At 62.3% G+C, this 84400-nt stretch carries 81 protein-coding genes, 1 tRNA gene and 3 pseudogenes (1 of these 85 running past the window's edge); 49 read left to right on the top strand and 36 right to left on the bottom strand.

Going from position 1 to position 84400, the window contains the following annotated elements; translation table 11 throughout:
- Nucleotides 1–719 precede the first annotated feature (719 nt).
- Nucleotides 720–1403: a rhomboid family intramembrane serine protease gene (locus tag HDE77_RS13710; protein WP_184418033.1), complete on the top strand. Its 684-nt coding sequence runs from the start codon at nucleotides 720–722 to the stop codon at nucleotides 1401–1403.
- A 5-nt stretch (nucleotides 1404–1408) separates the two neighbouring features.
- On the opposite strand, the gene HDE77_RS13705 is transcribed toward HDE77_RS13710, so the two are convergent.
- Nucleotides 1409–2143 carry a glutamine amidotransferase gene (locus HDE77_RS13705; protein ID WP_184418031.1) on the bottom strand — a complete coding sequence of 245 codons (735 nt, stop codon included), beginning with the start codon at nucleotides 2141–2143 and terminating at the stop codon, nucleotides 1409–1411.
- A gap of 31 nt (nucleotides 2144–2174) precedes the next feature.
- On the bottom strand, nucleotides 2175–3992 hold the full coding sequence (locus HDE77_RS13700; RefSeq protein ID WP_184418029.1) for a GspE/PulE family protein: 1818 nt from the start codon (nucleotides 3990–3992) through the stop codon (nucleotides 2175–2177).
- Between the two features lie 97 nt (nucleotides 3993–4089).
- On the opposite strand from HDE77_RS13700, the gene glyQ reads away from it, so the two are divergent.
- Both glyQ and glyS read left to right on the top strand, forming a co-directional pair.
- Nucleotides 4090–5031: a glycine--tRNA ligase subunit alpha gene (gene glyQ / locus HDE77_RS13695; RefSeq protein ID WP_184418028.1), complete on the top strand. Its 942-nt coding sequence runs from the start codon at nucleotides 4090–4092 to the stop codon at nucleotides 5029–5031.
- Nucleotides 5024–7198: a glycine--tRNA ligase subunit beta gene (gene glyS / locus HDE77_RS13690; protein WP_221444279.1), complete on the top strand. Its 2175-nt coding sequence runs from the start codon at nucleotides 5024–5026 to the stop codon at nucleotides 7196–7198. Before glyQ ends, glyS begins: the two co-directional genes overlap by 8 nt.
- 69 nt (nucleotides 7199–7267) lie before the next feature.
- Here the strand turns inward: glyS and HDE77_RS13685 are convergent, their stop codons facing one another.
- The gene (locus tag HDE77_RS13685) at nucleotides 7268–7738 is read right to left on the bottom strand and encodes a transcriptional regulator (protein WP_255482713.1); all 471 of its coding nucleotides are present in this window, start codon (nucleotides 7736–7738) and stop codon (nucleotides 7268–7270) included.
- Nucleotides 7739–8177: 439 nt separating this feature from the next.
- Between HDE77_RS13685 and HDE77_RS13680 the strand changes: the two genes are divergently transcribed.
- Nucleotides 8178–10052 carry an MFS transporter gene (locus HDE77_RS13680; RefSeq protein ID WP_184418027.1) on the top strand — a complete coding sequence of 625 codons (1875 nt, stop codon included), beginning with the start codon at nucleotides 8178–8180 and terminating at the stop codon, nucleotides 10050–10052.
- Nucleotides 10053–10099: 47 nt separating this feature from the next.
- On the opposite strand, the gene HDE77_RS13675 is transcribed toward HDE77_RS13680, so the two are convergent.
- The 9 genes and pseudogenes from HDE77_RS13675 to HDE77_RS13635 all read right to left on the bottom strand — a co-directional run bounded on the left by HDE77_RS13675 (nucleotide 10100) and on the right by HDE77_RS13635 (nucleotide 16100).
- Nucleotides 10100–10969, bottom strand: a complete 870-nt coding sequence (locus HDE77_RS13675) for a beta-lactamase induction protein (RefSeq protein ID WP_184418026.1) — start codon at nucleotides 10967–10969, stop codon at nucleotides 10100–10102.
- 104 nt (nucleotides 10970–11073) lie between these two features.
- The gene (locus tag HDE77_RS13670) at nucleotides 11074–11751 is read right to left on the bottom strand and encodes a hypothetical protein (protein WP_184418025.1); all 678 of its coding nucleotides are present in this window, start codon (nucleotides 11749–11751) and stop codon (nucleotides 11074–11076) included.
- 170 nt (nucleotides 11752–11921) lie between these two features.
- Nucleotides 11922–12914, bottom strand: a complete 993-nt coding sequence (nudC, locus tag HDE77_RS13665; protein WP_184418024.1) for an NAD(+) diphosphatase — start codon at nucleotides 12912–12914, stop codon at nucleotides 11922–11924.
- Between the two features lie 13 nt (nucleotides 12915–12927).
- Nucleotides 12928–13296 (bottom strand): iron-sulfur cluster insertion protein ErpA, encoded by a 369-nt coding sequence (gene erpA / locus HDE77_RS13660; protein WP_184418023.1) that lies wholly within the window; start codon nucleotides 13294–13296, stop codon nucleotides 12928–12930.
- Nucleotides 13297–13342: 46 nt separating this feature from the next.
- Nucleotides 13343–13776: pseudogene (locus HDE77_RS13655) on the bottom strand (polymer-forming cytoskeletal protein).
- The gene (locus tag HDE77_RS13650) at nucleotides 13763–14518 is read right to left on the bottom strand and encodes a DUF6776 family protein (protein ID WP_184418022.1); all 756 of its coding nucleotides are present in this window, start codon (nucleotides 14516–14518) and stop codon (nucleotides 13763–13765) included. The pseudogene HDE77_RS13655 and the gene HDE77_RS13650 overlap by 14 nt, the downstream one beginning before the upstream one ends.
- Before the next feature lie 116 nt (nucleotides 14519–14634).
- Nucleotides 14635–15105 (bottom strand): bacterioferritin, encoded by a 471-nt coding sequence (gene bfr, locus HDE77_RS13645; protein WP_184418020.1) that lies wholly within the window; start codon nucleotides 15103–15105, stop codon nucleotides 14635–14637.
- 169 nt (nucleotides 15106–15274) lie between these two features.
- Nucleotides 15275–15472, bottom strand: coding sequence for a (2Fe-2S)-binding protein (locus tag HDE77_RS13640; RefSeq protein ID WP_184418018.1), 198 nt, complete (start codon nucleotides 15470–15472; stop codon nucleotides 15275–15277).
- A gap of 67 nt (nucleotides 15473–15539) precedes the next feature.
- Nucleotides 15540–16100, bottom strand: a complete 561-nt coding sequence (locus tag HDE77_RS13635; protein ID WP_184418016.1) for an RNA pyrophosphohydrolase — start codon at nucleotides 16098–16100, stop codon at nucleotides 15540–15542.
- Nucleotides 16101–16278: 178 nt separating this feature from the next.
- On the opposite strand from HDE77_RS13635, the gene HDE77_RS13630 reads away from it, so the two are divergent.
- Nucleotides 16279–16355: transfer RNA gene (locus tag HDE77_RS13630), tRNA-Met, on the top strand.
- Between the two features lie 175 nt (nucleotides 16356–16530).
- Nucleotides 16531–17748: an integrase arm-type DNA-binding domain-containing protein gene (locus HDE77_RS13625; protein ID WP_184418014.1), complete on the top strand. Its 1218-nt coding sequence runs from the start codon at nucleotides 16531–16533 to the stop codon at nucleotides 17746–17748.
- Here the strand turns inward: HDE77_RS13625 and HDE77_RS13620 are convergent.
- On the bottom strand, nucleotides 17696–18433 hold the full coding sequence (locus HDE77_RS13620; protein ID WP_184418012.1) for a restriction endonuclease: 738 nt from the start codon (nucleotides 18431–18433) through the stop codon (nucleotides 17696–17698). The two genes, HDE77_RS13625 and HDE77_RS13620, sit on opposite strands and share 53 nt — an antisense overlap.
- Nucleotides 18434–18611: 178 nt before the next feature.
- On the opposite strand from HDE77_RS13620, the pseudogene HDE77_RS13615 reads away from it, so the two are divergent.
- A pseudogene (locus HDE77_RS13615) lies at nucleotides 18612–19105 on the top strand (IS3 family transposase); the annotation flags it as partial.
- Between the two features lie 8 nt (nucleotides 19106–19113).
- On the opposite strand, the gene HDE77_RS13610 reads toward HDE77_RS13615, so the two are convergent.
- On the bottom strand, nucleotides 19114–19866 hold the full coding sequence (locus HDE77_RS13610) for a LytTR family DNA-binding domain-containing protein (protein WP_184418010.1): 753 nt from the start codon (nucleotides 19864–19866) through the stop codon (nucleotides 19114–19116).
- On the bottom strand, nucleotides 19863–21062 hold the full coding sequence (locus HDE77_RS13605; RefSeq protein WP_184418008.1) for a histidine kinase: 1200 nt from the start codon (nucleotides 21060–21062) through the stop codon (nucleotides 19863–19865). Before HDE77_RS13605 ends, HDE77_RS13610 begins: the two co-directional genes overlap by 4 nt.
- Nucleotides 21063–21113: 51 nt before the next feature.
- Here HDE77_RS13605 and HDE77_RS13600 point away from each other — a divergent pair, with 51 nt between their 5' ends.
- The 5 genes from HDE77_RS13600 to HDE77_RS13580 are packed head-to-tail and all read left to right on the top strand — an operon-like array spanning nucleotide 21114 to nucleotide 25126.
- Nucleotides 21114–22127 carry a rhodanese-like domain-containing protein gene (locus HDE77_RS13600; protein WP_184418006.1) on the top strand — a complete coding sequence of 338 codons (1014 nt, stop codon included), beginning with the start codon at nucleotides 21114–21116 and terminating at the stop codon, nucleotides 22125–22127.
- A 2-nt stretch (nucleotides 22128–22129) separates the two neighbouring features.
- Complete coding sequence (locus tag HDE77_RS13595) at nucleotides 22130–22639, top strand: YeeE/YedE thiosulfate transporter family protein (RefSeq protein ID WP_184418005.1); 510 nt, start codon at nucleotides 22130–22132, stop codon at nucleotides 22637–22639.
- Nucleotides 22636–23175, top strand: coding sequence for a YeeE/YedE thiosulfate transporter family protein (locus HDE77_RS13590; RefSeq protein WP_184418004.1), 540 nt, complete (start codon nucleotides 22636–22638; stop codon nucleotides 23173–23175). The genes HDE77_RS13595 and HDE77_RS13590 overlap by 4 nt, the downstream gene beginning before the upstream one ends.
- Nucleotides 23172–23756, top strand: a complete 585-nt coding sequence (locus HDE77_RS13585; RefSeq protein ID WP_184418003.1) for a rhodanese-like domain-containing protein — start codon at nucleotides 23172–23174, stop codon at nucleotides 23754–23756. The genes HDE77_RS13590 and HDE77_RS13585 overlap by 4 nt, the downstream gene beginning before the upstream one ends.
- On the top strand, nucleotides 23750–25126 hold the full coding sequence (locus HDE77_RS13580; RefSeq protein WP_184418002.1) for an aminotransferase class V-fold PLP-dependent enzyme: 1377 nt from the start codon (nucleotides 23750–23752) through the stop codon (nucleotides 25124–25126). Before HDE77_RS13585 ends, HDE77_RS13580 begins: the two co-directional genes overlap by 7 nt.
- Nucleotides 25127–25214: 88 nt before the next feature.
- Here the strand turns inward: HDE77_RS13580 and HDE77_RS13575 are convergent, their stop codons facing one another.
- A complete protein-coding gene (locus HDE77_RS13575; RefSeq protein WP_221444277.1) occupies nucleotides 25215–25622 on the bottom strand; it encodes a hypothetical protein in 408 nt (135 codons plus the stop codon).
- A gap of 463 nt (nucleotides 25623–26085) precedes the next feature.
- On the opposite strand from HDE77_RS13575, the gene HDE77_RS13570 reads away from it, so the two are divergent.
- Together HDE77_RS13570 and HDE77_RS13565 are read left to right on the top strand one after the other, a co-directional pair.
- On the top strand, nucleotides 26086–26340 hold the full coding sequence (locus HDE77_RS13570) for a helix-turn-helix transcriptional regulator (RefSeq protein ID WP_184418001.1): 255 nt from the start codon (nucleotides 26086–26088) through the stop codon (nucleotides 26338–26340).
- Nucleotides 26337–27668: a type II toxin-antitoxin system HipA family toxin gene (locus HDE77_RS13565; protein WP_184418000.1), complete on the top strand. Its 1332-nt coding sequence runs from the start codon at nucleotides 26337–26339 to the stop codon at nucleotides 27666–27668. The genes HDE77_RS13570 and HDE77_RS13565 overlap by 4 nt, the downstream gene beginning before the upstream one ends.
- Before the next feature lie 153 nt (nucleotides 27669–27821).
- Here HDE77_RS13565 and HDE77_RS13560 read toward each other — a convergent pair.
- Nucleotides 27822–28058 (bottom strand): annotated as a pseudogene (locus tag HDE77_RS13560) (exonuclease domain-containing protein); the annotation flags it as partial.
- 863 nt (nucleotides 28059–28921) lie between these two features.
- On the opposite strand from HDE77_RS13560, the gene HDE77_RS13555 reads away from it, so the two are divergent.
- The 3 genes from HDE77_RS13555 to HDE77_RS13545 all read left to right on the top strand — a co-directional run bounded on the left by HDE77_RS13555 (nucleotide 28922) and on the right by HDE77_RS13545 (nucleotide 35821).
- Entirely contained in the window at nucleotides 28922–30283 is a 1362-nt protein-coding gene (locus HDE77_RS13555) for an integrase arm-type DNA-binding domain-containing protein (RefSeq protein ID WP_184417999.1), read from the top strand.
- Nucleotides 30284–31080: 797 nt separating this feature from the next.
- A complete protein-coding gene (locus tag HDE77_RS13550) occupies nucleotides 31081–33411 on the top strand; it encodes a protease pro-enzyme activation domain-containing protein (RefSeq protein WP_184417998.1) in 2331 nt (776 codons plus the stop codon).
- Between the two features lie 52 nt (nucleotides 33412–33463).
- Nucleotides 33464–35821 (top strand): protease pro-enzyme activation domain-containing protein, encoded by a 2358-nt coding sequence (locus tag HDE77_RS13545; RefSeq protein ID WP_184417997.1) that lies wholly within the window; start codon nucleotides 33464–33466, stop codon nucleotides 35819–35821.
- A gap of 277 nt (nucleotides 35822–36098) precedes the next feature.
- On the opposite strand, the gene HDE77_RS13540 is transcribed toward HDE77_RS13545, so the two are convergent.
- The 7 genes from HDE77_RS13540 to HDE77_RS13510 all read right to left on the bottom strand — a co-directional run bounded on the left by HDE77_RS13540 (nucleotide 36099) and on the right by HDE77_RS13510 (nucleotide 43383).
- Complete coding sequence (locus HDE77_RS13540) at nucleotides 36099–36236, bottom strand: hypothetical protein (RefSeq protein WP_184417996.1); 138 nt, start codon at nucleotides 36234–36236, stop codon at nucleotides 36099–36101.
- 106 nt (nucleotides 36237–36342) lie between these two features.
- Nucleotides 36343–37242: a polyprenyl synthetase family protein gene (locus HDE77_RS13535; protein WP_184417995.1), complete on the bottom strand. Its 900-nt coding sequence runs from the start codon at nucleotides 37240–37242 to the stop codon at nucleotides 36343–36345.
- Between the two features lie 115 nt (nucleotides 37243–37357).
- On the bottom strand, nucleotides 37358–39013 hold the full coding sequence (locus HDE77_RS13530; RefSeq protein WP_184417994.1) for a CopD family protein: 1656 nt from the start codon (nucleotides 39011–39013) through the stop codon (nucleotides 37358–37360).
- A gap of 87 nt (nucleotides 39014–39100) precedes the next feature.
- A complete protein-coding gene (locus tag HDE77_RS13525; protein ID WP_184417993.1) occupies nucleotides 39101–39469 on the bottom strand; it encodes a copper resistance CopC family protein in 369 nt (122 codons plus the stop codon).
- A gap of 52 nt (nucleotides 39470–39521) precedes the next feature.
- Nucleotides 39522–40250, bottom strand: coding sequence for a purine and other phosphorylase-like protein, family 1 (locus HDE77_RS13520; protein ID WP_343206113.1), 729 nt, complete (start codon nucleotides 40248–40250; stop codon nucleotides 39522–39524).
- Nucleotides 40247–42232 carry a squalene--hopene cyclase gene (shc, locus tag HDE77_RS13515; protein ID WP_184417992.1) on the bottom strand — a complete coding sequence of 662 codons (1986 nt, stop codon included), beginning with the start codon at nucleotides 42230–42232 and terminating at the stop codon, nucleotides 40247–40249. The genes HDE77_RS13520 and shc overlap by 4 nt, the downstream gene beginning before the upstream one ends.
- The gene (locus tag HDE77_RS13510; RefSeq protein WP_184417991.1) at nucleotides 42229–43383 is read right to left on the bottom strand and encodes a phytoene/squalene synthase family protein; all 1155 of its coding nucleotides are present in this window, start codon (nucleotides 43381–43383) and stop codon (nucleotides 42229–42231) included. The genes shc and HDE77_RS13510 overlap by 4 nt, the downstream gene beginning before the upstream one ends.
- Before the next feature lie 294 nt (nucleotides 43384–43677).
- Between HDE77_RS13510 and hpnA the strand changes: the two genes are divergently transcribed.
- Entirely contained in the window at nucleotides 43678–44667 is a 990-nt protein-coding gene (hpnA, locus tag HDE77_RS13505) for a hopanoid-associated sugar epimerase (protein ID WP_184417990.1), read from the top strand.
- Here hpnA and HDE77_RS13500 read toward each other — a convergent pair.
- From HDE77_RS13500 to hpnI, 5 genes are read right to left on the bottom strand one after another with little or no spacing between them, the layout of a single operon-like run.
- Entirely contained in the window at nucleotides 44664–45557 is an 894-nt protein-coding gene (locus HDE77_RS13500) for a ferritin-like domain-containing protein (protein ID WP_184417989.1), read from the bottom strand. The two genes, hpnA and HDE77_RS13500, sit on opposite strands and share 4 nt — an antisense overlap.
- 39 nt (nucleotides 45558–45596) lie before the next feature.
- The gene (locus tag HDE77_RS13495) at nucleotides 45597–46628 is read right to left on the bottom strand and encodes a flippase-like domain-containing protein (RefSeq protein WP_255482712.1); all 1032 of its coding nucleotides are present in this window, start codon (nucleotides 46626–46628) and stop codon (nucleotides 45597–45599) included.
- Nucleotides 46625–47461: a hopanoid biosynthesis-associated protein HpnK gene (gene hpnK, locus HDE77_RS13490; protein WP_184417987.1), complete on the bottom strand. Its 837-nt coding sequence runs from the start codon at nucleotides 47459–47461 to the stop codon at nucleotides 46625–46627. The genes HDE77_RS13495 and hpnK overlap by 4 nt, the downstream gene beginning before the upstream one ends.
- A 60-nt stretch (nucleotides 47462–47521) precedes the next feature.
- Nucleotides 47522–48949 (bottom strand): hopanoid biosynthesis associated radical SAM protein HpnJ, encoded by a 1428-nt coding sequence (hpnJ, locus tag HDE77_RS13485; RefSeq protein ID WP_184417985.1) that lies wholly within the window; start codon nucleotides 48947–48949, stop codon nucleotides 47522–47524.
- 48 nt (nucleotides 48950–48997) lie between these two features.
- Nucleotides 48998–50146, bottom strand: a complete 1149-nt coding sequence (gene hpnI, locus HDE77_RS13480) for a bacteriohopanetetrol glucosamine biosynthesis glycosyltransferase HpnI (RefSeq protein ID WP_184417983.1) — start codon at nucleotides 50144–50146, stop codon at nucleotides 48998–49000.
- A 205-nt stretch (nucleotides 50147–50351) separates the two neighbouring features.
- Here hpnI and mvaD point away from each other — a divergent pair, with 205 nt between their 5' ends.
- The 20 genes from mvaD (at nucleotide 50352) to HDE77_RS13380 (ending at nucleotide 69899) form a co-directional block, all read left to right on the top strand.
- A complete protein-coding gene (gene mvaD, locus HDE77_RS13475) occupies nucleotides 50352–51380 on the top strand; it encodes a diphosphomevalonate decarboxylase (RefSeq protein WP_255482711.1) in 1029 nt (342 codons plus the stop codon).
- Nucleotides 51380–52453, top strand: coding sequence for a hypothetical protein (locus tag HDE77_RS13470; RefSeq protein ID WP_255482716.1), 1074 nt, complete (start codon nucleotides 51380–51382; stop codon nucleotides 52451–52453). The genes mvaD and HDE77_RS13470 overlap by 1 nt, the downstream gene beginning before the upstream one ends.
- Nucleotides 52454–52573: 120 nt before the next feature.
- Nucleotides 52574–54862 (top strand): hydroxymethylglutaryl-CoA reductase, degradative, encoded by a 2289-nt coding sequence (locus HDE77_RS13465; protein WP_184417979.1) that lies wholly within the window; start codon nucleotides 52574–52576, stop codon nucleotides 54860–54862.
- Complete coding sequence (gene idi, locus HDE77_RS13460) at nucleotides 54855–55463, top strand: isopentenyl-diphosphate Delta-isomerase (protein WP_255482710.1); 609 nt, start codon at nucleotides 54855–54857, stop codon at nucleotides 55461–55463. Before HDE77_RS13465 ends, idi begins: the two co-directional genes overlap by 8 nt.
- Before the next feature lie 135 nt (nucleotides 55464–55598).
- Nucleotides 55599–56741: an adenosyl-hopene transferase HpnH gene (gene hpnH / locus HDE77_RS13455; RefSeq protein ID WP_184417974.1), complete on the top strand. Its 1143-nt coding sequence runs from the start codon at nucleotides 55599–55601 to the stop codon at nucleotides 56739–56741.
- Nucleotides 56742–56764: 23 nt separating this feature from the next.
- Nucleotides 56765–57871, top strand: coding sequence for a glycosyltransferase (locus tag HDE77_RS13450; protein WP_184418048.1), 1107 nt, complete (start codon nucleotides 56765–56767; stop codon nucleotides 57869–57871).
- 233 nt (nucleotides 57872–58104) lie between these two features.
- Nucleotides 58105–58467 (top strand): 6-carboxytetrahydropterin synthase QueD, encoded by a 363-nt coding sequence (gene queD, locus HDE77_RS13445; RefSeq protein ID WP_184417972.1) that lies wholly within the window; start codon nucleotides 58105–58107, stop codon nucleotides 58465–58467.
- A gap of 152 nt (nucleotides 58468–58619) precedes the next feature.
- The gene (locus HDE77_RS13440; protein WP_184417970.1) at nucleotides 58620–59018 is read left to right on the top strand and encodes a phasin family protein; all 399 of its coding nucleotides are present in this window, start codon (nucleotides 58620–58622) and stop codon (nucleotides 59016–59018) included.
- Nucleotides 59019–59285: 267 nt separating this feature from the next.
- The gene (locus HDE77_RS13435) at nucleotides 59286–59651 is read left to right on the top strand and encodes a hypothetical protein (protein ID WP_343206112.1); all 366 of its coding nucleotides are present in this window, start codon (nucleotides 59286–59288) and stop codon (nucleotides 59649–59651) included.
- 3 nt (nucleotides 59652–59654) lie between these two features.
- The gene (atpB, locus tag HDE77_RS13430) at nucleotides 59655–60458 is read left to right on the top strand and encodes a F0F1 ATP synthase subunit A (RefSeq protein WP_184417968.1); all 804 of its coding nucleotides are present in this window, start codon (nucleotides 59655–59657) and stop codon (nucleotides 60456–60458) included.
- A gap of 69 nt (nucleotides 60459–60527) precedes the next feature.
- Nucleotides 60528–60806, top strand: coding sequence for a F0F1 ATP synthase subunit C (gene atpE / locus HDE77_RS13425; RefSeq protein WP_077554220.1), 279 nt, complete (start codon nucleotides 60528–60530; stop codon nucleotides 60804–60806).
- A gap of 90 nt (nucleotides 60807–60896) precedes the next feature.
- Nucleotides 60897–61367, top strand: a complete 471-nt coding sequence (locus HDE77_RS13420) for a F0F1 ATP synthase subunit B (RefSeq protein WP_184417966.1) — start codon at nucleotides 60897–60899, stop codon at nucleotides 61365–61367.
- Between the two features lie 3 nt (nucleotides 61368–61370).
- Nucleotides 61371–61904, top strand: coding sequence for a F0F1 ATP synthase subunit delta (locus tag HDE77_RS13415; RefSeq protein WP_184417963.1), 534 nt, complete (start codon nucleotides 61371–61373; stop codon nucleotides 61902–61904).
- A 101-nt stretch (nucleotides 61905–62005) separates the two neighbouring features.
- Nucleotides 62006–63556, top strand: a complete 1551-nt coding sequence (gene atpA / locus HDE77_RS13410; RefSeq protein ID WP_184417961.1) for a F0F1 ATP synthase subunit alpha — start codon at nucleotides 62006–62008, stop codon at nucleotides 63554–63556.
- Nucleotides 63557–63659: 103 nt separating this feature from the next.
- On the top strand, nucleotides 63660–64577 hold the full coding sequence (gene atpG / locus HDE77_RS13405; protein ID WP_184417959.1) for a F0F1 ATP synthase subunit gamma: 918 nt from the start codon (nucleotides 63660–63662) through the stop codon (nucleotides 64575–64577).
- An 85-nt stretch (nucleotides 64578–64662) separates the two neighbouring features.
- Nucleotides 64663–66075, top strand: coding sequence for a F0F1 ATP synthase subunit beta (gene atpD, locus HDE77_RS13400; RefSeq protein ID WP_184417957.1), 1413 nt, complete (start codon nucleotides 64663–64665; stop codon nucleotides 66073–66075).
- 70 nt (nucleotides 66076–66145) lie between these two features.
- Nucleotides 66146–66571, top strand: coding sequence for a F0F1 ATP synthase subunit epsilon (locus tag HDE77_RS13395; protein WP_184417955.1), 426 nt, complete (start codon nucleotides 66146–66148; stop codon nucleotides 66569–66571).
- A 140-nt stretch (nucleotides 66572–66711) separates the two neighbouring features.
- A complete protein-coding gene (locus HDE77_RS13390) occupies nucleotides 66712–67794 on the top strand; it encodes a DUF748 domain-containing protein (protein ID WP_184417953.1) in 1083 nt (360 codons plus the stop codon).
- 63 nt (nucleotides 67795–67857) lie between these two features.
- Nucleotides 67858–69228 (top strand): bifunctional UDP-N-acetylglucosamine diphosphorylase/glucosamine-1-phosphate N-acetyltransferase GlmU, encoded by a 1371-nt coding sequence (gene glmU, locus HDE77_RS13385; RefSeq protein WP_184417951.1) that lies wholly within the window; start codon nucleotides 67858–67860, stop codon nucleotides 69226–69228.
- 86 nt (nucleotides 69229–69314) lie between these two features.
- Nucleotides 69315–69899, top strand: coding sequence for a hypothetical protein (locus tag HDE77_RS13380; RefSeq protein ID WP_184417949.1), 585 nt, complete (start codon nucleotides 69315–69317; stop codon nucleotides 69897–69899).
- Nucleotides 69900–69974: 75 nt separating this feature from the next.
- Here HDE77_RS13380 and HDE77_RS13375 read toward each other — a convergent pair whose 3' ends face one another.
- Nucleotides 69975–70967 (bottom strand): pteridine-dependent deoxygenase, encoded by a 993-nt coding sequence (locus HDE77_RS13375; RefSeq protein WP_184417947.1) that lies wholly within the window; start codon nucleotides 70965–70967, stop codon nucleotides 69975–69977.
- Between the two features lie 94 nt (nucleotides 70968–71061).
- On the opposite strand from HDE77_RS13375, the gene HDE77_RS13370 reads away from it, so the two are divergent.
- The 7 genes from HDE77_RS13370 (at nucleotide 71062) to HDE77_RS13340 (ending at nucleotide 76927) form a co-directional block, all read left to right on the top strand.
- Nucleotides 71062–71331, top strand: coding sequence for a phosphopantetheine-binding protein (locus tag HDE77_RS13370; protein ID WP_184417945.1), 270 nt, complete (start codon nucleotides 71062–71064; stop codon nucleotides 71329–71331).
- A gap of 101 nt (nucleotides 71332–71432) precedes the next feature.
- On the top strand, nucleotides 71433–72170 hold the full coding sequence (locus HDE77_RS13365; RefSeq protein WP_184417943.1) for a xanthomonadin biosynthesis protein: 738 nt from the start codon (nucleotides 71433–71435) through the stop codon (nucleotides 72168–72170).
- The gene (locus HDE77_RS13360) at nucleotides 72167–72526 is read left to right on the top strand and encodes a hydroxymyristoyl-ACP dehydratase (RefSeq protein WP_184417941.1); all 360 of its coding nucleotides are present in this window, start codon (nucleotides 72167–72169) and stop codon (nucleotides 72524–72526) included. The genes HDE77_RS13365 and HDE77_RS13360 overlap by 4 nt, the downstream gene beginning before the upstream one ends.
- Entirely contained in the window at nucleotides 72523–73482 is a 960-nt protein-coding gene (locus tag HDE77_RS13355; protein WP_184417939.1) for an acyltransferase, read from the top strand. Before HDE77_RS13360 ends, HDE77_RS13355 begins: the two co-directional genes overlap by 4 nt.
- On the top strand, nucleotides 73445–74068 hold the full coding sequence (locus HDE77_RS13350) for a LolA-related protein (RefSeq protein WP_255482708.1): 624 nt from the start codon (nucleotides 73445–73447) through the stop codon (nucleotides 74066–74068). Before HDE77_RS13355 ends, HDE77_RS13350 begins: the two co-directional genes overlap by 38 nt.
- A gap of 113 nt (nucleotides 74069–74181) precedes the next feature.
- Nucleotides 74182–76509, top strand: a complete 2328-nt coding sequence (locus tag HDE77_RS13345; RefSeq protein ID WP_184418044.1) for an MMPL family transporter — start codon at nucleotides 74182–74184, stop codon at nucleotides 76507–76509.
- Complete coding sequence (locus HDE77_RS13340; RefSeq protein WP_184417934.1) at nucleotides 76493–76927, top strand: phosphotransferase; 435 nt, start codon at nucleotides 76493–76495, stop codon at nucleotides 76925–76927. The genes HDE77_RS13345 and HDE77_RS13340 overlap by 17 nt, the downstream gene beginning before the upstream one ends.
- Before the next feature lie 78 nt (nucleotides 76928–77005).
- Here the strand turns inward: HDE77_RS13340 and HDE77_RS13335 are convergent, their stop codons facing one another.
- From HDE77_RS13335 to HDE77_RS13325, 3 genes are read right to left on the bottom strand one after another with little or no spacing between them, the layout of a single operon-like run.
- Nucleotides 77006–77761: a glycosyltransferase family 2 protein gene (locus HDE77_RS13335; RefSeq protein WP_184417932.1), complete on the bottom strand. Its 756-nt coding sequence runs from the start codon at nucleotides 77759–77761 to the stop codon at nucleotides 77006–77008.
- Nucleotides 77758–78549 (bottom strand): beta-ketoacyl synthase chain length factor, encoded by a 792-nt coding sequence (locus HDE77_RS13330; RefSeq protein WP_184417930.1) that lies wholly within the window; start codon nucleotides 78547–78549, stop codon nucleotides 77758–77760. The genes HDE77_RS13335 and HDE77_RS13330 overlap by 4 nt, the downstream gene beginning before the upstream one ends.
- Nucleotides 78546–79739, bottom strand: coding sequence for a beta-ketoacyl-[acyl-carrier-protein] synthase family protein (locus tag HDE77_RS13325; protein ID WP_221444274.1), 1194 nt, complete (start codon nucleotides 79737–79739; stop codon nucleotides 78546–78548). Before HDE77_RS13325 ends, HDE77_RS13330 begins: the two co-directional genes overlap by 4 nt.
- A 247-nt stretch (nucleotides 79740–79986) precedes the next feature.
- Here HDE77_RS13325 and hemF point away from each other — a divergent pair, with 247 nt between their 5' ends.
- The gene (gene hemF / locus HDE77_RS13320) at nucleotides 79987–80889 is read left to right on the top strand and encodes an oxygen-dependent coproporphyrinogen oxidase (RefSeq protein WP_184417925.1); all 903 of its coding nucleotides are present in this window, start codon (nucleotides 79987–79989) and stop codon (nucleotides 80887–80889) included.
- Between the two features lie 105 nt (nucleotides 80890–80994).
- Here hemF and HDE77_RS13315 read toward each other — a convergent pair whose 3' ends face one another.
- Nucleotides 80995–81657, bottom strand: coding sequence for a hypothetical protein (locus HDE77_RS13315; RefSeq protein WP_184417924.1), 663 nt, complete (start codon nucleotides 81655–81657; stop codon nucleotides 80995–80997).
- 153 nt (nucleotides 81658–81810) lie between these two features.
- Between HDE77_RS13315 and gpmA the strand changes: the two genes are divergently transcribed.
- The 3 genes from gpmA (at nucleotide 81811) to HDE77_RS13300 (ending at nucleotide 83583) form a co-directional block, all read left to right on the top strand.
- Entirely contained in the window at nucleotides 81811–82554 is a 744-nt protein-coding gene (gene gpmA, locus HDE77_RS13310; RefSeq protein ID WP_184417923.1) for a 2,3-diphosphoglycerate-dependent phosphoglycerate mutase, read from the top strand.
- A gap of 9 nt (nucleotides 82555–82563) precedes the next feature.
- Entirely contained in the window at nucleotides 82564–82938 is a 375-nt protein-coding gene (locus tag HDE77_RS13305; RefSeq protein WP_184417922.1) for a cupin domain-containing protein, read from the top strand.
- Nucleotides 82939–83037: 99 nt separating this feature from the next.
- Nucleotides 83038–83583, top strand: a complete 546-nt coding sequence (locus HDE77_RS13300; protein WP_184417921.1) for a DUF1453 domain-containing protein — start codon at nucleotides 83038–83040, stop codon at nucleotides 83581–83583.
- Between the two features lie 32 nt (nucleotides 83584–83615).
- On the opposite strand, the gene HDE77_RS13295 is transcribed toward HDE77_RS13300, so the two are convergent.
- A complete protein-coding gene (locus tag HDE77_RS13295) occupies nucleotides 83616–84023 on the bottom strand; it encodes a peptidase C13 (protein WP_184417920.1) in 408 nt (135 codons plus the stop codon).
- Nucleotides 84024–84076: 53 nt separating this feature from the next.
- Nucleotides 84077–84400, bottom strand: partial view of a cell division protein ZapE gene (zapE, locus tag HDE77_RS13290; protein ID WP_184417918.1) — the final stretch only. Its footprint extends 795 nt past the window's final position; only the last 324 of its 1119 coding nucleotides appear in the window; its start codon lies beyond the right edge, outside the window — the gene reads right to left on this strand; its stop codon occupies nucleotides 84077–84079.

Genomic DNA, 84400 nt, shown 5'->3' with positions numbered 1-84400 from the left:
ATTGAACAACCCTCACCGGAAACGGTGGGGGTTTTTCTTTGGTTGTTGCTGCCGCGATCGCAGATCGCGAGCTGCAACAGGTCACCGCCAGGGGCTTTATCCTGAAACACCCTCACCGGAAACGGTGGGGGTTTTTCTTTGGCTGTTGCTGCCGCGATCGCAGATCGCGAGCTGCAACAGGTCACCGCCAGGGGCTTTATCCAAGAAGGCCTCCCCAATCGGGGAGGCCTTCGTCTTTGTGCGATGTTGTTGCTGCTGCGATCGCAGATCGCGAGCTGGAACCGGTCACCGCCAGGGGCCTGTGTTGAACAACCCTCACCGGAAACGGTGGGGCTTTTTCCTTGGCCGCTTACCCAACAACGGCTGCGGCTGCCGGCTTCGCTCCTCCCCCTGCTTGCGGGGGGAGGCTGGGAGGGGGGGCTCTGCCGGATGCTGCAGTTCAAGAGCTCTACCCCACCCAAGTCCACCACGCGCGAACTCAGATGCTAGCTTCTGGCCAAGAAAAGCTGGTAACTCCACCTTCTGTTTCGGACATACCAAAGACGAACCGAAGGATGGAAACGGATCGCGACGTCGAAGATTTTTTGAATTCATCTCGAAGGAGCGTGCGTTGCCGAGTCTTCCAACGCCAGTGGCACTGACGCAACCCCGGTTGAGTCGCTTTCACCTATGATGGGAGACGCGCCGTCGTTACCGGGGTGTTCCCAGGGAGTGCGTCTTTGTTTGTGCATGTCGAAACCCGTCGCCGGCCCCGTTGGCACTGGGCAACCCTGCTGATCGTCAGTGTCTGTGTGCTGTGCTTCGTCGGTCTGGCGCTGGCACCGGCACCGCAACGGATTTCGTTCTTGCTGGAGTGGGGAACGGTACCGGCGAACATTTTCGACCCGCACGAGGCGTTACTGCCTCAGCTGACCGACCCTGCCTTGTTGCGGCTGTTCACGGCACTGTTCATCCATGTGACGTGGCTGCATCTGTTGAGCAATCTTTTGTTTCTGGCGATCTTCGGCTTGCCGGGCGAGCGAGCCCTGGGTTCGATGCGGTTTCTGTTGTTGTTCGTGCTCGGCGGGATCGTGGCGAACCTGATCGGCGCCTTGTCGCTGCAAGGCGTACGCCTGCCGATCATCGGCTGCAGCGGGGCGGTGTCGGCCGTCGTGGGTACCTACGTGGCGCTGTTCCCGCGTGCCAAGCTCGGCCTCGTTTTGCCGCTTGGGTTGTATCTGGAATTCGTGCGGGTGCCAGCGTTTCTGCTGATCGGCATCTGGGTGTTGCTGCAGTTGCTCTTCAGTTATGCCGGCCCCAGCTACGGCGCGTACGTCTGGTGGGCGCACATCGGTGGCTTTCTGTTCGGCCTGATATTTGCCCTGTTCTCACGCGATGCCGTTGCCCGCCGTCTGCGCGGATGAACGTATCAGCTCCACGCGGCGGCATTCGCCCAACCATGTTGATGGGCGAACTGCCGCAATAGCCGGCGCGCGACCGGCGTGGCGGCCACGTCACTGAAGGTCTGCCGGGGATCCGTGCCTTCGCGCCGCATGTCGGCATGTTTGCGCTTGATGTAGGCGCGCATCACGTCGGCATTGAACTCCGGGTGGAACTGCGTGCTGATCGCCTGCGGCCCATGCCGCAGCAACTGATGCGGATCGCGGGCGGAGCGGGCCAGCACAGCGGAGCCGCGCGGCGGTTCGAGCACGCTCTGTTCGTGGGTGGTGTGAGCGCGGAAGCTGCTGGGGAGCGTGGCCGCCAGAGGATCGGCGGCAGCGTCATGTAGCAGTTCGATCGGCTGGGTGCCAATCTCGCGTCCGCCGGGCAGGTAATCGACGCGTCCACCCAATGCATGCGCCATCAACTGATGGCCGTAGCACACGCCGAACAAGGGTAATTCGATGTCCATCGCCTGCCGGATCCAGCCGGCGGTGCGCTCGCTCCACGCGATGCGCTCGGTGACCATCGCGGCGGAGCCTGTGATCATGGCGCCGGCTACTTCCTGCGGCGGCGGCAATGCTTCACCAGCAGCGACATCGACCACGCGCACCTGCTGCGGCAGCAGTCGGGTGCAGATGCGGAACCAATGGGGAAAGTCGCCGTGCCGGCCACGGATATTGTCCGGCGCGCGGCCGGTGCGGATGATCAGTACTGGTTTCATGCAGGGTAGTTTGAGTACGTAATGGACGTCTTTAAGGCGGTGTGTCGTCGAAGGCTTCGATCGGTGGCAGGACGGTGAGGATTTCTTGCACGGTGGTCAGTCCGGCGGCCACCTGGTCGGCGGCCGAGATACGCAACGGGCGCAGACCCTCGGACAGCGCTGCCTGACCGAAGTTGCCCAGATCCAGCTGCGCCGAAATGAGCCCGCGCAGCCGTGGCGACACTTTCATCATTTCATAGATGCCCGTGCGACCGAGGAAACCGGTGTTGCGACATTCCAGGCAGCCGACCGGCTGGAACACCCTCTCCGGCACAGGGAGCGACCACCCGTGCGTGAGGACATTCCATGCCTGCGGATCCTGCGTGGTCGCCTGCTTGCAGTGCGGACACAGCGTGCGTACCAGTCGTTGCGCGACCACGCCGGTCAGGGTGGACTGGATCAGGTAATGCGGCACCCCAAGATCGAGCAGTCGGGTCACTGCGCTGGGCGAATCGTTGGTATGCAGGGTGGACAACACCAGATGGCCGGTGAGCGACGCCTGCACGGCCATCTGCGCCGTTTCCAGATCGCGGATTTCGCCAACCATGATGATGTCCGGATCCTGGCGCAGCAGCGTGCGCACACCGGCCGCAAAATCCAGATCGATCGCGGCATGCACCTGCATCTGGTTGAATTCGGGCGAGACCATCTCGATCGGATCTTCGACCGTGCACACGTTGAGTTCCGGCGTGGCCAGATGCTTCAGGGTGGAATACAGCGTGGTGGTTTTGCCTGAACCCGTCGGGCCGGTGACCAGTACGATGCCGTGAGGACGCTCCACCATCGTGCGCCAAAGGGCGGCTTCACTGGGGGAAAATCCGAGCTGCGCAAAATCCTTGACGACCAGGTCCGGGTCGAAGATACGCATCACCACCTTTTCGCCAAACGCGGTGGGCATGTTCGAGATACGCAGCTCGACTTCGCGGCCGGTGGCCGATCGTGTCTTGATGCGACCGTCCTGCGGCCGCCGCTTCTCCGCCACGTCCATGCGCGCCAGGATCTTGATGCGTGCCGTGACCGCGGTCATCACCGGCGACGGCAGCTCGAACACCTTGTGCATTCGGCCGTCGATGCGGAAACGGATGAGCCCGGTTTCGCGGCGCGGCTCCAGATGGATATCCGACGCGCGCTGCTCGAACGCGTATTGCAGCAGCCAGTCGACGATATGCACGACGTGGCGGTCATCGGCGCCGACTTCGCCGCTCTTGCCCAGCTCCACCAGCTGCTCGAAGTTGAGGATTGCGGCCGAACTGTCGCTGCCCTTCGCGTCCTGTGCCAGCTGGATGGAGCGCTGGACGCCGTAAAACTCCTGCAAGTAGCGGTTGATGTCGATCGGGCTGGACACCACGCGGTGCACGTCCCGCCGCAACATCTGCGCCAGATCCGCGGCCCATGCCGCATCGAATGGTTCGCAGGTGGCAAACGTCACCTCGCCTGCCGCTGCGGCGACCGGCAGGATCCGGTGGCGCTGGGCGTACGCATGACTCACGACCTGGGTCACCGACGAAGCGTTGATCTTCATCGGATCGATCTTCAGATACGGCAGTCCGGCATGGCCGGCCAGCCACTCGGTCAAGGCTTCCAGTTTCAGCGGTCGACCTGGCTCGCGCTGATTCGCCAGCTTCGCGTTCGCGATCAGCACCAGCGGATGCAATTCCACGGTGCTGCGGCCTGCGCGTACGCCCATGCGTACCTGCTTGGCGTCATCGGCCAGCAGATAGCCATCGACCACCAACGCGGCCAGCAGATCGTCCAGTTCCAGCCGGCCACGGCGGCCAAGCAGGGATGCGATTTGCGGTGATGCGGCCATCCAGAAGTGTCCCCCGTGATGCTGTTGCAGGCCGGAGCCCAGCGGGAAAGCAAGCTGCGGCTATACTAACGCGCTTTACCCAAGGTCACGGAAAACCATGTCCGCGCGCACCTTCCAGGATGTGATCCAGACCCTCAACCGCTACTGGGCGGCGCAGGGTTGTGTCTTGTTGCAGCCCCTCGACACCGAGGTCGGCGCAGGCACCTTCCACCCCGCCACTTTTCTGCGCTCGCTCGGTCCGGAGCCATGGGCCGCCGCCTACGTGCAACCCTCGCGTCGCCCCACCGACGGCCGCTACGGCGAGAACCCGAATCGCCTGCAGCATTACTACCAATACCAGGTGGTGATGAAGCCGAACCCGGAAAATATTCAAGAGCTCTACATCGGTTCACTGAAAGAGCTCGGACTCGATCCGCTGGTGCACGACCTGCGTTTCGTCGAAGACAACTGGGAATCACCGACGCTGGGTGCGTGGGGTCTCGGCTGGGAAGTCTGGTTGAACGGCATGGAAGTGACCCAGTTCACCTATTTCCAACAGGCCGGCGGACTGGAGTGCCGGCCGGTGACCGGCGAGATCACCTACGGTCTGGAACGCCTGGCGATGTATCTGCAAAACGTGGACAACGTGTATGACCTGGTCTGGACGACCGGTCCGCGTGGCACCGTGACCTACGGCGATGTGTTCCATCAGAACGAGGTCGAGCAGAGCACCTACAATTTCGAGCACGCGAATGTGCCTGAGCTGCTGCGCTGGTTCGACGTATGCGAAGCGACCGCGAACCAGTTGATCACCGCGAACCTGCCGCTGCCGGCTTACGAGCAGGTGATGAAGGCAAGCCACACGTTCAACCTGCTCGATGCGCGTCGCGCGATCGGCGTCACCGAACGCCAGCGCTATATCCTTCGCGTGCGCGCGTTGTCGCGCAGTGTCGCTGAAACCTATGTCGCGCAGCGCGAGAAACTCGGTTTCCCCGGGTTGAAGAACACGCCTCCCATGAGCGCGCATTCCGACAGCAGCAAGGAGCAGGTCCATGGTTGAGGATGCGATCAGGACCGGCAAACCACTACTCATCGAGATCGGGACGGAAGAGCTCCCCATCCATGCCGTCGATGAATTGTCGAAGGCGTTTTTCGATGCGATCGTGAAGGGGCTGGAAAGCCGCTCCTTCGGTGTCGGCGTCGTGCAGCATGGCAAAGGGCGGCGCGCTTTCTGCTCCCCTCGTCGTCTGGCTGTATATCTGCCCTGGGTGACCAGTTCGCAGCCCACATTGAATTCGGAGTCGCTGGGCCCGGCGGTATCCGTCGGCCTGGATGCGAACGGCGATCCCACGCCAGCCCTGCTGGGCTTTGCCGCGAAGAACGGTGTGAAGGTCGTCGATCTCGGGCGCATGCAGACGGACAAGGGCGAGCGCTTCATCTGTCGCACGACCAGGCCCGGACAGCCGCTCAGTGTTTTGCTGCCGGAAATCGTCAACGAAGCGTTGAAGTCTCTGCCGATCCCCAAGCCGATGCGCTGGGGTGATCACGAGTACAGTTTTGTGCGCCCGGCCCATTGGCTGGTGATGTTGCACGGCTCGGAGATCGTCGACGGCGAGGCATTGGGTCTCAAAAGTGGACGGAAATCGCGCGGCCATCGCTTCATGCATCCGCAACCAGTGCATCTGGCCGATGCCGACAGCTACCTGGATGCGATGCGTGCCTCGAACGTGCTGGCCGATCCGGCCGAGCGTCGTCAGCGCATCCGTGACGAGGTGGCCCGCGTCGCCAGCGAAACCGGCGGCGTGCCACGGCTGGACGACGCATTGCTCAATGAGATCGCCAACCTCACCGAGTGGCCGGTGGCGATTGCCTGCACGTTCGAGCGCGAGTTTCTCGCCGTGCCGCCAGAAGCGCTGGTCACCACGATGGAGACCAATCAGAAGTTTGTGCCGGTGTTCGATGCAGCAGGCAAGCTGACCCAGCATTTCATCGGCATCGCGAATATCGACAGCAAGGATCCGGGCGAGATCAGCAAGGGCTATGAGCGGGTGATACGCCCACGTTTTGCCGATGCGAAGTTCTTCTGGGACGCGGATCTGAAAACACCGCTGGCTGGCTATCAGGAACAGCTCAAGACCGTCACCTACCAGCAAGCGCTGGGCAGCCTGTGGGACAAGAGCGTTCGCGTGGCCGAGCTGGCCCGGATTATCGCCAATCGCGTCGGTGTCGATGCCGGAGCAGCGACCCGGGCGGCGAGTCTGAGCAAGTGCGATCTGCTGACCCGCATGGTCGGTGAATTTCCCGAACTTCAGGGCGTGATGGGGCGTTACTACGCCAACCATCATGGTGAGTCGCAGGATGTGGCGCAGGCGCTGGATAGCTATTACCAGCCGCGGTTTGGCGGTGACGCGATCGCCGCCGGCAGGGTCGGCCAGGTACTGGCTGTCGCCGAACGGCTGGACACCCTGGCTGGCATCTTCGCCGTCGGCATGAAGCCGGGCGGCAACAAGGATCCGTTCGCGTTGCGTCGAGCCGCGCTGGGACTGGGACGCACGTTGATTGAAGCGCGTATGGAGATCGATCTGCGCGGCAGTCTTGTCGAGGCGCTGGAGCTGCTGCCCGACAGCGCGCTGGCATCGGGTCTGAAACCTGGCAAGGACGGCAAGCTGCCTGTCTTGAATGCTGGCCAGCGGCGAGCGATCCTGGTCGATGAGTTGTATGACTTCGTGCTGGATCGTCTGCGCGGTTACTACGCCGATCAGGGTTTCGACAACGCGCAGTTTGAGGCCGTGCTGGCCGTGCAGCCACGCAGCCTGGCCGACTTCGATCGGCGCCTGCGCGCGGTGGCTGAGTTCGGTCGCCGCCCGGAAGCCGTCAGTCTGGCCGCCGCCAACAAGCGGGTCGCCAACATCCTGCGCAAACAGGCAGAGGAAGTCGGTGCGCCAGCCATCGGCCATGTGGTCGACCCCGTGCATTTCGAAGCGGATGCGGAGCGCGACCTGGCCGATGCGCTGGCGTCCGCACGGCGGGAGACGGCTGAATCACTGGACACGGGCGACTACGCCGCCGTGCTGGCCCGGCTGTCGCAACTGCAGGCACCGGTGGATACGTTCTTCGAGAGCGTGCTGGTGAATGCCGACAATCCGGCCGTGCGCGCGAACCGGCTGGCCCTGCTCGGGCAGTTGAAGGCGCAGTTCAGCGCGATCGCGGATATCGCGCTGCTCTAAGCATCAGTCGTCGCACAAACGAAAGCGGCAGCCGTGAGGCTGCCGCAGTTGATCGCGATACGAGGTAACTCAGGCCGTGGTCTGGCGACTCTGGCGAATCCGATCTGCCAGTCGATGATTGAACGTCACCATCGCACGGGTATCCACATTGTGGCCGCCGGGGCCGAGGATCTCGTAGAGGTCGGCCAGCATATCGGTGTTGTCGGCCAGCGTAAGGCGGCTATCGGCCAGCTCAAGCTCGGACTGCAGGATCTTCATCGCGGTGTTCAATCGTTGCCCATCCACACCGTTACCTTGCACGGGTAGTGCAGTCACCGCGGTCGAAGTGAGTCTGGCCCGATGCCGCGCTGAAACCGTGTCGGTGCTGTACTGATCGTCCCGGGTGTTGGCGTTGGCATCGATCTGAATCGCGCCCTCGCCCGCCACTAGCCAGACCAGCGAAATGCCCAGCGTACGCGCGAGGGTGACGCAACGTGCGCGGGAGGGATCGGTATTGCCATCGCGCCAGCTGCGAACCACGCCCTCGGAGAATCCGCACATGCGGGCGATCTCCGTCGCGCTTCCCACCCGCTGAATCAGCAATTTAATGCGATCGGAGAAGGTGCCCACAGGCACGGAATGAGCGGGTTGATGCATGTTCATGAGGGTGGCCGCGACAAGTGTGTAAGAGACGGATTACGCAAGATTATACGAAATCAATTGAGGCCAGCGTTACTCTAAGGCATCCCGCATTAATATATTGCGATATTGGCCTTATGTCGCAGGTAGTTACATATCTTTACTCGGCAACGCTTTACAGCTCGATTAGCCACCGCAGCGCGACCAGGAAGAGACTCTGCAGGGCAACGACTACAGGCCTTTGGATGCTGCGGCGCAATAAAACGCGGCGCCTGCAAACTTACAGGTTGGCGTCGTAGCGTAATCTTTGACAACGCGCTCGCCAGGCTTCAGGTTGACTCGAGCACTTCAAGGGGCAGGCATGAGCCAATTCGTACTGTTGGGCAAACGGCGTTTCGCGCCGTTCTTCTGGACCCAGGCGCTGGGGGCGTTCAACGACAACGCGTTCCGCAATGCGCTGGTCATGCTGGTGGCGTTCCAGATGGGACTGGATGACCACACGGTGTCGCTCTACACGAACCTCGCACCGGCCCTGTTCATCATTCCGTTCTTTCTGTTCTCGGCCACAGCAGGACAATTGGCGGAGAAGTACGAGAAGAGCCGGATCATCCGTTACATCAAACTGTTCGAGATCGGCGCGATGGTGCTGGCGGCCATCGGATTCCATACGCATCACACATCTTTGTTGCTGGTCGTGCTGTTTCTGATGGGGCTGCATTCGACGATGTTCGGGCCGATCAAATACGCGATCCTGCCGCAGGCGCTGCGGCCGACCGAGCTGGTTGGCGGCAACGGATTGATCGAAACCGGGACCCAGCTGGCGATCCTGATCGGCATGATCGCCGGCAGTGCGCTGATGCAAATCGCTGGCGTCGGCACACTGCTGGCCGGTGCGCTGACGATCGCGGTGGCCGTGACCGGCTATCTCGCCAGCCGGGCGATTCCGCCGGCGCCGGCCACCGCGCCGGAACTGAAATTCAACTGGAATCCCTTCAGCGAAACGGCGCGCGTGCTCGGCATCACCCGACAGGACCGGGCGGTGTTCAATGCGGTGCTGGGCATCTCGTGGTTCTGGTTCTTCGGCACCGTGCTGGTTGCGCAGTTGCCGAACTACACCAAGCTGAACCTGGGTGGCGACGGCTCGGTCAACATCCTGGTGTTGACGCTGTTCTCCATCGGCACCGGTATCGGATCTCTGCTGTGCGAGCGGATGTCGGGACGACGGGTGGAAGTGGGCCTCGTGCCGCTGGGCGCGTTTGGACTGACCGCGTTCGGCATTGACCTGTTCTTCGCGCGGCCGGGCGTTGCGCTGGTCCACGGTTTGAACTGGCTGTCCTTTCTACAGGCAGCGGGCAGTTGGCGCGTAGCGCTGGATCTGACTCTGATCGGCATGTTCGCCGGCTTTTATGTGGTGCCGTTGTTTGCCTTCATCCAGAGCCGTACGCCGCGCGATCGCCTGTCGCGCGTCATCGCCGGCAACAACATCATCAACGCGCTGTTGATCTGCTGTGCCGCCGGCTTCGGTCTGGGGCTGGGCGCGCTGGGTCTGGGCGCCCCTCAGATCTTCCTCGCCACGGCAGTGCTCAATGCGCTGGTGGCGCTGTACATCTTCACGCTGGTGCCCGAGTTCGTGATGCGTTTCATCACCTGGGTGCTGGTGAACACGTTGTATCGGGTACGCGTCGATGGCGCGCAGAACATCCCCGAGGAAGGCGCGGTGCTGCTGGTATGCAACCACGTCAGTTTCATGGATCCGCTGCTGCTGATGGCGAACTTGCGCCGGCCCGTACGCTTCGTGATGGATCACCGGATCTTCAACATCCCGCTGCTGCGCTTCGTGTTCCGCACCGCCAAGGCCATTCCGATTGCCGGTCACAAGGAAGACCCGCAAGTTCTGCAGCAGGCCTACGACGCGATTGATGAAGCGCTGCTCACTGGCGAAGTGGTGTGCATCTTTCCCGAAGGCAGCCTGACTCGGGATGGCGAAATCGCATTATTTCGACCGGGCGTGGAGAAGATCCTGGCACGACGATCGGTGCCGGTTCTGCCGATGGCGTTGCGTGGCCTGTGGGGCAGCGTCTGGAGCCGCCGCGATTCGATGCTGCATCGCGCGCGGCTGCCGCGGCGTTTCCGCGCGCGGGTGGAGCTTGTGATCGATGCGCCGGTGACACCGGGTCAGACCGACGCCGCCGCACTGGAAGTGCGCGTGCGCGAGTTGCGAGGTGAGCTGGCTTAGCGCCCTGCTCTTCCAGTCATTCGTCGCCGCACGCCATCACGACCGCGTTACGCCAGCCAGCCGCCCAGCACGATCAACGCAACCGCGCTCAGCCATGCCAGCAAGGCGCGCAGCAGGGCGCTGCGCAGACGCACCAGTTCGACCAGCGGATCGCTGCGTTCTTCGGCGTAGCCATCGCCGGCTTCAATGTCAGTGAGGATGTCGGCCTGCGCAGCGGCGCCCAGGAAATCCGGGCCGGAGGTGTACCAGCTGTTCGTCGTCGATTGCTGCTGCGAGCGACGCCAGGCGCCAATGACGGCCTCCCAATGGCCAACCACGGCGAGCGTGAACACCAGCAGCTGCGCCGGCAACCAGTCCAGCGCGTTGGCAAGGTAACGTGCCGCGGTGCGGGCCGCCTGATCCAGTCGCAGCGATTCATCGCGGCCCAGCGTCTGTGCCAAACGGTATAACAGGGCGCCGACGGGACCCAGCAGGAAAAACCACAGCAGCACGGCAAAGCGTCGGCGCAACGCCGCGTAGGCGATCGCCACGCCGAGGTCCGGTGCGTTCCAGGCGATCGTGTTGCCATCGTCGGCGAGTGCCTGTGCCGCGGCTTCGCGGCGGGCGCCATCGGGGGCATGCAGGATCGCTTCCAGATCACTCTCGAATTCGCGCGGACCGAAGCAGTACAGCAGCACGGCGAGGGAAAACAGCATCTGCAGCAAGTCGCCTGCCGGCAGGTACGTGAGTAGCCACGACAGCAGCAGACACAAGCCCAGCGGCAGCAGCAGAGCCAGCAGCATGCGCCCCGCCCCACTGGTATCCCCCAGTTGCGCGACCCAACGCCGGAACAGGCCGTCATCACGCCAGCGTGCAAGTTGTGGCATGACGTGCAGCAGGCCGAGGGCGATAAGGGCGGTAAGTAGGCGGATGGCCATGATGCAAGCTCGCGGGCGATGTCCGCATTGTAAGCGAGTGTTTGATCTCCCAGCAGATGTGACAAGGAGATGCCCGCCACGCGCTCTTGATGAGCACGCGTGCGTCAGTGGCCGAAGATCACGCGGTGAGTGATCTCATCCACCGCGGCATCGGCTTGCGGATGCTCGGAATGCGGTCCGCAACCGTCCAATTGCAGCGCGCGATCCACCAGCTGAGGGGTGCTGAGCTGGTCGCGGCCGTTCTCCATCTCCAATTGCTTGTCCGTGCAGCGGATATATTCGGTGACTGCGTGCACGGCACCCTTGATGTTGGATCTTGCTTCAAGTTGGATGCCACCGATCAGGGGTGTGGCGACACCGGGTATCTGATCGGCCTTTGCTCGCTGCGCGTTTTGAAGTGCCGACCGGAAATCGCTGGGCCCGTAGCCGCTGTGAAGATCATCGACAGTTGGCGGCACCACCGCAACGACCCAATCGGTGGGCGTCGCTGATGGGGAGTTCGTTGGGCGCGTGACCGCAGCGGTCGAAACCTTGGGCGGCGCGATTGCTGGTGGCGCGGGTGGCACCTTGGCCGGCAGTCGCGCGAGAGCGCGAACCGACAAGGATCGGCGAATATTCGGCGCCGCATCGAAGAAGCTAAGCCGAAGCACATCAGCCTCGCGCTGACGCCGCACAGGCTCGACCTGACGCCATGAGGGGTGCAGCACCAGCAAGAGAACGATGAGGTGGCCTACGCATACGCTAGCGAGGATGGCTCCCCGTCGCGCTGCGTCACGCCGCATTGATGCACCGCGACTACGCGCAACGCGCGGGCCAAGCGGTGCATTCGAGCCGGTGTGTAGTGAGTTGCCCCTGCGTGCCATCTCCGATCCCTGTGATGTGCAGGAGATATGACAGGCGAATAGGGCTCAAGTTCGGCTAGGTAGGGCCGCCGAGGTGACTCGCACAGGAGTCAGCGCGAGTTGCTGTTGGCAACCAGCTCATCCAGATCCAGCCCCGCTCGCTGCTGCAGCCAGTGCGCCAGCAAGTGGTAGGACACCGACAACGCCATCGATGGCAGGAAGCTGCCGTCGGCCAGCCCATCGACAATTTGCTTCGGCGTAAACCAGCGCGCGTCTTCCAGTTCGTGGTCGCGCTTGCTGATCTGGCGCGACACCGCGGTGGCGATGAAGCCGACCATCAGCGAGGCAGGCATCGGCCATGGCTGCGAGGAGTGATAGCGCACTTCGTCGACGATGACGCCGGCTTCTTCGGCCACCTCGCGGCGCACCGCATCTTCCAGTGATTCGCCCGGCTCGACGAAACCGGCCAGGGTCGAGTAGCGACCTGGCGGCCAGCCGGCCTGGCGACCGAGCAGGCACGCGCCGTCGTGTTCGACCAGCATAATGACGGCCGCATCGGTGCGTGGGAAATGCAGGCGGCCGCAGTCCTCCGGGTTCGTGCAGCGTGCGCGATGGCCGGCGGCGACCAGTAGCAAGGGAAAGCCACAATGAGCGCAGTACCGCGTCTCGCGCTGCCAGTGCGACAGGCCCTTGGCGTAAGCAAACAGGCCGGCTTCGTCCGCCGACAACTGCAGGCCCGCAGCGCGCAGACCCACGCGACGCGCATCGAGTGCAGTTTCCAGGGTATCGATGCGGGTGGCATCGTCCAGCACCAGCATGAAGTGCGGACGCTGGTTGGCGATGCCCAGCAGGCTCGCCGGCGTGTCACCGAGCAGTTGCTCGCGCTCGTTCGCGTCGAGCCACCGCAAGGCCTCGCCGCCTTGTTGCAGGAAATCCTTCTGCATGAAGGCCTCGCCCGCCGCGTCCAGCAACAGATAGCGCGCTTTAGCAGAGCGTGCCTGCTCGGCGATCCAGGCGGATTCGTCGCGCCGCTCGGCGACGCGGTCGAGGATCAGACTGAGTCCGGCGAAGGTGTTGGGGCGCGGCAGCTTGGCCCGATCCATGGAAACGATCCGCTCAGGTGGAGAACGAGGAGCCGCAGCCGCAGGTGGTCTTGGCGTTCGGGTTGCTGATGACGAACTGCGAGCCGCTGAGGTTCTCGGCGTAATCGATCTGCGCGCCGGTGAGGTACTGCAGCGACAGCGGGTCGCACAACAGCGTCACGCCTTCGCGTTCGATGGCAAAATCGTCCTCCGCCTGGGCTTCGTCAAAAGTGAAGCCGTACTGGAAACCCGAGCAACCGCCCCCAGTGATGTACACCCGCAGTTTCAGCGCCGGATTGCCCTCTTCGGCAATCAGCTCATGCACTTTGTGTGCGGCGGCCGCGGTGAACACCAACGGCGTGCCACTGCTGCGGTAATCGGGAATGCTGACGAACGTTTCCATAACTCTTCTAAATGGGGCCGTGACGGACAAGCGCAAGCATACCGCTTCAGGCCGGTAAGGCCTCATCCAGCGCAGTAGGGGCGGGCGCATCCGGTGCCGGCAGTTCGCGCCGAACTTCCTCGATCTGGCGGGAGATCCGGCCGTTGACCTGTGCGCCGGCCGCCATTTCCAGCGTGTGATAGCGCAGATCGCCGTCGATGCGTGCCTGTGGCGCCAGCTCCAATCGGGCACTGATGTGAACGTCGCCCGTCACATGGCCGTTGATCACGGCGTGTGGAACGCGGATCTCCCTTGCACCTGGCCATGCTCGCTGAGCGTGAACATCGCCTCCTCGCCCTCGCCCAGCACGGTGCCCTCGATGCGCCCATCCAGGTGGAGTGCGCCGCTGAAACGCAGGTCGCCGCGGATCACCGTGCCGCGGGCGATCAGGCTGGTCTCGTGGCTGGTGCTGCTGCGTTCATTGCGTTTACGGTTGAGCATCGGGATCCCCATGGGCTGTCGTGGTGATGTTGCCGCTGAGCGCATCGCCCCAGGCGACCGTTCGGGTCACCGGTTCGTCACCCGCGGGCTGAATGCTGATGCGCAGCCGGGTCGGACGGAAATCCGCCGGCAGCACGATGGTGCCGTGCAGCTGCTGAAAATACATGAAGTGGAACGGCAGGCCATCCTTTTGGGCGGCATCGCCAAGCGCCGACCAATCCAGTTGTACCACCTTGTTGGCGCGCAGGCCTTCCACGCTGACCAGCGCATTGCCGGTCATCGCATCGTCGCGGCGGGTACTCTGGGTCAGGCTGAGAGTGAGGTTCCAGCCGCGCGAACCCGCGATCGGCTGCAGTTTCACCTCTTGCAGCTTCAAACCCTCGCGTTGCGCATCGCCGCCCACCAGCCGCGAATAGAAGCCCAGATCGGCGCGCAGACCGTTGATCTCTTCCTCGCGCTGCGCCAGCGTGCCACGCAGCGAGCGAGTGGCAACATCATTCACCTGGTCGCTACGCTGCAGGTTCACGAGCTGCTGCTGCAGGTCATCGATCTGTGCGCGCAGGGTGCGCAACTGCCGCTGATCCACGGCAGCCGGAGCGGTGTGCCGTGCGAGCAGTCCGACCACCAGCCCGGTCAGCAGCAGGCTGCCCAGCCACGCCAGGCCGAACCACAGCCGACGCTGGCGGTTGCCCATGTCATCCTGCTTGCGCACGACAAAGCGCGGCGGTGGTCGTGAAGCCATACGGACCCGTCCGGGGAAAACCCAACGTATAGCGCTGCCACGATCACAGCGTCAAGGAACGAGCGTGCGCTTGGGTGGCCAGCTGTCACCTGGACAGCTGGTTCGGGCGTAGCCGCTCAGCTCTGCATCTTGTTTTGCAGGTAGCGCTCTGCGCCGATGTCCTTGACCAGGCTGAACTGGGTCTCCAGCCAGTCGATGTGTTCTTCCTCGTCATGCAGGATGTTCTTGAACAGATCGCGGCTGACGTAGTCGGCGATGCCTTCGCTGTGCGCGATCGCCAAGCGCAAGTCGACCACGGCGGCCATTTCAAGATCCAGATCGCCTTGCAATGCCTCCAGCGCGTTTTCGCCGATGCGCAGCTTGCCCAGATGCTGCAGGTTGGGCAGACCATCGAGAAACAGAATGCGCTCGATCAGATGATCGGCATGCTTCATCTCCTCGATCGACTCTTTGTACTCGTGCTCGGCCAGCTCGGTGTAGCCCCAGTCCTTGTACATGCGGTAATGCAGGAAGTACTGGTTGATCGCGGTCAGTTCGTTGTAGAGCACCTTGTTGAGGAACTCGATGACTTTCGCATCGCCTTTCATGATCGCTCTCCGGCAGGCCAACTGGGCAGGCCGACACTATACAAACTCCGTACGCGTGCCGACGAAATGGGAATGGCTACGGTTTGGCCGCGGCCACCCGCACCGCTAGCTGTGTGAGGCGAGCGGGGTGCGCAGAAAAGTACGGGGATTTGGAGCGAAGAGCGTCCGCTCAGGCCGCGACGGTTGGCATCTGGCCGAACAGGTGTTCGACGGCCTTGCTGAGCGTGGCGCGCGCTTCCTGCTCGCAGCAGCCACAGCAGTCGGAACAGCCGGTGCGGGCCTGCAATTCGGCAAAGGAATGCACGCCATCGGCCGCTTCGCGGCGGATGTCGTGGTCGGTAACGGCGTTGCACATGCATACGTACATGGTGCGTATGAGAACGCGAATGCGAATGATTGTCAACAATTAGTCGAAAACCGATTCAGGTTTCGCTTCAGGCAGCTTCGCGGCCATCGCCCGGGCCGGGCGTCGGGCCGTCGGCGGTATCCCGCGGTGGCAAGGTGCCGAGTTCGACACTGAACAGGCCTTCCACCAGCGGCGCAAAGTGGCGCAGTGCCCGCTCATAGACCTGCCGCTTGAAATTGACGACGTGCGCGGCCGGGTACCAGAAATCCACCCAGCGCCAGATGTCGAACTCCGGCTTGTCGCAGGCATCGAGCTTCAGTGCTTCTTCGTCGCCCACCAGCTTGAGCAGAAACCACACCTGCTTCTGGCCGATGCAGGTGGGACGCTGATGATGGCGCACATAACGATGGGGCAGCCGGTAGCGCAGCCATCCGTGCGTGGCCGCAATGACCTCCACGTGCTGCGGAGCCAGCCCAGTTTCCTCTTCCAGCTCGCGGTACATCGCCTCCAGCGGCGTTTCATCCGAGCGCATGCCGCCCTGCGGAAACTGCCAGCCATCGCGATTGATCCGGCGCGCCCAGAACAGCCGGCCGTCTGCATTCAGCAGCACGATGCCCACATTCGGACGATAGCCATCAACGTCGATCATCCCGCCTCCTGGAGCCATACGGGTGCCATGCGCAAGGCAAAAGCACCCAATCCTTGCCCCGATTCAACCACAGCGCGCAAAGCACCCGCAAGCATCAGACTTGAACGCGAGGCCCAGGACGACTAAACTTCCGCGCCCCGCCCGTATCGTTCTGATCCGGCATGGCGGGTTTCCGAATGGCTATGTAGCTCAGCTGGTTAGAGCACAGCACTCATAATGCTGGGGTCGGTGGTTCGAGTCCACCCATAGCCACCAAAAAGTAATCCAGCGACATCCAAAGTAGGCCGGCAGACCCAACAACATCAAGGGTTCCGGCCTTTTTCATGTCCAGCGTAGTAGCATGCCGTCCACTACAATCTACCGTCACGGAGCGGTAGTTTTGGCGGGAGATCTCTGCCGTCAAAAAAGCTACCGCCAAAGGGCTGCCGTTATGTCGCTGTCCGATCTACAAATTAAGAATGCCAAGCCAGCTGACAAAGCCCGCAAGCTGACAGACGGCGGCGGCATGTATCTGCTGCTGAACACGAATGGCTCTCGCTGGTGGCGTTTTGACTATCGGTTTGGCGGAAAGCGAAAGACTCTGAGCATGGGTACCTATCCGGACACGGGCCTGAAGGAGGCTCGCGAAAAGCGCGATGCCGCCCGCAAGCTGATAGCCGCTGGCGTTAATCCTGGCGCGCAACGCAAGGCCGTCAAGGCCGCTGGCGTGGATCGTGCCGCCAACAGCTTTGAAGTGATAGCGCGCGAGTGGTTGGCTGTAAGGCAGCATGAGTGGACGCCAGGCCAGTTCGCCAAAGAGCGGGACCGGCTGGAGAACCATGCTTTCCCGTGGATTGGACGCTTACCCGTGGCTGACGTAGGTGTTGCTGAAATTCGGCCACTGCTGGCGCGCCTTGTAAAGCGTGGGCATAAGGAACAGGCGCACCGGCTGAGGAACCAGTTGAGCCGAGTGTTTCGTTTCGCTGTCGCCACCGAGCGCGCAAGCCGTGATCCTGCGGCTGATCTGCGCGATACCCTCCCAGCACGACAGCCACAAAATTACGCGACGATCATCGATCCGGTGCAAGTTGGTGAACTGATGCGAGCGATCGACGGTTTTACTGGCACATTCGTAGTGGAGTGTGCGCTCAGGCTGGCACCCTTGTGGTTTTGCCGTCCGGGCGAGATCCGCCAGGCGGAATGGGCGCAATTCGACCTAGATGGCCAAAATCCTGTCTATAAGGTGCCGCCGATGATCCAGAAGTTGCGCAAGGCAGCCAAGGAGAACCCCAATACCAAACCACACTCTGTTCCACTCGCGCGTCAGGCCGTAGCCATCTTGCGTGAGCTGCATCCGCTTACTGGTCGTGGTAAATACGTGTTCCCCGGCGCGCGTAGTTCCAGCCGCAATATGTCAGACGGTGCGGTGAATGCAGCTCTGGCCCGAATCGGCTACAAAGGCATCATCACCGGCCATGGCTTCCGCCACATGGCCCGCACTCTGTTGGGTGAGCTTGGTTGGAATCCCGAGGCGCTGGAGCGACAGCTATCGCATAAGGAACCAGGTGTGCCCGGCGTCTACAACAAGACGCAGCACTTGCCTGAACGTCGGAAGATCATGCAAGAGTGGGCTGATTACCTAGATACGCTGAAGGCGGGCTGCGACTAGCTACCCAGCTTCGAAGTGATCGCAGTATTTGAGACCGTAACGGCGGCGTCTGACCTTCGCGCACCATCGCAAGCAACGCCTCACCATGAATCAGCTCAATCGGCTTGCCCAGCGCAAAACGCTTCGCATCAGTGGTGTAGTCGCCCACTGCAACGATCTTCACTGCCGCCGCGCCATGATGCGCCAGCAAACCAAACATCTCACGCACGACCTTGACGTCGACGTGCTGCGTCTTCCATTGCTTGCACTGCACGAGCGTCGTCTTACCGCCCTTACGCAGGCTCAGGTCGACACCACCATCCGCACCGCCAAGCCCAGTTTCCTGGATGGCATAACCGCGGCGACGAAACGCCTCGCCTACCAGCATCTCAAACTCGCGCCAGCTCATGGCGCACAAGCTGTCGAGTCCGGTCTGTGTATCCAGCAAGTGTCTGCGGCTACGTTGACGAAAGAAGGAGATGAGACCGCCAGCCCAGCAAATGCCCAACGCTATCCACCCGAGGGGCGCGTAGGTGCCGTTAGCGGCCTGCTTGCCCAAACCAATCAATATCGGACTGCTGCCTGAGCTGAGATACCAGCCGATGCCGTAGCGAAAACCGATGTAGGCGAGCAGGCCAAGCAAGATGCAGACCGGCCATGGCAGCGAGATCAAGACCTCAACGCCACCTCCCTTGCGTTTTGCCATGACTCCCCCTGAGCGATGTACCGCCGGGGTACCATACCGCGAATGCGTCGGTGTAACCATGCGGAAGGCGGGCAGTCGAAGCCCCAGCTAAATGAGTTGGGCAGCCGCCCCAACGTAGCCTCAATGTCGCGAGCCGACAGTAAGAAAGCAGACCTCCCCATCGAAAGGATCACCCATCCAACTGGGGCCGCCCCGCATCTGGCGCGACCTCCAAAACAAAGGCGTCCGCGTGGGCAAGCATCGGCTGCTGATGCTGATGCAGAAACACGGCATTCGCGCGAAGGGCAAGAAACGGTTCGAGGTGACCACCCACAGCAACCATGACCTGCCGATCGCCCCCAACCTGCTCAACCGTCAGTTCACGGTGGCCGCGCCGGATAAGGTCTGGGGTGGTGACATCACCTACGTCGCTACCGACGAAGGCTGGTTGTTCTTGGCCGTGGTGATCGATCTGTTCAGCCGTCAGGTCGCGGGTTGGTCGATGCGCGAAGACATGACCCTGGATATCGTCATCGACGCGCTGCGCATGGCCTGGTTTAAACGTCATCCCAGCAAGCAGGCGGGACTGATCTTTCATAGCGACCGCGGAAGTGTGCCAGTGAAGACTTCCGGGATCTGCTCAAAGACTACGGCTTCACTGCGTCGATGAGCCGCCGCGGCAACTGCTGGGAAATGCCACATCACATGGCGCGGAAACGATGGCGAAACGCGTCGCTCACGCGAAGCGGCTCGGTGATGCCATGGAGCCAGACAAGCAAGCGACCATCCCCGTCCGGCTTGACCTGCCGGATCGCCGACACGCGAACGATGGCATTGCGATGAACCCTCCAGAACACTTCCGGATCGAGCTTGAGCATCAGATCCTTCAGCGGCGTCCGGATGAATGCGGCATCGGCGGCGGTGGCTACGCGGGTGTACTTTTCCTCGGACTGGAAAAAAATGACGTCTTCAATGGGGATCATCCGGACGGTATCGCCGATGCTGGCGGTAATCCAGGTGATCGTCTCCGCTCGCGTCAACCGGCCGGTGAGGCTGTCGATCAATGCCGTCAGATCGACTTGCGTTGCGGGCTGGCGGCTGCGCAAACGTGCCACCGTTTCGGTGAGGCGATCGGCGCGGATTGGTTTCAGCAGGTAGTCGATGGCGCCAGCGTCGAAGGCCTTCACCGCGAATTCGTCGTGAGCGGTGATGAAGACGACTTGGGCTGGACTTTCGGCCTGTTGTGCCACCTCAAGACCACCAAGTCCCGGCATGCGGATGTCGAGGAAGGCAACGTCCGGTTTCTTCGATGTCCACGCATCAAGCGCGCTGATGCCATCAGCGCATTCGGCGACAACGATCAGCTCCGGCCACAGGGTTGCCAGCATGCCGCGCAGCTCCGTTCGCTGCGGTTCCTCGTCTTCGGCGATGAGGGCCGTTATGGGTGCGGTCATGGGAACGTGAGCGGAATGTGGATGCGTGCGGTCACTCCGCCTGCGGCTCGTGCTGCGATGTCGAAGCGCGCGCGCGTTCCGAAACGATCGTGGAGCTGGGCGCGAACATTCGCGAGGCCCAGGCCGGGCGTGGTGCCGGGCTGCAATCCCCGGCCATCGTCCTCGACGCTCACGCTCAGGAATCCGTCCGCGGCGCCGGCGATGATCGCGATCACGCCGGGGCCCGGTTTCGGCTCGATGCCGTGGGTCATCGCGTTCTCTACCAGCGTCAGCAGGATCAACGGGGGAAACGGCAGCGCCCGGACATCGTCGCTCGCATCGACGTGAACCTCAATGCGGCCGGCCGTACGGACATTCATGATCTCGAGATAGCCCAGGCAGAGATCGATCTGGCGACCGAGTGTGGCTTCCTCGATGCCGGTTGTGCGGATGCGTGGCAACGCGACTCGCAGATACGCCGCAAGCGCGTCGATGGTTCTTGCAGCGCGCTCGGGCTCGCTGGCGATCAGTGACCGCACCGACGCCAGCGTATTGAAGAGGAAATGTGGTTCGACCTGCGCCTGCAGGATGGCCAATCGCATGTCGGCTGCGTTTCGTTCCGCGCGCAGGCTTTCGATCTGGCGACCCGCTGCGTACTGGGCAAGGCGTCGCTGTTCGCCAAGATAATAGATCGCTGAGAAGCCTCCGCCCGCGACGATCAGTACAAAGACGGACGCGTTGATGGTGGCAGCGAGAAAGTTTGAAACGGCTTGGCCGAGCAGGTTGGGTCCCATCGGGCGCCCGGCATAGGCCTGCATGAGATGGGCGTGATAGGTGCCCGCCCAGTCCAGGGCGATGACGCCGATCCATAGCCCTAACAGGATCGCCAACAGTACCAGCGCGCGCTCCACCACCAGCGGCAGATGCCATTGCCGAATCAATGTGGCGAGCAAGGGGCCCGTCGAGACTGCGATCAACGATGCGACGCAAGCCCGGAGCGCGAGCCCCGGCCAGTCACCCCATGCATCCATGCCCGACGCATGCCAGGTGGCATACGTGCAACCGGCGAGGATCGCCAGCGGCCACAACACGATTCCCCGGCGCAGCAACCAGGACCAGGTGAAGGTGCGAAAGCTCTGGTAGAGCGTCCAGCTGCCGAGATCCGACAACACGCTTCGCGGCAGTCGGGCATGCAAGTCGTCGTTGGGAAAATCCATGCGTGACACGTTAGCAAAGCACGCGCGATCACGCACACGAACCATCCGCGCATGGACCGTTTCGTCACATCGCCGACCGGTTCCGTCGCATGCCCATCCCGCTGTGCTCCCGCGTGTCCTATATCTGTCGCACACACGACATCGGGAGAAACCATGCAGATCAAGATTCTGGCGAAGGCGGCAGTTGCGTTTGGGATCCTCGTCGGGTCCGCGACGATGCCGTACCGCGCGAATGCGCAGGCCACAGCGCAAGCCGAGCCATGGGTATCCACAGCGTGGCTGGAAAGTCACCTGCACGACCCGAACCTCGTGCTGCTGCAGGTCGGCGAAGAGTCGCAGTACAAGTCCGCGCACATTCCCGGCGCGCGTTTCGTCCGTCTTGCCGACGTCGCAGCCACGTCGGGCGAGCTTTCGCTGGAAATGCCGACAGCGTCGGAACTGCGCCAGCGACTGCAGCGCCTCGGCATCTCCGACGGTTCCCGCGTCGTGGTGTACTTCGGAAACGATCAGGTCTCCGTGGCGACGCGGATATTGTTCACGCTGCAATCGGCCGGGCTGGGAGCGCATGCCGACCTGCTCGACGGCGGTATGCCGAAGTGGCGCCGCGAGGGCCGCGCCGTGACTGACCGGGCCATCGCCGCCACACAGCCGGGAACGCTGACGCCCTTCAACCTTCAGCCAACCATCGTCGATGTCGGGTTCGTGCGCGCGCACGCCCGGCAACCGGATTACGTGCTCATTGATGCGCGTGCCGCGATGTACTTCGACGGCCTCGAAGAGAGCGGCGCGGATGGTCACCCCCGCCGCGGCCATATTCCCGGTGCGCACAGCCTGCCCTTCACCGCCATCACCAACGACGATCTGACCCTGAAGAAGCCAACCGAACTGCTGGCCTTGTTTCGCAAGGCCGGCGTCAAGCCGAGCGATCGGGTGATCGCCTACTGCCACATCGGCCAGCAGGCGACGGCGGTGCTGTTCGCGGCGCGTGCCGTGGGGATCGATGCCGTGCTGTACGACGGTTCATTCGAAGACTGGACGATGCGCAATCTGCCGGTCGAGCTCTGACGATGCGCCCACTCCGTTCCTATGCCGAACCACATGCGACCGGCGTTTGCCTGGGCCTGGTGCTGCTCGCCTGCTTCGCGCTGACCGGGCAGGGGCTGGGAGCATCCGGTGCTTTCGCGAGCGTGGCGAGTGGGGTCATCGCCGCAGTCTCGCCGGAAACCGCCGTGCACAGCGCGTACTTCCGGAGCTATCTCCAGGACGGTTCGCCGTGGACTGCCTGGCTTGTCGTCGAAATCATGGGCGTGCTGGTTGGAGCCGCTGCGTCGGCTGTTCTGGCAGGACGAACACGACTGACGTTCGTCCGCGCCGTCCGTCCGTCCGGCGGCAGGCTGTTCGCTGGTCTCGCAGGCGGCATGTTGATGGGCGTCGGGGCAGCACTGGCACGAGGCTGCACCAGCGGCCTCGCATTGAGTGGTGGTGCTCTGCTCAGCGCCGGCGCCTGGATCTTCATGGTGGCGCTGTTCCTCGCCGGCTTCCTCGCCGCGCCGCTCGTGCGCAGGCTCTGGCCATGAACGATCTGCTGATCGCGGGAGGCATCGGCATTGCGTTCGGCTGGGCACTCGAATGCGCCGGCTTGGGCGATCCACCGAAGCTCGCCGGCCAGTTCTACCTGCGAGACTTCACCGTTCTCAAGGTGATGTTGAGCGCAATGCTGACCGCGATGCTCGGTGTCTTCTGGGGCGGACGACTGGGCATGCTTGATCCCGGTGCACTCTACGTGCCCGAAACGTATCTGCTTCCGCAACTTGTCGGCGGTCTGGTCTTCGGACTTGGCTTCGTGCTGAGTGGCCTGTGTCCGGGCACATCCTGTGTAGCGCTGGCCAGCGGCCGCGTCGAAGGTGCCGCGACGATGCTCGGGCTGTTCGCTGGCGTGCTGCTTGTCGGCTTGGCCTTCCCACGGATCGAACCTTTCTACCGCTCGACACCACACGGCCCGTTGACACTCCAACGCCTCACGGGCCTGCCTTACGGAGTCGTGGTCGCGCTGGTCACGGTGGTCGCCGTTTCGACGTTGGCATGGATCGCGAAGCGGGAGGCAGCACAATGAGACTGGTGCGAGGGTTGGGCATCGGTGCGCTTGCATTGGGCCTGGTGGCGCCTTTCGTAGGTAGCCCCTCTCGCACGCAGCAGCGAGGGCTTGATCTGGATTCAATCGCCCGTGCGATCGACGAGGGCTCCGACCATGTCAGCGCCCGCCAGCTTGCAGAGTGGATACGCGATCGCCGACCGGGACTTCGCATTATCGACGTCCGCTCGCCTGATGAGTTCCACGACGACGCGATCCCGACGGCGGAGAATTTGCCGATCGACCAGTTGGTGAGGTCGCGCTTTGCCCCTGACCAGACCATCGTCCTTTACTCGCAGGAAGGGGCGCATGCCGGCCAGGCTTGGGTCATGTTGCGCTCGCTCGGCGTGACTCAGGCGGTATTCGTACCGGGTGGTCTTGCCGACTGGCGCGAGGAGGTCCTGAGTCCGCTGCTGCCGGCGAATGGTCCGCCCGCGGAACGTGCACGGATCGTGGAATTGAGCCACTACTTCGGCGGCTCTCCCCGGATCGGGGGAGAGCAGGAAGGCGAAGTTGCGGGTGCGGCGCAGACCGGGCAACGCTCGCGGAGGCGCGGATGCTAGCGCGTGCAATGCAATCCACTGATGCGACCGAAGCATTCGACTTCGCCGCTCTTCGCGCCAGTGAATTCGCGCGTCTCGATACCGCCGGCATTGCCTATCTCGATTACGCGGCGAGCGCGCTGTACGGCGCCTCGCAGGCACGAGCGCATGGTGACCGACTGGCGCAGGGGATTTTCGGCAATCCCCACTCGGAGCATCTGGCGTCCCGCCATAGCGCTGCCGCGCAGGCGGCCGCCCGTGTCGCCACGCTCGCCTTCTTCGATGCCGATCCAGACATCTACGATGTCTGCTTCACCGCCAACGCGACGGCAGCCATCAAGCTCGTCGCCGAGAGCTACCGATTTTCGTTGCGCTGCGGACTCATTCTTTCGGCCGACAACCACAATTCTGTCAACGGCATTCGGGAGTTTGCCAGGCACGCACAGGCGCCCGTCAGCGTGCTGCCGCTGGATACGGAACTCCGGCTCGATCGCGGATCTGCGAGCCTGCGGGCGAGCGTCGAGCGACAGGGCGAGGGTTTGTTCGCCTTCCCGCAGCAGTCCAACTTTTCCGGAGTACGTCACGATCTGTCGCTCATCGAAGAAGCCAGGGCCCTCGGATGCGATGTCCTGGTCGATGCAGCAGCGGCCGGCCCATCCGGCGGGCTCAGCCTGAGGGAGCACTCCGCAGACTTCGTCGTTTGTTCGTTCTACAAGCTATTCGGTTTGCCAACCGGCGTCGGGGCATTGATAGCGAAAAAGTCGGCCTTGGGCCGCCTTCGAAGGCCGTGGTTTTCGGGCGGAACTGTGGAGTTCGTGTCCGTCGCGCACGGGCGGCATGCCCTGAGGACGGGCCATGAGGGATTCGAGGACGGAACCCCCAACTTTCTCGACCTCGCCGCCATCGAGCCCGGATTCGCCTTTCTCGCCCGCATGCCACGCCCGTGCCTGCGTGCCCATATCCAGTCCCATACGCAGCGTTTCCTGGCACTGGCAGCGACACTGCGACACCCTAATGGAGCGCCGCTGGTGCGTCTGTATGGCCCGCGGGATATGGAGCAGCGGGGAGGTATCGTCGCCTTCAACGTGCTGAAGAACGATGGTTGTGTCCTACCCTACGAGCGTGTCGAGTGGCTGGCGCGCGAGCATGGCGTCGCCATCCGAGGTGGTTGCTTCTGCAATCCCGGAGCCGCCGAAAAGGCATTCGGATTCGATGCCCTAGGAGTAGAACACTGCTTCGACAAACTCGAAGGCAGCTTCAGCATTGAGGCGTTCCGGAGTTGCGTGGGGCGTGCCGCCACCGTGGGTGCGCTGCGTTTGTCCGTCGGCGCCCCCACGACGCACAGCGACATCGAGCGTGCCGTGGCATTGATCGTTGCCTGCGGCAAATAGGTTCAGCGCGTAGGGAGCCTGTGTCACTGATCAAGCTTCAGCAATTCGCAGGCTTGCGACTCATGCGTACCACTCCCTACCACTGGACTTATGCACCCAGCGCCTCATGATACGGCCGCATTACGTTGTGCACGCGGTCGATGATGGCGTAGTGCCACAGATCGTCCAGTGTCACCCGGCGCGCACGACAGACCTCACCCAGTGCCTCCAGCGCCACGTCCCGGCCGATCTTGTTGCGGTACTTGAAGCAGTCCGCCGCCGTCTTGGCTGGGTTGAACACCGGCACGCTGATCCCATCTACCCCGACCGGCTCAATGCCCTCGCTCAGCGCGGCGCCGGACATGCGTACCATCCGCAGCGCCGGCTGTTCCAGCCGCGGAGCCGGCATGGTTTGTGGAATCGCCAGCCATACCTCGAACGGTGCCTGCGTGCCGATCTCATGTAGGCGCAGCGCCGACAGCAGGCAAACCACCCCGCGCGGCACGCGGATCGCCACTTCGGCCAGCGAACGGTGCGCGCTGATCGAGCGCTGCGGCAGGCTGTATGTAGCTCAGCTGGTTAGAGCACAGCACTCATAATGTCCACCCATGCCACCAAGACCTTGTTTCAAGGCGTCCCATGAAAGCCCAACAATCTCTCAAAACCCGCTTCATAGCGGGTTTTTGTGTGTTGGTGTCCCAACGACTCAACGGCGCTCATGCGGTTCGGTGTAATGCTGGGATAGCAGGGGCTTTGCCGCAGATTTGGCGAGCCGCATACCTGGTGCGCCGCAGGGGTTTGAACAACCAAGAATGGCAGCTGGTATAGGCAGTCTTAGACATGAAGGCGTGCCCACCACGTTCTTCAGCGATGGACTGGTATCTCGCGGCCGCGTCACTCGGATGCTGCTGCAGTTGATTTTTTGACTTATTTGTCAAATAGTACGCAATAACTTCAAATTTTAGACAAATACGTCAAATATGCAGACCTTGCTGGAAATGGGCGAAGCCGTGGCAGCGAGACGGCGATCACTTGGCCTGAAACAGGGCGAGGTGGCCGCGCGCGCCGGTATCAGCCAGGAAATGCTCTCCCGTTTTGAGCGGGGCAAGACGGCTGAGTTCGGCTCACGCAAGCTGCTAGCTGTGCTGGCGGTGTTGGGTATGGAGCTGCAGGTCATCGAAACGGGCGTGTCCGGCTCACTCGATGAGCTTCGTCGCGAACGTGGTGGTGTATGAGTCTGGCCATATACGTACTCGGGCGTGAGGTCGCCACACTCGAGGCCATCGGCGATTTCAAAAGTTCGATGACCTACCGAGCCGGTGTGGCGGCGGAGGACTTCGTCTCGCTGACGATGCGAGTGCGGCCGGAGTCCTACCTTTGGGACGATGTGCTGCATCCGGTTTTCCAGATGAACCTGCCGGAGGGTTACCTGCTGCAGGTGCTGCAGGAGCAATTCGGCCCGCACATCGGCGCGAGCCCGATGGCGCTGCTGTCGGTGATTGGCCGCAACATGATCGGGCGGGTCCAGGTGGCCCCACCGGGTGCGGATCTGGAAGAGCCGCCAAATCCGGTCGATGTGGCTGGGTTGCTCCAAGGCGACAACTCAGAAGAGGTGTTCAACGAACTGGTGCGCCAACACGCGACCAGTGGTGTTTCAGGTGTTGTTCCCAAGTTCCTCGATGGTGACATCGCCAAGCTGAGCAAGGGGCTGCACAAGAAGGCCACGCTGTTCACCCATCAGCACATTATCAAGGGCTCGTCGAGGTTGCTGCCATTCGTGTCCTTGAACGAACACCTGTGCATGCAAGTGGTACGGCGGGTGATGCCCTCCGCCAAAACCGAAGTCTCTCGCGACGGCCAGGCCCTGGTCGTCCATCGTTTCGACGTGGATGAAAGCGGCGCGCGTCATTGGGGCATGGAGGATTTCTGCGCGCTGCTGGGCCTACGTCCCGCGGCGAAATACGAAACCACCTGGGAGCGCATTGCCAAAGCCGTGCGCGACCACGTGCCGGTGGCCAATCGGCCAACGACCTTTCGGCAAATGGCGACCTTGCTGCTGCTGACTTACGCCTTGCGCAACGCCGACTGCCACGCCAAGAACGTCGCGCTGCTGTACACGCGACTCGATGACGTCCATCTGGCGCCGGCCTACGACATGATCACCACCGCGGCCTACCCGGACTACCAGCGAAACCCGCCAGCGATCGCGTTCATGGGCAAGAAGACCTGGGAGCCCGGCAAGAGCCTGCATACGTTCATCACGACAACGTTTGGCCTGCCCATGCGCGAACAGGTCGAGATTGTTGACCAGGTCGCCTCGGCCATGGCCGAAGTCGGTCCGCTGGTCCGCGAAGCGATGCAGCACCATCCTGGGTTTGTCGACATTGGGAAGCGAATGCTCTTGGCTTGGCAAGAAGGAATCGCCGGGCTTCGTGACAAGCGTATCTACGCTTCTGGTCCTTTGGCGTTGGGCGAGGCTTTCGCAGGCTTTTCGGATCCGGAGCCTACTAGGCCAAAGCAGGCCGTAGTAGGTAGGTCTGATCTGCTTGGGCGAAAGAAGTGAAGGAAGTGAAAGCCGGCTGACGAATCTTTGGCGGTGCCCGAAGCAACGCGCGACGAGCCCGGTTCGGGCACAGTGGCGCGGCGTGAGTCCCTGTCGCTGGCTTTCGGCAAGCAGGAACCGGGCGTCGAAGCTGGCGTTGTGGGCGGCCAGCATGTCGTCGCCGATGAAATCCAGCAGTTGCGGAATCACTTGCGCCACCGGTGGGGCGCTGTCGACCATTCGTTGCGTGATGCCCGTCAGCGAGGTTACGAACGGCGGGATGCGTACGCCGCAATTAATCAGCGTCACGTACCGCTCGGTCACCGCGCCATCGACGATGCGTAGGGCTGCCACCTCGGTAATGCGGTCGCCAGCGGCGGCGCTTAGGCCTGTGGTCTCGAAATCGAGCATGACGATGGGTTGGTCGAACAAGGCAAGTCTCGCGGGTCACGCCCCGATCAGCGTCTGAAGAGAATAGCGTCTTGGCCAGCCAGTCAGATCACCTAGCTCCTGTTGATGAGGGAGATCGCAGAGTCGATACCATTTTGGATTGGGCCGTCCGACTTATATGCCACTGCGTCGACGCTGGACTGGGCGGTCTCTCAGAGCGGTGCTCGCACACTTTCCGCCCAATGAAGAAGTCCTCGCAAAGTCCGGGGAGGACATGAAATAAGTCTCCACCCGTCACTAGCGCGGCCGATGGTTGGCCACATCGACCTATTTGATGCGATTCGCTGGCAGAGAAGAGTCGCGACCACGACATTGAAGCACGCGGCCGCGCGCTATCCCTCGTGTGACTTCGCCGAAAGAACGATCACTCGGTCAGGTCTGGCCTGCCCACTGCGTAGCAACCCCCGGTTTCCAGCGCATTGATTCAATGCGCTTGCGGGCTGGCTTGCGCCAATTTTGGTTCGTGGTTTCTTGAATGCAGACCAGCAACGACTGCTCGCCGATTCCCCAAGCCGTTGGTGCGGGAGTGCCCTCATGCAAGCAACCTATATAGCCACCGATCCAGACGCAATTTATCTCCGGCGATACACCGGTCACACACATGCGATTCGTCGTCTCGCCCGGTGAGCGTGTCAGCAGAGACGATGGCATCGCGGTCCTGTCCAACCAAGTCCAAGGAATGACGATGAATGCAGTCCGCTTTTACGAAATTGCGCATGGCAAGCCTCCCCATAACTATAGCCACTCCCCCTTGCCATGGATTGATGTGGGGGCACGATGGGGGCATCATTCGAATAATCACGGGTCGACCCCACGGAGTCTCGATGCCACTTGAGGACAAGGCGATTCTCAAAGCGAAGCCGGCAGGCAAGGCAAGAAAGCTTTTTGACGGAGGTGGTTTGTATATCGAAGTCGCGCCCGGCGGCGGCAAATTGTGGCGCCTGAAATACCGTTTTGACGGCCGGGAGAAGCGGCTGGCCCTTGGCGCCTATCCGGATACCAGCCTGAAGGTTGCCCGCAAGAAAAGAGACGAGGCACGCGCGATGCTGGCCTCGGGTGTCGATCCAGGCGAGCGCCGCAGAGTGGAGAAAGCCGCCGAGCGGGAGGGCCTGCAAAACAGACAGTCCTCCACCACGCGCGACCTGCATTCGCCTGGCAAGCTGCGCATTGCGGCAGCTGGCCAGCGTCCCCTGGAGGCACTTGGCATCGATGAGTTGGAAGAGAGTGCCTATCGCACTCTTCTGACTCACGGCATAGCAACCGCCAAAGAGATTGCCAATGCGCTTGTCCTGACGCCACGCAAGTCGCAGCAGCTGCTTGATGGCATAGCTTCCAAAGGGTTGGCATCCCATTCGCCGGAGCGACCCCGACGATACATCCCCGTACCACCGGAGCTTGCCATCGAAGCTCTGGTCGGCCAGCGCCAAGTCGTTCTTGAGCGTGCGCGCTCGGCCATACCCGAATTAAAAAAGCAGGCTGCAAATTCAGCGAGTGCCAGAGACCCAGAACAGCCGGTGGAGGTGATTACGAGCTACGCAGCTTTGGGTCAGATTCTGGCTCAGTTGCGCCAAACCGTGCAGGAGGAGGTGATTGGCTTCCAGCGTGCGCCCTGGCTGTATCGCAAGGATGCCAGCCGGCCGGAGGTGCGTTTAGGCGTTCGCACTAGAAGCATTTCCGACGCTGGATACATTGCGCTGCCGGGCGCACTGGCCACACTGCAATCCGAGGTAAAACGGGGCGAGGAGGCACGAGTTTTTCCGGTCTTGCCCATCAAGATGATTGTTGTGGACCGACGCATCGCCCTCATCCCCCTGAATGTCGAGGACCAGGGAGGACCCACGTTGCTGGTGCGGGCACCTTCATTGCTGAACGCGCTTTATGAACTCTTTGAAATGACCTGGGCTCGGGCCACGCCCATCGCGTTTACGCGAACGGGGGCGATGGCGACGGGCAAGCCTGATACGCAGGTGTCGGAGGTGGCCGCACAAATGATTCCATTGCTGGCGGCAGGGCTGAACGACAAGGCCATTGTTTACGAGACCGGGATCTCCATTGCGACACTAAATCGACGTATCGCCGAACTCATGCGACGTTTCGACACGCGGACGCGGTTCCAGCTGGGCTGGCGCGCAGCGCTGGACGCCTTTCCGGAGCGACTCGCGGCACCTGCACGGCGCAGACCATAGCGCTCTGCCAATGAAGGCGCGTCATGCGCGCCAGAATCTACCGCTCGGCAGTGATTGTCCTGGATCAGGCCAGTGCGATTGAGGACGAGCATCATGATCGTCGCCGCCCTGCAGCGCGCTCGTGGTCGATCCGTTGGGTGGCTTTTTCTGTGGAGGCCAGTAAGGCCATCGGTCGGCGGCGACGAAGGGCAGATTCTGTGCGTCGCCAGTATCTGCAGGCATCGTTGACGCGGCGACTCCGGCGGTCCGCGTGTTGAGTAAGGCGGCTCGTTCCCTGACGGTCACCTGTTTTTGGGGTATGACGGCGACGTGCTCAGCGATGGCCTTGCGCGGGATGCCCTCGATCCGAATGCGGGCTGCGCTCGCTCGTTCTGCCGTGACAACCGCTGCCTACCTGCGCACAAGGCGTCCGGTGGCGAGGTAACCGCTGCCGTGGCTAGCCAATGCAACGACGACAGGGGGTACCAGCGTCGTTGGTAGTGACTTGACAGGTGATGCACTTACATCAGAGAGATAAATGCATCGCTGTCTCCTATTGATGAGCCACTGCGTTAAGCAGACACTCGGCCATCTCGCCACGTTTGGGGAAGGTCGCAGAGCAGGGGAGAGTCTGTCGATTCGGATGGCGGGTGCGGGTGGCCGGTGTGGGAGCCATCACGCGTCGTGAGACATCAGGGGCATGCATTGGTTGAATGTGCCAAGGGGGGGCACCGCCAGCGCGCGGCATGACTCAAAGGTTCACGCAAGTGAATCAGGGGGAACTATCAATTTTGATCACCTTTCGATGGGGTTTCGTCATGAAGCAACACTCTTTCATTCTCGGCGCGGCCATCGCCGCAGCGCTGATTGGCGTACCTGGCTTGCTGCAAGCGCAGCCGGCGAGTGATGGATCAGCTACCGCTGCCATGAGCGTCAACGAAGCTGCGCGGGTTACTCAGACAGTTACGGGCAGCCGCTTGGTGACGATTCCGAAAACGCATCCGCAGGGCGTTGTTGCTCAGGCAACTTCGAGTACGTCGTTGTCGAGCTCGACCGCGATGAACCATCTTCAACTGGTGCTCCAGCGCAGCGCGCCGCGCACGGCACAGCTGGCGGCCAACATCACCAATCAACACAATCCCGAGTCAGCTCAATTTCAACATTGGCTGACGCCGCAGCAGTTTGGTGAGGCATTCGGTGTTGTAGATGGCGACATTGCGGCGATAACGAGCTGGCTTACCTCCGCAGGGTTTACCGTCAATGGCGTTTACCCGAACAAGATGCAGATCGATTTCAGCGGTACCGCGGCGCAGGTCAACCAGGCCTTCAACACCCAGGAAAACGTCTACAAGCTCAGGGATGGCAGCTCTTACCTCGCCAATGCTGCCGATATCAGTGTGCCGGCAGCGTTGCAGCCGGTCATTGCCGGAGTGGTGGGTCTGAGCGAGCGCCCAGGGACCAAACCTACGGTGCCTTCCGCCGCAAAGTGGAACCCTGCCACTCATCGGTTCGACCTGGCTGGCGCCGCGGCGTCACAAGCGCATGCGATGACTGTAGGCCCGGGGGGATTGCGTGGCACCAGAGGCCTGGTGCCCTACGACCTTGCCAAAATGTATGGGATCTCCACCATCCGCCAGCACGGCGTGACCGGAAAGGGCATCACCATCGCTCTCGTTGAAGTTTCACCGGCGTTGCCGGGCGACTGGAGCAATTTTGTCAGTCAGTTCCAACTGGGCATCTTTGGAGGCACGTTCCGGCAGTTCACGCCTCAGGTGGGCGCGCTAAACAATTGCTACGCTGGCCAGCAGTCCGGTCAACCGTCCGAAAACTATTCGTCGGCTGAAGATCTGGAGGCGGCCACAGCCATCGCGCCGGGGGCACGTATCGAGGTCGCCTACTGCTCGAGCTTTACGAGCACGTTCCAACCCGCCACCCCGAATGTCTACGGCGGCCTGTTCATCGCGACCACCAATCTGGTCAATGGAGCTATTCGGCCGGACATCGTGAGCTTCAACTACCCCGGCTACTACGCTGAGGACCAGACAGATAGCGCTAGCAAGACGGCGATCGACCTGGTGACGGCGCAAGCGGACTCCGAGGGCATATCGGTGTTCACTGGCACGGGTGGCTCCGGCACCAATGCGGATTTCAGCGGGAGCACCATCACCGCGTCAGGCCCGTCGGTGGCTTCCGTCGCCAGCTCGCCCTACGTAACCGCGGTGGGCGGGACCGATCTTGCGGATGAGCTGGACGGCACCACCAGTCAATACTTCAGCAGCACGCCGAACGCCGTATACGGGAGCGCGCTAGGTTACGTGCCGGAGATTCCCTGGAACAATTCCTGCGGCAACAGCGTGGTTGCCAAGGCCAATGGCTTTTCGAGTGCACTCAGCTTGTGTAAGTTGCTGCTCACGCAGGATCCCAACGCCAATTATGTAACGTCGGTCGCAACCGGCGGTGGCGCCTCGGTGGTGGACAGTAAACCGGCCTGGCAGCGCATCGTCTACAACGCCGCGCAGGACCAGTCGCGCGACGTGCCGGACGTGTCGCTTTTCGGTGGCTCGTACGCCGGCGACACCGGCCTCGTTATTTGCTCCGGTTACAACCCATGCACGCCGAACTTCACTGCAGGAGCACCATTGCTGATCACCGCCAATTCGCTGGCTGCACCGATGTTCGCGGGCGTCCAGGCATTGATTGACCAGGGCATTGCGATGAGTGGTCTAACGGCAGATCAGGGCAATGCCGCGCCGACACTGTATGCGCTCGCCGCGCAGGAATACGGCGGCCCCACTGGCCCGGCACCGGCGAGCCTTGCAGCATGCAACGCCGATAACGGTAACAACGGTACGGCGAATTGTGTCTTTCACAACACCACGCGCGGGTCGATCTCTACGCAGTGCATAAGCTTTCAAGGCGGGGCTGACACCTCCAACTGCTATTTCTACGGTTCGCTCGATCCTTATGGGTATGGCGTCGAAACCCTGGGATTGACCACGATCAATGGAGCGCCCACGAGTTACGGGGTGAACAACGAAGCTTATGCAGCCCAGCCCGGCTGGAGCTTCGCTACGGGCCTGGGTTCGGTGAATGTCGGGAATCTGTTGACCGCCTGGCGAGCCTATGTTCACGCACCGGTTTCGCCATAACGCCGAGACGCTCAGGCATCCACCTTTGATCGACCTATCTTGAGGTTTCATCATGAAACAGCGGCATTTCATATTGAGCGCGTACATTGCTGCAGCACTTGCCGGTGCCCCCGGGATGTCGTTTGCGCAGTCACCCGCTTCAGCCAGCAACGCGCTGGCGGGCATCAGCGTTTCGGAAGCGCCGAGGGTTACGCGCGCCGTCATCAACGGCGACGTCACCGCCATTTCGAATACGCATCTGGGCATGCTCGGGCGGGCACAAGCCAGCACCCCACTTGCTGGCTCGACTGGCATGAATCATTTGCAGCTTGTGCTCAAGCCCAGTGCGGCGCGTCAGGCAGCGATGGAGCAGCTGATTGCCAACCAGCACAATCCCCAGTCTTCCCGGTTCCAGCAGTGGCTGACGCCCGGGCAGTTTGGCGAGGCGTTCGGCGTTGTCGACAGCGACGTCGCGGCGGTAACCGCCTGGTTGAGTTCGCAGGGCTTTACGGTCAACAGCGTCTACCCGAACAAGACGCAGATTGATTTCAGCGGTACGGCTGCCCAGGTGAGCGAGGCGTTCCACACACAGGAGGCCATCTATACGATCCAGGGAGCCCCGCACCTCGCCAATGCCACCGACATCAGCATCCCGTCTGCGCTGCAACCCGTCGTGGCGGGTGTCATGGGGCTGACTGACCTGCATGCGACGGCCTTCCACAAGAAGTCGAATGTCGCCCAATGGGATGCGTCGAAGAAGAGTTTTTTTCCCGTAGACAAAAGCACGTCGGCTGCCGGCAACCCTATCGGACAGGCGGTTACCTTTGCGCCAGGTCAGCGCGGCCTGGTGCCGAATGACATGACCACGATGTATGGCATCAAGCCTCTCCGCGCCAGCGGCATCACGGGTAAGGGCATCACCATTGCGGTGGTCGAAGACAATGACATGGTGCCCGGCGACTGGTACAACTTTGTCGGCGTGTTCGATCTCGGCCAGTACGGCGGCACCTTCGCGCAGATCAACCCCGCTCCGTCGAGTGGAGCAAACAACTGTTTCGATCCGAATGCGGTGTTTGGCTACAGTGGAGACGATGGCGAGACGCTGCTCGATGCCGAATGGGCTACCGCAATCGCGCCTGGCGCGAACATCGTGGTAGCGAGCTGTTCCGATTTCGAACCCGGCTTCGTGTCTGCCACCAGCAACTTTTTTGGCGGCGTATTCATCGCTGCGAGCAACCTGATCAACGGCGGCGCGCGTCCAGACATCATCAGCGCGAGCTACGGTTACGGCGAGTACTTCACCGACAGCGCCAGCAAGACAGCGATCGATCTGATGTGGGCACAGGCGGATGCGGAAGGCATCTCGGTGTTTGTCGCGACTGGCGATAGCGGGTCCAACCCGAGCTTCAATGGCGGGCTGATCAATGGTGGCCAGGGCAATTCAGCCGTGGATGCCAGTTCGCTCGCCACCTCGCCGCACGTCACCGGTGTGGGCGGCACCGACCTGGCTGATGTGCTCGATGGCACCACCAGCGCGTATTTTGCAGCGAGGCCGCCCAGCGCGGTGGGTGGATCGGCACTGTCGTATGTGCCCGAGATCCCCTGGAACAACTCATGCGGCAACACGGTCGCCGCAAAAGCAGCCGGTTTCAGCAACGGTGTTGCATTCTGCACGTACGATCTGCAGTGGGATCTCGCTGGCCACTACCTGACGTCTGAGGCCGGTAGCGGTGGCCCGTCGTCGGTAGACGCCAAGCCGGCATGGCAGAAGCAGATCCACAATGCCGCCCAGGACCAGTCGCGCGACCTGCCTGATGTCTCGTTGTTCGCGGGCTCCTACGGTGGTCACACATGGGTCATCACTTGCACGTCGAACTACCCCTGCTCGCCCGACTTCAATAGTCCGGTCGCCTTGAGCGGCGGCACGTCATTGGCGACACCCATGTTTGCGGGCATCCAGGCACTGATCGATCAGGGGCTTGCCGCGCATGGCCTGAACGTCGATCAGGGCAACGTCGCTCCCACGCTCTATGCGCTTGCTGCAAAGGAGTACGGAAATGCGACCGGTCCTGTACCCGCGAGCCTGGGTATCTGCAATGCCGACAACGGCACCAAGGGCACCGGCAATTGCGTGTTCCACAACATCACGCGCGGCTCGATCTCCAGCGAGTGCTATGAGGATCTGGGCTCGTTTACCACGGCCAACTGCTATTTCTTCGATACCATTTCGCCATGGGGAGCGGGGAGTCAGCTGCAAGTCGGGCTGACCAGTCAGAATGCCTCGCCGACCACGTACACCGCGGGCAACGCGGCCTATTCGGCGCAACCGGGTTGGAGCTTTACCTCGGGACTGGGTTCCGTGAATGCGACCAACCTGCTGACCGCCTGGCGTGCACTCGTCAGCGTTGCTGCTCCATCGTCGGTTCCCTGATTGAGCGTCGCATCAAGCGTTTGAGGGGAGCCTTTGGCACAAAGAGCCCGCAGAAGGGGAATCTGCGGGCTTTGGGGGGATCCGTCTAATTGCATGGCAGAGGAGGGGAGCCTAGCCAGGCGATGGGAGCCATGTCTCACGACATCTGACTTAATGCACTCGATGGTTTGTTGATGAAGTGTGACCCGTGTGATTCTGCCGTGGCAACGGTGATGGAACTTTCGACGATCTGCCGGGATGCGTCGTGCGCGCCAGAGAAGTGCGTCGTCCAGGCGTTTCAGACGTCGACCAGGTTCTCGTCCTCGGTATCGGCGATGACGCGATTGCGTCCGCCGCGTTTGGCTCGATAAAGCGCCGCATCCGCGTCCCTGCACAACCGCTGCGCACGGGCCCACCGTCTCCGGGAATGCATCATGTGACGATCATTCTCCGCATGGTGCCTGTCACCTTACGCGAAGGCAGCCGTCCCGTTTAGCTGTTCAAGCGCCACCCATCCTCCCCACGAGCCTGCTGGCCTGTTCCTAGTGATCGCGCTGCTGGATGTAATCGGAGAGCCATAGCAGCGACTCCGGATGACGGGAGATACGGCGGGCAGCACTGCGCGCTTCATTGAACAAAGCGCCGGCACGACGCTGCGCCTGCCCCAGCCCAAGCACGGAGGGGAAGGTGGACTTGTGCTGAGCGAGGTCCTTGCCCGCCGTCTTGCCCAGTGTCGCCGTGTCGGCGATCTGGTCCAGCACGTCGTCCTGGATCTGGAAGGCCAAACCAACACAGTTCCCGTAGTGATCGAGTGCATGCTGCACGGGGTCGGACGCTTGCGCCGCGATGCCGGCAAGCTGGCAGGCGGCGCGGATGAGTGCGCCGGTCTTGCGGCCATGCAGCGATTCCAGTTGCCCGATACTCAGCGTGCAGCCTTCCGAGGTCATGTCTACCGCTTGCCCTCCAGCCATGCCCAGCGAGCCCGAAGCGAGCGTCAGGCAACTGATCATGCGGACCTTCTGCTCCGCATCGAGCGTATCGGCATTGGCCAGCACGTTGAAAGCAAGCGTCTGCAGGGCATCGCCGACCAGGATCGCGATCGCTTCGTCGTAGGCCTTGTGCACGGTCGGATGTCCGCGCCGCAGATCATCGTTATCCATGCCGGGCAGATCGTCGTGTACCAGCGAATAGGCGTGGATGAATTCGACGGCGCAAGCGGATGGATCGAGTCGTTCGGGCTCCGCGCCCAGTGCTTCGCCGCTGGCGTAAATCAGCAGCGCGCGTAGATGTTTGCCGCCGCTGCACGCGTAGCGCATCGCCTGATGGAGCCGATCAGGGTCCGTGTCAACCGATGGCAGATAGTTGTCCATGGCGCGTTCCAGCCGATGCAGATAGGCGGGTACGCGGGTGCCGAAAGTGGAGGGCTCGAAAATCAGGTTCATGGGGTACTCGAGATAGGCGTCGAGGTGATGGGCATCACGGCATGAATCACGATTGGGTAGAGTGAGTACAGATAACCGGCATGTCACTTTATCACCGCGGATCTGGCTTTGGTCTTCATGCTTCGCGATACCAAAGCAGGATGATGCCGACCAACAAAAAGCACACCGGCCAAACCCAGCCGGCGATCCGTCCACCGCGTCCGGGCAGGCGCAGCTCCAACCAGCGAGCCCAGCCCGCCGCCACCCCGGACAGAGCCAGCGGCGTATGCGTCAGCTCGATCAGCAGTTGATCCTTGACGTTGGAGATCTGGTGGGTGTGCGTCAACAGCATCGCGCCCCCGACGGCAACCAGCAGCGGAAACACCAGGGCCGCGTTGGGATGGTGCAGCCGTCCCGTACGTACAGCCCACTCGAACATGCCGAACAGCAGGATCAGCAGTACGAAGAACCGATGCTGCGCGACCTCTACGTCCCGCCACGCGGCCCAGAAACCCTCGCTGCCCAAGGGCCATACTTCGGGATCCGAACGCACCAGCAGAAAGACGGCCATGACGAGAAACAACAGGGGCCAGTGTTTCGCCCACCCGACCCCGGCGCGATTAAGCAGAGCCAGCAAGCCGATAAGCAGGACGAAAACGCCGGCCCAATGGTGGTTGTATTCCGACCAGGCTATGTCCTGCGCATTACGCGGTGGCGGGATGCCGGAGCCAGGTACGATGGCAAGTGCGGCGGCGCGCTGGGTATGCGCCGCTTCATCGTCCAGGCGTGCCTGCAATTGCGAAACCGCCAGCTGATCGTGGTCCGGTGAACTGAATCGCGGCCACGCAGGCGCATTGCGTACGGCGATCTCGTGCAGGCTGACCCGATCGGTGGTGAGATCGACCGCCGGCGGCACCGACGTCAGCGAGGCAGCGGCGAAAAAAATGGTGAAGCCGATGCCGATCTCGATCTCGGCGAAGCGGCGCAGGCGTTTCACCGGCGCGTCCTCCTTCTTGCGCAGCCTTTCCGTCACCAGAAAGTTGCTGAAACCCAGTGCGAGCAGGGCGAGGAACATGGCGATCTTGGCACCTACCATGACGCCGTAAGCCGTCCCGTAGAAACCCTGCAGGCTGCCGATGTAGAACACGCTCATGGTGGCGCCGGAAACCACAATGCAGCCCACACCGATCATCGCCATGCGCGAAAAGCGCGCGCCCACCAGACGCCAGCCATCGGCATCGTGTAGCCGACCAAGCACCAAGACAAAGCATGGAATGCCACCGATCCATATAGCCGCGCCGAACTGGTGCAGCCCCTCCACCAAGAGCAGCAGTGTGTTGTCACTCAAACGCGCATAGGCGTGGGTGGTGAACGTGGCGGCTGTCAGTTCCGCTACGCATATCAGCAGCGCAAGCAGCGTAGCCACGCGTGAGCTCGAAAATCGTGCGCTCAGGCAGGGAATCAGCAGGATCGCGCAGAAAATCTTGACCGCGCCGGCGATCGCGAAGGAAGCCTGAATCACGTTGGTCAACGGTAGATCCACCGTCGACATCAGCACGGCAATCTGCAACCCGTTACCAGCAAGCTCAGCCAGGACGAGGCCCAGCGCGCTGAACATGGTCAGCCGCGCAACGCGCCGTTCCAACTCCTTGCCCTGCGACAGAACACCAGCGAACGGACGCAGCAGGAAGGCCAGGAACATCACGCCACCCAGGGTCATCGACTGGGCCACGATGACCAGGCCGTGCAGGATGATGCTGAGGTAGCCGAAGATGTCGACGAGAAGGGCCACGAGAGATCGCTCTGGCTAGAAACTCAAATGGGCGGTCATTCCACTCCTGGGGCGCAAGCTATGCGGCTTGATTGAAGATTCCTCTGGTCAAGGTTTGGCGACAACAGTGAAGGGCACATCGCCACGGGTGATATGCCCATCCAGCGCAAGCGCCTGCCAGCGGATGACATAGGCGCCTGCGCTAAGTTCGGCGCTGCTGTCCAATTCGTTGAGCTTGCTGCTGGCAGCGACTGCCAGCACTGTTTCGCTGTGGTCAGGTTTGATCAGGGTAAGGCGCGAACGGCCCTGATCGATCTTGCTGTTGTATTTGAAAACCAGTACCACGTGGCCTGCGGCCAACGTGCCATTTGGCTTCGGTGTGCTGTCAACGAGGATGGCGTGCGCTGACGCTGACATGCTGACAAACGCACAGGTTGCGGCGAACAAGAGTGATCCGAAACGACGATGCATGGACATGCGTGGTCTCCGTCGAAGTGCGGCTGAAGTGGCGACAATGCAGACGCATGGCTCATGAGTGCCAGCCCAGTGCAGAGCCTGTCGCCTCGGCAGCGCTATGCAGCGAACGAGTGGCCTGTTGCATGCGCGAGTGCAGGCCTGGCAGATACCTCAGCAACGATGGGTGACGGCTCAAGGTCGCGATCAGGTAAAACGGGCGCGGACGGCCCCATGCGTCGACACTGGCATGCAATGCGGTGGGTACCGTGTCGTCCACTTCATCGATGATCGCACGCAGTGCGATGAACGGCAGGTTGCGGTCCCTTGCGACCTCAGCGACGGCGGCGCTTTCCATGTCCGCGGCTACCGCCGCATAGCGCTCATGCGCGGCGATCTTCGCTGCTGTGGTCAGCAAAGGCAGCGGCACGCTGAGTAAGCTTCCAGTCTCCAGCACGGCTAGCCTTGTTGCCGCCAATCGTTGCAGGAGTCGGGTTCTCCAGGCGGCATCCAGCGTGTAGTCGTGATCGTTGTCATCGACAACCCGCTCAGGGCAGAACAGCGTGCCGTTGCGTAAGCCGGCTTTCAGTGCGCCAGAGACGCCAAAGGTCGCCAGCGCCGTGGCCCCACCGTCGGCGAGGCCCTGCGCCGCGGCCCGCGCGGCAGTCGGCCCCATGCCGCTGAGCCACACTCCTGCGCCATTCGCCAGTGGAGTGACGCGTTCGATATCAACCGTGTTCGCCGTCAGCGCCTTGGCTTCCAATGCCAGCGCTATGACAATACCTGCTGAGCTTAGGCGCGTCACTTCGCGCAAGGCTCAGTCAACTGCAACAGCTGTCGATAACGGGTCAGTGCCCATAGCGGAAAATATGCTGCGTAGCCGTGGTACTTGAGGTAGTACACACGCGGAAACCCCGGTGCGTTGTGCGAGGGATGCGACCACAAACCATGGGCTTGCTGATCCGCGAGCAGAAAGGCGATGCCGCGCCGCACCGACTCGGCGTGCACTTCGCCTAAGGCCAGCTGCGACAGCACGGCCCACGCGGTGGAGTGAGGCGTGCTGACATTCTGGTTGGTGCCGCGTAATGCCGGATCGATGTAGCTGTCGTTGGTCTCGCCCCAGCCGCCGTTGGCATGCTGTCGCGAGCGTAGCCAGTCGATCGCTTTGCGGATATACGGTTGTCGCGCATCCTCGCCGGCCAAAGCGAGCCCGCCGAGTACGCTCCAGGTGCCGTAAATGTAATTGCTGCCCCAGCGCCCCCACCAGCTGCCGTCGGCGAGCTGGGTTGCACGCAGATAGTCGATGCAACGACGCAAGCTGTCGCGGTCCTGCGTGCGTGCAAGTATTCCCAGACAGGCGAGCACCCGTCCGGAAACGTCCTCGGTCGGCGGGTCCAGCAATGCACCGTGATCGGCGAACGGAATGGCGTTGAGGTAGTAGTAGGTGTTGTCGGCGTCGAAGGCGGCGAAGCCGCCGTTCTTCGATTGCAGCGCGATCATCCAGTCGGCGGCACGATCGGTATTGAAGCGGTGGCGGCCAGGCTCCGCGCGACGACGGTCCTGTATGTGCAGCAAGGCAGCAATCACGGCCGTGTCATCGATGTCTGGATAGAAGGCGTTCGCGTACTGGAAGGCCCAGCCACCCGGAGCCGCGTCCGGCGCGCGCGCCACCCAGTCGCCTTTGTGTTCCAGTTCTTGTCTCGCGGTCAGCCAATCACAGGCTCGCGCGATGGCCGCCTGTGTCGATGTGTCGTTACTGGTGTGCATCAGGGTCAGCGCGCACCAACCGGTGTCCCATATCGGCGACACGCAAGGCTGGCAGTAGGCCGAACCGTCGCTGCGATGGACGACGAGCTTCTGCAGCGAGCGCAAGCAGGTTTGCCGCGCCGGATGATCTTTGGGATAGCCGAGCAGGGCCATGGCTTCGTAGCAGTTGACCATTGGCGGGAAAATCGCACCGATGCCCTCCTCGCCGTTCATGCGCGGCAGGAACCATGCCTCGGCCGCGCGAATCGCACGTTGCCGCAGAGACTTTGGCATCCATCGGTCGAGTGCACGGCCGACTTTGTCCAGCGTCAGGAACGCGCGATTCAGCGCACCGCCGCGGAGGAAATAATGACGTTCCTGTTCCGGCGATGTGACGAACAGTTCGCGCACGCCAACTTTGTGCGGGTTGGCTGCTTTGGCCTTCAGCGAACACAAAATCGTCAGCGGTACGACGGTCGTGCGCGCCCAGTAGGAGATCTTGTCGATATGGAACGGCGCCCAGCGCGGGAAGAGCATGATCTCGACCGGCACGTAAGGCACGGCGCGCCACGGCACCTGTTCGAACAGGGCGAGCAGGATCCGGGTGAACACGTTGCACTTTGCAGCACCGCCACGCGCCAGTACGGCCTCGCGGGCTTGGCGCATATGTTCCGCGGCGGGATCGTCGCCGGCGGCCTTGAGCGCGTAATAGGCTTTCACGGTGCACGACACGTCGATCGCGCCGCCGTGATACTGCGACCAGCCGCCATGGCTGTCGGTTGCCTGGATCGCGCGCAGATAACGCGCCATTTTCTGCTGCAGCAGACCGTCGATTTCATCCATATAGTGCATCATCAGGATGTATTCGGCGGTGATCGTGCAGTCCGACTCCAGCTCGAAGCACCAGTGTCCATCTTCGCGTTGCTGCGCCAGCAACGCTACACGTGCGCGTTCGATGGCCCGATCGAGGCTGGCTGCCGCTTCGGTTTCCTGCAGCAGGCTAGCGAGTGCAGCCGACGCGGCGGGCGAGGATGGATTCATCGCTGCTGCGCGTCTTTGGCGTCCTCATGCTCGTACCAGGCGCTTTGGGCGAGATAAGGAATACCGCTCTTAGGCCAGATCAGGCTGGACTGTGCAGGTTCGATCCATTCCGCGGCCAGTGGTGTCAGCGGAAGCTGGCGCGCGGCCATCGTAAACATCCAGCGCAAGCTTGAATTGTGCTTGCTGGTCAATTTGGTAAGCACGATGACACCGGCCACCGCATTGTGCGAAACCTTGATTTGATTGCCACAGGAAAAGTCGAGGTTGTCGTGCAAATTGCGCAGCGTAAGTACAGCCAGGCCAACGGACCACAGACAGAAACGGCGCACTCCGGCATGGGTGGCTGGGATCAGCAGTGTGTATTCCAGTGCACGGCGAAGATGCGAGTGCGCGACGCCGATGAGTTCGTTTGACGCGTCTGCGTAGTTCGCGTCTTGCTGACCGGCATGCAGCTCAGCCAGACATACGCCGTGCTCGGCGAAGATATCTTGCGGCAGCCAGCAGGCACCTTGGCTTCGGTCTTCCCACTGATCCTTGAGGATGTTGGTCATTTGCAGACCCTGACCGAACGAAACGGCCAGTCGCATCATGGTGTCGCGGTGCGCTGCCAGGGCGGGCTCAAAGTCGATGAACAGTTCCGTCAGCATTTCGCCGACGACGCCAGCGACGCAGTAACAATAGCGATCCATGTCACGCAAGGTATCCAGGCCTTGCAGGCCCATGTTGCGCTGGAAATCGTACATGCCGTGCGACATCACTTTCAGGCAGTTGACGATCGCAGCGCGCTGCACCGGCTTCAATGTCCGGGTCATGTCGAGCACCAGTGGCAGCCCATGCACCAGGTCGTGCTCGGCTTCCAGCGTCTGCGTCGAAAGTCGTGGACTCAATTCGGCTGCAAAGCGCCGAGGGTCGCCCCGGCCAGTGACCGTATCGACGAAGGCCTCCTCGTAACGGCGCTTATCTTCGGCCGAGAGCGTTGGTTCGTCTTCGATGGTGTCGGCGATACGACACAGCAGATAGGCATTGGTTACCGCACGGCGCAGCGCCGGTGGCAACTGCGGGATGGTGAGCGCGAATGTCCTGGACACCTTCGGCAGGATGGCGTCCTGATAGGCGCTGGCATCGATCTTCAGTGGATGGAATTCGGTCATGGGCGTGCCTCGGCCTGCCTCGCTAACTCTTACCGAAAATAATCTCTTACCGAAAATGTACGCTTGGCAAATGCTTGCTGGAGGAGCGCGTGCGGTACGCGCATCGCGCTGCGTGGATGGACACGAAGCTGGCAGGACGTAATGAGCCTGGCTGCCGTGCTTCAGTGGCTACGATCACTTCGTTCATCATCAGCATGGTGACTGCTGAGTACATAATCGCATTATGACTACTAACTTGAATAAGTGGCCAGTGCTGACGCATGAATCGGGGCGGGTATCCGGGATGAATCGGTCATGAAAGCGCTAGTTACCGGAGCCACCGGTTTTGTCGGTTCGGCAGTGGCGCGTCGATTGCTACGTGAAGGACACCATGTTCGTGTCATGGTTCGCGCGACCTCGGATCGCCGTAATCTGCAAGGTCTCGATGTTCAAGTGGTCGAAGGCGACCTCACCATGGCGGCTTCGTTGCTGCCTGCTTGCGACGGTTGTGATGCCCTGTTCCACGTGGCGGCCGATTACCGGCTATGGACACCAGAGCCAGAGCAGCTATATCGCACCAATGTCGACGGTACGCGCGCCATTCTTGAAGCAGCCAGGCACGTCGGCATACCGCGCATTGTTTATACGAGCAGTGTGGCCACGTTGGGTATCCCCAAGGATGGTAGTCCTGGCAACGAGAGTACGCCAGTTGAGCTGATTGACATGATCGGGCACTACAAGCGCTCCAAATTCCTCGCTGAACAGGTGGCAATCGCGTTCGCCGCTGAAGGTTTGCCCATCGTGATCGTTAATCCGTCAACGCCCATCGGGCCTCGTGACGTGAAACCCACCCCGACCGGCAGGATCGTGCGCGACGCACTTGCCGGTCGCTTGCCGGCTTATGTCGACACCGGCCTTAACGTTGTTCATGTCGACGATGTGGCTGAAGGGCACTGGTTGGCCTTCGAGCGAGGCGTGGTGGGCGAGCGCTACATCCTGGGCGGATTCGACCTGAGCCTGCACGATATTCTGCTAGAGATCGCCGATATTGCCGGACGTTCACCACCGAAGTGGCGCTTGCCGCATTCACTGGTGATTCCGGTGGCCTATGCGGCCGAAGCGTGGGCGCGGTTGACGCAGACGAGCCCCTTGGCGACGGTGGAGGAAGTGCGCATGTCGAAGAAACGCATGTTTTTCTCCAGTGCCAAGGCCGGCCGCGAACTCGGCTATGTACCGCGTCCTGCCCGCCAGGCGCTGGAAGATGCCGTGCAATGGTTTCGGCAGCATGATCGCCACAATGCCTAGCGCATGAATCGACGCGCCAGGCGGGCCATTCGCGGCACAAAGGTCGGGCGCAGCAGGCGCGGGTCGTAGCCGTCCATGCGGCGTCGATCCTCGGTCAGGCACAGGTCCACCAATTCACCGATGTTGAGGTCCAGTCCGATTTGCTGATGCCCGGTGATGGCGAAGTTGGCGTCCTGCATCTCGCCCTTGTTGTCCAGACCCTTGGCAATGCCGATACGCTCCCAGATCAGGAACGCCCATACCCGCATGACCTTGACCGCGAACAACGGCCGTCGCCACCAGGCCAATTGCCGCCGGTACCACGCCATCCAGTTCGCGAAGAACAAGATATGGCGTGCCTCCTCCTGAATGACCGGCTCAAACGTTTCCACCAGTTCCGCCGGAAAATAGCCCGTGCGTTTGGCCGACTCGAACAGGCCGAATGAGAAGAAACTATCGATGCATTCGCTATAGCCAGTAACCATCCAGCCCCACTCGGGATCGGTGGGTACTTCATATACGGGCTCCGGCGCCAGTGTGATGTCATAGGCCCCCACCAGCTTGCTGAGCACCACCTTGTGGCGTGCTTCTTCGCCGCCGTCCATGATCAGGGCTTCGTTCAGCAGCGGATCGCGCACGGTCTTCGCGTAGGTTTCGACACGCAGCGTGGCGCGCCCCTCGGTTTGCACAGCAATATCCCAGATCGGCAGCGCGGTGATGCGCTGCAAAGCGTCCGGATCGAGCTTGGGCCACACCAGGACTGCCGGCTTGTAGGGGTTGTGGGTATCCAGCAGCATGCGACAGAACAGTCGTTTATGCGCGTCCGAACCGATCTTGATCCGACCCGGTTCGGCACTCAGCCAGTGGCGCATGGAGTAGTCCGCGGCGGCTACGGCGTCGTCGTTAGACATCGGAAACCTCGTCTCGTCGATGCATGGCCAGGCGTTTCGTCATACGTCGCGGGTGTTGGACAGCCCGGATGGCGCTGTGTTTCGCCACCCAGCCCGCAGTCTGCGCGCTTCGGCCCACTGCCAGGAAATCAGGGCAGGTACACCGAAAGCCACTTCACGCATGCGCTTCACCAACGATAGCGCGATACTGGCTTCCGGCGGCAGGCCGATCATGCTGCCGAACAGGACCAGGCCACCTTCCTGCACGCCCAATCCGGCTGGTACCACGAAGATGATGTGACGCAGTGCCTGGGTTACGGCCTCGATCGCAATGGCGTCGGCTACGCCGATCGGGTAGCCCAAGAGCCGCAGGGCCAGCCAGCTTTCGAAGCTGCCTGTCACGAAACCAAGAAACTGCCAGGCGCAGGCGGCAAGCAGTCGCGCTGGTTGGGAGTACAGCGCGCGCACTTCCAGGTCCAGGCGCGAACCGTCGATCAGCTCGGTCAGCCGTGAGCGGCCGCCCAGCACTTTTTCCGCGAATGATTCCAGCCGCGAAAACACTTTGCCGTGGCGCAGCAGCACGATCAGAAAGATGGGCAGGGGGAGGCTGGCGATCAGTGCGGTGATCACCGAGCTGAAGGTGCTGATATTTCGCGTCAATTCAATCAGCAGCACGATGCCCAGCGCAGTGAACAGGTACTGATTGACCAGGGTCAGCAGGACTTCGATGACCACGCTCGCGGCAGCAACGGCGCCATTGATGCCGCGCCACTTCACCAGGCGGATACCGATGATCTCACCACCGATGTTGGCCACCGGCAGCAGGCGGTTGCTCGCCTCGCGGATCGTGGCGATCCAGAACAACACCGGAATGGTGGCCCGCCGCTCCGGGTCACGTGGCGCCAGCAGCGTTCGCCAACCGACGACATCGAGCAGCAACGGCAGTGCATGGAAGGGCAGCAGCCACAGCAAGGCCCAACCGGCATGATTGATCGCGTCGCAAATGGTGAACCAACCCTCATGCACCACCAGCGCAATGGCGGTGGCAAGGCCCAGCAGGCCCGCAAGGTAACTGAGCCGTTTCATGTTCATGAGGGCGCCGCCGCCGGATCGGCGAAGCCACGACAAAGCAGGTAGCGTTCGGCGATCGTGTCGCGTACGCGAGGCGACAGCAGCGCGGCCAGTTCGTCGGTGTGCCGGTATTCGGCCATGCTGGCGACCAGTCCGCCGCGCGCCGCCGGGTGCAGATACAACTCCGAAAGACCGTCTGGCAGGTCGCGCAAAATGTCCAGCATCGCAGCTTCATCCATAGCGCCGGTATGTCGGATGCCAAAGACGTGATCGTTGTAGCCGATGTCCGCTCGGTCCATGCGTCGGCGCATCAGCGCCAGCCAGGGTTGCAGCCATGGTCCCATGCCCGGTTCCGCAGGCAATCGCACCGCGCGCAGGCCAAATTCCCGGCCGATCGAAAGCATCAGCGAAAAAATGGTGGGGTGCAGATGGAAGTGCTTGTGCGCATTGACGTGATCAAGCGGCAAGCCGGTTGCAGCAAACGCCTCGAACTGGGCACGTATCTCGGCGGCCAGCTGACGCCGCACGCGCGGCAGGAAAAAGAAACGGAAGCCGTTGCGCACCATCGCATCATTGAAGCAGCCGTGGGCATCGACCAGATCGGGAATGCGCGCTGGCGGGAGGATCGCCTGGCCGTCGGCCAGCACCAGATGCAGGCCGACGGCCAGGCCGGGAAGTCGTCGGGCCCGCTCGACGGCATCGCGCATGGCAGGCGCCGCGACCATCAGGCTGGCCGCGCGCAGCACACCTTCCCGATAACCGCGTTCGACAGCCTCGTTGACGGCTTCGTGCAGCCCGAAGTCATCCGCGGTGACGATCAGACGCGGGCGGATCGTGGCGCGCCGGGTCTGCACGTCATCTACACCCGCAGCACGAACGACAGGCCGAATGGCGAGCTCACTGCGCTGGCCCTCTCAGGTTTCGTGCGCGCGCAGGAAGTGGAAAAACTCCACGCCCTCGCGCAAGCGGCGCTTCGTCATGTCCCAGCTCGCCAGCATTTCCTTGACGATCTCCCAGATCTTCGATGGGCGGAAGTAGAAGCTTTTGTAGAACTTCTCGACACCGTGATAGATGTCTTCCTTGGACAGGTGCGGGTAACTGATCAACGCGAGCTGCACGCCTTTGTCGTTGACGAGATGGACGGCCTGGTTCTCTTCCAGCCAGCCATTTTCAACCGCCTGCTTGTACAGCGAGGTGCCGGGATACGGCGCGGCGAGCGACACCTGGATCGTGTGCGGATTGATTTCCTTGGCAAAGCGAATTGTCTTTTCGATCGTTTCCTTTGTCTCGCCGGGCAACCCCAGGATGAAGGTGCCGTGGACGGTGATGCCCAGCCTGCGGCAATCCTCGGTGAAGCGGCGCGCGATATCGGTGCGCAGTCCCTTCCTGATGTTGTGCAGGATCTGGTCGTCGCCCGACTCGTAGCCCACCAGCAGCAGGCGCAGGCCGTTGTCCTTCATGATCTTGAGCGCCTCGTACGGCACGTTGGCCTTGGCATTGCATGACCAGGTCATGCCCAGCTGGTTGAGGCCACGTGCGATCTCATACACGCGCTCCATGTTGGAGCTGTCGGTGAAGGTGTCGTCGTCGAACATGACCTCTTTGACCTCAGGCATGTTCTCCTTGATCCACTTCACTTCGGCGATGACGTTCCCGGCCGAACGTACGCGATAGCGATGACCGCCCACGGTCTGCGGCCACAGGCAGAAAGTGCACTTCGAACGACAGCCGCGCCCGGTGTAGATCGATACGTACGGATGCTTCAGATAACCCACGAAGTAGTTGTTGATCTTCAGGTCGCGCTGGTAGATCGGCGCCACGAACGGCAGGTCGTCCATGTTCTCGATGATCGCGCGCGACGGGTTGTGCTGCACACTGCCGTCGGCAAGTCGGTAGCTCAGGCCGTTGATGTCCTTGAGCGCACGGCCTTCGGCGACTTCCTTGCAGGTGTAGTCGAATTCCTCGCGGGCGACGAAATCGATAGCTGCTGAAGCGGTCAACGATTCGGTCGGGTTCACTGCCACCTTGGCGCCGACCATGCCGACAAGAATGTGCGGTTTGCGGGCCTTCAGCAGCTCGGCAAACTTCGCATCGGTAGGGAAGGATGGCGTGCTGGTGTGAATGATCACCAGCTCATAGCCCTCGGCGACGCGCAGGCTTTCTTCAACCGTGAGTTCGTCCGCAGGTGCATCCAGCACGCGCGAATCCGGTACCAGTGCTGCCGGTTGGGCCAGCCAGGTGGGATACCAGAAACTCTTGATCTCGCGTTTGGCCTGGTAGCGTGAACCGGCACCGCCGTCAAAGCCGTCGAAGGAGGGGGCCTGCAGAAAAAGCGTTTTCATAGGAAGGTAAGCTCCTGCGGAAACACGGATCAACACCCATCTGGCGAGTCACTCGTGAAGACGGCGCGGATCATCGTCCCGCGCATGCAGCACCTGGCCACGCCATCTTACGCGCCAACCGGTCAGCGCTACAGCCCACTCCAGCAACGATAGACCGTCGCGTAGCGGAATTAGCAGAATCTCGTACCAGCGTGAGCCAGCAAGACGGGATTGGCGTTGCGAAATATTCAGCAAAACCCTCGCGCAACCACCAAGCAAAGCCATGCCCGCAGTCAATGCGCTGGGCGCCAAGGCCATGCCCAGCAACAGCACCGGTGATGTGAAGCAGACAAAGGTCATGGCAAAGCCCAGCGGTGCGATCGACCGGATCGTGCGCAGCCAGCGCAATTCATGTTTCCACAGCTCGGACAGTCGCGTTTCGCTGACGTCCGTTCCGACCACCATGTCCGAGAGCACAGTGCGCAATCCGCGTTGTCGACTCAGCTCACCCAGCCAGAAATCGTCTGCAAGCGTATCCCGCAGTACTTCCAGGCCGCCGATGGCTTGCAGGGTATCTCGGCGCAGTGCGATGGTCGAACCGAACGCGAAGCGCGTCGAACCGAACGCGTGCGCCACCCGGACCGATGGCGCAAACCAGTCGTCGATGAACAGACGACCGACCTCCGCCCATAGGCCATCTCGCGCGATGCCCCGGTAAAGGCAGGTGACGATACCCACGCCGGGATCGTTCAGGGGAGCGGTGACGCGCATCAGATAATCCGTCGGCACACCGATGTCGCTGTCGGCAAGCACCAGCCAGTCGTGTTTGGCATGCGGAAGCATGTTCATGAGATTGCCGACTTTCGGATTAGTGCCGTGTACACGCGGATCGACTACAAGCGCGATGACGAGCTGTGGAAATTCCGCGCATAGCCGATTTACAACCGCGATGGCCGGATCTTCCGGGTCGCGCACGCCAAAGACGAGCTCATAATCGGGGTGCGCCTGAACACAGAAGTCGCGCAGATTTTCGTAGAGCCGTGGCTCTGCCCCATGCAACGGTTTGAGTACGCTTACCGACGGCAGAGGGCGAGTAACACTGGGGTTTGACGACGAAGAACGAGCGCGTGGGCGTTTCAGTACGGCAGCCAAGGCGGCGCAGGCGTAACCTGCGGCGGCAGCCGTCAGTCCGGTGCCGAGCCAATAAATACCCACCATCAGTGCGCCGGTCGTCATAGGTGCGTGTGGTATAGCCCAAATTTTTGGCTTAAAGTCGGTTGGCGAGCCAGAAAAACGCAGCACCTGGGCATGCTGTAGCCGGGTGTTTGCGACGTTGCCAGAGCAGAGTCCACTACGTCCACGTCATGTGGGCAATACGTGATCGGCACAGCATATGTCAGCGACTCCCACCGCAGCGATGCCTATGAGTGCCGATCCTCGTGCGGCAGCACTGGGTCCACTGCGCGCCGCAGCGCAGGCTCAGCCCAATATCGCGTTGGTCAAATACTGGGGTAAGCGCGACGCCGCTCTGAATTTGCCGGTCGTAGGTTCCATCTCGATCACGCTGGACAGCTTGTGGACGCGCACCGAAGTGCGTTTCGTACCAGGGTCGACGCTGGATCGGTTCAGCTTCAATGGCCGCACCCATGATGTCGAGATGAAGCGAGTGGTGGCCTGCCTTGATCTGCTGCGCCAGCGCGCCGGCGTCACCTGGGGCGCGGAGGTCGACAGCCTCAACAATTTTCCCACGGCGGCCGGTCTGGCTTCCTCCGCCTCCGGTTTCGCCGCCTTGGTATGCGCTGGTTCTCAAGCGCTGGGTCTGGAACTGAGTGAGACGGAACGGTCACTGCTGGCGCGCCGTTGCTCTGGCTCTGCCGCGCGCTCCGTGTTCGGTGGATACGTCGAATGGGCACGCGGTGAACTGGCCGATGGCAGCGATTCGGTAGCGCGCCTGCTGTTGCCGGCGGCAGCATGGCCTTTGCGCGTAGCGGTAGCGATTACCTCAACGGTCGCCAAGGAGGTCGGTTCCAGCGAAGGCATGCGCCGCACGACGCAAAGCTCGCCGTTTCAGGCTTCCTGGATAGCGACACAGGAGGCGGACCTGACGATGGCCCGCAACGCCATCCTGGCGCATGACTTCGACGCCCTTGCGCTGGTTTCCGAGCACAATTGCCTGAAGATGCATGCGCTGGCCCTGGCCGCCCAGCCGGGGCTGTTGTACTGGAACGGAGCCACGGTGGAATGCATGCATCGCGTACGCGCATTGCGTAGGGAGGGTGTGCCGGTGTTTTTTACCGTCGACGCAGGGCCGCAGTTGAAAGCGGTGTGCGCACCGCAGGCAATCGAGCAGGTCAAAGCGGTCCTGAACGGGGTTCCCGGCGTGCTCGATGTGCTCGATGCTGGCCTTGGCGCCGGCGCTCGCAGCATTTCCAACGCGGAGCTGACGACGTGATGGAGCTAATGGCCAGTGCTCCGGGCAAGTTGGTGTTGCTGGGTGAATATGCCGTGCTGGAAGGGGCGCGGGCACTGGCGGTGGCAGTCGATCGCCGCGCCACGGTGCGTATCACTCCGCGTACCGACGGCGTCTGTGTCATCAGCGCGCCAGACCTGAACGTATTCAACGCCCGCATGCCACTGGGCGTCGACGGCCAACCTCGCTGGCAGAGCATCGAGGCTGATGCGGCCAAGCTGCGGTTGGTCGATCACGTATGGGGTGCCCTTTCGCGTGAGGGATTGGCGCCGTCCTCGGACGACGGGTTTTGCCTGGAGTTGGACACCGCGGTTTTCTTTGAGACCAACGGCTCAGGTCAGGCCAAGCTGGGGCTCGGCTCCAGTGCGGCGTTGACCGTGGCGCTGGCCTCGGCGCTGGCGGTGTATGCCGGTCATGCTGAATCGATTGCCGATCGTGCACAGTGGCTGCACCGTTTATTCCGAATGCACTCTTCCTGGCAAGACGGGCTCGGCAGTGGCGTTGATCTGGCGGCCAGCGTTGCCGGCGGCCTGATTGTCTATCAGTTGGCGGGGCGCGACTCGAGGCCTACCTACACGTCCCTGGAATGGCCGATGATGGGTGTGCACTGCCTGTTTGTGTGGTCTGGCCAGGCCGTGTCGACGGCCGATTTCTTGCGTCGGTTGGCGCAATGGCGCCTCGGTCATCACGCCGAGTATGCGGCACATATGCGTAGCCTCTGCGAACTGGCCGAAATCGCGGTAGATGCGTTACAGGAAGGTCGCGGCGCCGCGTTTGTTGCCGTGGTGGCGGCATACGCGATGGCACTTGAGCACTTCGGTTCGGCCTGTGGACTGGAAATTTTCTCCGCCACGCAAAAGCGACTTGCGGAACTGGCGGCGCAGATTGGGGTCACCTACAAACCATGTGGTGCCGGAGGCGACTTCGGCGTGGTTTTCGTCCAGGATGCGGATCGCCTGGCACGGATCGAACGGAGTATTTTAGTCGAGGGCATGCATAGCGTGCCTTTGGAGGTTGACCCTCAGGGGGCTTACTGCGTCAGAGTCGCCATCTGACGCCGTTCGTCGAGCTACGGGTTGTCCTTCGGGAATGCGGGAAAAGTTGAGCGCGGTTGTTGGCAAGCTGTAGGTAGTGGGCGCCCATGCGGTGCACAAACCATGCGGAGGAGCCACGATATGAGCGTTGAACAATTAAGTTCGGAACGGTCGCGGTTCCCGGCGTTCTACAAATTGTCGGTGTCCGATCGCGTGCGTATCATTCACGAGCGCGGCTGGTTGTCTGCTGAGGATTACCAGACGCTCGTTTCCGGCGAGCACACGTTGAAGGTGCACAAAGCCGACAAGATGATCGAGAACGTCGTCGGAGTGATGGGTCTTCCGGTGGGGCTCGGCCTGAACTTCCTGGTCAACGGACGCGACTACATCGTCCCGCTGGTGGTCGAAGAGCCTTCCATCGTGGCCGCCCTTTCCTCCGCGGCCAAAGTGGTGCGAAGTGCGGGCGGTTTTCACGTGGAGAGTACCGAGCCTGTGCTGATCGGCCAGGTTCAGGTAGTGGACGTGCCGCACCCGGCGCAAGCCAAGGCAGTCTTGCTTCAGCGCAAGGACGAATTGCTCAATCTCGCCAACAGCCTGCATCCGCAGATGGTGGCGCGCGGTGGTGGCGCCCAGGACGTCGAAGTCCACCTGCATGCGCGTGCCGAAGGCAGTGACATGCTGGTAGTCCACCTACTGGTCGACACACGCGATGCGATGGGGGCCAACCTGGTCAACACCATGTGTGAGGGAGTCGCTTCGCTGGTGGAGAGCATGACCGGTGGCCGCGTGTTTCTGCGCATCCTGTCCAACCTTGCCGACCGCGCGATGGTGCGTGCGCGTTGCATCATCCCGGCAGAAGACCTCACCACGAAGGGGCATGCCGGCGAGGAAGTGCGCGATGGCGTGATCCTTGCCAATGAATTCGCCAGCATCGATCCCTATCGCGCCGCCACCCACAACAAGGGAATCATGAATGGCGTCGACGGCGTCGCACTGGCCACCGGCAACGACTGGCGTGCCATCGAGGCGGCGGCGCATGCCTACGCCGCTCGCGGTGGCCGCTACACCTCGCTGACGCGCTGGTACAAGGGCGAGCGCGGTGAACTGGTGGGCGAGTTGGAGATGCCGATGAAGGTCGGCATCGTTGGCGGGTCGCTGCAATCCAACGCCACGGTGGCGCTGGACCTACGCCTGCTTGGCGTGAAGTCGGCACGCGAATTGGCGGAAGTCATGGGCGCAGTTGGTTTGGCGCAGAACTTCTCGGCGCTGCGCGCCCTGGTCACCGACGGCATCCAGCAAGGCCATATGACTTTGCATGCACGTAGTGTCGCCATCGCGGCAGGCGCTACCGCAGAAATTTTTGACACCGTGGTGGAGCGATTGGTGGAGAGCGGTGAAATCAAGATATGGAAAGCGCAGGAAATCGTAGTGCAGGTGCGCAAGGAGGCGCGCGGCGCATCGATCGACCCGAAGGCGTCCGATCAGCAGATGCCCGATCGGCGCGGTTGTGGCCACGGCAAGATCATCCTGCTCGGCGAACATGCGGTTGTCTACGGTAGCCACGCGATTGCAGCGCCCGTGCCTTTGGCCGTACGCGCGACCGTGCAGGACACTGCTTCCGGCCGCGTCGATATGCTCATACCGCGCTGGGGCGTGGAGTATCGGCTGCACCGTGATCCGGCGCATCGCGATTCGTTCCAGCGCTCGCTAGGCATTATTTTCGACACGTTGGAATTGACCGAACGATCGATACGGATCGAAGCATTTCCCAACGTACCCAGGGCCATGGGCCTGGGTGGTTCGGCGGCGATGGCGGTAGCCGTAATCCGCGCGCTCGATCGGCACTTTCGACTGGGCCTGGGTAACGCGCAGGTCAACGCACTGGCGTATCGCTGCGAAGAGGTGGCGCATGGCGCGGCGTCTGGCGTGGACAACACGGTGGCGACCTACGGCAAGCTGGTGCTCTACAAGCGCGGCGAGCAGCCGGAAGAGGCGCCGACCATACGCGAGTTGTCGGTACCCAAGCCGATTCCACTGGTGATCGGCATCAGCGGCAAGGAAAGCCTCACTGCCCGGAGCGTCGGCAATGTGCGCAACGCCTGGCAGCGCAACCCGACGCTTTACGAAGGCATCTTCGATCAGATCGACCAGCTCACCCAGCAGGGTGTGCTGGCCATGCAGAAGAATGATCTGGAGCGCCTGGGCGACCTGATGAATATCTGCCATGGCCTGCTGAATGCCTTGCGCGTGTCCAGTCGGGAGTTGGAGGAGCTGGTGCAGATCGCGCGCGAACACGGGGCGCTGGGGGCCAAGCTCACCGGTGGCGGTGGCGGCGGTTCTATCATTGCCCTGTGCCCACAAAACCGCGACAAGGTGATGGCCGCCATGCGCGATGCCGGCTATCAGGCGATGGAGGTCGACATTGGATAACCATGAGCCAAACCAGCAGGAATCGCGGGATTCCAGCGATGTGGTCTCCTTCGATGACGAGCCGCTGATCCTGGTTGACGAACACGACCGCGAGGTCGGTTTTCTCGACAAGGCCTCGGCACACCTGGGACAGGGTGTATTGCACCGGGCCTTTTCGTTGTTCGTGTTCAATCCGCAAGGCGACTTGCTGCTGCAGCAGCGCGCGTCAGGCAAGCGTCTGTGGCCAGGCTTTTGGTCCAATACCTGCTGCAGTCATCCACGTCGCGGCGAAACCATGGAGAAAGCGATCCATCGGCGCCTGAATGAAGAATTGGGCTTGCAGTGCCCGCTGCAATTCCTGTTCAAGTTCGAATACCAGGCACAGTTTGATGCCGAAGGCGCCGAGCATGAATTGTGTGGCGTTTACGCGGGGCGCAGTGCCGCAAGACCCACCGTGAACGTCAACGAAATTTCGGCGCTGCGCTATATTTCGCCGGACGCGCTCGACACTGAAATGAAGGCACGACCGCAAACTTTCACACCCTGGTTCAAGATCGAGTGGGAGCGCTTGCGCCGCGAGCACCCGCAAGTATTCGCGCCGCTACCCGTCGAGTCAGCGTGAGTTGGCCGTGGCGAAGCAAAGAGCATATATTCTGCATCTGGCAGCGATGTTCCAGGCCCATCGAGCGAGTGCGACCGAGCTGTTTGCATGACGACTCGTTCGCTCAGGGCTTAAACGATATTTCCGGAGGGTCCATTGGGCATTCCACTTATCCAACAGGCCACGATCGCGCGCTACATCCTCGGCAGGAAGCTCAGCGGTCAGAAGCGCTATCCGTTGGCGATGATGCTGGAGCCACTGTTCCAGTGCAATCTGGCGTGTGCCGGCTGCGGCAAGATCGACCACCCCAAGGAAATCCTGCACAAACGCATGAGCGTCGAGGACGCGCTGCGTGCGGTGGACGAGTGCGGTGCGCCCGTGGTTTCCATCCCTGGTGGCGAGCCACTGATCCACAAGGAGCTGCCGCAGATCGTGCAAGGCATCATTGCGCGCAAGAAATTCGTGTACCTGTGCACCAATGCCATCCTGCTGCCCAAACACATCGACGAATACGAGCCCTCGCCGTACTTCACCTGGTCGATCCACCTCGATGGCCTGGAAAAGCGCCATGACGCATCGGTATGCATGGATGGCATATTCGACAAAGCGATCACCGCCATAAAGCTGGCGCTTTCGCGCGGTTATCGCGTCACGATCAATTGCACCTTGTTCAACCAGGAGCCTCCCGCGGAGGTTGCCGAGTTCTTCGATTACGCGATGACCTTGGGTATCGAAGGCATCACCGTATCACCGGGGTACAGCTACCAGCACGCGCCGCGCCAGGATGTTTTCCTCGGTCGCAGCCAGAGCAAGCAGCTGTTTCGTGATGTGTTCAAGCTTGGCAAGCAGCGCAAGAGCAAATGGGTGTTCAATCAGTCATCGATGTTTCTCGATTTCATTGCCGGCAATCAGGCGTATCAGTGCACCCCGTGGGCCAACCCGACCTACAACATTTTCGGTTGGCAGAAGCCCTGCTACCTGCTGGTTGATGAAGGGTATGCGCCAAGCTACAAGGCGCTGATGGAAGAAACCGAGTGGGACAAGTACGGCGTCGGCGTCAACCCAAAGTGCGATAACTGCATGGCCCACTGCGGCTTCGAAGGCACGGCCGTGAACGATACCTTCGCCCACCCGCTGAAGGCCATGCGTGTGGCGTTGTTCGGCCCACGCACCGAAGGCGCGATGGCGCCGGACCTGCCTGTGTTGTATGGCGATCGCGTCGCCGCCACCGCTGTGCATATCCCGATCAGTGCCATTCAACGCCGTAACGGCAATACGGGTTCAGATGCTCGCCATTGACCTGGATGGTCGCTGACTTGAGTGTGTTGACCTGGGTTGCCGCATCGATTCCGGCGTTGATGTGGGTGGGCTTGTTGCTGGTGCCTTGGCGGCCATGGAGCGCGCGCGAGCACCTCGAAGCCGACAGATACGCCATGTCTGCGGTGGACCTTGGCGAGATCACCGTACTTGTTCCGGCACGCAACGAAGCGGAAATGATAGGTGCCACCCTGGCTGCTTTGCAGGTTCAGGGAGCCGGCCTGCAAGTGGTGGTGATCGACGATCAGTCCAGCGATGCCACCGCGCAGATCGCCGCCTCCTATCCGAACACGCGAATCATCAGCGGCCAGCCATTGCCGGACGGCTGGGCGGGCAAGCTCTGGGCGCTGGAGCAGGGCATGGCCCACGTGCGCACGGCCATCACCCTGCTGCTCGATGCCGACATCCAGTTGCAGCCCGGCTTGCTCGGGAGCCTGCTGGCGCACAAGCAGCGTGAGGGTCGGCATTTTGTTTCGCTGATGGCAGACCTGTGCCGCACCAGTTTCTGGGATCGACTGCTGCTCCCGGTCTTCGTGTACTACTTCAAATTGCTGTATCCGTTTTCCTTGTCGAACTCGCGCAGCCGCCACGTCGCCGCAGCGGCGGGCGGTTGCGTGCTGGTGGATACACAGGTGCTGCGGCAAATCGGTGCCTTCGCCAGCCTGCGCGATGCATTGATCGACGACTGCACGCTGGCACGTCAGGTAAAAAATGCCGGTTACAGCACCTGGCTGGGTTTGAGTCGTGGAGTGGTGAGTCTGCGGCCATACGGCACCTTCGGCTCCATTCACGACATGGTCGCGCGCTCGGCTTTTACGCAGCTTGGCTACTCCGCGCTGTTGCTGCTGGTGGTGACGACCGTGTTCGCGCTTGCCTACGGGCTGCCGTTCGTCCTGCTGGGCTCGGCGCATGTGTGGCCGTTGGGGCTGGTCGCCTGGGCGGCCATGACACTGAGCTATGTGCCCGTATTGCGCTATTACCGCATGTCGCCGCTATGGGCGTTGCTCCTGCCGCTGAGCGCCGTGCTGTATCTGGGCATGACCTGGAGTTCGGCGCTGCGTTACTGGCGGGGGATACGCTCACGCTGGAAGGGCCGCACTTACGGCGCCTGATGTCCACTGTCGTTGTTTGATGCAAGCCGGGCCCTCCCGCTACAAATTGAGCGACAGTCGTTACAATGGCGACCACGTAAACCGGTTGGCACGATGGATCTGACAATGTCGGTCAGTGCTAAAGGAAGACTTCAGAAAGTCGCCCAGGACAACGGCTCGCGAGTCGCTGTTGAAGTGCACCCGCCCCAAGCGTGGTTCTGAGCCGGTCCATCATTGGCACGCAGGCGTCCGCCATGCATATCTTCAAAGTATTTCAGCTCGAGGCAGCGCATCGACTGCCCAACGTACCGCCCGGGCACAAGTGTGCGCGGCTGCATGGGCATTCGTTCCGCATCGAGATCCATGTCGTAGGCGAACCCGACGCCCAGCTGGGTTGGGTGATGGACTTTGCTGACCTGAAGCTGGCGTTTGCGCCGCTTTACGACCAGCTTGACCATCACTACCTCAATGACATCGAGGGGTTGGAGAATCCGACCAGCGAAATGCTGGCGCGCTGGATCTGGCAACGGCTGCTGCCGCAGCTGCCCGGGCTGGACAAAGTGGTGGTGCACGAGACCTGTACTTCGGGTGCCAGCTGCAGCCGCGACAGCTTTTGATGCGTCGCGATAATCACAAAATTGTCATAAACTGCCGCTTTATATGAACATTTGCAGACTGGTCTGATTCTTTTTGCAAAAATATATTGCGCTGCACCAAAGTTGTTGTTAGAGTGGCTGCCACTACCCCAATCCTCAACGAGGACAACGCCATGACGCAGCAACTGAACAATCAGCTTTTCGCTTTCACCAAGCAGTTCACCGACAGCGCGTTCAAGGCGCAGTCGCTGGCTCTGAAGGGTCTGGAGACGGTCGCCGAGCTGCAGCTCAAGACGCTCGAGCAGCAGGCCAAGGTTTCGGCCGAATTCGTTACCGAAGCGCTGGAGACGCGTGACGCCAACGGCTTGCGTAGCCTGTGGGAGAAGGGCACGAGCCTGACCCGTGAGAACGCCGAGCGTTCGGTGGCTGTCTCGCAGGAAATCCTCGCGATCACGCAGAAGACCGCCGAGTCGTTGAATGCACTGGTGCAGGAACAGCGCCAGGCCGCCAACGAAGCTGCCAACGAGGCCGTTTCGGCACCGATCGCCGCCGCCAAGAAGGCTGCCAAGTAATAAGCTGGATAATTAGCGATATCTCTCGCGGCTCGCCGCGATAGCGAAGGGGCCGGACTTCAAGTCCGGCCCCTTTTATATGTGTGCTGCAAAAGGCGGAAAGCGTTAGGCAGCGTGGCTGCCGACGAGAACCACGCGTGCCGGGACGAGATGTCGCAGGTAGCGCGGGTTGTCGTTGTAATCACGGCACTGCTATACTTTTATGGATTGGATCGTGGCCCGTAGCTCTATCGGTGCCGCCTGGTGTAAACCGCGCGGAGACGTTACGTGCTCAACAGTCTAGCCTCTGGTCGACGTCTCGCCTTGCGCATCATGTTGCTGCAGCTCGCTGCGGCGCTCATAGTTGGCCTCGCTTTCCTGACGCTGGGACGTCGAGAAGCGGTGTCAGGTGCTGCAGGTGCGGTGATTGTGGCGCTGGGTACCGCGCTGATGTCGGCACGCTTCTTCAGTGGTCTGGGCGGAGGTGTTCTGGCGTTGAGCCGCTTGCTGATGGGCATGATCCTCAAGTGGATCGTGATCGTCGGGGGGCTGATCATGATCCTGGTTCAATACAAGTTGCCGCCGCTGGCCGCCATTACGGGGTTGGCGGCTGCCCTCGCGGTTTATTTGCTGGCTTTCAGATTCAAGGGTTGAGACATGGCAAGCGAGTCGGGTGGCCTTACCGAATACATCCAGCACCACTTGACCCATCTCACGCCGGAGGCGAGTCCGGGTGGGTTTTGGGCAGTACATCTGGACTCCGTAGCGGTGTCGCTGGTGCTGGGCGTGGTGTTCTGCCTGCTGTTCTGGCTGAAGGCGCGCAAGGCTACGGCCGGCGTACCGGGCCGTGGACAGGCATTTGTGGAGATCGTGCTGGAATTCGTCGATGGTCAGGTCAAGGACGTGTTCCATGGCGACCGGCGCATTCTCGGGCCGCTGGCGCTGACCGTATTCATGTGGGTATTCCTCATGAATGCGATGGATCTGCTGCCGGTCGATCTGTTGCCGTGGATCACCCACAAGTTCGGCCTGGGTCACTTCCGCGCCGTGCCTACCGCCGACATCAACATGACGTTCGCGATGTCGCTGACGGTGTTCGTGCTGATCATTTTCTACAGCTTCAAGGCCAAAGGCGCTGGCGGCTACATGCATGAGCTGTTCACCGCTCCGTTTGGCGCGCATCCGCTGCTTTGGATCCCCAATTTCGCGCTGAACGTGGTTGAGCTGCTGTCCAAGCCGGTCAGCCTGGCCATGCGATTGTTCGGCAACATGTACGCTGGCGAATTGGTATTCATGCTGATCGCTGGACTGTTTAGTGCAGGCAGCGTGGCGTTGTACGGCCTGGGCCTCATCGGCTACACGGTGTGGGGCGTCTTCCACATCCTGATCATCGGCATTCAGGCGTTCATCTTCATGGTGCTGACGATCGTGTACATCTCGATGGCGCACGATCACCACTGATCTACGCTACCCGAATCATCTGTTTTAACCGTTTTGACCTTTTCAGTTTGAATTTCTCAGGAGACCGTCGTGGAACTCATCGCTCACATTGCTCAAGTCCAGTCCTTCACCGCCATCGCGCTGGGTCTGATCATCGGCCTCGGTGCACTCGGTGCCTGTATCGGTATCGGCGTCATGGGTTCCAAGTTTCTTGAAGCCGCTGCCCGTCAGCCGGAGCTGGTTCCGCTGCTGCAGGGTCGCATGTTCCTGCTTGCTGGTCTGATCGACGCGGCGTTCCTGATCGGCGTTGCGCTGGCGATGTACTTCGCTGTGGCGAACCCGCTGCTGTCGAAGCTGGCCGCAGGCTGAGTCCGTTGGCGGCGCTACGGCGCCGTCTGTTCGGCACGGGTGGCATAACACCCGTGTCCGTTTCATCCCGTATTTACAGGTAACGCAGCGATGGATTTCAACGCGACCTTGATTGGCGAAATGCTTTCGTTCGCCATCCTGATCTGGTTCTGCGTCCACTTCATCTGGCCGCACATCAACAAGGCTATTGAAGAGCGGCAGGTGAAGATCGCCGAAGGCCTCAATGCCGCCGAGCGTGCGCACGCCGAACTGAAGAGTGCCGACGTCAAAGTGGCTGCCGAGATCAAGGTGGCCCGTCAGCAGGCCTCCGAAATCATCGACAAGGCTCAGCAGCAGGCCAATCAGATCATCGACAAGGCCCGTGGCGAAGCGATCGTCGAGATCAATCGGCTGAAAGCTTCTGCCCAGGACGATATCGCCTCGATGGCACAGCGTGCCCGTGACCAGCTGCGCGAGCAGGTGGGTGCATTGGCCGTGCAGGGTGCCAGCAAGATCGTGCAGCGCGAAGTCGATGCGTCGACGCACAAGGCGTTGCTCGACCAGCTTGCGGCCGAGATCTGATCGATGGCACAGGCAATCACCCTCGCTCGTCCCTACGCTCGCGCCGCGTTCGAAGTGGCCCATGCGACCGGTTCGCTGGATGCGTGGTCGCAGGCGCTGGCTTTTGCTGCAGCAGTCGCCGCGGATTCACGGGTGGCCTTGCTCGGCACCGATCCGCGCGTGCTGCCGGCGCAGCTGGTCGCACTGCATCTGCCGGTCGGTATCGCTACCGATGCGCCGTTTGCGCAGTTCCTCGGCGAAATGGCCGAGCAGCGCCGGTTGGCGTTGCTGCCGGAAGTGGCCGAGTTGTACGAGGCGTTCAAGCGCGAGTCCGAGTCGCAACTGCTGGTCAAGGTGACCAGCGCGATGGCGCTGGACTCCGCTCAGGCCGAGCAGCTCAAGGTATCGCTGAAGCGCCGCTTCAAGCGCGAGATCGAACTGGAAGCCCGGGTCGATGCCGCGCTGCTTGCCGGTGTGGTGATCGATACCGGCGAAGAGGTGATTGACGGTTCCGCACGCGGACGCCTGGCGAAATTGGCCAGCGCGCTGGCGCACTAAGTTTTACGCGAAGTAATTTCACGCGAAGTCTATTTCGCGAAGAGCAAAACCGGCCATTCTTGGCCGGACTCTGAAGAAAACAAAATTTCAGGATAACGACCATGTCCAGCACCACTTTGAATCCGTCCGAAATCAGCGAACTGATCAAGAGCCGCATCGAGCAGTTCAAGCTCGGCGCGGAAGCGCGCAACGAGGGCACGATCATCAGCGTGTCCGACGGCATCGTGCGCATCCACGGCCTCGCCGATGTGATGCAGGGCGAAATGATCGAGCTGCCGGGCAACTCGTTTGCGCTGGCGCTGAACCTCGAGCGCGACTCGGTCGGCGCGGTGGTGCTCGGTGAATACCAGCACCTGCGTGAAGGCGATACGGCCAAGACCACCGGCCGCATCCTTGAAGTGCCGGTCGGCCCGGAACTGCTCGGCCGCGTCGTCGACGCGCTGGGCAATCCGATCGATGGCAAGGGTCCGCTTGGCGCCAAGCTCAGCTCCGCGATCGAGAAAGTCGCGCCGGGCGTGATCTGGCGTAAGTCGGTCGACCAGCCGCTGCAGACCGGCTACAAGTCGGTCGACGCGATGATCCCGGTCGGCCGCGGTCAGCGTGAGCTGATCATCGGCGACCGCCAGACCGGCAAGACCGCGCTGGCGATCGACGCGATCATCGCGCAGAAAGATTCCGGCATTAAGTGCATCTACGTCGCGATTGGCCAGAAGCGTTCGTCGATCGCGAACGTGGTGCGCAAGCTCGAGGCGAACGGTGCCCTGGCCAACACCATCATCGTGGTTGCTTCGGCGTCCGAGTCGGCCGCGCTGCAGTACGTCGCACCGTATTCCGGTTGCGCGATGGGCGAGTACTTCCGCGACCGCGGCGAAGACGCGCTGATCGTGTATGACGATCTGTCCAAGCAGGCCGTGGCCTACCGTCAGATTTCCCTGCTGCTGAAGCGCCCGCCGGGCCGCGAAGCGTACCCGGGCGACGTGTTCTATCTCCACTCGCGTCTGCTCGAGCGCGCTTCGCGCGTGTCCGAGGAATACGTCGAGAAGTTCACCAACGGTGAAGTGAAGGGCAAGACCGGTTCGTTGACCGCGCTGCCGATCATCGAGACGCAGGGTGGCGACGTTTCCGCCTTCGTGCCGACCAACGTGATCTCGATCACCGACGGTCAGATCTTCCTGGAGACCGACCTGTTCAACGCCGGTATCCGTCCGGCCGTGAACGCCGGTATCTCGGTGTCCCGCGTCGGCGGTGCCGCGCAGACCAAGATCGTCAAGAAGCTGTCCGGCGGTGTGAAGCTGGCGCTGGCGCAGTACCGTGAGCTGGCCGCGTTCGCGCAGTTCGCTTCGGACCTGGATCCGGCCACCCGTGCGCAGCTCGACCGCGGTCAGCGCGTTACCGAGCTGATGAAGCAGGCGCAGTACGCACCGCTGTCGATCGCCGAGCTGGCACTGTCGGTGTACGCGGCCGAGAAGGGCTACCTCGATGACCTGCCGGTCAACAAGGTGCTGCCGTTCGAGAAGGGTCTGCACGCGTTCATGCACCAGAACCACGAAGAGCTGATGACCAAGATCGTGGCGACCGGTGACTGGAATAACGACATCGAAGCCACGTTCAAGGCTTCGCTCGACGAGTACAAGAAGACCGGCAGCTGGTAATTATCGGTAATTGTCGATATTGGCGGGTCGGTAACGGCGAATCGGAAGCGGGCATCGAGCTGATGTCTTCTTCCCACCAGCGAGCATAACGAGCGGATAGAGCATGGCCAGCGGACGCGAAATCAAAACCAAGATCAAGAGCACGCAGAACATGCGCAAGGTGACGCGCGCGCTCGAAATGGTCTCGGCCTCGAAGATCCGCAAGGCGCAGGATCTGATGAAGGCCTCGCGTCCGTATGCGCGTTCGATGCGCAAGGTGATCGCGCACGTTGCCCAGGCCAGCACCGATTTCAGCCATCCGTTCCTGATTCAGCGCGACACGGTGGCGCGGGTTGGCTACATCGTGGTGTCGACGGATCGCGGCCTGTGCGGCGGTCTGAATTCGAATCTGTTCCGTCGCCTGTTGCCGGCGATCGCCGAGTGGCAGAAGCAGGGCGTGCAGGTCGACGTCGTGGCCATCGGCCAGAAGGCGGTCTCGTTCTTCCGTCGCCTCAAGGGCGTCAACCTGGTCGGCAGCGTCAGCCATCTCGGCGAGAAGCCCAAGCTTGAACAGCTGGTCGGCGTGATCAAGGTGATGATGGACTCCTATACGGCCAATGGGCTGGATCGGGTGTTTCTGGCCTACAACGACTTCGTCAACACCATGACGCAGAAGCCGACGATCGACGCGTTGCTGCCGCTGCCGCTGGTGGCGTCGGAAATGGAAACCCATCAGGCGGCCGGTGAAGCGGCCTATGTCGGCGTCAAGCTGGAACAAGCCCACGACTGGGACTACATCTACGAGCCGGATGCGCAGACCGTGCTGGAGCACGTGCTGGGTCGTTACATCGAGTCGGTGGTGTATCAGGCGTCGTTGGAGAATCTCGCCAGCGAGCACGCCGCGCGCATGGTCGCGATGAAGAGCGCGTCGGACAACGCGAACAAGGTGATCGACGAACTGACGCTGATCTACAACAAGGCGCGTCAGGCGGCGATCACCCAGGAAATTTCGGAGATCGTCGGCGGCGCCGCCGCGGTCTGATTGTTATTGCAGCAAAACCCATTATTGGATTTCCGCCGCGGCGGGAATATCGAAGAAGATTCAAAAAGCTTTCGGAGCTATCAGCATGAGCCAGGGCAAAGTTGTTCAGATCATCGGTGCGGTCGTCGACGTGGAGTTTCCGCGCGACCAGGTACCGCAGGTGTACGACGCACTGAAAATCGACGGCACCGCGATCACGCTGGAAGTGCAGCAGCAGCTCGGTGACGGCGTCGTGCGCACGATTGCGCTCGGCTCCACCGACGGCCTGCGCCGCAACCTGATCGCCCGCAACACCGGCGAAGGCATCAAGGTGCCGGTCGGCAAGCAGACGCTCGGCCGCATCATGGACGTGCTCGGCAACCCGATCGACGAAGCCGGTCCGATCGGCGAGCAGGATCAGTGGGTGATCCATCGCGAAGCGCCGAGCTACGACGATCAGGCCGCGGGCAATGACCTGCTGGAAACCGGCATCAAGGTGATCGACCTGATCTGCCCGTTCGCCAAGGGCGGCAAGGTCGGCCTGTTCGGCGGCGCCGGCGTCGGCAAGACCGTCAACATGATGGAACTGATCAACAACATCGCCAAGGCACACGAAGGTCTGTCCGTGTTTGCCGGCGTGGGTGAGCGTACCCGCGAGGGCAACGATTTCTACCACGAGATGAAAGACTCCAACGTGCTCGACAAGGTCGCGATGGTGTACGGCCAGATGAACGAGCCGCCGGGCAACCGTCTGCGCGTGGCACTGACCGGCCTGACCATGGCCGAGTACTTCCGCGACGAGAAGGACGCTTCCGGCAAGGGCCGTGACGTGCTGTTCTTCGTCGACAACATCTATCGCTACACGCTGGCCGGTACCGAAGTGTCCGCACTGCTCGGCCGTATGCCGTCGGCGGTGGGTTACCAGCCCACCCTGGCCGAGGAAATGGGCGTGCTGCAGGAGCGCATCACCTCGACCAAGACCGGCTCGATCACCTCGATCCAGGCGGTGTACGTGCCCGCGGATGACCTTACCGATCCGTCGCCGGCAACCACCTTCGCCCACTTGGATGCGACCGTGGTGCTGAGCCGTAACATCGCTTCGCTGGGCATCTACCCGGCGGTCGATCCGCTGGATTCGACCAGCCGCCAGCTCGATCCGAACGTGATCGGCCAGGAGCACTACGACGTCGCCCGCAAGGTGCAGGGCACGCTGCAGCGCTACAAGGAGCTGAAGGACATCATCGCGATCCTCGGCATGGACGAGCTGTCCGAAGAAGACAAGCAGGCCGTGGCGCGTGCGCGCAAATGCGAGCGCTTCTTCTCGCAGCCGTTCCACGTGGCCGAAGTGTTCACCGGTTCGCCGGGCAAGTACGTGTCGCTGAAGGAAACCATCCGCGGCTTCAAGATGATCGTCGACGGCGACGTTGACCATCTGCCGGAGCAGGCGTTCTACATGGTTGGCGGCATCGACGAGGCGATCAAGAAAGCCGAGGACATGGGCGCCAAGAAGGCAGCCTGATCGACGGTAGACTGATCGACCAATGGCGGCGGGTCAGCTGGCTCGCCCATCACGAAGCGGACATCCGTACATGAGTCAGACCATCCGTTGCGACATCGTCAGTGCCGAAGCCGAGATTTTCTCCGGCGACGCGACGATGGTCGTTGCCACCGGCGAGCTGGGCGAGCTGGGCATCACGCCCCGCCACGCGCCGCTGATCACCCGCCTCAAGCCGGGCCACGTCGATGTGCTGCAGGCCAATGGTGAGCGCCTGCAGTTCTACGTCTCCGGTGGCATCCTGGAAGTGCAGCCGCAAGTGGTTACCGTGCTGGCCGACACCGCCGTGCGCGCTGCCGATCTGGACGAAAACGCCGCACAGCGCGCCAAGAAAGAAGCCGAGGACGCGCTGGCGAACCGTACCGACGCGATCGAAATTTTCGAAGCCCAGGCCAAGCTGGCCGAGGCGATGGCTCAGCTGCAGGCGCTGGAGCGTCTGCGCAAGAACCTCAAGCACTGAGATTCGCGAACCCAGGTTCGAGACGAAACGCCGGCCAAGTGCCGGCGTTTTGCCATGCGGGAAACGCCTGGCAGCAGCTCGTCGACGCCGCGCGAACATCGCAACGCTTAAGATGGGCCAACTCTCCGTGAAGCGACTCCATGAAGCCTCATCATCGCCGTCACCTGGGCTGGCTGCTGGCTGTCATCCTGCTGCTGCTGATCGTCCGCGCGCTGTTGCCTTACGCGGTGAAGCACTATCTCAATGCACGCATGGATCAGATGGGCGATTACCACGGCGAGATCGCGGATATCAGCCTGCACTTGTGGCGCGGCGGTTACACCATCAACGGACTGAGTGTCGTCAAGACGACAGGCAAAGAGCCGGCGCCCCTGCTCGATAGCCCACGTGCCGATATCGAACTGAGCTGGCTCGCGTTGGGCCATGGCGTGTTTCGAGGCAAGATCTACTTCTTCCAGCCCACGGTCAATTTTGTGCAGGGTCACGGTGAGCAGGGTAGCCAGACCGGCAAGGGCGTGGACTGGCGGGCCAAGCTTAAGTTGCTGGCCCCGATGCGACTGGACGAGGTCAACGTAAGCCAGGGCACGGTCACCTTCCAGAGTTTCGTGTCGAACCCCCGCGTCGATCTCAAGATGACCGACGTCAATGGCACCGTCACCAATCTGACCAACATTGAACGGCGCGGCGGCAATCGTGTAGCCGAGCTGCATGTCACCGCGAGGGTTCTCGACGATGCGCCGATGAAATCCGACGGCGTTTTCGATCCGCTCAATCATTTTGGCGACTTTTCCTATCAGCTGGATGTCACCGGCATCCAGCTGACCAAGGCCAACGCGCTTGCGCAAGCGTATGCCGGCCTCGATTTCGCTGGCGGCACCGGCACTTTCACGATGGAGCTGGAAGCCAAGAACGGGCAGCTGGACGGCTATGCCAAACCGATCTTTCATGACCTCAAGATATTCAGCTGGAAGCAGGATGTGGAGCAGGACAAGAAGGGGCCCATCAAGCTGGCCTATGAAGCCCTGGCCCAGGGGGTGGTGTCGTTGTTCAAGAATCAGGCGACGGACGAGTTCGCAACCCGCGTGCCGATCAGTGGGCGCATCGACGACAAGCAACTGGATACCTCGCAGGCCATCCTTGGCGTGCTGCGCAACGCCTTCGTCAAAACCTACACGCCGCAACTGCAGAAGCTGAAGCCCGCTGGCGACGCCGCCGCGCGCTGAGCCGCGATCCGCGAAAACTCGATGTATCCTGCGCGATCACTGACCCCGACGCGTGGTGCCGAAATGGAAACCCCTGCCTTGCACGTGATCATCCTGGCCGCTGGCGCCGGCACCCGGATGAAGTCCAATCGGGCCAAGGTCTTGATGCCGTTGGCGGGCAGGCCACTGTTGGCCCATGTGCTCGGCACGGCCCGCGCGTTGCAGCCGGCGGCGATCCATATCGTCTACGGTCATTGCGGCGAGCAGGTGCAGGCGGCATTCGCCCATCAGGCCGACTTGCATTGGGTGCTGCAGGCCGAGCGGCTGGGCACCGGCCACGCGGTGGAGCGGGCGCTCATCGGCATACCCGACGGCGTGCAGGTGCTGGTGCTGTACGGCGATGTGCCGCTGACCCGGGTCGAGACGCTGCAGCAGTTGGTGCAGGGTGATGCCGTGTTACGCCTGCTCACCACCCGGCTCGAAAACCCGTACGGTTACGGCCGCGTGCTGCGCGACGGCAATGGCGGAATCCGCGAGGTAATCGAGGAAAAGGACGCCGACGTCGCTCAGCGTGCGATCAACCTGGTCAACACCGGCATCCTCGCGGCCGAAGCGCAGGCGCTGCGTGGCTGGGTCAGCCGGCTCGAGCGCAACAATGCCCAGGGTGAGTATTACCTCACCGACATTTTCCGCATGGCGGCAGAAGAAGGTCGTGGCGCACGCAACATTGAATGCGCCGATCCGGTGGAGGCCGCTGGGGTCAACGACCCCTGGCAGCTCACTGAATTGGAAGCGCAATACCGCCAGCGTGCAGCCCGCGCGCTGGCCATGGCTGGTGTACGTCTGGCCGATCCGGCACGCCTCGATGTGCGCGGCGCCGTCACTCACGGTCGTGATGTCGAGCTGGACATCGACGTGATTCTCGAAGGCAGCGTGGTGCTGGGTGACGACGTTCGCGTCGGCGCGTTCACCCGGTTGAAAGACGTCCAGCTCGCCGCCGGCACGGTAGTGCAGTCGCACTGCGATCTGGACGGCGTGATCACGCATGGGCCGTGCACGATCGGTCCGTTCGCGCGGCTGCGTCCGGGTACCGAACTCGATCGCGGCGTGCATGTCGGCAACTTCGTGGAAACCAAGAAAACCCATCTCGGCGAAGGCAGCAAGGCCAACCACCTCAGCTACCTCGGCGACAGCGAGATCGGCCGCAACGTAAACATCGGCGCCGGCACCATCACCTGCAACTACGACGGCATCAACAAATTCGTTACGCACATCGGCGATGGCGCCTTCATCGGCTCAAATAGCGCGCTGGTGGCGCCGGTGAGCATAGGTGCGCAGGCCACTATCGGCGCCGGCTCGGTGATCACCCGGGATGCACCCGAGGGCGAACTCACCGTGGCACGCGGAAGGCAGCAGACCTTTCATGGCTGGAAGCGGCCGGCGAAGAAACCATGATAAAAGATGGGTAAGCATCACCCGATGCTTCGTTGGTTTGAATCGATCACCCCAACGGGAATCGCCTGACGGCAAGGGAGCATGCGATGCGGCTTTTTCTTTCGATGGCAAGTGTCGTTGTTGCGGTGGTACTGCAAGGGTGTGCGGGAACAGATGTTGCGGTCAGTCAGGCTGGCCAACAGACGCTGCGATCGCTGCAGTTGTTCAAGGCCGACTCAAGTCCGCGATTCACCTTCTACCTGGCGTGCACGAGTGAAGACGCCAGTTGCTCCACGGCCGAAAACACCTTCTCAGACTGGGCAACGGACCGGCATGTCACCTTGCGCTTGGCTGAACCGGACGATGCCCTGTTCACGAGCGGAATTCCCTCGTTCGGGAGAAGCACTGATTTGCCCTACCGAGTGGCCGTCCATTTCGTGCCGCTGGTCGTTCCCAGCTTTACCATGACAAGTCACAGCTACGGCGGGCCTATGCTTGGTGGCTACACGCCACCGAAAGTGGGTTACACCGCGACGATCTATGTATTCGACTCCGCAACCGGAAAACTTCTGCAGAAATTGCCAGCGCACGAGGAACGCACGACCAATCCCCGAGATCATGCAAACGGATATATCCGTTCCGAAGTGAATACCTTTCTCGCCCGCTTGGATCCTGCCTATCCGCAACCGTGAGGCGGTGCCGATCCCTGCAGAGATGGTCACGCAAAACCAGGATTTGCGGTTATTCGCGCCTATTGAGGCTTGGCCTCACGCATAGCGCCAGCCATCAATTTCCACCAGCAGCTCACGGCGGCAGATGTCGCCGTGCAGCAGCAGCACGGGTACACCGGGCAGGCGGCGTTGCAGGAACTCGCTCACGCGTGATGCGTCGGTGGGATGGCGTACATAGGCTTTCAGCGGCGACTGGGTGTCGAAGCCCGCGGCCATGTTGGCGCTCGCCAGCAGCGCTTCCAGGTTGGTCAGGGTTTCCTCGAGCTGGGCATCCAGATCGTCCTGGTGTGCCGAGGCATGGCCCACTACGGCGGCCGTGCCTGAGATCGCCAGCGCATCCTGCGCTGGCAGCGTCATCGCGCGGGCAAAGCCCGGCGGCGTGCGGCCGTACTGGCGTGGATAGCGCCAGGCGCTGACCTGGCGCGGATTCTCCACCCGGGTGCCGGGCTGGTCGCAGGCCAGCAGATAGACCTGCAGCCGATGCGGCGACCCATGATGCCCAATCGCGGTGGCGGCGGGAAAACCCTCCGCGAAGAAATGCCCCATGCCGGCGGCGCGACCGTCGCAGAATTGCTTGTAGCGTTCGGCATCGCCAGCGCCGTGATTGATCGCGGCAAGGTAATTCCAGACGCGAAGTACATGTCGCGCACTGTGCGTGGCGACGAACCGGTGCAAGTGCTCGTAGGCTTGCTGCGCAGTGGCGCTGGGGCCGCCGTGGTCGACTTCGTCCAGCTCGATCGCCGCGAACAGCCAGCCGCCACCCGTCGACCAGCGCAGTGCGCCGTCGACACCATGGCTCACTGGCGCGTCGACCTGCCAGATTTCCAGCGGGGCAGGCGCGTCGAAACACTCCAGCGCCACTTGCAGAAAACGTGGGTCATCGGACGCCGGACTGCCAGCGCCAAAGCCGAGTAGCGCCAAGGTGCCGGGCTCGTTCAGCGCGGCGGCGACATCGGCCATACGGTAGGAAACGCGCGGCGCACGGCGCAGCTGCGGATCGACCTGTGGATTTTCACATCCCTGAATCATTGTTTTTTAAGAACCGGAACGACAAGAGCGCTATGTTACACTTCGCGCCCACTGCCGCCGGGGGGAGGCAATGAGTCAAGGTACGGAATCGAGCATGGCAGAACAGACAGCGGCACAGCACGAATTGGCCACGTTGATCGTGGAGTGCCTGAATCTCGAAACCGTCACGCCGGAGCAGATCGACCCCGATGCCCCGTTGTTTGGCGGCGACTTGGGTCTGGATTCCATTGACGCACTGGAAATCGCGCTGGCCGTGTCCAAGCGCTACGGCTTCCAGCTGCGCTCGGACAACCCGGAAAATCGCCAGATTTTCACCAGCTTGCGCAACCTGTCCGCGCATGTCGAGCAGAACCGCGCCGGCTGAAGCCAGGCCTTGGGCAACGCCGGCGATGCCGGTCTCGTCACGCGGTATTCCGGCGCGAATGGCAGGCTTGCGGTACCGCAAGAGCCTTTGTGAAATGCTGCATGACGAATTCGTTGCCACCGGCTGATTTATCCCGTCCCGCTAAAAGCGCGACGCGACGTTTCATGCTGCCGCTGCTGCTGATCTATCCGTTGCTGGCGGTCGCTGGCGCGTTGACGCATCGGGAGATTTTTCCGCTGGCGGCGCTGTTGTTGCTGCTGACCGTGGTGATGCTGCCGCGCTTGGCTGCGCGCCGGATCGGACCTTGGCTGGTGTGGCTGGGACTGTTGTTCACGCTGTTTCTGGTGTCGCTGTACGGGTTCGCCGGCTTGCTGCTGGAAGGCGTACCGATCCTGATCAATGCGCTGTTGGCGTACTGGTTTGGGCGCACGCTGGGTACGCCCGAGCCGCTGGTGGCGCGCTTCGTGATGGCCATCGAGGGCAGCGCGCGACTGGCGCAGCCCGGTGTGGCGGATTACGCCCGTCAGCTCACCTGGTTCTGGACCCTGTTGCTGGGGGCGCAGGCGGTGCTGCTCGCCCTGCTGCTGTTGTGTGCGGAGCACGTTGGGCTGTTGGCGCGTTTCGGCATCGTTTCGCCGCTGCCAATATCCGAGCGTTGGGCAGCAGCATGGCTGCATGTGGGCGGCTATATGTTGCTGGGCGTCGCATTCCTGCTTGAATACGGCTACCGGCGCTGGCGCCTGCGTCACCTCACTCACCCCGGCTTGCACGACATGCTGTTGCAGCTGGCGCTGAAATGGCCGCAGCTGTCGCGTGGCTATCGGGCGGCTTCGTCATGAACGGGCCGGTATTCGAGCAGGTGGTCTGCATCGACGCCGCGCACCCGGCGTTGCCCGGCCACTTCCCGGGCGATCCGCTGGTGCCGGGAGTGGTCCTGCTGGAGCAGGTGGCGCTTGCCGTGCGCACGTGGCGCGGACAGCGGCTGGCGCGCGTGCTCGAAGCAAAATTCATGGCCCCGCTGCTGCCAACGCAAGCGGCGGTGCTGCGGCTGACGGAAGCGGCACCCAGCGGACCGAACCCGGCAAATCCAGACCCGCGGATCAGTTTCGAGACGGTCCGTTTTGAGAGGATCCGTTTTGAGATCCGTCGTGACGACAGTCTGCTGGCCCGCGGCATCATCGAGGTAGCGGCATGAGTACAAACGAACATTGGCAGAGTCGGCCCGAAGGCGGCGGCCACTTCGCCCTGTGGTTGATACGTTCCATCGCGGTATATGGCGGCCGTGGTGTTGGGCGTGCATGTCTTTACCCGATCACGCTGTACTTCTATCTGCGCCGTAGGCCGGAGCGCATGGCCTCCAGGGAGTATCTGGAGCGCGTGTTTGGACGGCCGGTGATGCCGTGGCACGTGTTCAAGCACATCCATTATTTCGCCGCCACCCTGATGGATCGGGTGTTCCTGCTGACGCACGGCGAGAAGCCATTCCAGATCGAGACGGAAGGGCTGGAGCTGTTGGAACAGCGCATCGCGCAGGGTCGCGGGGTACTGCTGTTCGGTTCGCATCAGGGCAGTTTCGAAGCGTTGCGGGCGCTCGGCGCGCGGCGGCCTGAGATGCCGTTGCGGGTGGTGCTGGACAAGCAGAAGACGCCGGCGATGACCGAGTTGCTGGAAGCGCTGGCCCCTGGCGTTGGCGCCAACGTGATCGACGCCGCGCGCGACGGCACCTCGATTGCGCTGGCGATGGCCGAGGCGTGCGAAAGCGGCGCGGTGGTGGCGATGCTCGCCGATCGCGGCCGCGGCCATGAGGTATTGCGCTATGCCCCGTTCCTGGGTTCACCGGCGCCGTTCCCGGTCAGCCCGTGGTTGCTGGCGCATACGTTGAAGGTGCCGGTGGTACTGTGCTTTGGCCTGTATCTGGGCGGCAACCGCTATCGTCTGATCTTCGAGCCGATGGCCGACAAGGTGGACATTCCACGGCACCAGCGCGGCCCGGCGCTGGACGCGCTGATTGCCCGCTACGCGCAACGCCTGGAACATTACGTCCATGTCGCCCCTTACAACTGGTTCAATTTCTATGACTTCTGGCAGCAAGATCTGCGTGCTCCTGCTGTGCATGACGCTACCCCTGTGGGCGAAAGCGTCAGCGCCTGAGGCGACGCCAGCGGCATCGTCATCCGCGCAAGCCCTGATCTCCGCATTGGGTCAGCCCGCTCCCGCCCGCACCGCGTTTGCCGAAGCGCGCTTCATGCAGGTACTGGATCGGCCGCTGGTAGTATCCGGCGAGTTGGCGTGGCTGGGCGGCGACCAGCTGCAGCGGCGCGTCGATCAGCCGAACCAGGAAACCGCCACCATTGCGGATGGCGAGGTGACCCAGCAGCGCGCCGGCAAGGCGCCGCGGCATTTTTCGCTCAAGCGAGCGCCGCAGTTGCAGGTGTTGCTGGACAGTTTCGTGGCGTTGCTTAGCGGCGATGCCGGACGGTTGCAGCAGGCTTTCCAGATCCGCTACACGGGCGTGGCATCCGGCTCGTGGAAGCTGGTGCTCACCCCGCGCGACGCGGCGGTAGCCAAGAGCGTCGCCAGCATCACGATCGACGGCGATGGCAAGCAGTCGCGCTGCATGCATATGCAAGAGGCCGATGGTGACTTGGCGATCGACCTGCTCGGTCCGTTGTCCGCAAAGATGCCCGCACAACCGACGCGCGAAGCGTTGCAGGCGCTGTGCCAGGGTGTCCGCTGACCGTGCGTCATCGCCAATCAGGGCCTGGCCAGTCAGGTTCCAGCCGGGCAGGGGCAGGCGCTCGCGCGGCGCTGCTGATCGCGTGGCTGCTGGTGCTGGCCGGGCTGGGCTGGATGGTCAGTCAGCGGCTGAAAATCAGCACCGATTTGCGCAGCTTCATGCCGGCGCCAACCACGCCTGATCAGCGTCTGCTGATGGAGCAGGTTGGCGATGGTCCCGGTTCGCGCCTGCTGCTGCTGGCGATCAGCGGAGTTCGCCCCATGGGGCCGCCACCCTTGGCCGGTGACGTCCCGTCGGACGCGCCGCTGGCCGCGCTAAGCCAAGGCCTGGCCGGCGCGTTGCGCAAGGACCCGAGTTACACCCAGGTGCTCAACGGCAGTTTCGATCTGGGGGCGCTGGATCCCAGCCTGCTGCCGTACCGCTACCTGTTGTCGCCGACGCTGGACACGCAGCCACTGGACGAGACCTACCTGGCCGATCAGTTGCAGCAACGGGTGGATGATCTTTCTTCGCCGGCCGCCAGCCTGTTGAAGGGCTTGTTGCCGCGCGATCCCACGCTGGAAGTGCTGAAGCTCGCCGAACGCTGGACCCCGGCGAAATCACCCGAGCTGCGCGACGGCGTGTGGTTCTCGCCGCAACATGAAGCTCTGCTGCTGGTGCAGACTCGCGCCGCGGGTTTCGATCCGGACGCGCAACAGCGGGCGATCGACGGGATCCAGCACGCGTTCCATGCGCTGCCGGGCAGTGCCGGCACGCAGCTTGAGTTCAGTGGACCAGGTTATTTCAGCGTGGTGGTGGGCGCGCAGACGCGGCACCAGGCCGACTGGATCGGCCGCATTTCCAGCGTCGGCTTCATCGTGCTGATGTTGCTGGCGTATCGCAGTCTCAGTTCGCTGCTGTTGTCGGCGCTGCCGATCGCCAGCGCGGCGCTCGCCGGCATTGCGGCACTGACCGTGGCCTTTCCCGAAGTGCATGGCATCACCCTGGCGTTTGGTTTCACCCTGCTCGGCGTGGCACAGGAGTATCCGATACGCGTGCTCAGTCACCGTCGCGCCGGCGAAGACGCGGTGCAAAGCGTGCGTGCGTTATGGCCGCTTCTGCTCACCGCGATCGCTTCGGCGTGCATTGCGTATCTGGCGTTCTATGCTTCTGGTGTGAACGGCCTGAAGCAGCTGGCGGTATTCACCATCGTCGGCTTACTGGTGGCGGGCTTCAGCACTCGCTATCTGCTGTCGCACCTTCTGCCGGTGCAGGTGCGCGATGTGGCGCAGATGCCGTGGCTGATGAAGGCGCGCGCGTTCGTCGACCGCTTGCCACGGCCGCGCTGGATTCCCATCGTGGTGACGTTGTTGATTGTGCTGATGCTGGCGCTGGCACCCGGCCCGTTCTGGCAGAACAACCTTGCCGCGCTGACCCCGCTGCCGCAAGACATGCTGTTGCACGATGCACGTCTGCGCGAGGCACTGGGTGCGCCCGATGTGCGATATCTGTTGGTGCTGCAGGCGCCCACCGAGCAGGGCGTGTTGGCGTTGTCCGAGAAACTGCAGCCAAAGGTGGACGCGCTGGTGGCGCAGCACGCCGTCGATGCGCTGGAGCTGCCATCGCTATACCTGCCAAGCGTCGCGTTGCAACGGGCGCGACAGAAAAAACTGCCGGACCGCGGCACGCTGCAGCGCGCGCTGGGCCAGGCGCTGCAGGGCTTGCCGTTCCGGCCCGATCTGTTCCAGCCATTTCTCGACGACGTAGAAACCGCGCGGTCGCTGACGCCGCTGACGCCCGAGCGCTACGCACAAACTCCGCTTGGTCAGCGCCTCGCAGCCATGCTGGTGCAGCGCGACGGTCATTGGCTCGGGCTCGGCACGGTCAGCGGCGTGCACGATGTGGCCGCGCTGCAGGCGCTTGGCAGCGGCGCCAGCGTGCGCCTGCTCGACCTGAAAGCAGCTTCGGAATCACTGGTGGCCGCGTATCGCACACGCATCCTGCAGGCCTTGCTGATCGCCAGCGTGCTGCTGGTGCTGACCATCACGCTCGCGTTGCGCAGCCTGCGCCGCGCCTGGCATGTATTGGCACCGATGACCTTGGCGACCTTCCTGGTACTGGCGGTGGAGCGCATCGTCGGCATCGAGATCTCGCTATTCCATCTCGTTGCGCTGATCCTCGCCGGCGGCCTCGGGCTGCACTATGCGTTGTTCTTCGAGCGCGATACCGGCGATGCGGCCGAGCAGCGGCGTACATTGCACGCGACGATCGTGTGCGTGCTGTCGGCATTGCTGGTATTTGGCATGCTGGGATGGGCGACTATTCCGGTGTTGCGGGCGATCGGGCTGACGGTGAGTCTCGGCGTCGCGTTCCATTTCTGCCTGTCGATCCTGATGGCTCCGCATGCCGACCTCGGACCTTCTGATCCTCTCGCGGAGGACTCGCATGCTCGCGAAGACTGATTGGGCCCAACTCATTCCACACGCGGGCACGATGTGCCTGCTGGATGCCGTGCTGGCGTGGGACGAGCGCTCGATTCACGCGATCAGCGCCAGTCACGCTCGCGCAGACAACCCGTTGCGCGGACCTGAGGGTCTGCATGCCGTGCATCTGGCCGAATACGGCGCCCAGGCGATGGCTGTGCATGCAGCGTTGCTGGCCCGCGCCGGTGGAGTGGAATCGGCACGGCCAGGGCGGCTGGTCAGCCTGCGTGATGTGCAGCTCTCAGAAGAATATGTCGACCATCTGGATGGCCATCTGGACGTCCATGCCGAATGTCTCTACGCCGATGAGGGTGGTGCGCAGTATGCGTTCCGCATCGAGCATCGCGATCGCCTGCTGGCCAGCGGGCGGGCGGCGGTGATCCATCCTGAGTCCTGAACGCGAAAGCACGTCATGTCTGCAACCTCTTCGCCGCGCCGAGTGCGCTGCTATTCGAGGAGGCAGTCCATGCGTTGATCAATCCGGATGGTTGTCCACGATAAGCGGCGCACGACGCGAAAGACGATGGCTGACCATCACGTTGCCGTAGTGCACGACCCGGCCGACGGTATAGAAGGTGATGCGGCTTACGTCGCGCACCGGGTTGAAGTGACTGCGCCGGAACTCGCCGTGATAGCGCGAGGCGATGGGCACCGAAACCACGCCGAGTTGCTTCTCGCGCGAGGCGGCAATCAGGATGGCTGCTTCGAAAACAAAGTTTTCCGCCGGCAGGTCGACCAGGTCCAGAGCGGCGCGTGGATACCAGCGCTGGCCGCTCTGGGTGTCGGCCACCGGCTGCGCACAAGCCCAGGAAATGCCCCAGTCGGCGACCGCGTTGGCGCGACGACGACCCTTTGGCTGCTGTCCAAGATCGCGTAGTCGTGCACCGATCACGATATGTCCGGGGTATTGCGCAGCGGCCGCCGCGATGCGCGGAATGTCGCTGGCCAGATGCTGGCCATCGCCGTCCATCGTCAGCACCGCGTCGAAGCCTTGCCGCAGTGCCTCGCGAAAACCATGACGTAAGGCCTCGCCCTTGCCGCGCCGCTCGGTGTGGCGCAGCAGGGTGACCGGCAATGCGGCCACGATGTCCGGCGTGCGATCGTCCGAACCGTCGTCGATCACGATCACCGGAACACCGAGCGCAAGCACGGATTCGACCACCGACCGGATCGCGACTTCCTCGTTGAGACAGGGGATCAGCACACACCAGCGCACCGCAACGTTGTTCAAGCGACGCTCTCCAGGTCGATCTGCAACCCCAGTGTAGCGGCGGCGTCGAGCTGGCAACGGCCCTGGCCGCGGGCCAGCAGCGCGAGCAGCGGCAGCGCATGGGCCGAGGGATTGCCATCGCGCCAAGTGCTCAGTGGTTCGGGTAATGCTGTGGCTGGCTGGGCCGAGGTCAGGGTCAGCTGAAGTTGGGCCAGCGTGGTTGCGCTGACATCCGGTGCCAGCACCAGCGCGCAGCCAAACGGCTGCGTGCAGCCGGTGACTTCCAGCAGTGGCCCGCTGCCGCTGATATCACTGCATACCAACAACACCGGACGCTGTTCGGCCAGCATGAGACTGACGGCTTCCAGCAAGCCGGCGCCAAAGCTCGCGTGCTGCGCGCATACCGCAGTGGAGGGCGCCCTGCACTCGGTAGCGATCGTCCAGTAACCGGCGGCGGCGTTATGTACCGAGTTGTGGAAACGGGTCGGCGACAGGTCGGTCGGCGCTTGTGCCAGCGTGGTGCACATGTAATCGGTAATCGCCTGATCGCCCTGCGATGAGGCGAAGATGCTCGCGAGCGTGGCGGCGCTGCGACCGCTCATCGCCACCGCCTGGCCGGCGACTTCGATCGCCAGCAACACGCTTTCGGGTGCGCGCCGGCGTTCGTTCGCCGGCAGCGTGGTGGCGGCCGGCCGCGACGGTGGCGGTTCCGGCGTGCCGCCGGCAAGCACCGAGCGCAACGCATCGAAGTTGGCCAGCTGCGGTGACCACAGGCCGATGCCTTCGACGCAAAACCTCAATGTCGTCATGCGCGAAATCCGGCGCGGGCGAACGCGAGGCAGACGTTGTTGCCGCCGAAACCGAATGAATTGCTGAGCGCCACATCGACAGTCTGCTGCTCATTACCCCAGGCGAATGGCGGCCCACATGCCGGATCGGGCGTGCTGCCGCCAAGATTGCCGGGAATGAAGCCGTGTTCGATCGCCTGCAGCGCAATTGCTGCCTCGACAATTCCGGCCGCGCCCAGCGTGTGACCCATGAAACCCTTGGTGGAACTGGCCCGCGTGCCGGGCGGGAAGACGCGATTGACCAGCGCCGCCTCGACTTCATCGTTCTTGAGGCTGGCGGTGCCGTGCAGGTTGATGTAACCGACCTGGGTCGCATCGACTCCGGCCCGCAGCAATGCCTCGCGCAAGGCGAGTTCGGCACCGACGCCTTCCGGATGCGGGGTGGACATGTGGTACGCGTCGCTGGCTTCGCCGTAACCGAGCAGGCGTGGCGCATCCGGCGCGACGTCGACCCGCTCCAACAGCGCGAAGCCGGCCGCTTCGCCGATCGAAATGCCATCGCGCGCGGCATCGAACGGCCTGCACGGCTCGGCCGATACCAACTCCAGCGCGTTGAAGCCGAACAGCACGCTATCGCACAAGCTATCCACGCCGCCGACTACTGCCGCATCGACCAGCCCGAGGCGGATCATCCGCGCGGCATTGGCAAATACCTTGGCACTGGACGAACAGGCGGTGGAAATCGTCAGGCAAGGGCCTTCCAGCTCCAATGCCTCAGTGACGAAGGCCGCCAGTGAATGCGGCTCGTGGATCGCCGGCCGCAACATGTCGTCCGCAAAGCCGCCATCGGCATCGAGCCGGCGATAGGCCTCCTCGGTAGCGCCGATGCTGGCGGTGGAGGTGCCCAGCAGCAACGCGATGCGTCCGGCGCCATAGCGTTCGCGCGCCGCTCGGACCTGGTCGAGGAATCCATCCTGATTCAAGCCGAGCCAGGCCAGCCGATTGTTGCGGCATTCCCAAATCGCATGGACGGCCGGCAAGGCAGTGTCTTCCACGCCGTCAACGCGGCCGATCCAGCACGTCAGCGGCGCGCTGCTGAAATCGTTTGGGCGCAGGCCACTACGGGCCTGGCGCAACGCTTCAAGGTGGGCCGCAAGACCGTGGCCGATGGCTGAGGTGGCGGTATACGCCGTGATCGCAAGAGGTGTCATCGAAACGGGCATCACCAGAGCCTAGCGGTCACCTCGCAGCTTGCCTAGACTGCGGCCGGTTCAGCATCAGGCGGGCATTCATCGTCGTCGCGGTGGCATGAAGATGCCGCGAACACCCCGCCTGGATGCGCGGCAAGGCCTCGAGCCACGTGGACTGACCTGCGGCAGGCACACGCGACACCCCGCCGCAGCGGCCGACCCCGCGTCGCCTTGCTAAGCTGACGCTATTGAATTCTTGGGTAACTCGATGAGTCAGCAAGCCGATCTTGCCGAAACCTTCCTGCGCGGCCTGCAGGATCGCATCTGCGCCGCCATCGAGCAGGTTGACGGTGCTGCGCGCTTCGAGGAGGACGTCTGGCAGCGCGCCGCGGGTGGCGGTGGGCGTACCCGCGTGCTGCGTGAGGGTGCCATCTTCGAACAGGCTGGAGTCAATTTCTCGCGCGTCTGTGGCAATCAACTGCCGCCCAGTGCCACCGCGCATCGACCGGAACTGGCCGGCGGCAGCTTCATCGCCACCGGCGTGTCGCTGGTGCTGCATCCGCGCAATCCGCACATTCCCACCACGCATGCCAACGTGCGTTATTTCGAGGCGAGCAAGCCGGGCGTGGAATCGGTGTGGTGGTTCGGCGGCGGCTTCGACCTGACGCCGTTCTATCCGCATGACGAGGATGTGCGGCACTGGCACACCGTCGCCCGCGATTTGTGTGCACCCTACGGCGCGGATGTGTACGCCCGTTACAAGCAATGGTGTGACGAGTACTTTTATCTGAAGCATCGCGATGAAACGCGCGGCGTGGGCGGCCTGTTCTACGACGATCTGAACGAAGGCGGCTTCGACCGCTGCTTCGCGTTTACCCGCGCCGTGGGCGAGGGTTTTCTGGATGCTTATCTGCCCATTGTCGAACGCCGCAAAGACACTCCGTATGGCGAGCGAGAGCGTGAGTTCCAGCTATACCGGCGCGGTCGCTATGTGGAGTTCAACCTGGTCTACGACCGCGGCACGCTATTCGGCCTGCAGTCCGGCGGACGCACCGAATCGATCCTGATGAGCCTGCCGCCACGGGTGCGCTTTGAATACGCCTACGCGCCGGAGCCAGGTTCGGCCGAGGCGCAGCTGGCCGCTTATCTGAAGCCGCGCGACTGGTTGTAAGGGTGCGCCGAACCTGTGGGAGTGACTTCAGTCGCGATAGCTCTTCGCGAAAAGAGCCAAGAGCATCGCGACTGAAGTCGCTCCCACAAGAAAGAGCTGGCTCGATTACGGCATCGCGCCGCTGAACTTCACCGGCGTAGCGCCCTTGACCGGGCCGATCTGCGCGCTGTCGCTGACTTTCAGCACCACATCGCGACGAAACTCCAGGGTGCCCTGAACCACCGCATGCGGACCGATCACGATGACCGGCGCACGGCTACTGCTCCAGTTGAACCAGCCGCTGGGCTTGTCGACCAGGATGCCGCCCTCGACCCGCGAGTTGGCGCCCACGGTGACGTCGCCTGACACCGTGTTGATACCGCCGGCGACATGGGCGGCGTCCAGCACGATGGCGCCGTTGACGTTGCCCAGTTTGCCGCCGACATCAGCGCCCGGCGCCAGATGCAGGGCGCCGTTGACGGCCGTCACTTCGCCGCTGACGTGGCTGGTGCCGCCCAGGGTAATCGCGCCATTGACCGAGCTGAGCTCGGTGGCCTGGGTTTTGTCGCCAAGCTCGACCGAGCCGTTGACCGTACTGGCTTTGCGCAGGCTGGCACCGTCGGCGATACGCACCGCGCCGTTCACCGTGCTGACATCGCCGACCTTCTGGCCGGCCTCGACCTGTACCGAGCCGTTGATCTTGTCGATATCGTCGTTCTGCGCGGCAGCCAGCGGCGGCAGGGCAAGTGCGAGGGCAGCGAGGATGAGAACCGTCGAAATCCGACGCATGGCAATCTCCGTGAGTGAATAGTAGGACTAGGATGCTCCGGGCATGCCACCGGTTTACATGACCTTCGGCACAGCCTGCATTTGACGGCCGCAGAGCCGCCCTTCACCATTCCCGGTCTGACTCATGCTTGATGACTTCGGCGACCCACCACCATGCACAAACTTGTACTGATCCGTCACGGCCAATCCCAGTGGAATCTCGACAACCGCTTCAGCGGCTGGGCCGATATTGACCTGACCCCGGTCGGCGAGGTCGAGGCCGCTGCGGCCGGCAGCCTGCTGAAGGAGTCCGGCTACGCGTTTGACGTGGCGCATACCTCGTTGCTGAAGCGCGCCGTGCGCACGCTGTGGGGCGTGCAGGATGCGATGGACCAGATGTGGATCCCGGTGCTGACCGACTGGCGCCTCAACGAACGCCATTACGGCGCACTGACCGGTCTCAACAAGGCCGAGGTCGCCGCGAAGTACGGCGACGATCAGGTAAAGATCTGGCGTCGCAGCTACGACATCCCACCGCCGCCGCTGGAGCGCAGCGCGAACGAGTCGGTGCACGATCCGCGCTACGCCACGATGCGGCCGAGCGACATCCCCGACACCGAATGCCTGAAGGACACCGTGGCCCGCGTGCTGCCGTATTGGCATGAAGTGCTGGCGCCGGCGATCAAGGCCGGCCAGCGCGTATTGGTGGTCGCGCACGGCAATTCGCTGCGCGCGCTGGTGAAATACCTCGACGAGATTTCCGACGAGGCGATCGTCGAAATGAACATCCCCAACGGCATACCGCTGGTCTACGAGTTCGACGAACAGCTCAAGCCGCTGCGTAGTTACTACCTGGGCGACGCCGCGGAAATCGAGGCGAAGATGGCCGCCGTCGCAAACCAGGGCAAGGCGAAGTAGGCTGGCGACATGACCAACGTCAGCTCACCGAAAGCCATCGCTGCCGCACTCACCGACTACTGGTCGCCACGCGTGGTCGGCGAGGTCGATGACAGCTATATAAAGGTCGCCAAGGTGTGCGGCTCGCTGTGCTGGCACAGCCACGACGATGAGGACGAGCTGTTCCTCGTCCTGCAGGGCCATCTGCGCATCGAGCTGGAACAAGCCGCTGCCGTCGAGCTCGACGAAGGCGAGATGTTCGTGGTGCCCAAGGGTGTACGGCACAATCCGGTGGCCGAGCAGGAATGCCTGCTGATGCTGATCGAACGCAAGTCGACCCTGCACACCGGTAATGTCGTGACGGAACAGACGCGTTCACTGGCGGAACAGCTCGGTACCCGCTGAACCCGGTCGTGCTATCTGCACGACAGGTGACAAAGGTCAGTCGTCAGCGGTAAGTTGCTCGACTAAGCTGGGCGCAGCGCAATCTCCACGGTGACACCCATGCCTGCCCATTTGAGCAATTTCCTGATCATGCTGCCGCTGCTCGCCTGGATCGTGTGGCGGCGGGTGGGCCGTTCGTTCGGGCGCCAGCCGATCCGGCGCAAGCAGATGATCGCCCGCATCGTGGTGTTCGCGATCTTCGGCGGTCTCCTTGCGCTGACTGGCTTGCATGACATCCAGCTGGCCGAGGGATTGCTCGGCGGTGCGTTGATCGGCGGAGCGATCGGCCTGCTCGGCCTGCGCCTGACCCGCTTCGAAGTCGATCCGGTGCGCGGCGATTGCTATGTGCCCAATCCATGGATCGGCGCCCTGCTCACGGTGTTGCTGCTGGGTCGGCTGGCGTATCGCTTCATGGTGCTGTGGCCGCAGATGCAGTCATCGTCAGCCTCGGCGACGTCGGGCGCGGGCTTCGGGGCACAACCGTATAGCCCGTTGACCATGCTGTTGATCGGCCTGCTGATCGGCTACTACATCGTCTATTTCATCGGGCTGCTGATCCATCATCGACGTTTTCAGCGGGCCCGGTTGCACACGACCGAAGCATAGGTACGCGGGTCGGCCGCGAGACCGTTACCGCTTCACGGCGCGATACTTACGTCGATCTCGATCGGATAGCTGGCGCCTTGTGTCAGCGGTGGCGGCGCCGACGGGGGCACCGGCAGCGTCATCGTGGCGAACCAACCGGTCAGGCACTTCGCCACGGGTATGGCCGGCTCCGCCGCCACCCCGCTTGGCTTGCCGTCGGACTGTACATCGGCAACCAGGGTGAACGGCTTGGTGTCTGCCGGCGCGTTGTGGGCGAGGCAGGCCTTTAGGGCGATGGTCATGGGGTCGGTCAGCTTGCCCCACAACGCTTTCTGATACGCGGGGCCGGTAGGGCCGGTCTCGACCAGCTTGCCACGCGTCACGCGCGCTGCAAATGCGTCATCGGTGTTGACGGGCGCAGCGGTGGTCAGCTGCAGCGCGATGGCAAGGATGATGGACATGCAGTGCTCCGGTCGTGATTCGCAGTGGGCAAGGTAGCAGCTTGGGTATGGATCTATTCGGGCTGGTGTTCCAGCGCCAGGTATTCCTCGCTTTGCATCTCGATCAGGCGCGATTCGGTGCGGCCGAATTCAGCGCGCAGGCGTTCGCCGTCATACAGCGCCATAATCGGTGCGGCGGCCGAGAGCACCAGCTTCACGTGGCGATCGTAGAATTCATCCACCAATTGCACAAAGCGCTTTGCCGCGTCCTCGCTGTACACACTGAACTGCGGCACGTTGGAGATGATGACTGCCGGGCCCGCCTTCGCCAGCGCAATGTAGTCGGCGACGGCGCGCGGGCCTTCGCACAACGCTTCGAAATCAAACCACAGGATATT

Origin of the sequence: Rhodanobacter sp. MP7CTX1 (assembly GCF_014205795.1) — a bacterium.
GTDB lineage: Bacteria > Pseudomonadota > Gammaproteobacteria > Xanthomonadales > Rhodanobacteraceae > Rhodanobacter.
This window is presented reverse-complemented; position numbering and strand designations above follow the sequence as displayed.

Coding starts and splice junctions, on each gene's coding strand:
- HDE77_RS13705 (WP_184418031.1), bottom strand. CDS start 2,143: ATGAAACCAGTACTGATCATCCGCACCGGCCGCGCGCCGGACAATATC.
- HDE77_RS13680 (WP_184418027.1), top strand. CDS start 8,178: ATGAGCCAATTCGTACTGTTGGGCAAACGGCGTTTCGCGCCGTTCTTC.
- HDE77_RS13390 (WP_184417953.1), top strand. CDS start 66,712: ATGAAGCCTCATCATCGCCGTCACCTGGGCTGGCTGCTGGCTGTCATC.
- HDE77_RS13565 (WP_184418000.1), top strand. CDS start 26,337: ATGAGTCTGGCCATATACGTACTCGGGCGTGAGGTCGCCACACTCGAG.
- hpnJ (WP_184417985.1), bottom strand. CDS start 48,949: ATGAAAACGCTTTTTCTGCAGGCCCCCTCCTTCGACGGCTTTGACGGC.
- bfr (WP_184418020.1), bottom strand. CDS start 15,105: ATGAAAGGCGATGCGAAAGTCATCGAGTTCCTCAACAAGGTGCTCTAC.
- HDE77_RS13650 (WP_184418022.1), bottom strand. CDS start 14,518: ATGGCTTCACGACCACCGCCGCGCTTTGTCGTGCGCAAGCAGGATGAC.
- HDE77_RS13495 (WP_255482712.1), bottom strand. CDS start 46,628: ATGAACATGAAACGGCTCAGTTACCTTGCGGGCCTGCTGGGCCTTGCC.
- HDE77_RS13380 (WP_184417949.1), top strand. CDS start 69,315: ATGCGGCTTTTTCTTTCGATGGCAAGTGTCGTTGTTGCGGTGGTACTG.
- erpA (WP_184418023.1), bottom strand. CDS start 13,296: ATGGAAACGTTCGTCAGCATTCCCGATTACCGCAGCAGTGGCACGCCG.
- HDE77_RS13625 (WP_184418014.1), top strand. CDS start 16,531: ATGTCGCTGTCCGATCTACAAATTAAGAATGCCAAGCCAGCTGACAAA.
- HDE77_RS13340 (WP_184417934.1), top strand. CDS start 76,493: ATGCTCGCGAAGACTGATTGGGCCCAACTCATTCCACACGCGGGCACG.
- HDE77_RS13540 (WP_184417996.1), bottom strand. CDS start 36,236: ATGATGCATTCCCGGAGACGGTGGGCCCGTGCGCAGCGGTTGTGCAGG.
- HDE77_RS13700 (WP_184418029.1), bottom strand. CDS start 3,992: ATGGCCGCATCACCGCAAATCGCATCCCTGCTTGGCCGCCGTGGCCGG.
- HDE77_RS13325 (WP_221444274.1), bottom strand. CDS start 79,739: ATGACACCTCTTGCGATCACGGCGTATACCGCCACCTCAGCCATCGGC.
- HDE77_RS13465 (WP_184417979.1), top strand. CDS start 52,574: ATGAGCGTTGAACAATTAAGTTCGGAACGGTCGCGGTTCCCGGCGTTC.
- HDE77_RS13685 (WP_255482713.1), bottom strand. CDS start 7,738: ATGTGCGGATTCTCCGAGGGCGTGGTTCGCAGCTGGCGCGATGGCAAT.
- atpG (WP_184417959.1), top strand. CDS start 63,660: ATGGCCAGCGGACGCGAAATCAAAACCAAGATCAAGAGCACGCAGAAC.
- atpB (WP_184417968.1), top strand. CDS start 59,655: ATGGCAAGCGAGTCGGGTGGCCTTACCGAATACATCCAGCACCACTTG.
- HDE77_RS13315 (WP_184417924.1), bottom strand. CDS start 81,657: ATGCGTCGGATTTCGACGGTTCTCATCCTCGCTGCCCTCGCACTTGCC.
- HDE77_RS13365 (WP_184417943.1), top strand. CDS start 71,433: ATGACGAATTCGTTGCCACCGGCTGATTTATCCCGTCCCGCTAAAAGC.
- HDE77_RS13345 (WP_184418044.1), top strand. CDS start 74,182: ATGGTCAGTCAGCGGCTGAAAATCAGCACCGATTTGCGCAGCTTCATG.
- HDE77_RS13330 (WP_184417930.1), bottom strand. CDS start 78,549: ATGACGACATTGAGGTTTTGCGTCGAAGGCATCGGCCTGTGGTCACCG.
- HDE77_RS13570 (WP_184418001.1), top strand. CDS start 26,086: ATGCAGACCTTGCTGGAAATGGGCGAAGCCGTGGCAGCGAGACGGCGA.
- HDE77_RS13585 (WP_184418003.1), top strand. CDS start 23,172: ATGAGACTGGTGCGAGGGTTGGGCATCGGTGCGCTTGCATTGGGCCTG.
- hpnA (WP_184417990.1), top strand. CDS start 43,678: ATGAAAGCGCTAGTTACCGGAGCCACCGGTTTTGTCGGTTCGGCAGTG.
- nudC (WP_184418024.1), bottom strand. CDS start 12,914: ATGGATCGGGCCAAGCTGCCGCGCCCCAACACCTTCGCCGGACTCAGT.
- HDE77_RS13300 (WP_184417921.1), top strand. CDS start 83,038: ATGCCTGCCCATTTGAGCAATTTCCTGATCATGCTGCCGCTGCTCGCC.
- HDE77_RS13610 (WP_184418010.1), bottom strand. CDS start 19,866: ATGACCGCACCCATAACGGCCCTCATCGCCGAAGACGAGGAACCGCAG.
- hemF (WP_184417925.1), top strand. CDS start 79,987: ATGAGTCAGCAAGCCGATCTTGCCGAAACCTTCCTGCGCGGCCTGCAG.
- HDE77_RS13620 (WP_184418012.1), bottom strand. CDS start 18,433: ATGGCAAAACGCAAGGGAGGTGGCGTTGAGGTCTTGATCTCGCTGCCA.
- HDE77_RS13420 (WP_184417966.1), top strand. CDS start 60,897: ATGGATTTCAACGCGACCTTGATTGGCGAAATGCTTTCGTTCGCCATC.
- HDE77_RS13555 (WP_184417999.1), top strand. CDS start 28,922: ATGCCACTTGAGGACAAGGCGATTCTCAAAGCGAAGCCGGCAGGCAAG.
- HDE77_RS13395 (WP_184417955.1), top strand. CDS start 66,146: ATGAGTCAGACCATCCGTTGCGACATCGTCAGTGCCGAAGCCGAGATT.
- HDE77_RS13470 (WP_255482716.1), top strand. CDS start 51,380: ATGGAGCTAATGGCCAGTGCTCCGGGCAAGTTGGTGTTGCTGGGTGAA.
- queD (WP_184417972.1), top strand. CDS start 58,105: ATGCATATCTTCAAAGTATTTCAGCTCGAGGCAGCGCATCGACTGCCC.
- HDE77_RS13510 (WP_184417991.1), bottom strand. CDS start 43,383: ATGACCGAATTCCATCCACTGAAGATCGATGCCAGCGCCTATCAGGAC.
- HDE77_RS13295 (WP_184417920.1), bottom strand. CDS start 84,023: ATGTCCATCATCCTTGCCATCGCGCTGCAGCTGACCACCGCTGCGCCC.
- HDE77_RS13415 (WP_184417963.1), top strand. CDS start 61,371: ATGGCACAGGCAATCACCCTCGCTCGTCCCTACGCTCGCGCCGCGTTC.
- mvaD (WP_255482711.1), top strand. CDS start 50,352: ATGAGTGCCGATCCTCGTGCGGCAGCACTGGGTCCACTGCGCGCCGCA.
- HDE77_RS13525 (WP_184417993.1), bottom strand. CDS start 39,469: ATGTCCATGCATCGTCGTTTCGGATCACTCTTGTTCGCCGCAACCTGT.
- HDE77_RS13605 (WP_184418008.1), bottom strand. CDS start 21,062: ATGGATTTTCCCAACGACGACTTGCATGCCCGACTGCCGCGAAGCGTG.
- HDE77_RS13500 (WP_184417989.1), bottom strand. CDS start 45,557: ATGTCTAACGACGACGCCGTAGCCGCCGCGGACTACTCCATGCGCCAC.
- hpnI (WP_184417983.1), bottom strand. CDS start 50,146: ATGGTGGGTATTTATTGGCTCGGCACCGGACTGACGGCTGCCGCCGCA.
- HDE77_RS13670 (WP_184418025.1), bottom strand. CDS start 11,751: ATGCGGCGTGACGCAGCGCGACGGGGAGCCATCCTCGCTAGCGTATGC.
- HDE77_RS13375 (WP_184417947.1), bottom strand. CDS start 70,967: ATGATTCAGGGATGTGAAAATCCACAGGTCGATCCGCAGCTGCGCCGT.
- HDE77_RS13590 (WP_184418004.1), top strand. CDS start 22,636: ATGAACGATCTGCTGATCGCGGGAGGCATCGGCATTGCGTTCGGCTGG.
- atpA (WP_184417961.1), top strand. CDS start 62,006: ATGTCCAGCACCACTTTGAATCCGTCCGAAATCAGCGAACTGATCAAG.
- glyS (WP_221444279.1), top strand. CDS start 5,024: ATGGTTGAGGATGCGATCAGGACCGGCAAACCACTACTCATCGAGATC.
- HDE77_RS13675 (WP_184418026.1), bottom strand. CDS start 10,969: ATGGCCATCCGCCTACTTACCGCCCTTATCGCCCTCGGCCTGCTGCAC.
- HDE77_RS13305 (WP_184417922.1), top strand. CDS start 82,564: ATGACCAACGTCAGCTCACCGAAAGCCATCGCTGCCGCACTCACCGAC.
- glyQ (WP_184418028.1), top strand. CDS start 4,090: ATGTCCGCGCGCACCTTCCAGGATGTGATCCAGACCCTCAACCGCTAC.
- HDE77_RS13600 (WP_184418006.1), top strand. CDS start 21,114: ATGGACCGTTTCGTCACATCGCCGACCGGTTCCGTCGCATGCCCATCC.
- HDE77_RS13360 (WP_184417941.1), top strand. CDS start 72,167: ATGAACGGGCCGGTATTCGAGCAGGTGGTCTGCATCGACGCCGCGCAC.
- HDE77_RS13640 (WP_184418018.1), bottom strand. CDS start 15,472: ATGTACGTATGCATGTGCAACGCCGTTACCGACCACGACATCCGCCGC.
- HDE77_RS13595 (WP_184418005.1), top strand. CDS start 22,130: ATGCGCCCACTCCGTTCCTATGCCGAACCACATGCGACCGGCGTTTGC.
- shc (WP_184417992.1), bottom strand. CDS start 42,232: ATGAATCCATCCTCGCCCGCCGCGTCGGCTGCACTCGCTAGCCTGCTG.
- atpD (WP_184417957.1), top strand. CDS start 64,663: ATGAGCCAGGGCAAAGTTGTTCAGATCATCGGTGCGGTCGTCGACGTG.
- HDE77_RS13635 (WP_184418016.1), bottom strand. CDS start 16,100: ATGATCGACGTTGATGGCTATCGTCCGAATGTGGGCATCGTGCTGCTG.
- HDE77_RS13350 (WP_255482708.1), top strand. CDS start 73,445: ATGACGCTACCCCTGTGGGCGAAAGCGTCAGCGCCTGAGGCGACGCCA.
- HDE77_RS13545 (WP_184417997.1), top strand. CDS start 33,464: ATGAAACAGCGGCATTTCATATTGAGCGCGTACATTGCTGCAGCACTT.
- gpmA (WP_184417923.1), top strand. CDS start 81,811: ATGCACAAACTTGTACTGATCCGTCACGGCCAATCCCAGTGGAATCTC.
- HDE77_RS13580 (WP_184418002.1), top strand. CDS start 23,750: ATGCTAGCGCGTGCAATGCAATCCACTGATGCGACCGAAGCATTCGAC.
- HDE77_RS13550 (WP_184417998.1), top strand. CDS start 31,081: ATGAAGCAACACTCTTTCATTCTCGGCGCGGCCATCGCCGCAGCGCTG.
- glmU (WP_184417951.1), top strand. CDS start 67,858: ATGGAAACCCCTGCCTTGCACGTGATCATCCTGGCCGCTGGCGCCGGC.
- HDE77_RS13370 (WP_184417945.1), top strand. CDS start 71,062: ATGGCAGAACAGACAGCGGCACAGCACGAATTGGCCACGTTGATCGTG.
- HDE77_RS13535 (WP_184417995.1), bottom strand. CDS start 37,242: ATGAACCTGATTTTCGAGCCCTCCACTTTCGGCACCCGCGTACCCGCC.
- HDE77_RS13355 (WP_184417939.1), top strand. CDS start 72,523: ATGAGTACAAACGAACATTGGCAGAGTCGGCCCGAAGGCGGCGGCCAC.
- HDE77_RS13440 (WP_184417970.1), top strand. CDS start 58,620: ATGACGCAGCAACTGAACAATCAGCTTTTCGCTTTCACCAAGCAGTTC.